General features: G+C 52.9%; 109 protein-coding genes and 1 pseudogene (1 of these 110 cut by a window edge). 50 read left to right on the forward strand and 60 right to left on the reverse strand.

Annotated features, from left to right (window positions below):
• Positions 1 to 52: 52 nt before the first annotated feature.
• Together mobB and mobA are read right to left on the reverse strand one after the other, a co-directional pair.
• The gene (mobB, locus tag AAIG39_RS18330; RefSeq protein WP_343194454.1) at positions 53 to 556 is read right to left on the reverse strand and encodes a molybdopterin-guanine dinucleotide biosynthesis protein MobB; all 504 of its coding nucleotides are present in this window, start codon (positions 554 to 556) and stop codon (positions 53 to 55) included.
• The gene (mobA, locus tag AAIG39_RS18335; protein ID WP_090087545.1) at positions 553 to 1137 is read right to left on the reverse strand and encodes a molybdenum cofactor guanylyltransferase MobA; all 585 of its coding nucleotides are present in this window, start codon (positions 1135 to 1137) and stop codon (positions 553 to 555) included. Before mobA ends, mobB begins: the two co-directional genes overlap by 4 nt.
• 69 nt (positions 1138 to 1206) lie before the next feature.
• On the opposite strand from mobA, the gene AAIG39_RS18340 reads away from it, so the two are divergent.
• From AAIG39_RS18340 to dsbA, 3 genes are all read left to right on the forward strand, one after another.
• A complete protein-coding gene (locus tag AAIG39_RS18340) occupies positions 1207 to 1476 on the forward strand; it encodes a YihD family protein (protein ID WP_090087547.1) in 270 nt (89 codons plus the stop codon).
• Positions 1477 to 1552: 76 nt separating this feature from the next.
• Positions 1553 to 2539 carry a serine/threonine protein kinase gene (locus tag AAIG39_RS18345; protein ID WP_090087550.1) on the forward strand — a complete coding sequence of 329 codons (987 nt, stop codon included), beginning with the start codon at positions 1553 to 1555 and terminating at the stop codon, positions 2537 to 2539.
• A gap of 29 nt (positions 2540 to 2568) precedes the next feature.
• Positions 2569 to 3192, forward strand: a complete 624-nt coding sequence (gene dsbA, locus AAIG39_RS18350; protein WP_039077377.1) for a thiol:disulfide interchange protein DsbA — start codon at positions 2569 to 2571, stop codon at positions 3190 to 3192.
• Positions 3193 to 3207: 15 nt separating this feature from the next.
• Here the strand turns inward: dsbA and AAIG39_RS18355 are convergent, their stop codons facing one another.
• Complete coding sequence (locus AAIG39_RS18355; RefSeq protein WP_343194455.1) at positions 3208 to 4116, reverse strand: acyltransferase; 909 nt, start codon at positions 4114 to 4116, stop codon at positions 3208 to 3210.
• A 424-nt stretch (positions 4117 to 4540) separates the two neighbouring features.
• Here AAIG39_RS18355 and polA point away from each other — a divergent pair, with 424 nt between their 5' ends.
• Complete coding sequence (polA, locus tag AAIG39_RS18360) at positions 4541 to 7327, forward strand: DNA polymerase I (RefSeq protein WP_343194456.1); 2787 nt, start codon at positions 4541 to 4543, stop codon at positions 7325 to 7327.
• Between the two features lie 165 nt (positions 7328 to 7492).
• Entirely contained in the window at positions 7493 to 7540 is a 48-nt protein-coding gene (gene spfP / locus AAIG39_RS25800; protein WP_071892919.1) for a small protein SpfP, read from the forward strand.
• A 91-nt stretch (positions 7541 to 7631) separates the two neighbouring features.
• Here the strand turns inward: spfP and yihA are convergent, their stop codons facing one another.
• On the reverse strand, positions 7632 to 8264 hold the full coding sequence (gene yihA, locus AAIG39_RS18365) for a ribosome biogenesis GTP-binding protein YihA/YsxC (protein ID WP_343194488.1): 633 nt from the start codon (positions 8262 to 8264) through the stop codon (positions 7632 to 7634).
• Positions 8265 to 8838: 574 nt separating this feature from the next.
• On the opposite strand from yihA, the gene yihI reads away from it, so the two are divergent.
• Both yihI and hemN read left to right on the forward strand, forming a co-directional pair.
• A complete protein-coding gene (gene yihI, locus AAIG39_RS18370; RefSeq protein WP_090087560.1) occupies positions 8839 to 9351 on the forward strand; it encodes a Der GTPase-activating protein YihI in 513 nt (170 codons plus the stop codon).
• Positions 9352 to 9536: 185 nt separating this feature from the next.
• The gene (hemN, locus tag AAIG39_RS18375) at positions 9537 to 10910 is read left to right on the forward strand and encodes an oxygen-independent coproporphyrinogen III oxidase (protein WP_343194457.1); all 1374 of its coding nucleotides are present in this window, start codon (positions 9537 to 9539) and stop codon (positions 10908 to 10910) included.
• A gap of 75 nt (positions 10911 to 10985) precedes the next feature.
• Here hemN and AAIG39_RS18380 read toward each other — a convergent pair whose 3' ends face one another.
• From AAIG39_RS18380 to glnA, 4 genes are all read right to left on the reverse strand, one after another.
• Complete coding sequence (locus AAIG39_RS18380; protein ID WP_139153727.1) at positions 10986 to 11108, reverse strand: YshB family small membrane protein; 123 nt, start codon at positions 11106 to 11108, stop codon at positions 10986 to 10988.
• Between the two features lie 109 nt (positions 11109 to 11217).
• Positions 11218 to 12630: a nitrogen regulation protein NR(I) gene (gene glnG / locus AAIG39_RS18385; protein WP_047372425.1), complete on the reverse strand. Its 1413-nt coding sequence runs from the start codon at positions 12628 to 12630 to the stop codon at positions 11218 to 11220.
• Between the two features lie 8 nt (positions 12631 to 12638).
• Positions 12639 to 13688: a nitrogen regulation protein NR(II) gene (glnL, locus tag AAIG39_RS18390; protein WP_039077371.1), complete on the reverse strand. Its 1050-nt coding sequence runs from the start codon at positions 13686 to 13688 to the stop codon at positions 12639 to 12641.
• A 263-nt stretch (positions 13689 to 13951) separates the two neighbouring features.
• Positions 13952 to 15361 (reverse strand): glutamate--ammonia ligase, encoded by a 1410-nt coding sequence (gene glnA, locus AAIG39_RS18395; protein ID WP_090087570.1) that lies wholly within the window; start codon positions 15359 to 15361, stop codon positions 13952 to 13954.
• 380 nt (positions 15362 to 15741) lie between these two features.
• Here glnA and typA point away from each other — a divergent pair, with 380 nt between their 5' ends.
• Positions 15742 to 17565 carry a ribosome-dependent GTPase TypA gene (typA, locus tag AAIG39_RS18400; RefSeq protein ID WP_090087573.1) on the forward strand — a complete coding sequence of 608 codons (1824 nt, stop codon included), beginning with the start codon at positions 15742 to 15744 and terminating at the stop codon, positions 17563 to 17565.
• 84 nt (positions 17566 to 17649) lie between these two features.
• On the opposite strand, the gene ompL is transcribed toward typA, so the two are convergent.
• The 8 genes from ompL to yihU all read right to left on the reverse strand — a co-directional run bounded on the left by ompL (position 17650) and on the right by yihU (position 27322).
• On the reverse strand, positions 17650 to 18336 hold the full coding sequence (ompL, locus tag AAIG39_RS18405; RefSeq protein ID WP_343194458.1) for a porin OmpL: 687 nt from the start codon (positions 18334 to 18336) through the stop codon (positions 17650 to 17652).
• A gap of 75 nt (positions 18337 to 18411) precedes the next feature.
• Positions 18412 to 19833: an MFS transporter gene (locus tag AAIG39_RS18410; protein ID WP_090087578.1), complete on the reverse strand. Its 1422-nt coding sequence runs from the start codon at positions 19831 to 19833 to the stop codon at positions 18412 to 18414.
• 45 nt (positions 19834 to 19878) lie between these two features.
• Positions 19879 to 21261, reverse strand: a complete 1383-nt coding sequence (locus AAIG39_RS18415) for an MFS transporter (RefSeq protein ID WP_090087581.1) — start codon at positions 21259 to 21261, stop codon at positions 19879 to 19881.
• Positions 21262 to 21307: 46 nt separating this feature from the next.
• A complete protein-coding gene (locus AAIG39_RS18420) occupies positions 21308 to 23344 on the reverse strand; it encodes an alpha-glucosidase (protein ID WP_343194459.1) in 2037 nt (678 codons plus the stop codon).
• A 46-nt stretch (positions 23345 to 23390) separates the two neighbouring features.
• Complete coding sequence (locus AAIG39_RS18425; protein ID WP_090087587.1) at positions 23391 to 24257, reverse strand: aldose-1-epimerase; 867 nt, start codon at positions 24255 to 24257, stop codon at positions 23391 to 23393.
• Between the two features lie 22 nt (positions 24258 to 24279).
• On the reverse strand, positions 24280 to 25521 hold the full coding sequence (gene yihS, locus AAIG39_RS18430) for a sulfoquinovose isomerase (protein ID WP_249569703.1): 1242 nt from the start codon (positions 25519 to 25521) through the stop codon (positions 24280 to 24282).
• 13 nt (positions 25522 to 25534) lie between these two features.
• A complete protein-coding gene (yihT, locus tag AAIG39_RS18435) occupies positions 25535 to 26410 on the reverse strand; it encodes a sulfofructosephosphate aldolase (protein WP_343194460.1) in 876 nt (291 codons plus the stop codon).
• An 18-nt stretch (positions 26411 to 26428) separates the two neighbouring features.
• Positions 26429 to 27322, reverse strand: coding sequence for a sulfolactaldehyde 3-reductase (gene yihU / locus AAIG39_RS18440; protein ID WP_249569705.1), 894 nt, complete (start codon positions 27320 to 27322; stop codon positions 26429 to 26431).
• 169 nt (positions 27323 to 27491) lie between these two features.
• On the opposite strand from yihU, the gene AAIG39_RS18445 reads away from it, so the two are divergent.
• The 6 genes from AAIG39_RS18445 (at position 27492) to fabY (ending at position 32230) form a co-directional block, all read left to right on the forward strand.
• Positions 27492 to 28388, forward strand: a complete 897-nt coding sequence (locus tag AAIG39_RS18445) for a sugar kinase (protein WP_343194461.1) — start codon at positions 27492 to 27494, stop codon at positions 28386 to 28388.
• Between the two features lie 34 nt (positions 28389 to 28422).
• Entirely contained in the window at positions 28423 to 29229 is an 807-nt protein-coding gene (locus AAIG39_RS18450; RefSeq protein ID WP_090087602.1) for a DeoR/GlpR family DNA-binding transcription regulator, read from the forward strand.
• A 118-nt stretch (positions 29230 to 29347) separates the two neighbouring features.
• Positions 29348 to 29947, forward strand: a complete 600-nt coding sequence (gene yihX, locus AAIG39_RS18455) for a glucose-1-phosphatase (protein WP_090087605.1) — start codon at positions 29348 to 29350, stop codon at positions 29945 to 29947.
• Positions 29941 to 30810, forward strand: a complete 870-nt coding sequence (locus AAIG39_RS18460) for a virulence factor BrkB family protein (protein ID WP_090087609.1) — start codon at positions 29941 to 29943, stop codon at positions 30808 to 30810. The genes yihX and AAIG39_RS18460 overlap by 7 nt, the downstream gene beginning before the upstream one ends.
• Complete coding sequence (dtd, locus tag AAIG39_RS18465) at positions 30807 to 31244, forward strand: D-aminoacyl-tRNA deacylase (RefSeq protein WP_249569708.1); 438 nt, start codon at positions 30807 to 30809, stop codon at positions 31242 to 31244. The genes AAIG39_RS18460 and dtd overlap by 4 nt, the downstream gene beginning before the upstream one ends.
• A 44-nt stretch (positions 31245 to 31288) precedes the next feature.
• Positions 31289 to 32230: a fatty acid biosynthesis protein FabY gene (fabY, locus tag AAIG39_RS18470; RefSeq protein ID WP_249569747.1), complete on the forward strand. Its 942-nt coding sequence runs from the start codon at positions 31289 to 31291 to the stop codon at positions 32228 to 32230.
• Between the two features lie 46 nt (positions 32231 to 32276).
• Here fabY and AAIG39_RS18475 read toward each other — a convergent pair whose 3' ends face one another.
• The 6 genes from AAIG39_RS18475 to fdnG all read right to left on the reverse strand — a co-directional run bounded on the left by AAIG39_RS18475 (position 32277) and on the right by fdnG (position 39486).
• On the reverse strand, positions 32277 to 32615 hold the full coding sequence (locus tag AAIG39_RS18475; RefSeq protein WP_343194462.1) for a nuclear transport factor 2 family protein: 339 nt from the start codon (positions 32613 to 32615) through the stop codon (positions 32277 to 32279).
• Between the two features lie 87 nt (positions 32616 to 32702).
• Positions 32703 to 33632, reverse strand: coding sequence for an alpha/beta hydrolase (locus tag AAIG39_RS18480; RefSeq protein ID WP_343194489.1), 930 nt, complete (start codon positions 33630 to 33632; stop codon positions 32703 to 32705).
• Between the two features lie 330 nt (positions 33633 to 33962).
• The gene (gene fdhE / locus AAIG39_RS18485; RefSeq protein WP_090087623.1) at positions 33963 to 34892 is read right to left on the reverse strand and encodes a formate dehydrogenase accessory protein FdhE; all 930 of its coding nucleotides are present in this window, start codon (positions 34890 to 34892) and stop codon (positions 33963 to 33965) included.
• Positions 34889 to 35524 carry a formate dehydrogenase cytochrome b556 subunit gene (gene fdoI, locus AAIG39_RS18490; protein ID WP_039077361.1) on the reverse strand — a complete coding sequence of 212 codons (636 nt, stop codon included), beginning with the start codon at positions 35522 to 35524 and terminating at the stop codon, positions 34889 to 34891. The genes fdhE and fdoI overlap by 4 nt, the downstream gene beginning before the upstream one ends.
• Entirely contained in the window at positions 35521 to 36423 is a 903-nt protein-coding gene (fdxH, locus tag AAIG39_RS18495; protein ID WP_039077360.1) for a formate dehydrogenase subunit beta, read from the reverse strand. The genes fdoI and fdxH overlap by 4 nt, the downstream gene beginning before the upstream one ends.
• Before the next feature lie 12 nt (positions 36424 to 36435).
• Positions 36436 to 39486: a formate dehydrogenase-N subunit alpha gene (gene fdnG / locus AAIG39_RS18500; protein WP_090087626.1), complete on the reverse strand. Its 3051-nt coding sequence runs from the start codon at positions 39484 to 39486 to the stop codon at positions 36436 to 36438.
• Positions 39487 to 39640: 154 nt separating this feature from the next.
• Between fdnG and fdhD the strand changes: the two genes are divergently transcribed.
• Positions 39641 to 40477, forward strand: a complete 837-nt coding sequence (fdhD, locus tag AAIG39_RS18505) for a formate dehydrogenase accessory sulfurtransferase FdhD (protein ID WP_343194463.1) — start codon at positions 39641 to 39643, stop codon at positions 40475 to 40477.
• Positions 40478 to 40606: 129 nt separating this feature from the next.
• The gene (locus tag AAIG39_RS18510) at positions 40607 to 40819 is read left to right on the forward strand and encodes a YdgH/BhsA/McbA-like domain containing protein (RefSeq protein WP_039077357.1); all 213 of its coding nucleotides are present in this window, start codon (positions 40607 to 40609) and stop codon (positions 40817 to 40819) included.
• A gap of 50 nt (positions 40820 to 40869) precedes the next feature.
• Here the strand turns inward: AAIG39_RS18510 and AAIG39_RS18515 are convergent, their stop codons facing one another.
• Both AAIG39_RS18515 and AAIG39_RS18520 read right to left on the reverse strand, forming a co-directional pair.
• Positions 40870 to 41373: a YgjV family protein gene (locus AAIG39_RS18515; protein ID WP_343194464.1), complete on the reverse strand. Its 504-nt coding sequence runs from the start codon at positions 41371 to 41373 to the stop codon at positions 40870 to 40872.
• Between the two features lie 58 nt (positions 41374 to 41431).
• Entirely contained in the window at positions 41432 to 41953 is a 522-nt protein-coding gene (locus AAIG39_RS18520; RefSeq protein WP_343194465.1) for a Crp/Fnr family transcriptional regulator, read from the reverse strand.
• A 143-nt stretch (positions 41954 to 42096) separates the two neighbouring features.
• On the opposite strand from AAIG39_RS18520, the gene AAIG39_RS18525 reads away from it, so the two are divergent.
• A complete protein-coding gene (locus AAIG39_RS18525; protein WP_090087637.1) occupies positions 42097 to 42309 on the forward strand; it encodes a YdgH/BhsA/McbA-like domain containing protein in 213 nt (70 codons plus the stop codon).
• 228 nt (positions 42310 to 42537) lie between these two features.
• Positions 42538 to 42738, forward strand: a pseudogene (locus AAIG39_RS18530) (6-phosphofructokinase); the annotation flags it as partial.
• A 40-nt stretch (positions 42739 to 42778) separates the two neighbouring features.
• On the opposite strand, the gene AAIG39_RS18535 reads toward AAIG39_RS18530, so the two are convergent.
• Both AAIG39_RS18535 and AAIG39_RS18540 read right to left on the reverse strand, forming a co-directional pair.
• On the reverse strand, positions 42779 to 43102 hold the full coding sequence (locus AAIG39_RS18535; protein ID WP_090087641.1) for an AzlD domain-containing protein: 324 nt from the start codon (positions 43100 to 43102) through the stop codon (positions 42779 to 42781).
• On the reverse strand, positions 43102 to 43761 hold the full coding sequence (locus AAIG39_RS18540) for an AzlC family ABC transporter permease (RefSeq protein ID WP_249569748.1): 660 nt from the start codon (positions 43759 to 43761) through the stop codon (positions 43102 to 43104). Before AAIG39_RS18540 ends, AAIG39_RS18535 begins: the two co-directional genes overlap by 1 nt.
• A 107-nt stretch (positions 43762 to 43868) precedes the next feature.
• Between AAIG39_RS18540 and AAIG39_RS18545 the strand changes: the two genes are divergently transcribed.
• The 5 genes from AAIG39_RS18545 to AAIG39_RS18565 all read left to right on the forward strand — a co-directional run bounded on the left by AAIG39_RS18545 (position 43869) and on the right by AAIG39_RS18565 (position 48566).
• Entirely contained in the window at positions 43869 to 44417 is a 549-nt protein-coding gene (locus tag AAIG39_RS18545; RefSeq protein WP_343194466.1) for a helix-turn-helix domain-containing protein, read from the forward strand.
• A 217-nt stretch (positions 44418 to 44634) separates the two neighbouring features.
• Entirely contained in the window at positions 44635 to 45849 is a 1215-nt protein-coding gene (locus tag AAIG39_RS18550; RefSeq protein ID WP_249569715.1) for a PfkB family carbohydrate kinase, read from the forward strand.
• 15 nt (positions 45850 to 45864) lie between these two features.
• The gene (locus AAIG39_RS18555; RefSeq protein ID WP_090087649.1) at positions 45865 to 46788 is read left to right on the forward strand and encodes a dihydrodipicolinate synthase family protein; all 924 of its coding nucleotides are present in this window, start codon (positions 45865 to 45867) and stop codon (positions 46786 to 46788) included.
• 15 nt (positions 46789 to 46803) lie between these two features.
• Complete coding sequence (locus AAIG39_RS18560) at positions 46804 to 47295, forward strand: NanQ anomerase/TabA/YiaL family protein (RefSeq protein ID WP_343194467.1); 492 nt, start codon at positions 46804 to 46806, stop codon at positions 47293 to 47295.
• Complete coding sequence (locus AAIG39_RS18565; RefSeq protein WP_343194468.1) at positions 47292 to 48566, forward strand: MFS transporter; 1275 nt, start codon at positions 47292 to 47294, stop codon at positions 48564 to 48566. Before AAIG39_RS18560 ends, AAIG39_RS18565 begins: the two co-directional genes overlap by 4 nt.
• A 182-nt stretch (positions 48567 to 48748) precedes the next feature.
• Here AAIG39_RS18565 and rhaM read toward each other — a convergent pair whose 3' ends face one another.
• From rhaM to rhaB, 9 genes are all read right to left on the reverse strand, one after another.
• Positions 48749 to 49063, reverse strand: a complete 315-nt coding sequence (gene rhaM, locus AAIG39_RS18570; protein ID WP_343194469.1) for an L-rhamnose mutarotase — start codon at positions 49061 to 49063, stop codon at positions 48749 to 48751.
• On the reverse strand, positions 49060 to 50208 hold the full coding sequence (gene fucO / locus AAIG39_RS18575; RefSeq protein WP_343194470.1) for a lactaldehyde reductase: 1149 nt from the start codon (positions 50206 to 50208) through the stop codon (positions 49060 to 49062). The genes rhaM and fucO overlap by 4 nt, the downstream gene beginning before the upstream one ends.
• A gap of 142 nt (positions 50209 to 50350) precedes the next feature.
• Positions 50351 to 51355 carry an ABC transporter permease gene (locus AAIG39_RS18580; protein ID WP_090087664.1) on the reverse strand — a complete coding sequence of 335 codons (1005 nt, stop codon included), beginning with the start codon at positions 51353 to 51355 and terminating at the stop codon, positions 50351 to 50353.
• Positions 51352 to 52356: an ABC transporter permease gene (locus tag AAIG39_RS18585; protein ID WP_343194471.1), complete on the reverse strand. Its 1005-nt coding sequence runs from the start codon at positions 52354 to 52356 to the stop codon at positions 51352 to 51354. Before AAIG39_RS18585 ends, AAIG39_RS18580 begins: the two co-directional genes overlap by 4 nt.
• Entirely contained in the window at positions 52356 to 53867 is a 1512-nt protein-coding gene (locus AAIG39_RS18590; protein WP_090087825.1) for a sugar ABC transporter ATP-binding protein, read from the reverse strand. The genes AAIG39_RS18585 and AAIG39_RS18590 overlap by 1 nt, the downstream gene beginning before the upstream one ends.
• A 74-nt stretch (positions 53868 to 53941) precedes the next feature.
• Positions 53942 to 54928 carry a rhamnose ABC transporter substrate-binding protein gene (rhaS, locus tag AAIG39_RS18595; RefSeq protein ID WP_071194790.1) on the reverse strand — a complete coding sequence of 329 codons (987 nt, stop codon included), beginning with the start codon at positions 54926 to 54928 and terminating at the stop codon, positions 53942 to 53944.
• Between the two features lie 209 nt (positions 54929 to 55137).
• Entirely contained in the window at positions 55138 to 55968 is an 831-nt protein-coding gene (rhaD, locus tag AAIG39_RS18600) for a rhamnulose-1-phosphate aldolase (RefSeq protein WP_090087671.1), read from the reverse strand.
• A gap of 139 nt (positions 55969 to 56107) precedes the next feature.
• Positions 56108 to 57367, reverse strand: coding sequence for an L-rhamnose isomerase (locus tag AAIG39_RS18605; RefSeq protein ID WP_090087675.1), 1260 nt, complete (start codon positions 57365 to 57367; stop codon positions 56108 to 56110).
• Complete coding sequence (gene rhaB / locus AAIG39_RS18610; RefSeq protein WP_343194472.1) at positions 57364 to 58833, reverse strand: rhamnulokinase; 1470 nt, start codon at positions 58831 to 58833, stop codon at positions 57364 to 57366. Before rhaB ends, AAIG39_RS18605 begins: the two co-directional genes overlap by 4 nt.
• Before the next feature lie 304 nt (positions 58834 to 59137).
• On the opposite strand from rhaB, the gene rhaS (AAIG39_RS18615) reads away from it, so the two are divergent.
• The 5 genes from rhaS (AAIG39_RS18615) (at position 59138) to kdgT (ending at position 63716) form a co-directional block, all read left to right on the forward strand.
• Positions 59138 to 59974 (forward strand): HTH-type transcriptional activator RhaS, encoded by an 837-nt coding sequence (rhaS, locus tag AAIG39_RS18615; protein WP_343194473.1) that lies wholly within the window; start codon positions 59138 to 59140, stop codon positions 59972 to 59974.
• 79 nt (positions 59975 to 60053) lie between these two features.
• Positions 60054 to 60923, forward strand: a complete 870-nt coding sequence (rhaR, locus tag AAIG39_RS18620) for an HTH-type transcriptional activator RhaR (protein WP_090087682.1) — start codon at positions 60054 to 60056, stop codon at positions 60921 to 60923.
• A gap of 16 nt (positions 60924 to 60939) precedes the next feature.
• Positions 60940 to 61665 carry a metallophosphoesterase gene (locus AAIG39_RS18625; RefSeq protein WP_090087687.1) on the forward strand — a complete coding sequence of 242 codons (726 nt, stop codon included), beginning with the start codon at positions 60940 to 60942 and terminating at the stop codon, positions 61663 to 61665.
• A gap of 190 nt (positions 61666 to 61855) precedes the next feature.
• Positions 61856 to 62476 (forward strand): superoxide dismutase [Mn], encoded by a 621-nt coding sequence (gene sodA, locus AAIG39_RS18630; RefSeq protein ID WP_039077321.1) that lies wholly within the window; start codon positions 61856 to 61858, stop codon positions 62474 to 62476.
• Positions 62477 to 62732: 256 nt separating this feature from the next.
• Entirely contained in the window at positions 62733 to 63716 is a 984-nt protein-coding gene (gene kdgT / locus AAIG39_RS18635) for a 2-keto-3-deoxygluconate transporter (protein WP_090087689.1), read from the forward strand.
• A gap of 47 nt (positions 63717 to 63763) precedes the next feature.
• On the opposite strand, the gene AAIG39_RS18640 is transcribed toward kdgT, so the two are convergent.
• Complete coding sequence (locus AAIG39_RS18640; protein WP_343194474.1) at positions 63764 to 64660, reverse strand: dihydrodipicolinate synthase family protein; 897 nt, start codon at positions 64658 to 64660, stop codon at positions 63764 to 63766.
• 157 nt (positions 64661 to 64817) lie between these two features.
• Here AAIG39_RS18640 and yiiM point away from each other — a divergent pair, with 157 nt between their 5' ends.
• Entirely contained in the window at positions 64818 to 65492 is a 675-nt protein-coding gene (gene yiiM / locus AAIG39_RS18645; protein WP_090087694.1) for a 6-hydroxyaminopurine reductase, read from the forward strand.
• A gap of 35 nt (positions 65493 to 65527) precedes the next feature.
• On the opposite strand, the gene cpxA is transcribed toward yiiM, so the two are convergent.
• Positions 65528 to 66901: an envelope stress sensor histidine kinase CpxA gene (gene cpxA / locus AAIG39_RS18650; protein WP_090087696.1), complete on the reverse strand. Its 1374-nt coding sequence runs from the start codon at positions 66899 to 66901 to the stop codon at positions 65528 to 65530.
• Positions 66898 to 67596: an envelope stress response regulator transcription factor CpxR gene (cpxR, locus tag AAIG39_RS18655; protein ID WP_039077316.1), complete on the reverse strand. Its 699-nt coding sequence runs from the start codon at positions 67594 to 67596 to the stop codon at positions 66898 to 66900. The genes cpxA and cpxR overlap by 4 nt, the downstream gene beginning before the upstream one ends.
• 151 nt (positions 67597 to 67747) lie before the next feature.
• Here cpxR and cpxP point away from each other — a divergent pair, with 151 nt between their 5' ends.
• From cpxP to AAIG39_RS18685, 6 genes are all read left to right on the forward strand, one after another.
• Positions 67748 to 68248 carry a cell-envelope stress modulator CpxP gene (cpxP, locus tag AAIG39_RS18660; RefSeq protein WP_249569749.1) on the forward strand — a complete coding sequence of 167 codons (501 nt, stop codon included), beginning with the start codon at positions 67748 to 67750 and terminating at the stop codon, positions 68246 to 68248.
• A 157-nt stretch (positions 68249 to 68405) separates the two neighbouring features.
• Positions 68406 to 69290: a CDF family cation-efflux transporter FieF gene (gene fieF, locus AAIG39_RS18665; protein ID WP_090087701.1), complete on the forward strand. Its 885-nt coding sequence runs from the start codon at positions 68406 to 68408 to the stop codon at positions 69288 to 69290.
• 200 nt (positions 69291 to 69490) lie between these two features.
• Positions 69491 to 70453: a 6-phosphofructokinase gene (gene pfkA / locus AAIG39_RS18670; RefSeq protein WP_047372368.1), complete on the forward strand. Its 963-nt coding sequence runs from the start codon at positions 69491 to 69493 to the stop codon at positions 70451 to 70453.
• A 146-nt stretch (positions 70454 to 70599) separates the two neighbouring features.
• Positions 70600 to 71589 (forward strand): sulfate ABC transporter substrate-binding protein, encoded by a 990-nt coding sequence (locus AAIG39_RS18675; RefSeq protein ID WP_090087703.1) that lies wholly within the window; start codon positions 70600 to 70602, stop codon positions 71587 to 71589.
• Between the two features lie 96 nt (positions 71590 to 71685).
• On the forward strand, positions 71686 to 72441 hold the full coding sequence (locus AAIG39_RS18680) for a CDP-diacylglycerol diphosphatase (protein ID WP_343194475.1): 756 nt from the start codon (positions 71686 to 71688) through the stop codon (positions 72439 to 72441).
• A gap of 73 nt (positions 72442 to 72514) precedes the next feature.
• Positions 72515 to 73819: an SLC13 family permease gene (locus AAIG39_RS18685; RefSeq protein WP_343194476.1), complete on the forward strand. Its 1305-nt coding sequence runs from the start codon at positions 72515 to 72517 to the stop codon at positions 73817 to 73819.
• A 70-nt stretch (positions 73820 to 73889) separates the two neighbouring features.
• On the opposite strand, the gene AAIG39_RS18690 is transcribed toward AAIG39_RS18685, so the two are convergent.
• Entirely contained in the window at positions 73890 to 74816 is a 927-nt protein-coding gene (locus tag AAIG39_RS18690; protein WP_343194477.1) for a LysR family transcriptional regulator, read from the reverse strand.
• 81 nt (positions 74817 to 74897) lie between these two features.
• On the opposite strand from AAIG39_RS18690, the gene AAIG39_RS18695 reads away from it, so the two are divergent.
• The gene (locus tag AAIG39_RS18695; protein WP_343194478.1) at positions 74898 to 75851 is read left to right on the forward strand and encodes an MBL fold metallo-hydrolase; all 954 of its coding nucleotides are present in this window, start codon (positions 74898 to 74900) and stop codon (positions 75849 to 75851) included.
• A 129-nt stretch (positions 75852 to 75980) separates the two neighbouring features.
• On the opposite strand, the gene tpiA is transcribed toward AAIG39_RS18695, so the two are convergent.
• Both tpiA and AAIG39_RS18705 read right to left on the reverse strand, forming a co-directional pair.
• Positions 75981 to 76745: a triose-phosphate isomerase gene (gene tpiA / locus AAIG39_RS18700; protein ID WP_039077308.1), complete on the reverse strand. Its 765-nt coding sequence runs from the start codon at positions 76743 to 76745 to the stop codon at positions 75981 to 75983.
• A gap of 110 nt (positions 76746 to 76855) precedes the next feature.
• The gene (locus AAIG39_RS18705) at positions 76856 to 77416 is read right to left on the reverse strand and encodes a DUF1454 family protein (protein WP_249569750.1); all 561 of its coding nucleotides are present in this window, start codon (positions 77414 to 77416) and stop codon (positions 76856 to 76858) included.
• A gap of 139 nt (positions 77417 to 77555) precedes the next feature.
• On the opposite strand from AAIG39_RS18705, the gene AAIG39_RS18710 reads away from it, so the two are divergent.
• The gene (locus AAIG39_RS18710) at positions 77556 to 77975 is read left to right on the forward strand and encodes a DUF805 domain-containing protein (protein WP_090087720.1); all 420 of its coding nucleotides are present in this window, start codon (positions 77556 to 77558) and stop codon (positions 77973 to 77975) included.
• On the opposite strand, the gene fpr is transcribed toward AAIG39_RS18710, so the two are convergent.
• Entirely contained in the window at positions 77976 to 78722 is a 747-nt protein-coding gene (gene fpr, locus AAIG39_RS18715; protein WP_249569725.1) for a ferredoxin--NADP(+) reductase, read from the reverse strand.
• A gap of 155 nt (positions 78723 to 78877) precedes the next feature.
• Here fpr and AAIG39_RS18720 point away from each other — a divergent pair, with 155 nt between their 5' ends.
• On the forward strand, positions 78878 to 79387 hold the full coding sequence (locus AAIG39_RS18720; RefSeq protein WP_343194479.1) for a hypothetical protein: 510 nt from the start codon (positions 78878 to 78880) through the stop codon (positions 79385 to 79387).
• Between the two features lie 25 nt (positions 79388 to 79412).
• Here the strand turns inward: AAIG39_RS18720 and glpX are convergent, their stop codons facing one another.
• From glpX to AAIG39_RS18735, 3 genes are all read right to left on the reverse strand, one after another.
• Positions 79413 to 80423, reverse strand: coding sequence for a class II fructose-bisphosphatase (glpX, locus tag AAIG39_RS18725; protein WP_090087728.1), 1011 nt, complete (start codon positions 80421 to 80423; stop codon positions 79413 to 79415).
• A gap of 193 nt (positions 80424 to 80616) precedes the next feature.
• A complete protein-coding gene (glpK, locus tag AAIG39_RS18730) occupies positions 80617 to 82125 on the reverse strand; it encodes a glycerol kinase GlpK (protein WP_090087731.1) in 1509 nt (502 codons plus the stop codon).
• Positions 82126 to 82146: 21 nt separating this feature from the next.
• Positions 82147 to 82995, reverse strand: coding sequence for an MIP/aquaporin family protein (locus tag AAIG39_RS18735; RefSeq protein WP_090087734.1), 849 nt, complete (start codon positions 82993 to 82995; stop codon positions 82147 to 82149).
• 440 nt (positions 82996 to 83435) lie between these two features.
• Between AAIG39_RS18735 and zapB the strand changes: the two genes are divergently transcribed.
• Positions 83436 to 83681 carry a septal ring assembly protein ZapB gene (gene zapB, locus AAIG39_RS18740; RefSeq protein ID WP_090087736.1) on the forward strand — a complete coding sequence of 82 codons (246 nt, stop codon included), beginning with the start codon at positions 83436 to 83438 and terminating at the stop codon, positions 83679 to 83681.
• 189 nt (positions 83682 to 83870) lie between these two features.
• Here the strand turns inward: zapB and rraA are convergent, their stop codons facing one another.
• The 7 genes from rraA to priA form a co-directional block, all read right to left on the reverse strand.
• A complete protein-coding gene (gene rraA, locus AAIG39_RS18745) occupies positions 83871 to 84356 on the reverse strand; it encodes a ribonuclease E activity regulator RraA (protein WP_039077301.1) in 486 nt (161 codons plus the stop codon).
• A gap of 92 nt (positions 84357 to 84448) precedes the next feature.
• The gene (gene menA, locus AAIG39_RS18750) at positions 84449 to 85378 is read right to left on the reverse strand and encodes a 1,4-dihydroxy-2-naphthoate polyprenyltransferase (RefSeq protein ID WP_249569726.1); all 930 of its coding nucleotides are present in this window, start codon (positions 85376 to 85378) and stop codon (positions 84449 to 84451) included.
• Positions 85379 to 85449: 71 nt separating this feature from the next.
• Positions 85450 to 86784 (reverse strand): ATP-dependent protease ATPase subunit HslU, encoded by a 1335-nt coding sequence (hslU, locus tag AAIG39_RS18755; RefSeq protein WP_090087740.1) that lies wholly within the window; start codon positions 86782 to 86784, stop codon positions 85450 to 85452.
• A gap of 9 nt (positions 86785 to 86793) precedes the next feature.
• On the reverse strand, positions 86794 to 87324 hold the full coding sequence (gene hslV, locus AAIG39_RS18760) for an ATP-dependent protease subunit HslV (RefSeq protein WP_039077299.1): 531 nt from the start codon (positions 87322 to 87324) through the stop codon (positions 86794 to 86796).
• Positions 87325 to 87414: 90 nt separating this feature from the next.
• Positions 87415 to 88407 (reverse strand): cell division protein FtsN, encoded by a 993-nt coding sequence (gene ftsN / locus AAIG39_RS18765; RefSeq protein ID WP_343194480.1) that lies wholly within the window; start codon positions 88405 to 88407, stop codon positions 87415 to 87417.
• A 95-nt stretch (positions 88408 to 88502) separates the two neighbouring features.
• The gene (cytR, locus tag AAIG39_RS18770; protein ID WP_090087744.1) at positions 88503 to 89528 is read right to left on the reverse strand and encodes a DNA-binding transcriptional regulator CytR; all 1026 of its coding nucleotides are present in this window, start codon (positions 89526 to 89528) and stop codon (positions 88503 to 88505) included.
• A 124-nt stretch (positions 89529 to 89652) separates the two neighbouring features.
• Positions 89653 to 91848, reverse strand: a complete 2196-nt coding sequence (priA, locus tag AAIG39_RS18775; protein WP_343194481.1) for a primosomal protein N' — start codon at positions 91846 to 91848, stop codon at positions 89653 to 89655.
• Positions 91849 to 92055: 207 nt separating this feature from the next.
• Here priA and rpmE point away from each other — a divergent pair, with 207 nt between their 5' ends.
• Together rpmE and AAIG39_RS18785 are read left to right on the forward strand one after the other, a co-directional pair.
• Complete coding sequence (gene rpmE / locus AAIG39_RS18780; protein WP_039055221.1) at positions 92056 to 92268, forward strand: 50S ribosomal protein L31; 213 nt, start codon at positions 92056 to 92058, stop codon at positions 92266 to 92268.
• Positions 92269 to 92642: 374 nt separating this feature from the next.
• Positions 92643 to 93323, forward strand: coding sequence for an oligogalacturonate-specific porin KdgM family protein (locus tag AAIG39_RS18785; RefSeq protein WP_343194482.1), 681 nt, complete (start codon positions 92643 to 92645; stop codon positions 93321 to 93323).
• Between the two features lie 451 nt (positions 93324 to 93774).
• Here the strand turns inward: AAIG39_RS18785 and AAIG39_RS18790 are convergent, their stop codons facing one another.
• Together AAIG39_RS18790 and metJ are read right to left on the reverse strand one after the other, a co-directional pair.
• Positions 93775 to 94386 carry a YiiX family permuted papain-like enzyme gene (locus tag AAIG39_RS18790; protein ID WP_249569729.1) on the reverse strand — a complete coding sequence of 204 codons (612 nt, stop codon included), beginning with the start codon at positions 94384 to 94386 and terminating at the stop codon, positions 93775 to 93777.
• Between the two features lie 59 nt (positions 94387 to 94445).
• Positions 94446 to 94763, reverse strand: a complete 318-nt coding sequence (gene metJ, locus AAIG39_RS18795) for a met regulon transcriptional regulator MetJ (RefSeq protein ID WP_007369220.1) — start codon at positions 94761 to 94763, stop codon at positions 94446 to 94448.
• Positions 94764 to 95039: 276 nt separating this feature from the next.
• Between metJ and metB the strand changes: the two genes are divergently transcribed.
• Both metB and AAIG39_RS18805 read left to right on the forward strand, forming a co-directional pair.
• On the forward strand, positions 95040 to 96200 hold the full coding sequence (gene metB / locus AAIG39_RS18800; RefSeq protein WP_090087756.1) for a cystathionine gamma-synthase: 1161 nt from the start codon (positions 95040 to 95042) through the stop codon (positions 96198 to 96200).
• Between the two features lie 2 nt (positions 96201 to 96202).
• Positions 96203 to 98635 carry a bifunctional aspartate kinase/homoserine dehydrogenase II gene (locus AAIG39_RS18805; protein WP_249569730.1) on the forward strand — a complete coding sequence of 811 codons (2433 nt, stop codon included), beginning with the start codon at positions 96203 to 96205 and terminating at the stop codon, positions 98633 to 98635.
• On the opposite strand, the gene AAIG39_RS18810 is transcribed toward AAIG39_RS18805, so the two are convergent.
• Positions 98610 to 99746 (reverse strand): cytoplasmic protein, encoded by a 1137-nt coding sequence (locus AAIG39_RS18810; protein WP_343194483.1) that lies wholly within the window; start codon positions 99744 to 99746, stop codon positions 98610 to 98612. The two genes, AAIG39_RS18805 and AAIG39_RS18810, sit on opposite strands and share 26 nt — an antisense overlap.
• 133 nt (positions 99747 to 99879) lie before the next feature.
• Between AAIG39_RS18810 and AAIG39_RS18815 the strand changes: the two genes are divergently transcribed.
• Positions 99880 to 101436, forward strand: a complete 1557-nt coding sequence (locus AAIG39_RS18815; protein ID WP_343194484.1) for a bifunctional metallophosphatase/5'-nucleotidase — start codon at positions 99880 to 99882, stop codon at positions 101434 to 101436.
• Positions 101437 to 101698: 262 nt separating this feature from the next.
• Positions 101699 to 102589: a methylenetetrahydrofolate reductase gene (metF, locus tag AAIG39_RS18820; protein ID WP_090087767.1), complete on the forward strand. Its 891-nt coding sequence runs from the start codon at positions 101699 to 101701 to the stop codon at positions 102587 to 102589.
• A 157-nt stretch (positions 102590 to 102746) separates the two neighbouring features.
• Here metF and gldA read toward each other — a convergent pair whose 3' ends face one another.
• The 3 genes from gldA to ptsP are packed head-to-tail and all read right to left on the reverse strand — an operon-like array spanning position 102747 to position 107079.
• Positions 102747 to 103850: a bifunctional L-1,2-propanediol dehydrogenase/glycerol dehydrogenase gene (gene gldA / locus AAIG39_RS18825; RefSeq protein WP_249569733.1), complete on the reverse strand. Its 1104-nt coding sequence runs from the start codon at positions 103848 to 103850 to the stop codon at positions 102747 to 102749.
• Positions 103851 to 103903: 53 nt separating this feature from the next.
• Complete coding sequence (gene fsa / locus AAIG39_RS18830) at positions 103904 to 104566, reverse strand: fructose-6-phosphate aldolase (protein WP_090087772.1); 663 nt, start codon at positions 104564 to 104566, stop codon at positions 103904 to 103906.
• A gap of 11 nt (positions 104567 to 104577) precedes the next feature.
• The gene (ptsP, locus tag AAIG39_RS18835) at positions 104578 to 107079 is read right to left on the reverse strand and encodes a phosphoenolpyruvate--protein phosphotransferase (protein WP_343194485.1); all 2502 of its coding nucleotides are present in this window, start codon (positions 107077 to 107079) and stop codon (positions 104578 to 104580) included.
• 307 nt (positions 107080 to 107386) lie between these two features.
• On the opposite strand from ptsP, the gene AAIG39_RS18840 reads away from it, so the two are divergent.
• From AAIG39_RS18840 to AAIG39_RS18860, 5 genes are all read left to right on the forward strand, one after another.
• A complete protein-coding gene (locus AAIG39_RS18840) occupies positions 107387 to 108466 on the forward strand; it encodes a PTS fructose transporter subunit EIIC (protein WP_090087777.1) in 1080 nt (359 codons plus the stop codon).
• A 219-nt stretch (positions 108467 to 108685) separates the two neighbouring features.
• A complete protein-coding gene (locus AAIG39_RS18845) occupies positions 108686 to 109006 on the forward strand; it encodes a PTS fructose-like transporter subunit IIB (RefSeq protein ID WP_090087780.1) in 321 nt (106 codons plus the stop codon).
• A gap of 85 nt (positions 109007 to 109091) precedes the next feature.
• Positions 109092 to 111389 carry a formate C-acetyltransferase gene (locus AAIG39_RS18850; RefSeq protein WP_343194486.1) on the forward strand — a complete coding sequence of 766 codons (2298 nt, stop codon included), beginning with the start codon at positions 109092 to 109094 and terminating at the stop codon, positions 111387 to 111389.
• Positions 111355 to 112233 carry a [formate-C-acetyltransferase]-activating enzyme gene (locus tag AAIG39_RS18855; RefSeq protein ID WP_249569738.1) on the forward strand — a complete coding sequence of 293 codons (879 nt, stop codon included), beginning with the start codon at positions 111355 to 111357 and terminating at the stop codon, positions 112231 to 112233. The genes AAIG39_RS18850 and AAIG39_RS18855 overlap by 35 nt, the downstream gene beginning before the upstream one ends.
• Position 112234: 1 nt before the next feature.
• The gene (locus AAIG39_RS18860; protein ID WP_249569739.1) at positions 112235 to 112591 is read left to right on the forward strand and encodes a PTS fructose-like transporter subunit IIB; all 357 of its coding nucleotides are present in this window, start codon (positions 112235 to 112237) and stop codon (positions 112589 to 112591) included.
• Here AAIG39_RS18860 and AAIG39_RS18865 read toward each other — a convergent pair.
• Both AAIG39_RS18865 and ppc read right to left on the reverse strand, forming a co-directional pair.
• A complete protein-coding gene (locus tag AAIG39_RS18865; RefSeq protein WP_090087792.1) occupies positions 112578 to 113438 on the reverse strand; it encodes a helix-turn-helix transcriptional regulator in 861 nt (286 codons plus the stop codon). The two genes, AAIG39_RS18860 and AAIG39_RS18865, sit on opposite strands and share 14 nt — an antisense overlap.
• A gap of 95 nt (positions 113439 to 113533) precedes the next feature.
• Positions 113534 to 114535 carry the end of a phosphoenolpyruvate carboxylase gene (gene ppc, locus AAIG39_RS18870; RefSeq protein ID WP_090087793.1) on the reverse strand. Its footprint extends 1650 nt past the window's final position, so the window shows 1002 of its 2652 coding nt (coding positions 1651–2652); the start codon falls outside the window, past its right edge; it ends in the stop codon at positions 113534 to 113536.

Genomic DNA, 114535 nt, shown 5'->3' on the forward strand with positions numbered 1-114535 from the left:
CTGCATTTTAATTCAACACCTGCCCTTTTCTTCCGGAAATTAGTAATCTCTCTTATCGCCCTAACCAGTGCATAATAAATGACGCTATCTGCGGTATATCATTGATATCTAAAAGAGGCACGTCCACTGTCAGTGGAATGTCACTGGCAATCGCGATGACATATTCATCGATAGTAAGTTCTTCTAATTTGTGCCCGCAGTCCTGACGAAACAGTAAGATCTTGGCGATGGCTTCATGCTTAAAGCCCTCAACAAGTACCATATCCAGCCTGGAAGCATCCATTCGACTAATTAAATACGCTAAATTCAGTTCGGGCTCATTCGGCGTTTCTGTCATTAAGGCCCAACGTTGTGAACTAGCTACGATAGTTTGTGCTGCACCAGCTTTACGTAATTCATAACTGTCCTTCCCGGGCTTATCAATATCCATATTATGATGAGTATGCTTGATCAGACCCGGGCGAATCCCCTGCTCACATAACGCAGGAATCAAGTTCTTAAGGAGTGTTGTCTTTCCGGTACCGCTCCATGCGGCAAAAGCCAGTGCGGGTATCATACTTTCTCCTGCCAGCGCGCCAGATCCTCAGGTGTATTCACGTTCACAAAGCTTTCCTTTCTATCGCTAAAGTCGACGGAATGGCCACCAGCTTCCCGCATAAACATCATGACCCGACGTTCTCCCCGGCTAAGGTAATCTTGCAGCAGCGGCACGTTGGCACGGTTCACCAGGGCAATAGTTGGATGATCACGTTCGCCATCGTGTACCCACACCGCATTTACGTCCTGACATTCTGCACTCAATCTCTCAACCAAATCGTCCGGAATATAAGGCGTATCGCAGGGAGAGAACAGAAACCACTCACTCTCGCACTGGCGCATAACAGACAGCATACCTGCCAGTGGCCCCGGAAAATCAGCTAATTGATCTTCGACTACGAGCAAACCGCTTACCCGGTAGCGTTCCTGATTACGGTTTGCACTGATCACTATGCGCGCTACCTGCGGTGCCATCGCGTGCGCTACATATTCCCACAGCGGCTTACCTTTTAGAGTCAGTAATCCCTTGTCCTGACCTCCCATCCGGGTGGCTTTACCGCCTGCGAGTATAACGCCAGTTATCACACCCTTTTTAATCAACCTTATCGCCTCTTTTCTTGTGGATTTGACCCTGATAACGTGTCTGTACTAAGAGTAAGGAGCACCACTATGAAATGTAAACGTCTGAATGAAGTTATTGAACTCCTCCAGCCTGCATGGCAGAAAGAGCCTGAATTAAATCTGATGCAATTTTTGCAGAAACTGGCGAACGAATCAGGTTATGAAGGCGAGCTTGCCGATTTAAGCGACGACATTCTGATTTACCATCTGAAAATGCGTGACTCAGATAAAGATGCGGTTATCCCGGGTATTAAGAAAGATTATGAAGAGGATTTTAAAACTGCTTTGCTCCGCGCGCGCGGGGTAATTAAAGAGTAAAAGCTTGTAAGTGAAGCCACCGAAAGCGCATTGAAATGATATCCTCAATCATTCGGCTTTATTTGCGGATAATGGGATGAACCATAACGCTTTTACTTTCCAGACTCTCCATCCTGACACCATTATGGATGCGTTGTTTGAGCGGGGAATCCGGGTCGACTCCGGTCTTACCCCTCTAAACAGCTATGAGAACCGTGTTTATCAGTTTCAGGACGAAGACCGTCGCCGTTATGTGGTGAAGTTCTACCGTCCTGAACGCTGGTCCGCAGAACAAATCCAGGAAGAACATCAATTTGCACTTGATCTCCTGGGCGATGAAGTTCCTGTTGCCGCGCCGCTCGCTTTCAACAATCAAACCTTACTGACCCATCAGGGGTTTTATTATGCGATCTTCCCGAGTATGGGAGGACGCCAGTTCGAAGCGGATAACCTGGATCAAATGGAATGGGTTGGCCGCTACCTTGGGCGGCTGCATCAAACAGGCCGTAAGGCATTATTCGCACACCGCCCGGATATGAGAGTGAAGGAGTATCTGCTTGAACCTCGCCAGGTGTTTGAAGATTGTGTGCTTATCCCAGCCTCGTTAAAAGACAGTTTTCTGCGTGCCGCCGATCAGCTTATCGAAGCTGTCATGGGACAGTGGCATAATCGCTTTACCAATCTGCGCTTACATGGCGACTGCCATGCCGGGAACATCCTCTGGCGCGATGGCCCGTTATTTGTGGATCTGGATGATGCCCGTAATGGCCCTGCTATTCAGGATCTCTGGATGTTGTTGCATGGAGACAAACCCGAGCAGCGCATGCAGCTTGAGATGATTATCGAAGCCTACGAAGAATTCTGCGAATTTGATACGGCAGAAATTAGCCTTATTGAACCGCTTCGTGCTATGCGCCTGGTTTACTACCTGGCGTGGATTATCCGTCGCTGGGATGACCCCGCTTTTCCCAAAAATTTCCCGTGGTTAACCGGGGAAGATTACTGGCGCGATCAGATAGCGACTTTTCTTGGGCAGGTAAAGGCATTGCAAGAACCGCCTCTACAATTAATGCCGATTTATTAATGTGTGACACATCCTGGAGAGATTTAATCATGAAGAAAATTTGGCTGGCGCTGGCAGGAATGATTCTGGCTTTTAGTGCTTCGGCAGCACAATTTACCGACGGTAAACAGTACATTACGCTCGACAAACCAGTTGCTGGCGAACCACAAGTTCTGGAATTTTTCTCATTCTATTGTCCGCACTGTTACGACTTTGAACACGTGTGGCATGTTGCGGATGCTGTAAAACAGAAGCTGCCGGAAGGCACTAAAATGACAAAATACCATGTTGAGTTCCTTGGCCCGTTGGGTAAAGAGATGACTCAGGCATGGGCTGTCGCAATGGCTCTGGGTGTGGAAGATAAAATTACTGCACCGATGTTCGAGGCCGTGCAGAAAACGCAAACCGTTCAGTCTGTTGCTGATATCCGCGATGTCTTTATCAAAGCCGGTGTCAAAGGTGAGGAATACGATGCAGCGTGGAACAGCTTTGTTGTGAAATCACTGGTTGCCCAGCAGGAGAAAGCCGCTGCTGACTTGCAGTTACAGGGTGTTCCGGCCATGTATGTTAACGGCAAATATCAGCTGAACATGCAAGGTATGGATACCAGCAGCATGGATATCTTCGTACAGCAGTATGCTGACACTGTCCGCTATCTTGTTGAGAAGAAGTAATAACGTCAACGCCGGTCATTGACCGGCGTTGTTATATTCACGTTTGATTGCGTCAATTTGCTGGTCTTTCTCGCTCCATAACGCATTTAGCCACTGCTGAAAACTGCGCTTAAAATTCTTATCATTAACGTAGTCGCCATGCAGTTCTTCGTTAACCGGCAATAAATTTACGCGAACGACAATACGCGTTAATTTCCCACTTAACATATCAAAGAACGGTTTTTTGTCGTTTTCCGGGTAACAAAGCGTCACATCAAGCAGTTTATCGAATTGCTTTCCCAGTACGCCCAGGGCCATCGCTATTCCTGCTGCTTTAGGGGGGAGAAGATTATTGAATGCTGATCGTGACTCGATACGTTTTTCATCAGTAAAGCGCGAACCTTCAACGAAATTCACAATGGTTGTCGGATGAAGGCGAAACTTTTCGCAGGAACGACGCGTGGTCTCTACATCTTTACCGCGACGCTCGGGATGTCGTATCAGATAACCCCTTGAATAACGACGCATAAAAGGCATATCCAGCGCCCAGCAGGCCAGGCCAATAAAAGGAACCCAGGCCAACTGTTGTTTAAGAAAGTACTTATTCATCGGAATATGTTTGCGGAAAAGCACGCACAGCACCACGATATCTGCCCAACTGTGGTGGTTACAGATAAGCAGGTACCAATTCTTTTTGTTGAGTCCTTCAAGGCCTTCAATGTCCCACTGGAGATGAGGATTAAGCTGCAACAGCCAGGCCAGCCCTTCACACCAGCAATACATCATAAAATTACTAAATGCAGAGATAGCGCGCCACAATACCGGAATCGGCAGTAATAGCTTTATGATACCGGCGATAATGATCGGTACAGAGCAGAAGATAGTCACCAGGATGGTGAGTATGACACTCAATACCAGAGTGCATACAACGAGCAGTCTCGACATAATTATATTATTCAAATGGTTGATCACAGCATGGACATCACAGCGCATGCAAGGCGCTGATCTTACCAGAAAACACCTCTAATGGCGGGGTAAAGGTTAGTCTTAGTGTGCGGTCGTTATACGCTGTGCTAAATCAAATTGCATTTTCTTATATCCACATGGAGCAAATAGTCACCAAAAAGCAATAATGATCGTTTATCTTTTTTTAATCCATTGAAAAATAAGAATACTTACATTTCTGCGATCGGAAAAAATGCACAATAATCCAGCCCTTAAGAAATAATTCACAAACTTATCCACAGGATAGTGAGGCGTAAGATCCCGCAGATCGTGAAATCTTTTTCGGCAAATGCGGTGAAAAACTGATGTTTTCGCCCGTCTGTGGCATCCTTTAGCCATAAATTGATAAACAGGCACGGACATTATGGTTCAGATTCCAGAAAACCCACTTATCCTTGTTGACGGCTCCTCCTATCTCTATCGCGCATATCACGCGTTTCCGCCGTTGACCAACAGTGCAGGCGAGCCTACTGGCGCTATGTATGGCGTCCTGAATATGCTGCGCAGTCTGATCTTGCAGTATCAGCCGACACATGCCGCAGTGGTGTTTGATGCGAAGGGCAAAACGTTCCGTGACGAACTTTTTGAGCACTATAAATCCCATCGTCCGCCAATGCCGGATGATCTGCGCGCGCAAATCGAGCCACTGCATCAAATGGTTAAAGCGATGGGGTTACCGCTACTGGCTGTTTCGGGTGTAGAGGCTGACGATGTGATCGGCACACTGGCGCGTGAAGCCGAAAAAGCAGGGCGTCCGGTTCTGATCAGTACAGGCGATAAAGATATGGCTCAGTTGGTGACGCCGGGAATTACGCTTATCAACACCATGACCAATACTGTCCTGGGGCCAGAAGAGGTCGTCACGAAATACGGCGTGCCGCCGGAGCTAATTATCGATTTCCTCGCGTTAATGGGCGACTCTTCTGACAACATCCCCGGGGTTCCTGGTGTAGGCGAAAAAACCGCGCAGGCGTTGTTACAAGGGCTTGGTGGGCTGAATACGCTGTACGCCGAACCGGAAAAGATTGCCGAACTCTCATTTCGTGGTGCCAAAAATATGGCGGCGAAGCTGGAACAGAATAAAGAGGTGGCTTACCTCTCTTACCAGCTGGCGACCATTAAAACAGATGTTGAGCTGGAGCTGACCTGTGAACAGCTGGAAGTACAACAACCAGCTGCGGATGCGCTACTTAACCTGTTTAAAAAGTATGAATTTAAGCGCTGGATTACGGATCTGGAGGGCGGTAAATGGCTCCAGGCAAAAGGTGCTAAACCTGCCAGTAAGCCGCAAGAGACGGTTGTGGTTGAAGCCGAGGCCGATGTGCCCGTTGCCGTTCTGTCATTTGATAACTACGTCACTATCCTTGATGAGGCCATGTTAAACGAGTGGATTGCGAAACTCAAAAAAGCGGCAGTGTTTGCCTTCGATACCGAAACGGACAGTCTGGATAATATCAGCGCTAATCTGGTGGGGCTTTCGTTTGCGATCGAACCTGGCGTAGCCGCTTATGTCCCGGTAGCGCATGATTACCTGGATGCACCTGCGCAGATTTCGCGTGAGCGGGCGCTCGAGTTATTGAAAGACCTGCTTGAAGATGAGAAGGCCCTGAAAGTTGGTCAGAACCTCAAATATGACCGTGGCATTTTGCAGAATTATGGCATTGAGCTGCGCGGTATTGCCTTTGACACTATGCTGGAATCCTACACACTGGATAGCGTCGTCGGTCGTCACGATATGGATAGTTTGTCTGATCGCTGGTTAAAGCATAAAACCATCACCTTTGAAGAGATTGCGGGTAAGGGCAAAAATCAACTGACGTTTAACCAGATCGATCTGGAGCAGGCAGGCCGCTATGCTGCAGAAGATGCAGACGTCACGCTGCAACTGCACCTTAAGATGTGGCCGGAGCTGCAAAAGAATGCGGGCCCTTTAAATATCTTCAAGAACATTGAGATACCGCTGGTGCCGGTGCTTTCGCGCGTCGAGCGTAACGGTGTAAATATTGATCCTGCGGTACTGCATAAACATTCTGAGGAAATAACCCTGCGTCTGGCAGAGTTAGAGAAAAAGGCACATGAAATCGCAGGTGAGCCTTTTAACCTTTCATCGACCAAACAGCTGCAGACGATTCTCTTTGAAAAACAGGGTATCAAACCGCTGAAAAAGACGCCTGGCGGCGCACCGTCAACGTCGGAGGAAGTCCTGGAAGAGCTGGCCCTGGATTACCCGCTGCCAAAAATCATTCTTGAGCACCGCGGCCTGGCGAAACTGAAGTCGACTTATACCGATAAACTGCCGTTGATGATTAATCCAAAGACCGGGCGCGTTCATACGTCTTACCATCAGGCGGTCACGGCGACCGGGCGTTTGTCCTCCACTGATCCAAACTTACAAAACATTCCAGTCCGTAATGAGGAAGGCCGACGCATTCGTCAGGCGTTTATCGCTCCAAAAGACTATGTCATTGTTTCCGCTGACTACTCGCAAATTGAATTACGCATTATGGCGCATCTGTCGCGAGATAAAGGCCTGCTCTCTGCCTTTGCCGAAGGGAAGGATATCCACCGAGCAACGGCGGCCGAAGTGTTTGGTTTACCGCTGGAAAGTGTGTCGAACGAACAGCGTCGTAGCGCGAAAGCCATCAACTTTGGTCTGATTTATGGCATGAGCGCGTTTGGCTTATCCCGCCAGCTCAATATTCCGCGTAAAGAGTCGCAGAAGTATATGGATCTTTACTTCGAACGCTATCCGGGTGTGCTGGAGTATATGGAGCGCACCCGCGCACAGGCGAAAGAGCAGGGCTATGTTGAAACCCTGGAAGGGCGTCGCCTCTATCTGCCGGACATCAAATCCAGCAACGCGGCGCGTCGGGCCGGCGCAGAACGTGCGGCTATCAACGCGCCGATGCAGGGTACGGCGGCTGACATTATCAAACGCGCAATGATCGCTGTTGATGCGTGGCTGCAAACGGAAAAACCGCGCGTGAAAATGATCATGCAGGTACACGATGAACTGGTGTTCGAAGTGCATAAAGACGATGTGGATGCGGTATCGCAAAAGATCCACGAGCTGATGGAAAGCAGTACCAAACTGGATGTGCCGCTGCTGGTGGAAGTTGGTAGCGGACAAAACTGGGATCAAGCGCACTAAGTGCTGGTCACATAAGCTTCTTTTTATGTAACTAAGCAACATAACCAGTACATTTTGTGACGATCATTCATATTCCCTATGTAAAGATTGAAAATAAACTACAAAAAGTGCTTTGTCCGTGACCAAAAAGGGAGTAGAGTTAAAGACGTAGGGTACAGAGGTAAGATGTTCTATCTTTCAGACCTTTTACTTCACGTAATCGGATTTGGCTGAATATTTAGCCGCCCCAGTCAGAAATGACTGGGGCGTTTTTTATTGGGCGAAAGAAAAAGCGCGGACGAATGCCGCGCTATATCAGAAAGGATCAAGCCTCTGCGTCTTCTTCGACAACGGGGGGAAGGTCGCTAAACCAGTTGTCCAGCTTCTGGCGAAGTTTATCCACACCCTGTTTTTTCAGTGACGAAAATGCTTCAACCTGCACATCGCCATTAAAGGCAATCACTGCTTCACGCACCATATTAAGCTGCACCTTACGTGCGCCACTGGCCAGCTTATCTGCCTTCGTCAGCAGCACGAGCACCTGAATATTGCTCTCAACTGCCCACTCGATCATTTGCTGATCAAGGTCTTTCAGGGGATGGCGAATATCCATCAGGATTACCAGGCCGTGCAGACACTGGCGTTTTTCCAGGTATTCACCCAGCGCGCGCTGCCATTTGCGCTTCATCTCTTCTGGCACTTCTGCGTAACCGTAACCCGGTAAGTCTACCAGGCGTTTGCCTTCGGCAACCTCGAACAGGTTAATTAGTTGCGTACGTCCAGGCGTTTTGGATGTGCGAGCCAGGTTTTTTTGATTTGTCAGGGTATTAAGTGCGCTGGACTTCCCGGCGTTGGAGCGGCCAGCAAAAGCCACTTCTATACCGGTATCGGCGGGTAAGTGGCGAATATCAGGCGCACTGGTGACAAAATGCGTCTGTTGATAGTTCCAGTTAGTCAAAATGGTCGTCTCCGTGATCTCGGGCATGGGGGGGATTATACCTGAACCCACGTAAAAGGCTGTTTTTCTCGTCAACGGGAACTGGCCAGAGAATATCCTTTTTATGTGTAGGATATTTGCCATAAAGCTTATGCGAATTTTCAGAGAAATTGCAGGGTCATAAAAAGTTAAGTAAATGAAATAAAAGCTTTTGTTCTTATGGAATTTTCCGAATTTGTGTTTTTAGGTCACTTTGTTGCTTGTGAGTTTAAATTAAGCAGGTAAAGTATTTACAGAGGCGAGGAAGCTTGGGGGATGAAGACTTAAGGATTGAGGGGTCAGGAGCGCCAGGAGGCGAAGACCAGGAAACTGTCAGGATGGCAGTCTGAAAAGGAATAAAGGACCATAACAGGGAACGTGAAGTGCTAAGGGAAAAACAGGGTGTGTTGTAAGCAAACAGGGAACGTAGTACCCATTGAGGGTTGAGGGTCAGAAAAAAAGGCGACAGATTACTCTGTCGCCTTTTTTCTTTGCTTGCTTTCTGCTAGATTCCGCCGCAATTCTATACTGAATAAAACCATCTAAGCCGATTATCATGAAAAAACCTTCAACCACTCCGCGCGGCAAAACACCTGGCAAAGCGCACCGTAAATCACGTGAAGAACTCAACCAGGAAGGGCGTGACCGTAAGCGCGATAAAAAGCACCGCGGGAATGCGGCCGGTAGCCGGGCAAGCGGTGCGAACGCCTCCTCTGGTTCAGGAAAAAGCGCCTCTCAGGCCGATCCGCGTGTAGGCAGTAAAAAACCGATTCCACTGGGTGCGACCGAGCCCCAGGTCAAGAAGCAGCACAAACCAAAGAGCGAGAAACCTATGCTTTCACCGCAAGCTGAACTGGATCTGCTGGAGAACGATGAGCGCCTGGACGCGCTGCTGGAACGACTTGAAGAGGGCGAATCCCTGAGTGCTGAAGAGCAACGCTGGGTAGACGCTAAACTTGACCGCATTGATGAATTAATGCAGCAACTGGGCCTCTCTTATGATGATGACGAAGAAGAAGAGGAAGAGGGCCGCGAAGATATGATGCGCTTACTTAAAGGCGGCAATTAACGGTCAGGTATGGGCCTGCCTGTCCTGTTTATAACCCTTCCGGTTATATGTTATCTGGTGTGGTTATTCGTTAAACTACAGCGGTTGTCGCGGCGCAAACTGTGGCTGCGCAACCGGCTTATGACCCGAAATGAGGTCAGGCCGGGCCGCCGTACCCGCCAGCGGCGTTATCGGAAGGAGTGAGCATGTCTGAGCAACGAATTGACTGGGATCTGGCCCTTATCCAGAAATATAACTATTCCGGGCCGCGCTACACGTCATACCCTACCGCGCTGGAGTTTTCCGCTGACTATGGCGAAGAAAATTTCCGTAGTGCCGTCGCACGTTATCCAGAGCGACCATTGTCACTGTATGTGCACATTCCGTTTTGCCATAAGCTTTGTTACTTCTGCGGCTGCAATAAGATTGTTACGCGCCAACAACACAAAGCTGACCAATATCTGGACGCACTGGAACAAGAGATTATCCATCGTGCGCCGCTGTTCGCTGGCCGTCGTGTCAGCCAGCTTCACTGGGGCGGTGGTACGCCAACGTACCTGAATAAAGCGCAAATCAGCCGCCTGATGGGCTTACTACGTGGTCATTTTCAGTTCAATGCAGATGCAGAAATCTCTATTGAAGTGGATCCGCGCGAAATTGAACTGGATGTCCTGGATCACTTACGATCGGAAGGCTTTAACCGCCTGAGCATGGGCGTGCAGGACTTTAATAAAGAGGTCCAGCGCCTGGTTAACCGTGAGCAGGACGAGTCCTTCATCTTTGCGCTGATTAAACGTGCTCGCGATATTGGCTTCACCTCGACCAATATTGATTTGATTTATGGTCTGCCGAAACAGACGCCGGAAAGCTTTGCCTTTACCCTGAACCGGGTTGCAGAACTAAGTCCCGACCGCCTGAGTGTGTTTAACTACGCGCATCTTCCCACCCTCTTTGCGGCCCAGCGTAAAATCAAAGACGCGGATCTGCCCTCCGCACAACAAAAACTGGATATCCTGCAGCAGACCATTGTTTCACTGACAGATGCTGGTTATCAGTTCATCGGCATGGACCATTTTGCCCGTCCCGATGACGAGCTGGCGGTGGCTCAGCGTGATGGGGTTTTGCACCGTAACTTCCAGGGCTACACCACCCAGGGCGATACCGATTTGTTAGGGATGGGTGTTTCGGCCATCAGTATGATTGGCGACAGTTACGCGCAGAATCAGAAAGAGTTAAAAGCGTATTACCAACAGGTGGACGAAACCGGCAATGCTTTGTGGCGGGGGATTGCGCTGACCCGTGATGACTGTATTCGTCGTGACGTGATTAAAGCGCTTATTTGTCACTTCCGTCTCGATTTCCGCAGCATCGAGAATCAATGGGAGCTGAGCTTCAACGACTACTTTGCCGAAGATCTGAAATTGCTTAAGCCACTGGCGAATGATGGGCTGGTGGAAATTAACGAGCTGAGTATTGAAGTGACGGCGAAAGGACGTCTATTAATTCGCAACATTTGCATGTGTTTTGACGTCTATCTGCGCCAGAAAGCGCGGATGCAGCAATTCTCAAGGGTGATTTAAACGGTTTCCCCGGCGGCGATGTGCGGGCCGGGGATATCAGACCGTAACCTGATAAGCGAAACGCCTGCCGGCGCTTTAGCTAAATAGCCCAAACAGCGCGGCGCACAATACGGCAGCGACGGCGGCTTGTGGCGTGTGGCTGGCGGCGGCACTAACGCCTGCGCTGCTCGACACGATATTAATGAGTGATTCCAGCATGATGACCTCCCCGTGGACGGGCAAGATCATACTGAACTCATCGGAACAGTAAAGCGCAAAATTGCAGCAATTTGCGCTCGCTATTCAATCTTTACAATTAGCTGGATTATTACTCCATTCCCAGCTCTTTCAGCTTACGTGTCAGGGTGTTACGTCCCCATCCCAGTAAGCGTGCTGCTTCTTGTTTGTGCCCTTGCGTATGACGTAAGGCAGTGGTCAACAAGGTCCGTTCCATTTCTGGTTGCGCTTCGGAAAGCAGGTTTTGATGACCGGAACGTAGCGCCCTGTCCGCCCATTGTGCCAACAACGTTGCCCAGCTATCCGGCAGCGACTGCCCCGTACTGCTTTCCGGGATCGTGGTTTCAAACAATTCAGCCGGTAAATCCTGAATCAGAACTTCCTGTCCGGCAGCCATCACGGTTAACCAGCGGCAGGTATTCTCCAGTTGTCGCACGTTACCAGGCCAGGCCAGACGCGTGAGTGCTGCTTCGGTTTCCGGATGCAACTGCTTCGCTTCGACGCCCAGCTCGCGGGCAGCGACCTGAAGAAAATGGCGCGCCAGACGGGGAATATCTTCGCGACGTTCACGCAGTGGCGGTAGATGCACGCGAATAACGTTCAGGCGGTGGAATAAATCCTCGCGGAATTTCCCTTCCTGCACACGCAACTCCAGGTTCTGGTGCGTTGCGGCAATGATGCGCACATCGACCTTCACTGGCGCATAACCTCCGACACGGTAGAACTGTCCGTCGGCCAGAACGCGCAATAGCCGGGTTTGTACATCCAGCGGCATATCACCGATTTCATCAAGGAACAGCGTACCGCCATCGGCCTGTTCGAAACGCCCCTGACGGATGGTATTGGCGCCGGTAAACGCCCCTTTCTCATGGCCAAATAGCTCAGATTCAATCAAATCTTTTGGGATGGCCGCCATGTTCAGCGCAATGAATGGCGCTTTCACCCGCGGGCTATGGCGATGCAGCGCGTGGGCGACCAGCTCTTTACCGGTACCAGACTCACCGTTAATCAGGACGCTGATAGATGAGCGCGACAGACGGCCAATGATGCGAAATACATCCTGCATGGCAGGCGCTTCACCAATGATATCGGTGGTTGGCCCGCTAACCTGCACATTACGCGGTTGCTGCTGTTCCTGATAATGGCTGATGGCACGTTCAACCAGCGCCACCGCTTCGTCAATATCAAAGGGCTTAGGCAGATAATCAAATGCCCCTTGCTGATACGCGCTGACTGCAGCATCCAGATCGGAATGTGCCGTCATTATGATGACCGGAAGCATCGGGTGGCGCTGCTTGATTTGCTTTAGCAGGGCAAGACCGTCCATACCTGGCATGCGAATATCCGACAGCAGCACGTCCGGCGTTTTGGTGGTCAGCGCATCAAGCACTTCATTTGCGTTTTCAAACGTTGTACAGCTCAAGCCTGCCCCGGTGAGCGCGCGTTCAAGCACCCAACGGATGGAGCTATCGTCATCAACGATCCAGACTATCCCTCGTTGCATAAACACCTCTATTTCCGAATAGGCAGGAACACCGAGAACTCGGTATGGCCTGGCCAACTGGTGAATTCAATTTTGCCAGAATGTTGATCAATCAAACTTCGAGCGATAGATAACCCTAAACCAGTACCACCTTCACGCCCGCTAACCATCGGGTAAAACAGCGTGTCCTGTAGGTTTGACGGAATACCTGGCCCGTTATCTTCCACATCAATACGTGCCGCAAGGCGATAGCGAACGCCATGCAGAGTGAGCTGAAACGCAGTACGGGTTCGCAGAATTATTTCACCGCCCTCAGGTCCCAGCGCCTGGAGCGCATTGCGAACAATGTTCAGCAGTACCTGTTCGATCTGGTCAGGATCGTGTGCCAGCTCAGGCAGGCTAGGGTCATAGTCGCGGACCAGGGTGACGTTGTCGGGTAATTCCATCGACACCAGCTTCACGACACGCTCAGCAACTTTATGAATGCTTTCTGTTACGTGCATACCTGGCTGTTGTGGCCCAAGCAGCCGATCCACCAGGTTACGCAGACGGTCTGCCTGCTCAATGATGACTTTGGTGTACTCCAGCAAAGAAGGATCGGGCAGGGCTTTGCTTAAGAGCTGCGCCGCACCACGTAAACCTCCGAGCGGGTTTTTTATTTCATGCGCCAGACCACGTACCAGATCGCGTGCTGCCACTTGCTGGGCATGCTGGAGTTGTTCCTGGCTCAGGCGTCGCTGATTATCCATCGGTGCCATCTCCAGCAGGATGAGCCCCTCAGGCAACCGTTGCGCCGTTAATGAGAGAATATGTGAACGCCCGTCGATAACGAGGGTAACTTCATTATCCGTAAAGCCTTGTCCGGCATCGAGACTTTCCCGCATCAGGACGATATTGAGCGAGAAGTAGCTCAGCAGGTCCGGCAACGGCGTACCGAATAATTTACGTGAACTTTGCGCCAGAAGTTGCTGCGCCGCCGGGTTGGCGTAATGTACCGCCAGTTCGTCATCAACCAGCAAGATGCTATTGATTAAAGAATTGAGGATCTGCCCAGCATCGGGCAACGAGCCACTTGCCATCCAGCAGTCTCCCAAAGAATGCACTATTTTAGTGCAGTATAGCGTTTTATAAGTAAATAAGGCGGTAATTCAGGTTGTTGGTGGAGAAAAAAGCCCATCCTGGGATGGGCTGAAAGTTTCCACGGCAACAAAACTCCGGATGTCTTTCGCGCCGCAGCGGTGTTAGCTGCCCTCAGTCGCCCGAATCACTTAGTTCACTAAGCTCATCGGGCTTCCTTCGGGTGCCGCCTTGCTGCGACACCAAATCCATCGGATTTAAATCATTAAACGCTGTAGTACAGCTCGAACTCTACCGGGTGCGGCGTCATGCGTACGCGGTCGTTTTCTTCGATACGCAGAGCGATGTAAGCATCGATCGCGTCGTCGGTGAATACGCCACCCGCAGTGAGGAACTCGCGGTCTTCGTTCAGGCAGTTCAGTGCTTCTTCCAGAGAACCTGCAACCTGCGGGATTTCTTTCGCTTCTTCAGCTGGCAGGTCATACAGGTTTTTGTCCATCGCTTCGCCCGGGTGGATCTTGTTCTTAATACCGTCAAGACCAGCCATCAGCAGCGCTGCGAAGCACAGGTACGGGTTAGCAGCCGGATCCGGGAAACGCACTTCAATACGACGTGCTTTCGGGGATGCAACCACCGGAATACGGATGGAAGCAGAACGGTTACGGGCAGAGTAAGCCAGCATTACCGGTGCTTCGTAACCCGGGACCAGACGCTTGTAGGAGTTGGTGGTCGGGTTAGACAGGGCGTTGATCGCTTTAGCGTGTTTGATTACGCCGCCGATGTAGTACAGCGCCTGCTCAGACAGACCAGCGTATTTGTCGCCAGAGAACAGGTTTACGCCGTTCTTGGACAGGGACATGTGGCAGTGCATACCGGAACCGTTATCACCGAACATTGGTTTCGGCATAAAGGTTGCGGTTTTGCCGAAGCGGTGAGCAACGTTGTGAACCACATATTTGTAGATCTGAATTTCGTCCGCTTTTTTGGTCATGGTGTTGAAGCGGGTTGCCACTTCGTTCTGACCGGCAGTTGCAACTTCGTGGTGATGAGCTTCAACAACCAGGCCCATCTCTTCCATTACCAGACACATGGTAGAACGCAGGTCTTGTGAGGAATCCACTGGCGGAACCGGGAAGTAACCACCTTTAACAGCCGGACGGTGACCTTTGTTACCGCCTTCGTATTTGGTGGCAGAGTTCCATGCGCCTTCGATATCATCGATAGCAACGTGGGAACCCGAAATAGAGCTGCCGAAACGTACGTCGTCGAACAGGAAGAATTCTGGCTCAGGCCCGAACAGAACGGTGTCTGCGATGCCTGTTGCGCGCAGGTATTCTTCAGCGCGTTTTGCGATGGAGCGCGGGTCGCGATCGTAGCCCTGCATAGTGCCCGGCTCGAGGATATCGCAACGGATGATCAGAGTCGGTTCTTCGTAGAACGGGTCAATGACAGCGGTAGAAGCGTCCGGCATCAGTACCATGTCAGATTCGTTAATGCCTTTCCAGCCACCAATCGAGGAGCCATCAAACATTTTGCCTTCTTCAAAGAAGTCAGCATTAACCTGATGAGCTGGGATCGTGACGTGCTGCTCTTTACCTTTAGTATCGGTGAAGCGCAAATCAACAAACTTGACTTCGTGCTCGTTCAGCATCGTCAAAACGTGTTCAGCGGACATACTTAAACTCTCCCGGATTTATCATTGTCGTCGTGGTAACGAGGTCTACAATTACGGCGCTAACCTGTCGTTGTTGCCATGAAAAAGATAAAGCGAAATCTATGCCAACTTTTAAATGTCACTAAAAAGGCGCTATTATGCGCACCATAGTGCAAAAGGGCTGCACCACGATGGTTACATTGCACCAATTCAGTGCTTTTATGTGAACATTAAGCACCGGATTGGTGCAATTTGAGTGGGGCAGCCTAATTTCGCTTCGTGAAAATGATCACAAAGCAACCCTGCAATACTTGTTTGCGGGGGATGTTTGTGATCCTGTTTTGTAGTGCGATTAATCCGTGTACAATAACGCGCTATTTCTAAATGCCTGAGGCAAAGTTGTGATCGAAAATCTGCGTAACATCGCCATCATCGCGCACGTTGACCATGGTAAAACTACCCTGGTTGATAAGCTGCTGCAGCAATCCGGTACGTTTGATGCGCGTGCCGAAACTCAAGAGCGAGTGATGGACTCCAACGATTTGGAGAAAGAGCGTGGGATTACCATCCTGGCTAAAAACACCGCTATCAAATGGAATGATTACCGTATCAACATCGTTGATACCCCGGGGCACGCCGACTTCGGTGGTGAAGTTGAACGTGTTATGTCCATGGTAGATTCCGTTCTGTTGGTCGTTGATGCAATGGATGGTCCGATGCCGCAGACGCGCTTCGTGACCAAAAAAGCCTTTGCTCATGGCCTGAAACCGATTGTTGTTATCAACAAAGTTGACCGTCCGGGCGCGCGTCCTGATTGGGTTGTTGACCAGGTATTTGACCTGTTTGTTAACCTCGACGCTACCGACGAACAGCTGGACTTCCCTATCGTTTACGCCTCTGCGCTGAACGGTATCGCGGGTCTGGATCACGAAGATATGGCAGAAGACATGACTCCGCTGTATCAGACTATCGTTGATCGTGTACCGGCACCGAACGTTGACCTCGATGGCCCGCTGCAGATGCAAATCTCTCAGCTGGACTACAACAACTACGTTGGCGTCATCGGTATCGGCCGCATCAAACGCGGTAAAGTGAAACCGAACCAGCAGGTTACTATCATTGATAGCGAAGGCAAAACCCGTAACGGTAAGGTCGGTAAAGTTCTGACCCACCTGGGTCTTGAGCGTATTGAGAGCGACATCGCAGAAGCTGGCGATATCATCGCGATCACCGGTCTGGGCGAGTTGAACATCTCTGACACCATCTGCGATACGCAGAATGTTGAAGCGCTGCCAGCGCTGTCCGTTGATGAGCCGACCGTAACCATGTTCTTCTGTGTAAACACCTCTCCGTTCTGCGGCAAAGAAGGCAAGTACGTTACCTCTCGCCAGATTCTTGACCGCCTGAATAAAGAGCTGGTGCACAACGTTGCACTGCGCGTTGAAGAAACCGAAGATGCTGATGCATTCCGCGTTTCTGGTCGTGGTGAACTGCACCTGTCTGTACTGATCGAGAATATGCGTCGTGAAGGTTTCGAAATGGCGGTTTCCCGTCCGAAAGTAATCTTCCGCGAAATCGATGGCCGTAAACAAGAGCCGTTCGAAAACGTAACGCTGGACGTCGAAGAGCAGCACCAGGGTTCTGTGATGCAGGCTCTGGGTGAGCGTAAAGGCGACCTGAAAAACATGAATCCGGATGGCAAAGGCCGCGTTCGTCTCGACTACGTGATCCCAAGCCGTGGTCTGATCGGCTTCCGTTCAGAATTCATGACCATGACCTCCGGTACTGGTCTGCTGTACTCCACGTTCAGCCACTACGACGACGTTCGTCCGGGTGATGTGGGTCAGCGTCAGAACGGCGTTCTGATCTCCAACGGTCAGGGTAAAGCGGTTGCGTTTGCGCTGTTTAGCCTGCAGGACCGCGGTAAGCTGTTCCTGGGCCACGGCGCAGAAGTTTACGAAGGCCAGATCATCGGTATTCACAGCCGTTCTAACGACCTGACGGTAAACTGCCTGACCGGTAAGAAACTGACCAACATGCGTGCGTCCGGTACTGACGAAGCAACGGTTCTGGTTCCGCCGGTTAAGATGACCCTGGAGCAGGCTCTGGAGTTCATCGATGATGATGAACTGGTAGAAGTTACCCCGACCTCTATCCGTATTCGTAAACGTCACCTGACGGAAAACGATCGTCGTCGCGCTAACCGTGGTGCTAAAGAAGATTAATCTTCTTTTTCACCGGATACGTGATGTCGGGCTGGCATAATTGCCACCCGGAAAAAAAGCCGCTGATATCAGCGGCTTTTTTGTTCAGAAAAAGTACCTTAACCCTAAACGTATACGGTACTGCTCGCTGTTGTAGTAATTCCACCGATCGAGCCACTGCAACTCCAGATAGGGCATCCAGTTTTGCGTTATTTTATAGCTGAACTTATTGGTGATTTCCCAGTGATGATCTTTGCCATTCTTACTATGGTAGTCGTTTATGCGTTGGAAAAAGTGGGGCTCAAAGGTATAGAAGAAAGAATCGTTTAATTTGAAATTCCAGTAATTGGCAAATTCATGGGTATCGTTTTTATCCATTTTGCCGTTAATGTCTACCGTGTCGTAATTGCTGTGGTTGTAGCGGTAACGGAAGGTAAGATTAAACCACGGGGCAAACTTGTAATTCGTATCTAAATAAACCGCGCCGCCTGAACCATCGCGATTATCATTAATCAATCCGCCGGGTTGAAAGGTTAATTTATCGGTAGGTTTAAATAGCGGATACCAGCCCTCGATTTCATTATAGCTGTGCTTCATCTCATCCCATTTACCCACATTGTAGGCGTTGGTTGCCATCAATCCTGCGCCCATGTCAAAGTTATATCCGGCGCGAAGAATGACTTCATGAAGTTCAGAGGCTGTATTGTAGGCTTCGCGGGTTTCGACGTACGCGCCCGCAAACGCGGTGCCGGAGACGGATGAAACCAGCAGAGCGATCATTGTTTTTTTCATGATTATTCCAGGTATCAGGTACAAAAGGGCCGTCCCTCCTGCATAGCAGGAAGGGAAAGTGGGCCTGCTTTTTAGTTATAAAGTGACTGCTGACTCTTTATTTTCGGTTTTTACTTCTGGTGCCATATTCTGTTTTTTTCGATGTGTTATTTCCTCAATAATAAAAGCAAAGCGCTGCTCGTTAAGTTTGTAAAAGAATCCCATAGTCAGGGCCGCAATAATCGCCAGTGAACAAGGCCAGAGAAATATCAGCTGGCGTAAGCCCAATAGCGTTGTACTACTCTGCTCTACATTAGGGACGTAACCAATTTGGGTCAGCATGATCCCCGGCAGAAAGCCCGCCAGGGCCGCAGAGATTTTGCGTGAAAAGGTGTAACCGGTGTAGACAGATCCTTCGGTCCGGATACCGGTTTTCCACTCACCGTAATCAACGGTATCCGGCACTAACGCCCAATTCAGGCTATTTACAAAAGCGGTTCCGAAAAAGGCCATGCAGGAAAACGTGATAAACAGTAAAGAACTGCTGCCCCAGAAAAAGTTAAGGATGTCGCCGAGTGCCCACAATGCCAGTCCACCCAGATACACCTTTTTCTTGCCAAAGCGCTTCACTGCTCCGGGCACCAGCAAGACGCCCACTAAAATGCAGCCCATGCTGAAAAAGCCCATCCATGACAACAGATGAATATCATTGAGCACGTATTGGGTGTAATAGACCTGGATGGCGAGTTTGATGTTAAACGCGGCCAGCGTACACAGGTTGGCAATGCATAATACCAGCAGCGGAGGGTTGCGGAAGATGGCGTAAAATGACTTCATGATCCCGGGCTTATGGCCTTCCGGGGCGAGCTCAACGTAACGCTCTTTCACGCCGCTATAGCACCACCACATGCAGAATAATCCGCAGGTGGCAAACAGCAGTGCGGCAACCAGATAGCCCAGAGAAGGGCGGCCAACGAACAGTGACTGCACAGGCATAAAACCGACAGTACACAGTAACAACCCCACAGTGGCTCCCCCCTGTCGCCAGGCGGCAAGATGTGCACGCTCCTGCGGGTTTTTAGTGATTGCCGGCACCATTGCGCCGTAAGAACAGTTCATCAGGCTATAGAACAGGCCAAACATCATGAACAGTACGGTGGCGATGGCGGTTTTCATCGTCAGACTGAAATCATTGGCCATGAATTGGGCGGTTGCGACCAGTGCGACCGGAACAGAGGCATAGAGAATAAAAGGGCGAAACTTTCCTGCCGTTCCAGTGTTACGCCGCGAATCCAGCAGTACGCCAGTCAGCATGTCGGTAAAGGCGGTAAAGAACTTGGCAACCAGGAAGATGATCCCACCGTAAAAGGCGGGCATTCCCAGTTCATCGGTATAAAACTTCAGTAAATAGAGTGTGCCGATGCACAGCATCAGGTTCGAGCCAAAATCACCCATCCCATAGGCAAATTTTTCGCGCAGGCTCAGTTTTAGCGTTAGCGGATCATGGTTGTGATTCATAGTCGATCCTCTTAGCGCCCCGCAGGGCGCTATCTTATTGACCCGTCAGGCCAGACGTTTACGCGTTTCGATCTCGGTAACGATACGAACGTACATTTTCTCGTTGAGGTTGTAGAAGCACCCCATTGCCACGATGGTGATTACCGCCAGTGCGCAGGGGTAGATGAAGATCAGCTGCCGCAAACCCTCTACTGTTCCTGCTGATTGCACTACGTTCGGTACATAGCCGATCTGTGTCAGCATCCAGCCAGGGAAGAACCCTGCCAGTGCCTGCGATACTTTTCTAAAGAAGGTGAAGCCAGTGTAAACCGTCCCTTCAGAGCGTACGCCGGTACGCCATTCGCCATATTCCACCGTGTCAGAGACCAGTGCCCAGTTCAGGCTGTTTACAAAGGCAGAGCCAAAGAATGCAAGGCATGAGAAAGCGACAAAACTGACCGAGCCCCCGCCGAACAGATAATTGAGTAGATCGCCAGTAACCCAGATAAGCAGCCCGCCGATGTAGACTTTTTTCTTACCGAAACGGCGTACGGCGCCGGGCATTAAAAAGACACCAATAAAGATGCACCCCATACTGAAGAAGCCCATATATGAAAGCAGAATGGGGTCGTTCAGAACGTACTGGGTGTAATAGACCTGAATAGCGAGTTTGACGTTAAATGCGCCCAGGGTGCAGAGGTTGGCAATGCACAAAATAAACAGCGGGCGGTTCCCGGCAATAGCGCGAAACGACTGCAACAAGCCAGGTTTTTGTGCGGGATTGGCAGGCTGCGTCTCGACATAACGTTCGGTCACACCCTTATAGCACCACCACATAAAGAACAGCCCGAACAGCGAGAAAAGGGTGGCGGCGAAGATATACCCCAGCTGGTGGTTGCCCTCAATCAGGTTCATGACAGGCACAAAGGCGACCGTACACAGCAGCAGTCCCAGCGTCGCACCGCCTTGTCGCCATGCTGCCAGTGAGGCGCGTTCATCCGGGTTTTTGGTGATGGCCGGAACCATTGCGCCGTAGGAACAGTTCATCATGCTAAAGAACAGCCCATAGAGCATAAACAGTACCGTGGCCATCACGGTTTTGCCGGTTACTTCAAACGGCGTACCGACAAAGTTAGCAATAGCCAGCAGCGTCACCGGGAAAGCAGCGTAAAGCACGAACGGACGGAATTTTCCTTTAGGGCCAATATTGCGCCGGGAATCGAGCATAATGCCCGTACCCATATCGGTAAACGCGGTAAAGAATTTGGCGATCAAGAAGATAATGCCGCCATAAGTTCCCGGCAGCCCTAATACGTCGGTGTAGAATTTCAGTAGATAAAGCGTGCCAATATCCAACAGGATATTGGAACCTAAATCGCCCATCCCATAGGCTAATTTTTCTTTAAATGGCAAACGTAGGGTTGCCGGATCGGCAGAGGTCTGACTCATTTTTTATTCTCCTGATGCCCGAAGTTTTACCTGCGGGCGAGTCTCATTAGATGTTCTTCAATGTCGCGAACAATGACGCCCATTCGCTCTGCGCCCGGTAAAAGACCGGTGGTTTGCCGAGCGGGGCATCTACGCTGACATCACCGCCGGAACACGGCTCTCCGGTCCAGACATTGATCCAGGTATCTTCTGGCAGATATAAAGACCAGTCTCTACGGCCCTGCTCGTACACAGGCGCAACCAGCAGGTCGCGACCGAATAGATATTGATATTTCAGGGTGTAGGTGCGCGCATCATCTTCGTAATGCAGGAATAACGGGCGCATGACCGGCAGACCTGTTGCGGCGTTCTGCGCCACGGACTGTTTTATGTAGGGTTTAAGCGTCGTAAATACGGTGGTCATACGAGCAAAGTGGGCAATGGTTTCTGCGTCACCGTCAAATTGCCAGTTATCACCTGGACGGTTGCCTTCGTGGGTACGCATCATCGGGGTAAAGGCGCTGAAATCGCACCAGCGCAGCAGTAACTCTTTACTGCGTTTCATTTCGAACAGAGTGGTGTAACCGCCGATATCGCTATGGTGTAAACCGTGGCCGGTCATCGCTAAGGACAGCGCTGCCGGGACGACGGAAGCCAGGCCATCATCGAGACTCCAGTCCACGTTCTGGTCACCCGCCCACATCATGACGGAATACTTCTGGCTGCCCGTCGACCCTGCGCGCATGAAGAAGAGGATGTCGCCGAGTTTGCCGGTTTCCAGCAGCGCTTCGTAGTTACACTTCGCCCACAGTGCAGGCCAGGCGTTATGCATAATTTCGGCGCTGACACCGTTGTGCAGATAGGTATCGGTTGGCAAATATTCGCCAAAGTCGGCCATCCAGCCGTTACAACCCAGGGCGATCAGGTTCTGCTTGATAACGTTTTTGAACCAGTCGTAGGCCTGAGGGTTGGTCAGATCGACCACGCCGCCGTGGAATTCCCCGAACTCGACGAGATAATTGCCACCGGACGCATCCTTGGCCAGATAACCGCGTTCTGCCGCTTCGGCATACAGATCTTTGTCGCTGGCTACATAAGGGTTGATGTAAGAAAGGAACTGCACGCCTTCGCTATTCCACTGCTGGATGCGGGTATCAAGCTGCGGATAAAGCTCGCTGTTCCACTTCCAGTTCCACATGACGCGCTTACCGAAGGAGGTCATGCGAATACCTGACCAGTCCTGCGCCCAGATACCGTTCACCTTCACGCCGCCGTTTCGCATAGTGTCCAGTTTCTGCTGGCACACTTCGGTTCCGCCCTGAATACCGAGTGTGACCCCGTCATAGACCCAATCAGGTAGTTCTGGCTGGCGACCTAACAGCGCCGTCAGTTTTTCCAGCAGCGCAATGTAAGTGTCTGCACATTCGAAGCGGATTGTGGCGTTATCTTCCCACAGTGCCAGTTCGTGATATTCCGGCGCGCTGAAATCGAAATTCATATAACAGCTATTATCAACGTGGCAGTAGTACTTCTGCGTACTGACAAATGTCGGCTGTGGGAAAAAGGTCCAGTAATAGTCGCCGCCAGCGTTCTCTTTACAGTCCGCCTGCCAGGTTACGTAGCTTTGTTTATTACGCCCAACGCCTTGCTCACTGGTCCATAGCGGGAAGGGTTTACCGCGCAGGTCAAAATACGAGAACTGCTCGCCGCAACCATAAATATGATCCTGCGGCTGCGCCGCCAGACGCAGCCAGATGCGATTGTGGCTGGTGGCGTCATTGTTCAGTTTGAACATCAGGCGGCCTTCTTCATCCGCGCCAATGCGCAACGTGGCGCTGACGGCATCGCCACGGGTAAAGCGGATAACCCAGCCAGCGCTCTCTTTCACCACCGTTGCGTCGGTGAGTGCCACTTTTTCATTCAGCTTATCTTTAATGCTGAAATTGCCGCGAAACATATCAATATCGGCGACACCTGTACCAACCCACAAGCAGGGGGTTTGTGCACTGTGGCGCAGGATCAGACGTTGTTGCCAGCGCAGCGTAAAGCCGTCTTGTTGTGTTGTAAGTTCAAGATCGCGTAAATGATGTTGTCGTAAATCCATTATGATCTCCGTAAAAGTAGGGTATTCCGGTTATTCATCTCTGGCGTTAATCGCAGCCGATCGAAAAGGCGAGGTTGTGTGTCTCTTCCGGGGCCAGAAAAAATAAATCCACGCCGGAATTAAATGCATTCGGCGGACAACTCATTGGTTCAATGGCAAGGCCGAGGCGTTGTAATTTGTCGCCGGTATAGATTTGCAACCAGGGTTGGCTGGTACGAAGCCAGGTGGTCATGGCTTGCTGAATGCTGGTTATTCTCACTTCCCATGGAGCTGGTGCTGTTCTGGCTTTAAACGTGTGGTCTATTTGGGTGCTGCCGATTTCCCGGGTAGTGCTGAAATCCAGCGCGTTGGCCACTGGTTGCAGCGTATCGACACTGAACAGATCTGTAGCGGGCATCGTTAGCGTACAGCCATCTATTTTTTCCAGATTGCATGTTAAATAAGGGTGGGCACCTGCGCCGTAGGGCGCAGGTTTATCGCCGATGTTGCGGGTAATAATGCTGGCGCTCAGACCGGTGTCAGCATCCAGGCGATATATGACGTTACAGACCAGCGCGAAAGGGTAACCATATGACGGCGGTAGAAAGACACTTAGCGTGACGCTATTCGCACACTGATCGCAAACTTGCCAGTCTCGCCAGGCGAGCAGACCATGAATCGCGCTGTGCGATACAGGGTCGTTCACCGGCAGATTGAATACCTTTCCATCATGTTCATAGCGGCCATCAGCAACGCGATTTGGCCAGGGAACGAGAACCTTCCCCATATGGGCCAGTGGCATTTCTTCCGGCTTATGCGCAATGACAAGATGACGCCCACAGTGCGTCAGCTCAGCTATTCCCGCGCCAACCGAAACGATTTTTGCCTGATAACGCCCTGCGATCAGGATGATAGTTCTTCCGCTACTGTGCATGGCTGGTTTCCTTGTCGATGACTTATTTCGCTTTTACATCCAGCAACCCGGCGGCGACGGCAGGTGCCAGTCCGGGTGCGAGAGGAAGACGCGGGATCACCAGGCAATGCAGAAGGTGGTAAATGTCCTGTTTGCCATCCCAGACTTTGGTGGTCACCATGTTGTTGGTATCCAGTTCCTGCCACCATGACCCGGTTTCGTAATCCATCAGGTATTTGATGCAGTAGTCCCACCAGCGTTGATACCAGGCTTCGTATTGCGGATCGCCGGTTACGCTATAGAGTGCGTATGCCGTACCCATGGCTTCGACGATTGGCCAACGAACGCGTTCACGTACGATAGGTGTGCCGTCCCAGTCCACTGAATAGACAAAGCCTTCTGCGCCGTCCGGTGCCCATGCATCACGAATTGTGGCGTGGAAAAGGCCTTTCGCATCCTCCAGCAGCCATTCGGGGGGCGTTTCAAAGCGCGCTTCCAGCGCGGCGCGAAGATGGAGCATCAGGCGGCCCCACTCAATCCAGTGGCCTGGCGTGCCGCCATAAGCACGGAAGCGATGGGCTGGATTGTCTTTGTTGTAATCCCGCAGCGGATTCCAGTTCGCATCAAAATGTTCGTTAACGCGATACTCACCACGACGGGCGACGTCATGAATAATGACCGATGTTATCCGCAGCGCACGGTCCAGCCATTTGCGGTCATGAGTCACGTCATAGACAATCAGGAATGCCTCGACGGCATGCATGTTAGCGTTACCGCCGCGGTAATCTTCCGTCTTACTAAACGCTTCATCCCAGGACTCGAGGCACATTTGTTCCTCTTCGCTCCAGAAATATTTCTCGATAACCGCAATCGCCTCATCTAATAGAGGGCGGGCCGCAGGATGTCCGGTGGTGACTGCACTTGCCGCACCTAAGAGGACAAAAAAGTGCTGATAGCCCTGTTTTGATGCATCAATAACGCCTTCGTCATTTACACAGGCGTACCAGCCGCCGTGTTGTTTATCGCGCAGTGGGCCGTTGAGGGCGTTGATGCCGTGTTCAACAAGCGCCAGGGCGCCGGGACGACCCATTGCCGCTGCAACGGCATAAACATGCAGCATGCGGGCAGTGATCCAAAGATGCGTGCCCATATCTTTTCTGACCTGACCGTTATTACCCAGCCAGCCAAAACCGGTGGGTACGGCGGCATTCTTGCCAAAATCAAAAATTCGGTCAGTTTCTTGTTCCAGCCAGCGATGGTGACTGAGTGTGTTAAACCATTTCATCGTTCTGTTCTCCTCAGCGGCGGGCCATCATTTCGTCAACGATTTCACCCAGACGCTGCAGTTTGGGTACGGAGATATCCCGCAACATCATTTCTGTGTCGGGTAGACCAATTACCGAAGACCATACGGCCCGCCCCGCCAGAAAACCCGAGGCGCCCGCTGTCATCGCAATTCTTACCGCGCGGGGGAATAATTTTTCGTCAATGCCGGACGAGAGGATGACCCAGGGCATACTGATATGCTCGTTGAGTCGTTGGGATGCGTTCAGGAGCGTTTGCTGACTTCCTTTACCAAACAGCGGCATTTCAACTTTGTAGAGGTCTGCTCCGCTGTCGCCCAGCTCTTTGGCTGCGTCAATAATGGCTTGTTCACGATCGAATGAAGCGCTGCGACGCGGCGGGCGAACCACTGGCTCAATAATGCTTACCAGTCCATTGGTATGGCAGATCTGGTTAAACTCTTTCACCATTTCAAGACGTTGCTGAGGATCTTCATCGCTGCGCCACAGCACCAGTAGTTTCAAAGCCTTGCCACCGTCACGTTTTACCGCCTGCGCGTCGACCTGTTTATCGATGATGACGCTATCGACCGGAATACCATTACCAGGAATAAATTTGTCAGCGGCGACGATCATCGCGCAGTTTTGCGCGACGGCATTTTGCTCCACCACCTGGCGGTAGCAGAATTGCTGATCAACCAAAATGGCTGAGGCGTAAGGGGAAAGAATTTTGGCAGCGTTAACTTTAAAGTCCGTGAGTACCTGATCGGCCACCGGTTGCGGCGCGCCGGCGGCAGCAAACATCAAACGCATAGCTTCGCGTTGGTCAACGGCCAGCATGGAAAAACCGCCGGAAGGTCGGGTGATATCTTTCAGGGTGTATTGCGACATTCTTCTGTCCTTATCCAGTCATGAATGGTGTTGAGTCAGCCCGGCGCTGGTACGCACCTGCTCTAAAATTGCGGTCCAGTCTTCACGGCCACGTCCGGCGGCTCGTGCCTGGTTGTACACTTCGCGCGATGCTGCGCCCAGCGGCATCGGGACATGCAACTGATTGGCAACATCCAGTGCGATCCCCAAATCTTTATGGGCAAGGTCGATCATAAAAGCCGGGGAAAGGTCGCCTTTCAGCACTTTGTTGGGCCATGAGGTGGTAAAGTGGCCTTTGCCTGCCGGAGTGCCGCTCATCACTTTCAGCGCCACGTCGAAGGAAAGTCCCAGGGCTTCACACAGCACGGCGGCCTCAGCTGAAAGCGCGTTGAGGGCAATACTCATGTAGTTGTTAATCAACTTGACGCGAATGCCCATCCCCGGGCCTCCCGCATTGATAAGCTCATTACCCATTGCCATCAGTACGGGGGTTGCTCGCTCAACCTGCTGCTGCGTACCGCCCGCCAGTAACAACAGCGTTCCGGCTACGGCGTGGTCGGACGTGCGGCCAACTGGCGCATCCATCATGGAGAAACCACGAGCGTGCATGTCGTCAATCAGCGTGTCTGTTTGCAGGGGGTGAATAGTGGACATGTCAATAACCAATGACTCAGGGGATAACCCCTCACAAACGCCCTGCTCACCAAACAACACTGAGCGCACCAGATCGCCATTCGGTAGCATGGTGATAACAAACTCGGCATCGGTGGCCGCTTGTGCTGGCGTGGTGGCAGCCCTGGCGCCCTTCTGCACCAGGTTTTGCACGGCCTGCGGATTTACATCGAATACCTTTAGCTGATGGCCGTTTTTTAGCAGGTTACTTGCCATTGGCGCGCCCATCTGCCCAAGCCCTATAAATGCAATTACCGCCATACCTCCCTCCTGAAAAGTGAGTTAGTGTCACATTTTGTCAATTATTGCGCGTTTTCGTTGTCTGTTTTTGATCGTATTTGTAATTTATGGTCAAAAAATTGACACTCGTCACTTTTTAAACATTTGGTGAAATTAAAATGACAACCTCTGAAACATGTAAGGATTCACCATGACTCGCATAGCTTGTGTCGGTATTACGGTATTGGACAGGATTTGGTATCTCGATGATTTACCAGCAGAAGGGGGCAAGTTCGTCGCTAAAGACTATACGGAGGTTGGCGGTGGGCCAGCAGCTACAGCTGCTGTTGCCGCGGCAAAGCTTGGGGCAACCGTGGATTTTATTGGTCGCGTTGGTGACGATGAAACGGGTAATCGCCTGCTCGCGGAACTTGAGTCGTATGGCGTAAATACTCGATATACCCGAGTTTATAAAGGGGCACGGTCATCTCAGTCTGCGGTACTGGTAGATGGGAGAGGGGAGCGTATTATCACAAACTACCCAAGCCCGGATTTATTGCCTGACGCCGATTGGCTCAATGAACTCGATTTCTCTCAATGGGACGTGGTACTGGCTGATGTCCGCTGGCATGAGGGGGCGAAACGAGCCTTTACACTGGCTCGTCAGCAGGGGGTGATGACAGTTCTGGATGCCGATGTCACGCCGCAGGATATTACCGATCTGGTGGCATTGAGTGACCATGCTGCGTTTTCTGCACCGGGTTTACGCCGTCTTACCGGGCTGGAAGATAACGTCGTGGCATTGAAAAAATCACAAACAATCACAAATGGACATGTTTATGTCACTCAGGGATCTGAAGGATGCTACTGGCTGGAAAGTAATAATGTGAAGCATCAGCCGGGTTTTCGTGTTGATGTAGTCGATACCACGGGGGCCGGGGATGTGTTTCATGGCGCACTGGCGGTAAGTCTGGCGCAAAAAACGACCATGGCAGAGGCGGTGAAGTTTGCAAGCGCAGTGGCCGCGCTCAAATGTACACGCCCTGGTGGGCGTGTCGGGATACCCGACTGTGATCAAACCCGCTCTTTTCTGTCACTTTTTGTATAAAATGCGGGGCACGATGGTTTTGAGAGGGATACCCATGAGCCTTACCGAACTGACCGGTAATCCGCGGCACGACCACCTGCTGGCGCTGATTGCTGAACGTGGTTATATGAACATCGATGAGCTGGCACAACTGCTGGATGTTTCCACCCAGACGGTTCGGCGTGATATTCGTAAGTTAAGCGAACAGGGGCTGATCACCCGTCACCACGGAGGGGCCGGGCGTGCCTCCAGCGTCGTCAACACCGCTTTTGAGCAGCGAGAGGTTTCCCTGCTGGATGAGAAAAAAGCGATTGCGGAAGCCATCGCTGACTATATCCCGGATGGCTCGACCGTGTTTATCACCATCGGAACGACGGTAGAACACGTGGCACGTGCGTTGCTTAATCATAACCACCTGCGCATTATCACCAACAGTCTACGGGTGGCACATATTCTGTATAAAAATCCGCAGTTTGAGGTAATGGTGCCTGGTGGAACGCTGCGTTCGCATAATGGCGGTATTATTGGCCCGTCCGTGGCAAGTTTTGTGCAGGGATTTCGTGCTGATTACCTGGTCACCAGCATCGGTGCCGTAGAAAGCGATGGTGCACTGCTGGAGTTTGACGTCAATGAAGCCAACGTGGCAAAAACGATGATGATGCATTCGCGGCAGATTTTACTGGCCGTTGATCACACCAAATTTAACGCCTCTGCTGCCGTGGAGATTGGCAATATCAAACAGATTACGGCGCTCTTTACCGATAATCTGCCTCCGGCGCCGGTTCATCAGTTACTGAAAAACCATCAAATTGAAATTAACCAGATTGCCGTAGACCAGACCGATGTAGAAAACAGTTTTTGATGAACTGAAAATCATTTCCTTACCCGTCACAATCCTGTCGCCCGCCAGAGCGGGCGAACTATTCAACTTCTGACTTTCCCGCTACAGTTAACTTTCCACGGAAAATTAGGAGAGAGAGATGCTCTATATCTTTGATTTGGGTAACGTGATCGTTGATATCGACTTCAATCGGGTGCTGGGTGTATGGAGTGACTTCAGCCGTGTGCCGCTAGCAACGCTCAAACAAAGCTTCACGATGGGCGAGACTTTCCAGCTTCACGAGCGGGGTGAAATCAGTGATGAAGATTTCGCCAAAGCGCTGTGTGAAGAGATGTCCATGTCGTTAAGTTTTGAGCAATTTGCGACGGGCTGGCAGGCGGTTTTTGTCTCCCTGCGTAAGGAGGTTGTCAGCATCATGAAACAACTGCGTGAGCAAGGGCACCGCGTAGTGGTGCTCTCTAATACCAACAGTCTCCATACCACGTACTGGCCGGATCAATACCCGGAAATTTTGGCCGCCGCCGACCATATTTATCTTTCGCAAGATATGGGAATGCGTAAGCCGGAAACGCGCATCTATCAACGTGTACTCGAACTGGAAGGCTATAGCGCTGATAACACTGTCTTTTTCGATGATAATGCGAATAATATAGAAGGGGCCAACCAGTTGGGGATTACCAGTATTCTGGTGACGGGTAAGAACACCCTCCCTGACTATTTTGCGAAGCAGTTATGCTGAAATTTATTCGCCATAAAACGAAACACCATACGCGACCCATTTGGTCGTGGCTGAAATTACTCTGGTTGCGTATCGATGAAGACCATATGACAACACTGGCGGGAAATCTCGCCTATGTTTCCTTGCTTTCATTGGTGCCGCTAATTGCCGTTATTTTTGCGTTATTTGCCGCGTTTCCGATGTTTTCTGAGGTTAGCATCCAACTGCGTCATTTTGTTTTTGCGAATTTTATTCCTACCACCGGCGATGTGATTCAACGCTATATCGAACAGTTCGTTGCCAATTCAAGCAAAATGACCGCCGTTGGCGCATGCGGGCTGGTGGTGACATCATTATTGTTGATGTACTCCATCGACAGCGCACTGAATTCCATCTGGCGCAGTACGCGCGTGCGTCCGCGAATATACTCCTTTGCTGTCTACTGGATGATCCTGACGCTGGGGCCGCTACTTGCCGGGGCGAGCCTGGCGATAAGCTCCTATTTGCTCTCTCTGCGCTGGGCCAGTGGACTCAACGGCGCGATAGATAATATGCTGCGCGTTTTCCCGCTCATTTTGTCATGGATCTCTTTTTGGTTGTTGTACAGCATTGTGCCAACCACCCGCGTGCCCAATCGTGATGCAGTGATTGGTGCTTTTGTCGCCGCTGTGTTATTTGAAGCGGGGAAAAAAGGGTTTGCGCTTTATATCACCACATTTCCTTCTTATCAGCTTATTTATGGCGTGCTGGCGGTGGTCCCGATTTTGTTTCTGTGGGTCTACTGGACATGGTGTATCGTCTTGCTTGGCGCTGAAATAACTGTCACTCTCGGTGAATATCGACGATTAAAAAAAGCCGCAGAACAAGAAGAAGACCAACCATGATTGCATTGATACAACGTGTATCCCAGGCCAGCGTTACCGTGGCGGGTGAAGTGACGGGTGAAATCGGCCCGGGACTTTTGGTGTTGTTAGGTGTCGAAAGGGAAGATGACGAGCAAAAAGCGAACCGCCTGTGCGAGCGTGTGCTGGGGTATCGCATTTTCAGTGACGCTGACGGCAAGATGAACCTTAATGTTCAGCAGTCCGGCGGCAGCGTACTGGTGGTGTCACAATTTACGCTGGCGGCGGATACCGAACGCGGCATGCGTCCTGGTTTCTCCAGAGGAGCCGCGCCGGAAAAGGCGCAGGCGCTATATGACTATTTCGTCAATCGCTGCCGTAGCCAGCAGATAGAAACACAGACCGGACGATTCGCCGCAGATATGCAGGTATCGCTGGTTAATGACGGCCCCGTAACGTTCTGGTTGCAAGTATGAGCCAGCTTGCGGAGTTGCCACGGGTAACAAGAGAGAATACAGCTATGTATCACCTTCGCGTACCGCAAACAGAAGAAGAGCTAGAGCTTTACTACCAGTTCCGTTGGGAGATGCTGCGCAAGCCACTGCATCAGCCGAAAGGTTCCGAACGTGATGCCTGGGATGCCATGGCCCATCATCAAATGGTTGTGGATGAAGAAGGCGAAATCGTTGCCGTTGGTCGGTTATATATCAATGCCGACAATGAGGCTTCGATCCGTTTTATGGCCGTACATCCCTCGGTGCAGGATAAAGGGCTCGGCACGCTGATGGCGATGACGCTGGAATCTGTCGCGCGCCAGGAAGGTGTGAAACGGGTAACCTGTAGCGCGCGTGAAGATGCGGTGGAGTTCTTCGCAAAACTGGGGTTTATCAATGAGGGTGAAATTACCGCCCCGCAAACCACGCCGGTACGCCATTTTCTGATGATCAAACCCGTGGCGACGCTGGATGATATTCTGCATCGCGGCGACTGGTGCGGGCAGTTGCAGCAAGCCTGGTATCAGCACATTCCGCTCAGTGAAAAGATGGGCGTGCGTATTCAGCAGTATACCGGGCAGAAATTTATCACCACTATGCCGGAGACGGGCAACCAGAACCCACACCATACGTTGTTTGCCGGAAGCCTGTTCTCGCTGGCGACACTAACGGGCTGGGGGCTTATCTGGTTGATGCTGCGCGAGCGGCATCTGGGCGGGACGATTATCCTTGCCGATGCGCATATCCGCTACAGCACGCCAATCACGGGTAAACCCAGCGCGATTGCCGATCTTGGCTCCCTGAGTGGTGATCTCGACAGACTGGCTCGTGGGCGTAAAGCGCGGGTTCAGTTGCAGGTAGAACTGTTTGGTGACGATAAGCAGGGTGCCTTATTTGAGGCGGTTTATATCGTGCTACCAGCTAAACCGTATGGCGCTTTTGAAGAAGGCGGCAATGAAGAAGAGTGATTAGCGAGTCCGGCGCCAGGCCGGACCCGACTTTGTTAAAGTAAAACTATTCGGCAAAGTAAAACCACGCGGTTTTTATCAAGCCATCCTGAACCTCATACACTGCCATATTCTCGATAACCTGCTCGCCGATGCCGTAGATTTTTTCGTGATCGAACACCTTATTCCCCATCACGATGCTGCTGAGTAACTCAGCCCTCAGCGCCGGGTTGTTAAAACGATGCTGACTGTAAAACGCGCGCAACGCTTCCCGACCCTGTGTAGAAGGGGATGTGGCCGGCATACGCCATGCGGTAAAATCTTCGCTAAAACAGGCGGCGAACATATCAATGTCATGGGCGTTATAGGCGGCAAATTGTCTTTCGACGGGCGCAACGATGGGCATACATAGTATTTCCTTGCTGAGTCGATGTGTGTTTCTTCCTTTCGGTTATCTCTTGCAGCGTTAATAAACTTCGCCGCTATGCAAACCTTATTTAAATTCTCCATGTGGTAACAATTCCAGTCGCCATGCCACATCTCTTATCGCCCCGCGTGCTGTTTTGCTAATGCCGCCAAGCTGAAAGAAGCCGTGAATTACCCCCAGGTGGTGCTGGCAGGAACATTCCACCCCTTGCCCGGTCATCCGTTGAAACAACGCTTCGCCTTCATCGCAGAGCGGGTCATATTCGGCGGTAAAAATATGCACAGGCGGAAGGCCGTTGAAATCATCGCGCCAGAGTGGACTGGCTTCCGGGTGCATTGGATCCGTCTCACCGAGATACAATTCGTAGCCGCTGAGCAACGCATCACGGGTAATCACATAGTCATCGCCGTTGCTGGTGTAGCTTTCAAAACAGGCGGTCGCATCGAGCATCGGATAAATCAGGATCAGTTGAGCGGGTTGCCATACCTGTGCCGCCTTCAGGCGAAGCGCCGTAACCAGCGCCAGGTGTCCACCTGCGCTGTCTCCGGCAAGGGTGATTTTTTGCCGATCGACGCCCAGCTCAGCAGCATTTTGCCAGATAATCTCCGCCCCTTTCTGCGCGTCATCATGCGCGGCAGGAAACGTATGTTCCGGGGCCAGACGATACTGCACCGCAATCACCTGACAGCCGCTATAAAAGGCGAGCTGGCGCAATTGTTTGTCATGGGTGGCAAACTCACCGCTGATAAAACAGCCGCCGTGGTAATAGATCAGCGTGGGCAATGGGCCTGTTACGGTCAGAGGGGAGATAACGCGAAATGTCATACCGTCGAGATGCACATCTTTCACGTTTACCCGGGTTTCCGTTTCACCTGCCAGCACGGTACTGGCGAGGTATCCTGCTCTGCGTTCATCGATACTTTTTTCCCGCGAGGATGGCCGCCCTGCGGCGATAAACTCCCTGACCAGCTCTGCAATTCCTGTTTCCAGCGCCATTATCACATCTCTCATCTGTATGTATATCCAGTGTTATAACCTGGATTTACGTCGATGGGAACGGCAATTTTCTGGAGGCGGGTGAATCCGCAAAGCGTCCCGCAAAAATGAAATACAGGCAGAAAGAGGACTGTTGAACGATCTGTTCAGGTTGCAGAATGAAGTGTTAATTTGCGCCAGGAATAAGGTAAGACGCTGCCAGACACCATAATCCTGGCGACAGCGCAGATGGATCGTCGTAAACAGGGGACACGAAATATTCGTTATTTTGCTGTTCGCGCCATGGCAACTGTAGCCGGGTGCATTCACAACCCGGCACAGATAATGACGTTACTCCCCCTCGCCCGGGAAGAGGAAGGGATTAATGGAACTGCGGGCGAACCCTTCCTGTTCCATGCGAGCATCAAGCACCAGTGAGGCTAAATCATCGGCAACAGGTTCCACGTTCGGGTCTTTTTCCTGATACAGAATCTTCAGGTAGGTGCCGCAATCGCCACAGCTTTCGGCTTTGATTGCTGCCTTCTCGTTGTCCAGCGACCAGTAGTGTAAGTCGCGAGTCTGCTCGCAGTTGCTACATTTGACGCGCACCACGTGCCATTCGGTTTCACACAGATTACAGTGCAGGTAGCGCAACCCCTGGGTTGTGCCGATATGCACAACGCTTGAAACAGGTATCGATCCGCATACCGGGCAGAACTGACGCTGCTCACCATATTCCGCGCGGGCTTTGCCGGGAATGAGGTTGGCCATTTGCGACCAGTAGAGTGAAAGCGCAGCCCAAATAAACGGCGCTTTATCGCTGCTGACCGAACTAAAGTCAGAGGCAAACAGCGCACTGGCCATCTGCTCCAGCTCCTGTTCGGAGGATTTTTCCAGGTTTTCAATTACTGCCAGCGCAGGTCCACTCATCTCCGGTTTGAGTTCGGCAATGAGGGAATGCAGCAGTCGGTGCCAGTGCTTATCGCGCGGCAGGACATGAATATCCAGCGGCGGCTTACCCTCAGCGGCGGCCTGTTTGATCCGTGCTGTCAGATCGATCTCCAGCGGATGATCGTACAGCACCACTTCCTGGGCATGGGCTATCAACGCGGCAAAACGCAGGTAATCCCCCAGCGGATTGTGCTCTGCTAACTCGCGCAGGCGTTCTGCCCGGCGGTTGTAGAGATTTTTCAGCCTGGGGAATAATAACGGCGGAATCACTTCCGCCGTGCGTTTTTCGCTCGAACCCAGCTCGTCTTGCGGGATTATGCGAATACTCATTCCGTCGTTTTTTCCTCTTTCTGGCGGACTTCACGGTACCAGCGCGGGTGATGTTTCTTCGCCCACGTTTTGGTTACCCAGCCTTCCACCATGGCGGTTATCGTGCCCTTCACCCATAGTGCGGCGTAGATATGCACCATAATAACCACAATTAACGCTACTGCGGCAAACGAATGAACCATAATCGCAATTCGAATGACCGGGATAGAGAAAACGGGTGCGAAGTATGGACGCCACATGATGATGCCGCTCACCAGCAACAACACCAGGAAGAGAATAGCCGCCCAGAACACACATTTCTGGCCGAAGTTATAGCGCCCGGTATCACCCACTTCCTCGTTGACGACGATCTTACGGATATTCTTCGCCCAAAAGATATCATCCCGATTGATTAGGTTGTGATGCCAGTAGCGGAAGAACATGATGATGAACGACGCGAACATCACCACCCCAACAAACGGGTGCAGAATACGTGCTAACTGCGGCGTACCCAGAATGTGCATCAACCAGTTAAAGGACGGGAAAAAGAATCCCAGTCCACTCACCGCCGCCAGCACGAAGCAGAAGGCGGTGACCCAATGGTTGATGCGTTCCGGCGCCGTGTAGCGCACGATGGTGTCACGTCTTTTCATTTGCGCACCTCGTCTTTTTCTTCATGCAGATTGTCGTCTTCTTCCTCTGCGCGGTTTGGACCGACACCGACGTAGTGGAAGATACTGGCTGCAAATGTCGCTGCAAAGCCCACAGCGGCCAGCGGCTTCCAGATGCCTTTCCAGAACTTAACGGTTGCACTGATTTCCGGGTTTTCCGGCAGGCCGTGATACAGATTCGGCTTGTCAGCGTGGTGCAGCACGTACATGACGTGTGTACCGCCGACGCCAGCCGGATCGTACAGACCCGCATTGTCATAACCGCGAGTTTTCAGCTCTGCCACGCGTTCGCCTGCCAGCGTTTTCATATCCTCTTTGCTACCAAAGTGGATAGCGCCGGTAGGACACGTTTTCACGCAGGCAGGTTCCTGTCCGACGGTAACGCGGTCTACGCACAGCGTACATTTGTAGACGCGATTATCTTCCGGATTCAGGCGTGGCACGTTGAACGGACAGCCTGCAATGCAGTAGCCGCAGCCAATACACTGTTCAGACTGGAAGTCGACAATCCCGTTGGCATACTGAATGATAGCCCCTTCTGACGGGCATGCCTTCAGACAACCCGGATCGGCGCAGTGCATACATCCATCTTTGCGGATAAGCCATTCCAGTTTATCGTTCTGCTCCACTTCGGAAAAACGCATGACTGTCCATGACTTAGCGGTCAGGTCTGCCGGGTTATCGTAAACCCCGACGTTATGCCCCACTTCATCACGAATATCGTTCCACTCCGAGCAGGCTACCTGACAGGCTTTACAACCAATACAGGTGGTGACGTCAATAAGCTTCGCCACCTCCTGCTGGTGATCCCGCGCCTGTGGCGCGGGGGTAAAACCGTTAGTTGCGGAACGACGGATAATATCTTGAGATTGGTAAGCCATAATTCGTCTCCGCTATACCTTTTCCACATTCACCAGGAAGGCCTTAAACTCCGGCGTCTGGGTGTTTGCGTCACCGACAAACGGGGTAAGGGTGTTAGCGATAAAGCCTTTCTTCGCCACGCCTTCATAGCCCCAGTGAATGGGAATACCGATGGTATCCACCTCTTTGCCGTGCACGTTCAGCGTGCGAATACGCTTGGTCACCACAGCCTTGGCTTTGATGTAGCCGCGGTTGGAAGAGACTTTCACGGTATCGCCCTGGACGATCCCCAGCTTGCCCGCCAGTTTTTCACCGATTTCCACAAACTGTTCAGGCTGTGCGATCGCGTTCAGCAACGCATGCTTGGTCCAGTAGTGGAAGTGTTCGGTCAGACGGTAAGTGGTGCCGACATAAGGGAACTTATCCGCTTTACCCATCGCGGCCATGTCGTCTTTAAAGACGCGCGCGGCCGGGTTAGAGACTACCTTCGGATGCAGTGGGTTAGTGCCCAGCGGTGTCTCAAAGGGCTCGTAATGCTCCGGGAACGGCCCTTCTGCCATCTTATCGATAGCGAACAGGCGACCCATCCCTTCCGGCTGCATGATAAACGGCCCCACATCGCTGCCCGGCGCGGCAGCACTGTAATCCGGGATATCCGCACCGCTCCATTTTGCGCCGTCCCATTTCAGGAGCTGGCGTTTTGGATCCCAAGGTTTACCCTGCGGGTCAGCGGAGGCGCGGTTATACAGGATGCGGCGGTTAAGCGGCCATGCCCATGCCCAGCCGAGCGTATTGCCAAGGCCTGACGGGTCGGCATTATCGCGTTTGGCCATCTGGTTGCCGTCCTGTGTCCAGCTACCGGCGAAAATCCAGCAGCCGCTGGAGGTGGTGCCGTCGTCACGCAACTGGGCGAACGAACTGAGTTGCTGGCCTTTTTTCACCAGGACCGTATTGGTAACCGGATCGATAATATCCGCCAGCGCTTTCCCGTTACTCTCCATCGCCACCTCTTCCGAAGCCGGTTCGTGTGGTGTGGAGTAGTTCCAGGTCATGCTCAGCACCTGTTCCGGGTTGGCGCCGCCCTCTTCGGCGTACATTTTGCGCAGGCGCAGGAAGATGCCCGCCAGAATCTCACCGTCGGTAACCGCGTCTCCTGGTGCATCCTGACCTTTCCAGTGCCATTGCAGCCAGCGACCGGAGTTCACGATGGAGCCGTTCTCTTCGGCAAAGCAGGTACAGGGCAGACGGAACACTTCGGTCTGGATTTTCGATGAGTCAACGTCGTTCGACTCACCGTGGTTCTGCCAGAACGTAGAGGTTTCCGTGTTCAGCGGGTCGATAGTGACCAGGAATTTCAGTTTCGACAGCGCCGCCACGACTTTGTTTTTGTTCGGGAACGATGCGACCGGGTTGAAGCCCTGGCAGATATAGCCGTTCACCTGACCTTTAAACATCATGTCGAAATACTGCAGGACGTCGTAACCCTTATCCCATTTCGGCAGCCAGTCGAAGCCCCAGTTATTTTCTTTCGTCGCTTTTTCGCCATAGAAGGCTTTCATCATCGAGACGAAGAATTTCGGGTAGTTGCTCCAGTAGTTCACCTGACCCTGCACCAACGGTTTTGGTGTGTTGGCGGTCAGATAGGTCTGGAGATCCGTCTGTTTTTCGCTTGGCAGCGTCATATAACCGGGCAGGCTTTGCGACAGCAGGCCTAAGTCAGTCAGCCCCTGAATATTGGAGTGTCCGCGCAGGGCGTTAACGCCGCCGCCCGCCATCCCCATATTACCGAGCAGCAGCTGAATCATCGCCATGGTACGGATGTTCTGCGCACCAACAGAGTGCTGCGTCCAGCCCAGCGCGTACAGGAATGACGCGGTTTTGTCATGGGCACTGGTTTCCGCGATGTATTCGCAGACTTTCAGGAAATCCGCTTTTGGCGTGCCGCAGATGTTTTCCACCACCTCTGGCGTATAGCGAGAAACGTGTTGTTTCAGCAAATTCCATACGCAGCGTGGATGGGTAAGGGTAGTGTCGCGTTTGGCGAAGCCCTGTTCATCCAGCTCATAGTTCCAGCTTGAACGGTCATATTTGCGTTTTTCCGCGTCATAGCCTGTAAACAGACCCTCTTCGAAGCCGAAATCCTCACGCACGATCAGGCTGGCGTTGGTGTAGGCTTCTGTGTATTCGCGGTTGTATTTTTCATTTGTCAGCAGGTACAGCAGAACCCCGGAAAGGAAAGCGATATCCGTCCCGGAACGAATGGGCGTGTAAAAGTCCGCGACCGAAGCTGTTCGCGTAAATCGAGGATCGATAACGATTAATTTGGCGCCATTATGGATTTTTGCTTCCATCGCCCAGCGGAATCCCACCGGATGCGCTTCAGCAGCGTTCCCTCCCATCACGATGATGAGATTGGCGTTTTTCATATCTACCCAGTGGTTGGTCATCGCACCGCGACCAAATGTTGGAGCAAGACTTGCTACCGTTGGTCCGTGTCAGACACGCGCCTGGTTATCTACGGCGAGCATGCCGAGAGCGCGGGTAAATTTCTGGGTTAAATAACCGGTTTCGTTACTGGATGCGGAAGCGCACAGCATACCGGTGGAAAGCCAACGGTTAACGGTAGTGCCTTCAGCGTTCTGCGCGATGTAGTTGGCGTCGCGGTCTTGTTTGATCAGTTTTGCAATGCGATCAAACGCGTCTTCCCAGGTGATTTGTTGCCATTTGTCGGAGCCTGGCGCACGGTATTCTGGATATTTCAGGCGGCTTTCTGAATGAATAAAATCCACCAGACCTGCACCTTTCGGGCAGAGCGCGCCACGGTTGACCGGATGATCCGGGTCGCCTTCGATATGGAAAATAGATGCTTTGGCGTTTTTCGCACCGTCGCCGAGGCTATACATTAAAAGCCCACAGCCGACAGAGCAGTATGTGCAGGTGTTTCGCGTTTCACGGGTACGCAATAATTTGTATTGCCGCGTCTCCGCCAGTGCTACGCTTGGGGCAAAGCCCAGCGCCGCTGCCGTTGTACCTGCCATACCGCCAGCGCAGATCTTAAAGAACTGCCTTCTGCTGACCTGCATGGTTTGCTCCTTGTTTCGACATTGTCACGAGGTTTTTTTACTTTGCGGTCGTCGCCGCAAAGGTACAAAATTGCTGTAAGTCCCCTGGCTCAAAAGGGGTATGACTCAGAATACCACATTGCGGTTACGCCTGTTTTAATTCGGTTAATACAACGTGAACAAAATCCATACTGAACAATGCCAGGTTGCTACTCAGATCACAGGTTCCCGCCAGGTTGCGCTCTGGAAGCGTGATGATCTGCAACATTCTCATCCGGATGTGCTGGCGGAGGAAGTGCCCGTTGCGCTGGTTTATAACGGGATTTCTCATGTGGTGATGATGGCCTCACCCAAAGACCTTGAGTGGTTTGCCGTTGGTTTTTCTCTCTCCGAAGGGATTATCGAAAACCGACAGGAAATTTTTGGTATGGAGGTTGTGCCGTCCTGCAATGGTCTGGAAGTGCAGATTGAGCTTTCCAGTCGTCGCTTTATGGGGCTGAAAGAGCGGCGACGCGCGCTGGCCGGGCGTACAGGCTGTGGCGTGTGTGGCGTTGAGCAACTGAACGATATCGGCAAACCCGTCGCGCCGCTGCCGTTTACACAGACGTTTGATCTGGCAAATCTGGACCAGGCGCTGAGGCATCTCACCGATTTCCAGCCGATTGGCAAACTTACGGGATGCACCCATGCGGCCGCCTGGATGTTGCCTTCCGGGCAGCTTGTGGGTGGGCATGAGGATGTCGGACGTCACGTGGCGCTGGATAAATTGCTGGGCCATCGCGCCCATGACGGGGCGTCCTGGCTGACGGGAGCGGCGTTGGTTTCCAGCCGTGCGAGTTACGAAATGGTGCAGAAATCGGCCATGTGCGGCGTGGAAATCCTTTTCGCCGTCTCCGCTGCGACCACGCTGGCCGTTGAGGTTGCTGAACGCTGTAACCTGACGCTGGTGGGGTTTTGTAAGCCGGGCAGGGCAACCATTTATACCCATCCGCAGCGTTTGACTTCCGGTTAATCTATAAGTCAATTTTTTTGAATATTGAGAGCAAATTCTTCCGCTTTTTGTTGATGAGGTTCAGGTCTAGTATTTACTTCATCGAGGAACAACGCCTCATCTCAACAAACATACAGAAGGGTTTACATCATGAAAAGCATCAAAACTTTTGTCGCAGTTATCGCTCTGGCTTCTTCTTTCGGTTCATTCGCTGCACAGACAGTGACCGCCACCTCTTCCACAATGGACGGTGCAGAAGCGAAAATCGCCGCGCAGGCTCAGCAGGCTGGTGCCTCTTCTTATCACATCACCGAAGCTTTCACCGGTGACCGCGTGCATATGACCGCTGAACTGACCAAATAAGCGTAACACTGTCGAAAGAGCGCCTGCGGGCGCTTTTTTCGTTTCTGGTACTACCCTGCCACTACCGCGCCTCGCTTTAGCCGCCAGTACGAAACCAGTGTACTGAGCATAAATGTGCCTTCCATGACTATCGCCATGGGTGAACCCGCCAGAACATTATTAATAAGCCAGCAAAGGCTGCCGCTCAGGGTGACCAGCCGTAACCCAACAGAGGTTGACTGAAAGGCGGCAACCGTCATGAGTAAACTGCCTGCCAGCGGGAAGATATCCGTGGGATGCTGCCAGGTCAGCAGGCTGCATAACACCGACGCGCAAAGAAAGCCCCCTTTCACACGCTGGCTTGTGGTGACGACTGCCAGCAGATATCGGCTGGCTGCCAGCGCCATCAATCCACAGGCACTGATTTCGCCGAGCAGCCAGAAATGGAACGCCAGCAGGCTCGTAGAGCAGGCGAGCGTCAACAAAGAATATTGTCGACGTATAAACTGAAAGGCCAGTAAATCCAGGCCAAACGACAGACCCGAGAGGATCTGCGACAGGAAAAAGGGGGTCATATCATCGCCCGGAGAGAGAAAGAGGGGAGCAGAATAAGACGGGCCGGCGTATTGGTCGTTAACCTTTGTTAAGACGCCCGCGAATTCGCGACAAACTTACCGGAGAGATGCCAATATAGCTGGCGAGATCTTTTTGCGTAAGCTGCTGTTCCCAGTCCGGAAAGTTGGCCTGCACATATTGCCAGCGCTGTTCGGGAGTATTAAGCAAAAACATCTGCTCTTTTTTTTCCTTGTAAACCACCTGTTGGCTGAGCAGTGCCACCCGCGCGGCAATATGTTCGGGTTTATCGAGTAGACGCAGCGGGATTTCACAAAGCCTGCCAGGGGTCAGCATTTGCAGGCTGTAATCCGCCATTGAGCCGGTAAGCCAGCTCAGGTAGAGAAAACAGCACTCACCGGCAAAGTAGAACTCTTTCACTTTTTCGTGGCCCTGTGCAGAGTGGTAGACCGCACGGGCCGTCCCCTCCTGCAACCAAAACACGCTGCGCTGTGGCTCCCCTTGCCGTTGCAGAATATCCATCGCCGACACGTTGCGTGTGTGTCCAAATTGCTGCAAGGCGGTGAGCCACTCTGGGGTCATCTTTTGTTCTCTTTTTTTTGATTCAAATAATTTGAATTATAAATGCAAATCATTCCGCTGTCTGTTGAGAGGGTTAAGGGCTAATATTTATTTCATCGAGGCACAACACCTCATCTCAACAAACATACAGAAGGGTTTACATCATGAAAAGCATCAAAACTTTTGTCGCAGTTATCGCTCTGGCTTCTTCTTTCGGTTCATTCGCTGCACAGACAGTGACCGCCACCTCTTCCACAATGGACGGTGCAGAAGCGAAAATCGCCGCGCAGGCTCAGCAGGCTGGTGCCTCTTCTTATCACATCACCGAAGCTTTCACCGGTGACCGTGTGCATATGACCGCTGAACTGAACAAATAAGTTTTTCTGCATTGCCGCTGTCCCTGGCTCTTCGGAGCGGGGACAGGTTCTTTTCTTCCCCCCGGATTTTCTCTGCCCATCTTTTGAATATTTCCCCGTATGCCTCTTTTACGCTAAAAAATGGGATTACAGGCGCAACATGGTCCGCTTTCTGAGTGCCTTAACGGCAATTTAATTCCTTCGAAATAGTGTAAATCTGCTGGTCTAATAACCCAATGGCTGGCGGATGATGACTCACTGCAATTTTTAAATAGGCTGAGCGAAGTGAATGTGAATTGCTCTGGCGTCGGTATGACGATTGATAACGATATGTATGGCAGTGTTTATTCCATTGGTTTTTCTACCGCCTGCGAAACCATTATCAAGGAAGTTTCCCGGCTCAGAAATAGTAACCGTAAGCTGGGTTGCGTAGCAGCTTATGAGGTCATCTGGTCGATTCTTCGCAATGCGCCAGCAACCTCGACGCCAGTTATGCCATCCCTGCCAGGCGTAACAACGCGGTGACCACGGCGGCGGAGAGGATCACCACGATAAGCGGCATCTTGCGCCAGGCGAGAAACAGCGCAAACATCACCCCCAGCACACGCGCCATACCGGCGAAATGTTCACCTTCATACAGCGTTGCCGCCAGCGCCACGGCGAAGAGTAACGTGGTTGCCGCATCAGACAAGAGTGCTTGTGAGCGTTCTGATAGTGCCAGTTTGTTGCCAAGCCTGGCGCCGCCAAAGCGCATCAGGTAGGTACCCACCGACAGCAGCGCAATACCGGCAATGATAAGCGTAATGTTCGTCATTATTTCTTCCTCGTCAGCAGTCCAAGTAATGAGAGCAACACCGGCAGGCCCACGGGCGTAAAGGGCACGGCGGCAAGGGAGAGGAGGGCACCGCTGGAGGCACGAATTAGCGTGGTTCTCTTTTTCAGTGCGGGCAGTACCAGCGCCAGTAGAATGGCCGGGAAGACGGCATCCAGACCGATAGTTTCCGGGGCGGGCAGCAGTTTTCCAACGCCTGCGCCAATAAGAACGCCAAGCGGCCAGAGCAGAGCGACGCCTGTCCCGCACAGCCAATAGGCGGCTTTGCGCTGTTCCGGCGTTGATTGTGCCAGGCCAAAGACAACGCTTTCATCATTCATAATGTGACAACCCAGGAAGGCCTTCGCCCGCTTGCCCACCAGGTCGCGCACCGTCACGCCAAACGGCAAGTGGCGAGCGTTTACCAGCAACCCGGCAACCGCAGCCGCCAGCGGATTGCCGCCACTGGCGACAATCCCGATGAACATGAACTCGGAGGCCCCAGCCAAAACCAGCGTGGAAAGGGCAAGGGGGACCCACAGCGGAAAACCGTAGGCCATCGCCAGTGAACCGTAGGAGACACCCACCATACCAACCGCTACACAGACCAGCAGTATGGCTTTGATCGTATCCCCTGTAAGCGTTGAGAAGTAGTGTTTAATCATACAATTTTTAGCTATATCGAACGAATATCCATTATAATGAACACATCTGATTCGTTTTTCAAGAAGAACGTTTCGTTCATTATATAGAACAGTGGAGCCGTGTTATGACACAGCCTATTAGCGTGATCGCCAAAAGTCTGGTGCGAGAACGCCTGCGAACCGGGCTTTCACTGGCGGAAATCGCCCGCCGTGCCGGTATTGCCAAATCTACGCTCTCTCAGCTTGAGGCCGGAAACGGCAACCCCAGCATCGAGACACTGTGGTCTCTGTGCGTGGCGCTGGATATCCCCTTTGCCCGTCTGCTGGAGCCGCAGGCCATCAAAACGCAGGTCATTCGCCGTGGAGAAGGGACGAAGGTGGTTGCCGAGCAGGCTCATTACCAGGCAACGCTGCTCGCTACCTGCCCGCCGGGCGCGCGGCGTGACATCTATTTCCTGGATACCCAGCCCGGCGCTGACCGTATTTCTCAGCCACATCCACCTGGTTCGGTTGAGCATATTATCGTGACCCGTGGCCGGGCGATGGTCGGGCTGACGGAAGCCCCGGAAGAATTAAATGAAGGCGACTATATCTGTTACCCGGCGGATCAGCCGCATATTTTCAAAGCGCTGGAACCGGATACCCAGGCCATCCTGGTGTCGGAACAGAATTAAGCAACACCTGCGTGTTTTGCTGACACGCAGGTCATTTATCGCCAGCTTCTCTCTCTTTTACTCTTATTAATAGTATTAATTACGCCTGGAAATACCGCTTTCCGCTTTTTATCCTGCCATTTTTGTTTGGTTCCGTTTTGCCTGGAAACATGAGATTGATATCACTCTTCAAACGTTATGCGGTTCGTATACTTTCATTGTGATTTCGGGGTTTATTATGTTTCTTGAAGAGCGAAGACATCGTATCTGGCAATATTTAAATGAAAATGAACGTGGAAGCGTTAATTATTTTTCCACGCTTTATGGTGTGTCTAAAGAAACGATACGCAGTGATTTAAATATTTTAGCGGAAATGGGACTGGTGCAGCGATGCCACGGTGGGGCGATTATTTTGCGGCGAAGTTTGCAGGCAGAATTGATCTCCGAAACAGGGCCGGGATTTGAAGTGCTACTCCAGCCAGTAAACCACCGTAAACCACAGAGCGATCATCAACAAAAAGGAAAAACCATGCAGGGTAAGGTCTGTGTTTTCGGTTCATTTAATGTCGATATTGTTGCGCGAGTGGAGCGCTTCCCACGCGGTGGCGAATCATTGCTTGCCCTGGCCAGCAGCCTGGGGCCGGGAGGCAAAGGCGCCAATCAGGCCACGGCGGCAAGTAAGGCCGGGGCAAAAGTACATTTTGCGGCGAAAGTAGGTAAAGACCAGTTTAGCCAGCTCGCTGCCGATCATTTGAATGCATCCGAAATTCACTCCTATACCTTGTATCAATCTGATAGTGAACCTACCGGTAATGCAATTATTTATGTCTCCCAGGAAAATGGCGAGAATATGATTGCTATTTATTCGGGAGCCAATAAAACCATTACACATAGTGAAGTTCAGGCTATTTCTTCTGAATTATCTTCCTCGTCTGTACTGTTGGTGCAACTGGAAAATAACCTTGATGCCACTGTGGCATTAATTAAAATTGCCCATGAGCTTGGTAAGACAGTGATCCTGAATCCAGCCCCTTGCTCTGATGAAATAATCTCATGCTTGCCGTTTGTTGATGTCATTACTCCTAATGAAACCGAAGCGTCGTTATTATCCGGAGTTGAGGTTCGCGACATCGATACGGCAAAAGAAGCGGCATTAATTATTGCCGGGATGGGAGTGAAAAAAGTCCTCATTACGATGGGATCACGCGGCGCGTTATTACTGGATAACCAACAATTTAGCCATATCCGCGCCTTTCCCGCCGTTACCGTTGATACCACCGGTGCCGGTGATGCATTTAATGGCGCACTGGCAGCGTCCCTTGCCGCCGGAAATAGTCTGGTTCAGGCCGCAACCTGGGCATCTGCATTTGCCTCTCTCGCCGTAGAGCTGGAGGGTGCATCCAATATGCCTGACTTCGAACAGGCAACAGCACGACTCCGTACTCACAACTAATTCAGGACAAAAAAAATGAAAACCATTAACGGTATTGTTCCCGTCATGTTGACCCCTTTCACCGCCGATGAGCAGATTGACTATCCGGCGCTGGCGAAACTGATCGACTGGTATCTGGAGAAAGGCGTCGATGCGCTGTTTGCCGTTTGCCAGTCCAGCGAAATGCAATTCCTTTCGTTGCAAGAGCGCGTAGAGCTCGCCCGCTTTGTGGTGCAGCATGTCGATGGCCGTATTCCGGTGATCGCCTCCGGCCATATCAGCGATGATATCGCCGCGCAAAAAGAAGAGTTGCTGGCGATGGCGCAGACCAACATTGATGCGCTGGTACTGGTGACTAACCATCTTGATCCGCGCAATGAGGGGAGCGAAACCTTTTTTGCCACCCTGAATGCGCTGCTCGACACGCTGCCGAAAGAGCTGCCTCTGGGGTTGTATGAATGCCCGGCGCCGTATCGCCGTCTGTTGACGGATGATGAATTTAGCTGGTGCGCCAACAGCGGTCGTTTTGTGGTGTTGAAAGATGTGAGCTGCGATCTGCCGACCGTAGAACGCCGTGTCAAACTGGCGCAGGGCACCCCGCTGAATGTTATCAATGCCAACGCCGCCATCGCCTGGCCTGCCATTCTGGCGGGTTCGCAGGGGTTCAGTGGTGTGTTCACTAACTTCCATCCTGAACTGTATAGCTGGCTGTGGCATAACGGCAAAACGCAGCGCGCGCTTGCCGACGAACTGGCGATTTTCCTCTCTCTGGGCGCAGTGACTGAGACCCTTGGTTATCCCAAAAACGCCAAAATTTACCACCAGCGTCTGGGCACCTTTGACGATGTCACCTGTCGGGTGAACAAAGATGACGTGCTGACGAAATTCTGGGGACTGACGGTGATTCTCGATCAGATCCGTGCTGGCACCGAGCTGTGGCAGACGCGCCTTGCGCGCTAAAGCGGAGAGACTGTCATGATTGTGACCAGCCTTCGGGCCTGGCCTGCCCAGGCCAGTGCGTATCATCCGGTTTTTCGCCGCGCGCTGGAATTTATCGCGCAACAAGACTTTCGGCATATGGCGCCGGGGAAAATCGACATTATTCCGGGAAAACTTTTCTGCCTGTTGCAGGAGATGGACAGCGTGCCATTCAGCGATGCGCGTCCGGAATCACATCGCCAGTTTATCGATATTCAATACCTGATCTCCGGCCACGAAGTGATGGGGGTGAGCTCGGTGAGCAGCGATAAACACAGCGTTGTGGAAGACCGTACGCCTGAGCAGGACATTCTGTTCTGGCAGGTTAATGAGGATGAAAACCCGGTGGCGCTGACCCCTGGTATGTTTGCCATTTTTTTCCCTGATGACATCCACCGCCCGTGCGCCCACCAGCCTGGCGATGCGCCATGCCATCTGCGTAAAGCGGTTATCAAAATTCACCGTGAACTTCTGGAGGAAACGGTATGAGTACTGTGCAATCTCCCGCTGAATCCGTTGTTAAGGCACCTGAGCTTTCGCGTCGCCGCTGGGGCATCATTCTTATTTTATTGCTGGCTGCGGTGGTGAACTATCTGGATCGCGCCAACCTTTGTATTGCTAACACGACGATTTCACAAGAGTTTGGTTTTTCGGCGACCCAGATGGGGTTGCTGCTCTCCGCTTTTTTGTGGCCATACGCGCTGGCGAACCTGCCCGCCGGATGGCTGGTTGACCGCTTCGGACCGAAAAAGATGTTTACCGGCGCGCTGGGGATGTGGTCGGCGGTGACCTTTCTGATGGGGTTTGTTAACACTTACAGCTTCTTCTATGGCCTGCGTATGCTGCTGGGGATCGCGGAATCACCGTTCTTCACCTCCGGCATTAAAATCACCCAGAGCTGGTTCTCGGAAAAAGAGCGTGGCCTGCCTACCTCTATCATCAATACCGGCTCACAAATTGCGAATGCGATTGCACCGCCTCTGCTGACCATACTGCTGCTATGGGTTGGCTGGCGAGGTATGTTTATCGCCGTAGGGTTGTTAGGTCTGCCGTTGATTCTGGCCTGGCTGAAATTCTATCGCGATCCGGATGCGCGTGAAGCGATGCAGATCCACACCGGCCAGGTGACGACCACCGCGTCGGATGAATCAAAAGGGAACTGGGGTACGTTATTTCGCAACAAGACCACCTGGTGCATGATTGCCGGTAACTTCTGCATTATGTTCACCATTTGGGTATATCTGACCTGGTTGCCGGGCTATCTGGAAAAATCCCTTGGCTTTAGCCTCAAACAAACCGGTCTTATTGCCTCGTTGCCTTTCTTCGCCGGGATACTGGGAGTGTTATGTGGTGGTACGCTGTCTGACCGTCTGGTGCGCCGTGGCGTTTCTGCTGTGACGGCGCGTAAAGTTCCTATTGTATTAGGGGCCGGGCTGGCGGCCTGCTTTGTGATGCCAATTCCGTTCGTGAGCGATACCACAACGGCAATTACGCTGTTGACGCTGGGCTATTTCTGCTCACAGATGCCTTCCGGCGTTATCTGGACGCTGGCGACGGATATGGCGCCGAAAGGGCAGGTGGCTTCGTTAGGGGCTATCCAGAACTTTGGCGGTTTCCTCGGAGCCGCGCTGGCACCGATCGTCACCGGTATCATTCTGGATGTCACCGGTCAGTTCACCAATGTCTTTATTCTGGGGGGTTGCCTGTTGTTTATGGGCGCCTGTTTCTACGGCTTCTTTGTGCGTAAACCGATTCGTTAACAACGGATTAATACAGTAGAAGCGAGAAGCCTGACGGGTAACCGTCGGGCTTGTCTTGCATTAAACATCTGGTTATACGGTTTCGAGACATTCGGTATGGAAAAGGCCGATTGCATCATTCTCAGGCTGTAGAGACACCGCTGTACTGGCAATAGCTCCCCCTGCGGGGAGCTATTACGCTATTACGCCAGGTAAAAGACCTCTTTTAGCTCTGCGCTCACCGGACTGTTGTCCGGGTTGGAGGGCATGACATCGCGCATGTGCTTCCACCAGCGCTGACACACGTCGGTATTCGCCACCGCGTTCCAGCGCTCCTCGGACTCAATTTCAACCGTCGCGAACAGCAGGTTACGTTCTTTATCGAGATAAATGGCGTAATGGTGCGCGCCATGCGCTTTCAGCACCGCCTCCAGCTCGGGCCAGACAGGGTTATGGCGACGTTCATACTCTTCGTGTGCATCGGGGTTAACCTGCATCACAAAGGCTTTACGGATCATAATGCCTCCAGGTAAAGCTCGCGGACCTCGTCACGGCTTGCAGTGCGCGGGTTGCATGGCGCACAGGGGTCTGCCAGCGCTTTGTCCAGCCAGCCTTCGATATCCTCTTTGGTGACTCCCAGTTTACTGAAACCAGACGGGATGCCAACGCGTGCGCTGAGATCGCGAATGGCCAGAATGGCCGACATGCTTGCCGCTTCGTCGCTCATGCCACGGGTATCAACACCCATTGCCTGTGCGACGCGGGCAAATCGCGCCACGGCATTCGGGCGGTTAAAGTTTTCGATGATCGGAAGCAAGATGGCGTTGCAGACGCCGTGCGGCAGGTTGTGAGTGGCACCCGGCTGGTGGGCCAGGGCATGCACCAGGCCAAGACCCGCGCTGTTAAATGCCATACCCGCCAGGTACTGACCGAAGGCCATCTGTTCACGTGCTTCCAGGTTGTGACCATCGTCGACTGCTTTCGGCAACCACAGGTTAATCAGGCGAATCGCTTCCAGGGCGTTGGCATCGGTCAGCGGATGCGCGCCAACGGAGACAAAGGCTTCGACCGCGTGGGTCAGCGCGTCCATACCGGTTGCGGCGGTGACCGAGGCCGGGATTTCCAGCATCACGCTGGCATCGTCTACGGCAATATCCGGGATGATATTCGGGTCGATGATGACCTCTTTCACCTGCCGGGCGGAGTCGATGATAACCGCATTGCTGGTCATCTCTGCGGCGGTACCGGCGGTGGTGTTAATGGCGACCAGGGGGACGCCCGCATTCTTCACTTTGCCGACGCCGGAATAGGCGGTGGAAGGGCCTGGGTTAGCGGTGAGGATTTTCACCGCTTTCGCGGTGTCAATCGGACTACCGCCGCCGAAGGCGATAAGATAATCGCAGTCCGCGGTTTTGTATGCCGCATAGCCTTTTTGTACCAGTTCTTCGGTCGGGTTCGGGAAAACTTCGTCGAACAGGTGATATGGCATCTGGTGGGCTTTCAGTGCCGCAAACAGGCTATCGAGCAGGCCGAGTTTGACCAGTTGCCCGTCGGTGACAATCAGCGCTTTACCCCACTGTTTGCCTGCGATCAGGTTGACCATATCACCGATTGCGCCCGCGCCATGCAGGCTGATTTTGGGAAGGGCTAACATAAAGCTCATAAACGTCTCTCCATAATTGCTGTGATTTTTTTCCGGCGGCGAAACTCCATGTCGTCGGAGGTATTCTGTACCCCTCACCCCGGCCCTCTCCTCAAAGAGGAGAGGGGGAAAACCGCACAGTGCGATCATTGTGAGGGGGAAATTAAATGCGCCTGCGCTGCATCACCCGGCGGTAGATAATCGGCAGGGAAATCACCACGATCAGCATTGCGCCGACGATAATCGACATCACAATCCCCGGTACGTTGAGCAGGCTCAGACCAAAAGTCACAAGCCCCATCAGGAAGGCGGCAATTACCACGCCCACCATGCTGCCGGAACCGCCGAGAATATTGACGCCGCCGAGTACTGCCATCGTCACCACCGCCAGTTCCCAGCCCATCGCAATTGTCGGGCGGGTACTGCCCAAACGTGACGTGAGCAGCACCGATGCCAGGCCTGCCATCAGCCCCACCAGCGCGAACAGGATCAGGTTGTGGCGTTTCACATTGATACCGGAATACCACGCGCCGGTTGGGTTATTGCCAATGGCGTAAGTGCGGCGCCCAAAGTTGGTGCGGTGCAAGACAAAGGCGAAGACCGCGGCAAGCACAATAAACAGGGCAAATTCAAATGACAGCGCGCCGAACACATAGCCCTGGCCGAACCAGGCGAAACTCTCCGGATACGCATTAAGCGCCTGATCGCCAAGCAGGATGTAAGTGATGCCGCGGTACAGACTCATGGTCCCGATAGTGATGACAATGGATGAGAGGTTAAAACGCGTCACCAGCAAGCCATTGAACAACCCGCACAGCAGCCCTACACCCAGCCCCACGCAGACCAGCAGCGCGGTGTCCATACCCGCAGCGGCGCAAAAACCCATTACCGTTGAGCTGAGCGCCATGGTGGAGGCCACCGACAGGTCAATCTCACGGGCAATAATCAGCATCGCCATCGGCAACACGATGATCGCTTTTTCCGTGAAGTTGAAAGTCGCGTCGGACAGGTTCCAGATATTAAGGAAATAGGGTGACGCCAGAGCGTTAACGATAAACACCGCGAGGGTCACCGCCAGCAAAAAGCCTTCCCAGCACATCAGACGCTGCCAGAACGGGGTAGCGGCGGGAACGCTTTTCATGGCGTCGGAAGTCAGCATTTTTGTCATGATTTCACCGCCTGTTTTTGTCGAGCCAGGGCCGCATCGCGCAGGATTAAACGACCTTTGCGCTTGTTGCCACGTTCATTAAGCAGAACCGCAATGACAATCACCGAACCGGAAATCGCCATCTGCCAGAAGGGGGAAATACCGATGACGGGCAGCGCATTGTTGATAACGCCAAGGAATAGCGCGCCCAACAAACATCCCAGCACCCGGCCTGTTCCGCCCATGGTGCTGATACCGCCAATCACACAGGCTGCCACGACCTGCAGTTCAAAACCGTTAGCCACATCGACATACGCCACGGCGAAGCGGGAAATCCACAAATAACCGCAGAAACCCGCCAGCGCACCGGAGAGGCAAAAGCTGACGAACTGCATTTTCCCGGCGTTAATGCCGGTGTACCAGGCGGCGGTCGCATTACCGCCCGCCGTGTAGAGGGCGCGTCCGGTACGGCTGTAGCGCAGGAAATAGCCCACCACAAATAGCGCGACGATGGCGCACCAGCTCAGTAACGGCAACCCGAGCAGTGACGAGCGCGGCAGGCCGAGAAAGTCGGCGCTCATCTGGTGGGAGTTAATCCAGCCGCCGTCGGAGAGCAAAAAGATAATGCCGCGATAGATGCTCATGGTGCCGAGCGTCACCACAATCGCCGGAATACCCATCTTCCAGACCAGCAGACCGTTGATGATGCCCATCACCAGACCGAGCGCAGTGGCCAGAATCAGCAGTGCCCAGACCGGAATATCCGGATGGTGAAAGTTGAGTAGCGCGACGATCATCCCGGTCAGCGCGAGGTTGGCCGCCATCGACAAATCAATACCTTTAGTCAGCAGGACCATCATCTGTCCGAGGGCGAGGATGATAAGAATAGAGGTGTCGTTAAACATCTCTACCAGATTGCCGGGGCCGATAAATGACGGCACGCGGCTGCCGATAGCAAGTAACATCAGCACGATGACCCCGCCCAGCAGGGCCTCGCGGTGTTTCAGGAGTTGTTGCCACATTATGCTGCCTCCTTACCAGAGCCGCTGGCGGCGCTGACAATGGTTTCTGCCGTGGCTTCGCCGGCCTGATATTCAGCGACCATTAACCCTTCGTGCATCACGATGATACGGTCCGCCATGCCCATCACTTCCGGCAGTTCTGAGGAGACCATAATCACCGCCAGCCCGTGGGAGACCAGTTCGGACATAAACTGGTGCACCGCTGCTTTCGAGCCGATATCGATGCCTTTGGTCGGTTCATCGAGGATGATCACGTCCGGGTGGGTAGCGAGCCATTTGCCAATGACGACCTTCTGCTGGTTACCGCCGGAGAGGGTTTCGACCGCCTGATTCCAGCTAAAGGCTTTCACCTGCAACCGTTTGGCGTACTCGTCCGCCAGCGCCCACTCTTTGGCATCGTTGAGCACGCCGTTGGGGTTAAGTTTGCTGAGCTGCGGCAGGCTGATGTTCTGGGCGATAGGCAATTCAATAATTGCCCCCTGTTTTTGCCGCTCTTCCGGTACGCAGACAATTCCGGCCTGAATGGCATCGGCGGGCTGTTTGAAATGGACCGCTTTGCCGTTAAGGATGATCTCGCCCGAAGACGGACGGGAGACGCCGGAAAGCGCCTGCATCAGTTCGGTTCGCCCGGCACCGACCAGCCCGTAGAAGCCGAGGATTTCCCCTTTGCGCAGAGAAAAGTCGATATGAGCGAATTCGGTCGGGTGGCAGAGATCTTTCACTTCCAGTACCGTTTCGCCCATTTCGCAGGCAACTTTCGGGTAGGTCTGAGTAATGGAACGCCCCACCATCATCGCCACCATCCGTTCTTCGGTTATCTCCTGCATGGCGCCGGAACCAATCCATACGCCGTCGCGCAGGATGGTGTAGTGGTCTGCCAGTTCGAAGATTTCATCAAACTTGTGTGAGATAAACAGAATGGCTTTACCCTCTTGTTTTAAACGCTCAACAATTTGATAAAACTCCAGAATCTCGTGCTGAGAGAGGGCGGCGGTAGGTTCGTCGAGAATAACCACTTGCGCTTCAAACGACAGCGCGCGGGCAATCGCCACCATGTGGCGCTGGGCGATACTCAGTGTCCTGAGCGTGGCGCGTGGATCAATCTGTACTTCAAGGCGGGTCAGAATATCCCGCGCCTTCTGGTGCATGGCAGGCCAGTCGAGCTTTTTCAGCAGGCCTTTATAGATGTACTGACCCACGAAGATGTTCTCCGTGACGGACAATTCGTCGAACAGCACGGTTTCCTGGTGTATGGCGGTGATCCCCACCTTATGCGCAGACTCCGGGGTCGGAAGCTGGATGGGAATAGCTTTGTAAAGAATCTCGCCCTCCTCAGGCTGGTAAATACCGGTCATGACTTTGACCAGCGTGGACTTGCCCGCGCCGTTTTCACCGATAAGCGCGGTGACTTTGCCGGGCCAGAGGTCGAGCTGTACGTTCTCAAGGGCACGGACACCAGGGAAAACCTTGGTGATGCCTTTGAGCGACAGCAGGGGTGTGGATGCCGTCATGATGTTCTCCATTCATTCCCCTTCACCCTCATCCTCTCTCTGAAAGGGAGAGGGCCGGGGTGAGGGTGCCGGGATTAGAAAATTTTCGAGAACTTATCAATGTTGCTGGCGTCGTAGACGAACGGCTCAGCCATTGCGCCGTTGCCGTCAGCATCCAGTTTCACCTTGCCGAGTTTGCCCATATTGGCCTCGGTTTTCGTCGCGGTCCCTTTCACCAGATCGTCTGCCAGATAAGTGGCGGCATAGCCCAGATCGATGGGGTTCCAGATAGCGAAGCTTTTCGTCGCCCCGGATTTGACTGCGCCTGCCATTTCAGACGGCAGGCCCAGGCCCGTTACGTAAACTTTGCCGATTTTGCCCTGGTCTTTCACCGCCTGCGCGGCGGCCACGATGCCCACCGATGACGGGGAGACAATCACTTTCAGATCCGGGTACGATTTCAGCAGACCCACCGCTTCGCGGTAGCTCTTGTCAGACAGGTCGTCGCCATAGGCAACGGTTACCAGATTGACGGAGGGGTACTTCGGCAGCACCTTTTTCATCTCTTCAATCCAGATATTCTGATTGGTAGAGGTTGGGGTGGCGCTCAGAATGGCCACATCGCCTTTCTCAACGTTCAGCGCTTTTAACGCATCAACGGCCAGCTTGACATTCGTTTCGCCAATCAGGGCGTTATTGGACGGATTCAGATGGATCTGACGCCCCGCTTTTGCCACGCCGGAATCCCATGAGACCACTTTGATGCCGCGCTGCATGGCTTTTTTCAGTACCGGGACCACGGCATCGGGATCGTTTGCGGAAATCGCGATCGCATCCACGCCCTGAGCGATCAGGCCGTTAAGCACTTCGATCTGTGCTTCTGCGGTGGTAGTGGTGGGGCCGGTATAGATAACTTTTACATCGCCTAACTCTTTGGCGGCTTCCTGCGCGCCTGTGTTTGCTGCTTCAAAAAAACCATTTCCCAATGATTTCGCCACGAGAGCGATTTTGACTTCTGCTAATGCGGAACCGGACAACGCCAGGGCGGCAACGGTGAGGATCAAGCTTGCTTTAATTTTCATTGCTTTTACTCCACGAGTTAGTTTCCCGTCGTCTTTCGCATTGCAGGTGCGTTGGCGTTCACGCAAACCCCAGTCACTGACTCTTGTAAGTTCCTGGTAATTCGCTGCGTCACCGCCTTCCTGCACTGCGAAATCCGTAGGGAATGGATAGTTTGCAGGTAACAGAGTTTTCCCCCCGGGTCATCGCCTGGAGGGATTATGTGACGTTCTTATTGGTACAGCTCTAATGCACTTGCCAGCGGGGTGACGCCAAAACGTTTGCCCAGCGCAATCAGTTGTTCACGGGTGATGGTCTGCTTCATTCCACCCATCGAATAGACTTTCACCAGTACTTCTGCCGATTTCTCGGCGGTATCGATCAGACCAAACGCTTCGTCCAGTGTCGGGCCACTGCCAAAGACGCCGTGGAATGGCCACAACACCAGCGAATGCTTGCTCATCTCTTTTGCGGTTGCCTGGCCGATTTCATCGGTACCTGGCACCATCCATGGCAGAATGCCGACGCCATCCGGGAAGACCACCAGACACTCCGTACTGCCTTCCCAAAGCTTGCGGGTAATAAGATCGGTTGTGTTTTCCAGTACATAGGTCAGCGCAATCAGGTTCGTGGCATGGCAATGCATGATGACACGATCTTTGCCGTTGGTTGCTTTGATGCGTTCACAGTGTGACAGGAAGTGCGCGGGTAGCTCAGAAGTCGGCACCGCTTCATTCGTCAGCCCCCACAGGATGTGGTAGCCCGCACCGTCGCTGTCTACTTTGACCACACCGAGGTTGGCGGCCGGGTCGAGCTGGACGTTACGGAAGAATTTGCCGGAACCCGTGACGATAAAGGCGGTGTTCGCCAGTAGCGGCATCGGTTGGCTGAGCGCGATATAGCGCGGTTCGGCGTGAAAATCGGCTTCGTATGGGGCAATGTCCGCAGCGTCCAGACGCAACGTCAGGTTACCACCGTTGCGTTCGTCCCAGCCTTTGAGCCAGGCATCACTGGTGGCTTTGATCATGCCCTGGGTGAACCAGGCGTTAATAATGTTCTGCATAGTCTTTTGGTTCCTTTGATTCGGTGCGGGGGCTTCCCCTCACCCTGACCCTCTCCCCAAAGGGGCCGAGGGAACTGTTCGGTGCGCTCTGGCAACATCGCGCGCTTTTCTCCCTCTCCCCGAATGGCGGGGTGAGGCTTTACCCGCGTTGGCTCAATACCGCTTTCTCATACGCCCGCACGCTCTCCAGCCACTGACTGCTGGCCGGGGTATCGTGGCGCTGACAATACATTTCCCACACCGCCTGCCACGGCAGACATTTCTGCTCTTCCAGTAGCGCCAGGCGGGCGGTGTAATCCCCATTAGCTTCCAGTTGACGCAATTGTTCTGTTGGCTCCAGCAGGGCGCGCAGCAGGGCTTTTTTCATGTTGCGGGTGCCGATAACCCACGCGGCGATACGATTGATAGAGGCATCGAAGAAATCCAGGCCGATGTGCACGCGGTCGAACAGGTTGTGGCGAATGATTTCGCTGGCGATAGCTTGTGTTTCGTCATCCAGCAGCACTACGTGGTCGCTGTCCCAGCGCACCGGGCGGCTGACGTGCAACAGCAGGCGCGGCACATACAGCATGGCGGCGGAGATCTTGTCGGAAATGACTTCGGTCGGGTGGAAGTGGCCCGCGTCCAGACACAGGGCGGTCTGGCGGCTGGTGGCGTAGCCCATATAAAACTCGTTTGAGCCGACGGTATAGCTTTCTGCGCCAATACCGAACAGTTTGCTTTCAACGGCGTCGATGTGATGCGCCTGGTCGAACTTCTCGCTCAATGCTTCATCCAGCGCCTCCATCAGACGTTTGCGCGGTGCCAGACGATCAACGGTGACATCTTTCATGCCGTCCGGTACCCAGATGTTCATTACCGATGGCGTTCCCAGTTGCTCACCAAAGTAAGCGGAGATACGGCGGCTGGCTTTCACATGGTCAATCCAGAACTGACGAATTTCATCGTTCGCATGAGAGAGTGTGAAGCCATCGGCACTCATCGGGTGTGAGAAGCAGGACGGGTTGAAATCCAGCCCCAGCTTGTTGGCTTTTGCCCATTCGACCCAGTTTTTGAAATGTTCAGGCTTGATCGCGTCGCGACTGACCGACGGACCCGCTTCGTGGTACATCGCGTGCAGGTTCAGGCGTTTCGGACCCGGTATCAGGCTCAGGGCCTGCTCCAGATCGGCGCGCAACTCCTGAGGATTGCGTGCTTTACCCGGATAGTTGCCGGTCGCCTGGATACCGCCGGTGAGCGCGCCTTGCGGGTTTTCAAAACCGGCGACATCGTCGCCCTGCCAGCAGTGCATGGAAACCGGCAGCCTGTCGAGCTGGCGCAGGGCCTCTTCGACATCAATGCCTACAGCGGCAAAGCGCTGTTTAGCGAGTTCCCAGGCTTGTTCAAGTTGAGTGGTCATGCGCAAAGCTCCTTTGTCTGTCGTTTCTGCTGAAACCGCACGACGTTGCGGGCAATTTCATTGTCAGGATTGGGTGTAAAGGTGGTCAGCGCATAGCTGGTGCTCACCACATCACGGAAGGTGTCGACACTGCTCAGTTCGTTGAGCGTCATGAGTTGTACGCCGATATTGCCCAGCGTGGAGGCCTCAATCGGCCCTGCCACTACGGGCAGCCCGCAGGCATCGGCACAGAGTTGGTTTAACAGCTGGTTCTGGCTGCCGCCGCCGACGATATGCAACCGGGTGAAAGGCTGACCGCGCAGCGCCGCCAGTTCGCCGAGAATGTCCGCATACAGCAGCGCCAGGCTATCGAAAATGCAGCGTGCCAGTTCGGTATCGCTCTGCGGTACCGGCTGATTACTTTCGCGGCAGGCGGTCTGGATCTCTTCGCCCATGTTTTGCGGATTGATAAAACGCTCGTCGTTTGGATTGATCACGAACCGGCAGGAGGGCAGCGCGCGGGCCCCGGCGATCAGGGCAGGCAGGTCGGTGATGTCGCGCTCTTTGAGAACGCGCTGTAACAGCCACAGCCCCATGATATTTTTCAGCACGCGATAGCGACCTTCCGCCCCGCCTTCGTTGGTGATGTTGGCAGCCAGCGCATCACTGCTGGTGTATGGCGTAGTGCTTTCAAAGCCCATCAGAGACCAGGTGCCGGAGGAGAGATAGGCGGCGCTGGCGTCTTTCAGCGGTGAAGCGATCACCGCACTGGCGGTATCGTGGCTGGCGACGGCAACTACCGGAATCGCTTTCCCCTGCGGGCTTTGCCAGTGGCCGATAATATTACCCGGATGGGTTGGTGTACCGAACCACGAGGCGGGTACGCCCGCCCAGTCGAGTAGCGTGGTATCCCAGTTATCGCTATCGATGTTCACCAGTTGCGTGGTGGTGGCGTTGGTATATTCCCAGTTCAGGTTGCCGGTCAGACGGAAACTGAAATAGTCGGGTATCAGCAGCGCATGGGCGGCAGCAGCCACAATGTCCGGTTGTTGCTGAGCCAGCGCGCGCAATTGATAGAGGGTATTAAAGGGTAAAAACTGAATACCGCTGCGGCGGTAAATATCGGCTTTGCCCGGCTGCTCAAGGGCGGTGGCCATGATGCCATCCGTGCGATGGTCGCGATAGGAGACAGGTAAGCCAACGCGCTTACCCTGTTTGTCGATCAAAACATAATCCACGCCCCAGGTGTCGATACCGATACTGTCGATGGTGACACCCTGTGCACAGGCTTTTTCCAGACCCAGACGAATTTCGTCTTCAAGAGTATCGATATCCCAGCAGTCGTAGCCGTTATTTTTTTGCAGGTTGTTGGCGAAGCGATGCACTTCACGCAGCGTGAGCGTCCGCTGTTGGGTCGCGTAGCAGGCCAGCATTACACGCCCGCTGGAGGCACCTAGATCAACGGCGACACAATGGCGAAATGTCATGATGGGGGTCCTTATGAGAGTTATTGCCCCCAGTCTAAAAAAAGGACCTCGCGGTAACCTTCTTGTTAATGACACCCCCAGGGGGTGGCTGGCAAGAAAGCAAAGATGAAAGTGAGACAGTTCACAGTTTCTGATAAAGCCGTGTGGTTTACGGGGTGTGACCGGGGCGACAATTCCTGAACTTTCCGACCCTTTCTTGAAAATCTGACAGGCTTTACCCGTTTTGCGGTCAAAAATTCAAGGTGCGGATTGCCGTGCTTAATTACTATTTTGAGAACACTTCTCATTGGTATGTGAGGCAATCATGACCGTATTACACAGCGTGGATTTCTTTCCTTCTGGCACAACGCCTGTCGCTATTGAGCCGCGTCTGCCTCAGGCTGCGTTTCCGGAACATCATCATGATTTTCATGAAATTGTGATTGTTGAACACGGTACTGGCATCCATGTTTTTAACGGACAGTCCTATACCATTAGTGGAGGAACCGTCTGCTTTGTCCGCGATCACGACAGACACCTTTATGAACATACTGACAACCTGTGCCTGACCAATGTGCTCTACCGTTCGCCGGATGCGTTTAAGTTTCTGGCGGGGCTGAATGAGCTTCTGCCGCAGGAGCAGGACGGGCACTATCCATCTCACTGGCGCGTCAACCAGTGCGTACTGCAACAGGTGCGCGAGATTATCGGCCAGATGGAAGCGGTGGGAGAGGGGATGGACATGGCGACCACCGCCAACCGTGAAATCCTGTTTATGCAGTTACTGGTTCTGCTGCGTAAAAGCAGCCTTGCGGAAGGGGCGATGAGTAACGACGCGCGTCTCAATCAGTTGATCTCCTGGCTTGAGGATCATTTTGCCGAAGAGGTTTGTTGGGAGTCGCTGGCGGATCAGTTCACCCTGTCGCTGCGCACATTACACCGTCAATTAAAGCAATATACCGGCCTGACGCCGCAGCGTTATCTCAACCGTCTGCGTCTGATTAAGGCGCGTCATATGCTGCGCCACAGCGATGATAGCGTTACAGATATCGCGTTTCGCTGCGGTTTCGGCGACAGTAACCACTTTTCTACCCTGTTTCGCCGGGAATTCGCCTGGTCCCCTCGCGATATTCGCCAGGGGCGAGATGTGCAACTGCAATAGTGGTAACGAGAAGGCTATCACCGATTTTTCACCAAATATCAGCTAATAGTTATCGGTTGTCTTCGGCCGGGGTGATGTAGTGGGAAGCCAGTTAATTCTTCGTAAAGCGGATTTTTTCCCCCGGGTGGGGCAAGCGGTGGCCGTGGCGGACCGCTATCCGCAAAATGTATTTGCAGAACATACGCATGAGTTTTGCGAACTGGTGCTGGTCTGGCGCGGTAACGGTTTGCATATCCTCAATGACCGTCCCTATCGTATTACCCGTGGCGATCTGTTTTATATCCGCGCGCAAGACAAACACTCCTACGCCTCCGTCAACGATCTGGTGCTGCAAAATATCATCTATTGCCCGGACCGTCTGACGCTTAACCTCGACTGGGCGGGGCATATACCAGGGTTGAGTGGTGAAGAGTGGACGCCGCACTGGCGTCTGGGCAGTACCGGCATGACTCAGGCAAGACAGGTCATCACCCAACTGGAGCAAGAGAGTATTAAAACCGACGCGCTGGCAAATAACATGGCTGAGGTGCTCTTCGCCCAACTGGTGATGACTCTCACACGCCACCGCTTTGCGGCCGATAACCTGGCGGCGACCAGCAGCGAAGCACTGCTTGATAAGTTAATTACCGCGCTCACAGGTAGCCTGAATCGCACTTTCATGCTTGAGCGCTTTTGCGATCAGGAGCAGTGCAGTGAGCGCGCGCTACGCCAACAATTTCGCGCACAAACCGGCATGACCATCAATAATTACCTGCGTCAGCTGCGTATCTGCCATGCACAGTATCTGTTGCAGCACACAGAATTGCTGGTAGGTGAGGTATCCACGCGCTGTGGCTTTGAGGACAGTAATTATTTCTCGGTCGTTTTTACCCGCGAAACCGGCATGACGCCAAGCCAGTGGCGACAGCGTCGTAACGAAGCGGCCCAGGAAGGACCTGTTCTGCGATAACAAACAGGACATTTTCATGATTGTTGCTCAGCTAACTGATATTCACGCCGCGCCGGGTAACGACAATCTGGCCCGGTTTGCTCGCGCGCTGGAATGGCTCGAATTTATTCAACCTGACGCCCTGGTGGTGACGGGCGATCTGGTGGATGACGACTGGTTCGCCGGGTATGCCGCCATTGCGTCGTTGCTAAAGGGGCAACATTGCCCGGTCTTTCTGCTGCCGGGTAATGCCGATAATCACGCCATGATGCGGGCCTGTTGGGAGAGTGAGGCCTGGATGCCGGACGCCCTGCATTTTTCCGTCGAAGTGAAAGGATTACGCCTTATCGGCGTTGATACCACCCTGAAAGGAGAGGCGGCGGGCAGTATTATTGCGCATCTGGCGTGGCTGGAACGCCAGCTGGCGGGTGACGATGGGCTGCCCGTGCTGCTTTTTCTGCATCACCACGTGTTCCCGAGCGGCATCCCCACAATGGATAAAATCATGTGTCGCGGTTCCGGTGAGTTGGCTGCGCTGCTTACTGATTATGCCGGTCGCACGCTGGCCATCGCCTCAGGGCATGTACACCGACCCATTGCCAGCCATCTGGCGGGCGTTCCGGCCTACATTTGCGGTTCCGTTTGTCCGGCGAATCCCGCCTGGTTTGGCGGAGAAACGGTGCCACCCGCCAATGATCCCCCTTCTTTGATGCTCCATCGTTTTGCTGCTGGCTTGTTAACCAGCTACCCCATTTTCGTATAGGGTTTGGCGATCATTTTTTCGTTTGTCGCTGCGCTATCTCTCTTGCAGACTCAGGTTCATAACAGAATGTTATAACCATATTAAAACTACGGCATTGATAAACATTTTCAATATCATTTAACTAACTATAATGAACCAACTGATTACGCGGCGTTAACACACCTGCCGCCCGACAATAATGGAGATTAGTATGAGCTATACACTGCCATCCCTGCCTTACGCGTACGATGCACTTGAACCTCATTTCGACAAGCAGACGATGGAAATCCATCACACTAAACACCACCAGACTTATGTAAATAATGCGAATGCAGCGCTGGAAAGCCTGCCAGAATTCGCCAGTCTGTCTGCTGAAGAGCTGATCACCAAACTGGACCAACTGCCGGCTGATAAAAAAACCGTTCTGCGTAACAACGCGGGCGGTCATGCTAACCACAGCTTCTTCTGGAAAGGCCTGAAAAAAGGCACCACCCTGCAGGGTGACCTGAAAGCGGCCATCGAGCGTGACTTCGGTTCCGTTGATAACTTCAAAGCGGAATTCGAAAAAGCAGCAGCAACCCGCTTTGGTTCTGGTTGGGCGTGGCTGGTGCTGAAAGGCGACAAACTGGCTGTGGTTTCCACTGCTAACCAGGATTCCCCGCTGATGGGTGAAGCAATTTCTGGCGCCTCTGGCTTCCCAATCGTAGGTCTGGATGTGTGGGAACACGCGTACTACCTGAAATTCCAGAACCGCCGCCCGGATTACATCAAAGAGTTCTGGAACGTAGTGAACTGGGACGAAGCTGCGGCGCGTTTCGCTGCGAAGAAATAATTTCGCTAAATCACCCGTTCTTGCGGGTACATCAAGCCCCTGCTGGCGTCGTCAGCGGGGGTTTTTTTATGGTTGCCGATCGGCCGTTAAATCAAAAGAAACATATATCCAATTAAAATGAAATATTGTTTTGATTTTGTATGGGAGATCACTTTTCTGAGTGTGACGACGTTCTAACATTTTGCCATCAGCGCTGGAAACGCCCGACGAAAGGGCGAGATGGCGCACCAGACTCACTGTTTTTACAGGTGGCGAAATGCAAATCAAACGTGCAATAGAAAAAATTCCCGGTGGGATGATGTTGGTTCCTCTTTTTCTTGGGGCGCTGTGCCATACGTTTTCACCAGGGGCCGGAAAATACTTTGGTTCTTTCACCAATGGCATGATCACCGGTACTGTGCCGATTCTGGCGGTATGGTTTTTCTGCATGGGCGCATCGATTAAGCTCAGCGCGACCGGGACGGTATTGCGGAAATCGGGCACGCTGGTGGTGACCAAAATCGCGGTGGCCTGGGTGGTTGCGGCGGTAGCATCACGATTGATTCCGGCTCACGGTGTGGAAGCCGGTTTCTTTGCCGGGCTGTCGACACTGGCGCTGGTGGCCTCTATGGACATGACTAACGGCGGCCTTTATGCCTCCATCATGCAGCAATATGGCACCAAAGAAGAGGCCGGGGCGTTTGTATTGATGTCGCTTGAGTCTGGCCCGTTGATGACGATGGTGATTCTGGGGACAGCGGGTATCGCCTCTTTTGAGCCGCACGTATTTGTCGGCGCGGTACTGCCGTTCCTGATTGGCTTTGCGCTGGGCAACCTCGATCCGGAGCTACGGGAATTCTTCACCCGAGCGGTGCAGACGCTGATTCCGTTTTTTGCCTTTGCGCTGGGGAATACTATCGACCTGAGCGTTATCGCACAGACCGGCTTGCCCGGTATCCTGCTGGGGCTGGCGGTGATTGTGATTACCGGCATTCCGTTAATTATTGCTGATAAAGTGCTGGGTGGTGGGGACGGTACCGCCGGGCTTGCAGCCTCAAGTTCCGCCGGTGCGGCGGTGGCAACACCGGTACTGATTGCCGAGATGGTGCCGGAGTTTAAGGCAATGGCACCCGCCGCAACCGCTATGGTGGCTACATCGGTAATTGTGACTTCTATTCTGGTGCCGATTCTGACCTCTCTCTGGTCACGAAAAGTCAAAGGAAATGCGGCGGTCGCAGATTTGCGCGGTGCGGTGAAATAGCACCGCGGCGTAAAAGAGAAACCGGCCTCCTCAGGCCGGTTTTTTGTTTAGTGGCCGATACCGAAAATTTCATCAACCTGTGCACATTGCGCTGGCGTTAATTCACCGCCGGCATTGCGGGAAGTTGCGCCGCAATAGCCAAATTTCCGTGCTACCACAGTTTTAATTGTGGTAACGAAATCTTCGCCCGTTGTGTAAATCGACATGAATTTGCCAATCTCACGCTGGGCTTCATGCAGCGCAGGCAAATCGTTTTGCTTCCATGCTTCCCGTGCCCTGACAAACAGTTCCGGCATTACGTTGTTGAGCCCGGAGATAACCCCCGCGCCGCCTGCCAGCAGATTGGGAATGAAGTATTCGTCGTACCCCGATAGAACGGCGAAATCATCACGGATTTTCTCGGTAGCCAGAATGATATTGCGTGTATGCGACTGGCAATCGACCGTATCTTTAATACCGGCAAAATTCGGGAATTCCGCTGCCAGGGTGGCGACAATTTCTGGCGTCAGATCGCAGCCGGTCCTGGCCGGAAAATTATAGGCAAACCACTTACCGTTCAGCCGTTTCCCCAGATGGCGAAAGTAGCTCAGTAATTGCGCGGCTGTTTGCCCATAGTAATAAGGAGGCAGCACCATAACGGCATCGTAACCCGTGCGGAAGGCTCCTTCCGCCATCCATTCAACGTCACTCAGGCAGGTTGAGGAAACATTTGCCACCAGGGTGCCGGGGGTCATACCGCGCACTTCCCGGATAAGCATGAGTCGTTCATCAAGGGTGAAAGAGGCAAATTCGCCGATGCTGCCCATCAGCAACACCACATCAATTCTGGCGTCGGTCAGGCGTGAAATATGCTGTCTTAATCCGTTCAGGTCGATTTTACCGGCAGGTGTCATAGGGGTAATGGACGGGCACCAGACGCCATAAAATTCATTTTTAATCTTCACGTCACTGTCTCCTTGAATATGAAATTGCGTTTCACTTCTTTTAATTCATAGCACGTTCATATAAAACGCAGGCGTATCGGTGTCGCATTTCTGCACGATTTATTGCTAAAAAGTGTGGTCTAATATGCCGATGATGGGAGAACCCGGGAGAGAGGAAATGCAGCATCCGGTGAATGTTTTTACAGGAAAAATAAAGGATTATCAGGGCAGCAGACCCAGCGCAATTGCCAAATTGCAGTTGGAAGGCGAGTTGATGTTAACGGCGCTGGGGTTAGACGGTGATGAGCAGGCGGATACCTCTTACCACGGCGGTCCGGACCGGGCGCTTTGTCATTATCCTCGCGAACACTACGCTCACTGGAAAACGATGTTTCCAGAACAGGCGGCGCTTTTCTTCGCCCCGGCGTTTGGCGAGAATCTCTCGACCGAAGGGCTGACGGAAAGAAATGTCTTTATCGGAGATATTTTTCGCTGGGGAAATGCGCTCATTCAGGTGACGCAGCCGCGCTCGCCCTGCTTCAAACTTAACTTTCACTTTTCCATTAGCGACATGTCTTCGCAGATGCAGGCGAGTGGGCGCGTTGGCTGGCTTTATCGGGTCATTACCGGTGGCAAAGTGAACGTCGACGCGCCGCTGGAACTGGTATCACGTAACAGCGATGTGAGCGTTCTGGATGCCGCCGCAATCGCCTGGCATATGCCGTTTGATGATGAGCAATATCGCAGATTAATGTCCGCAACGGGGCTTTCGGCCAGTTGGACAAGAACCATGCAAAATCGGCGAACCAGCGGAAAAATCGAAGATTACTCCCGACGTTTGCGGGATAAGTAGCGGTTTCCCCCGCCCGGTAAGGCGAGGGGAAATCCTCAGGCACGTTTATACAGCGGGATCCACAACGTCAGGCGTAAACCGCCGAGTGGGCTATCGTCGGCTTTCACCCAACCGCGATGCTGCTGCATAGCGGTTTCAACGATTGCCAGTCCTAAACCTGTGCCGCCGGACGCGCGATCGCGCGCTTCATCGGTACGGTAGAACGGGCGGAAGATCTGCTCGCGATCTTCCGGGCTGACGCCCGGACCGTCATCGTCCACGTTAATGGTGATGCCGTCTTTATCGACCGAGAAATTCACTTCAATTTTGGTGTGTGAATAACGCAGCGCGTTACGGACGATATTTTCCAGCGCGCTTTCCAGCGCATTCGGGTTGCCGTACAGCGGCCACGGGCCAGGCGGGAAATTCACCGTCAGAGATTTACCCATCTGTTCCGCTTCGAACGCGGCGTTATCAAGCACCTCATTCCACAACTGATTGGCTTTGACCGTTTCGCTGACCAGCGCGTTTTTCTGCTGATTACGCGACATGACCAACAGGTCGTTGATCATACTGTCCAGCCGCTGGGCTTCGGTTTCGATACGCTCCAGCTCTTTACTCTCGCCGCTGCGACGACGCAACAGCGCGGTGCCGAGTTGCAGTCGCGTTAACGGTGTCCGTAATTCGTGAGAAATATCGGAGAGGAGCCGTTGCTGGGCAGTCATCATTCGCTCCAGCGCCATGACCATCTGGTTAAAACTGGTGCCTGCGGCAAGGAACTCTTGCGGCCCGGCCTCCAGCTCAGGATGCTGCCGCAAATTACCCTGTGCCACTTCATCTGCCGCGTTTTTCAACTTACGCGCGGGTTTTGCCAGGCTCCACGCCAGCCACAGCAGCAGCGGCGAGCTGATCAGCATCGTAACGATCAGCAACAGGAGAGGGCGGTCAAACAGCAGGTTGATAAAGTCAGACTGGGAACTACTGGCTGGTCGAATAAGATAGAGCTGGTAATTATCCTCACCGTCGCGGACGGAAAAAGGCCCCACCAGCTCTACCCGACCATATTTTTTCTTTTGCGGGTGATCAGAGTTATCTGCCTGACCAATAAAGTTACGGATAATCTGCATTTCATTGCGTTCGGCGCCAATCACGCGCCCTTCGCTGGTCACCAGCAACAAACGTTGCCCCGGAGGGGCCCATTTGTCGATTGCGCGAAACAGCCTGCGCCACCACATCAAATCGTTGGGTGGATCATTGGCCAGTTCCGCTTCAACGTGCTGTTCAATCATCACGCCCTGACGTTGTTCGCTATCAAGCAACTCCGTCATCTGGCGGGAATCAAGCTTGGGAACCATCAGAACCAGCATCAGCACCAGTGCCAGCGTTAACCAGAAAATGGCGAAGATGCGGGCGGTCAAACTTCCTATCATGAAGCGGATACCATCAAGTAGCCCCGGCCTCGCAAGGTTTTAAACCACGGATGGCCATCTTTGCGGTCCGGTAACTTACGGCGCAGGTTAGAGATGTGCATATCAATCGCGCGGTCAAACGGTGTTAAGCGTTTACCCAACACCTCCTGGCTTAAATGTTCACGCGAAACCACCTGGCCTAAATGCTGTGCCAGAAGATAGAGCAAGGTGAATTCGGTACCGGTCAGCTCCAGCGATTGACCATCGAAACTGGCTTCCTGACGACCCGGGTTGAGGCTCAGGCCATCTACTTCCAGCGTTGGCGAACCGTTGTCGGTATTCTGCTGCTGTTCGCTCCAGTGGGAACGACGCAAAATCGCACGGATACGCGCGACCAGCTCGCGGTCGTTAAAGGGTTTCGGCAGATAGTCATCCGCGCCCAGCTCAAGGCCGAGTACGCGATCCAGCTCGCTGCCGCGTGCAGTCAACATAATGACGGGAGTCTGGTGTGTCTGGCGTAGCTCTTTAAGGGTATCAATACCGTTTTTCTTCGGCATCATGACGTCGAGCAAAAGCAAATCGATGCTGTCATCAAGGAGGTTGAGCGCCTGTTCCCCGTCGTGGGCAACCAGCACGTTAAAACCTTCCATGTCGAGCAGCTCTTTTAACAGGGATGTAAGCTCTCGGTCATCATCTACTAAAAGAATTTTATTCATTGTTTAAATACCTCCGAGGCAGAAATTACGTCATCAAGGCTCGCTAATCCATGACTTTACGTTGTTTTACACCCCCTGACGCATGTTTGCAGCCTGAATCGTAGACTCATTATCGTTGATTCGCGACATAGAAAGTTTTTGGGAGCAAATGATGCGCAAAGTTACCGCTGCCGTCATGGCCTCAACACTGGCGCTAAGTGCTTTTAGCCAGGCTGCTGAAGTCGTAACAGGCGATAACTGGCACCCGACTGAGGGATTCGCGCAGCGTTCCAGTCAGAGCCATATGTTCGACGGCATACAATTAACCGAACATCAGCGTCAACAGATGCGGGATCTGATGCAACAGGCGAGGCACGATAAACCTCCTGTTAATGTTAGCGAAATGGAGACAATGCATCGCCTTGTCACCGCAGAAAATTTTGATGAAAACGCTGTGCGCGTTCAGGCCGAAAAAATGGCGCAGGAACAGATAAGTCGTCAGGTTGAAATGGCGAAAGTCCGCAACCAGATGTATCACCTGCTTACTCCTGATCAGCAAGCGGTTTTGAACCAGAAACACCAACAACGGATGAGCCAACTGCGTGAAATGACGCAGATGCAGCAAAGTTCACCGTTGGGAGTATTGAGTAGTAGCACCCAGCGTTCCCGGTAGTCAGTAGTAATGAACCCTGTTTTCCTTGCCATAGACACCATCCCTGTCTTCCCCCTCATGATGAGGGGGTTTTTTTTGCTCTGAATTCAGCCACCTGATTTTCCTCCGATTGAGTTGCCTTTCGTTATACTACCCACAGAACAGCGTGGGAGCTTTTATGATTGAATCTTATGGACGCCTGATCAGCCGCGCGGCCATCGCCGCGACGATCATGGCGTCGTCATTATTAGTCATTAAAATTTTTGCATGGTGGTACACCGGGTCGGTCAGTATTCTGGCTGCACTGGTGGACTCTCTGGTAGATATCGCCGCGTCATTAACCAATTTGCTGGTGGTGCGTTATTCGCTGCAGCCTGCGGACGACGAACATACCTTTGGACATGGAAAAGCCGAATCGCTGGCGGCGCTGGCACAAAGCATGTTTATTTCGGGTTCGGCATTGTTCCTCTTTTTAACCGGTATTCAGCATCTGGCGAACCCTGAACCGATGCGTGCGCCCGGTATTGGCATTGTGGTGACGGTTATCGCCCTGGTCAGTACTGTGATACTCGTCACTTTTCAGCGTTGGGTTGTGCGAAAAACCCAAAGTCAGGCAGTGCGGGCAGATATGCTTCATTATCAGTCTGATGTTATGATGAACGGTGCAATTCTCATCGCCCTTGGGCTGTCATGGTATGGCTGGCATCGGGCAGATGCTCTCTTTGCGCTGGGGATTGGCGGTTATATTTTGTACAGTGCGCTACGTATGGGTTATGAAGCGGTTCAGTCTTTACTGGATCGGGCCTTACCCGATGCCGAACGGCAGGAAATATTCGATATAGTCACTTCCTGGCCAGGCGTAAGCGGCGCGCACGATCTTCGCACGCGGCAGTCAGGGCCGACCCGCTTTATTCAAATACATTTGGAAATGGACGATAACCTTCCGCTGGTTCAGGCGCATATTGTGGCTGAACATGTGGAGCAGGCCATTTTGCAGCGTTTTCCGGGATCAGATGTGATTATTCACCAGGATCCCTGTTCAGTGGTACCTCAAGGACGATAAGCGAATTAAAGCGGTGATATTTCGTTGTAAAAGAAGTGAGTCAGACCTTATTTTTGTGTATAAATTAACGCCATATGGTCTGACCTGAATCAATTCAGCAAGCCGCAGTTGATATAATATTGCAGCATAGATGCTTACTCCCTCGCGGAGTTTCTGGCCAACAGAACATTATTTTTGCATTCCTAAGTTCAGAGGTAGTCATGATTAAGAAAATCGGTGTGTTGACAAGTGGCGGTGATGCGCCGGGCATGAACGCAGCAATTCGTGGCGTGGTCCGGGCAGCATTGACTGAAGGTCTGGAAGTGGCGGGTATTTACGATGGTTATCTCGGCCTGTACGAAGACCGCATGATTCAACTCGACCGCTATAGCGTGTCTGACATGATTAACCGTGGCGGTACATTCCTTGGTTCTGCCCGTTTCCCGGAATTCCGTGAAGAACATGTCCGCGCCGTGGCTATTGAGAACATGAAAAAGCGCGGTATTGATGCGCTGGTCGTTATTGGCGGCGACGGTTCCTATATGGGCGCGAAGCGTCTGACAGAAATGGGCTTCCCGTGCATCGGCCTGCCAGGCACTATCGATAACGATGTTGCCGGTACTGACTACACCATCGGCTACTTCACCGCTCTGCATACCGTAGTTGAAGCCATTGACCGTCTGCGTGACACCTCTTCTTCTCACCAGCGTATTTCCATCGTCGAAGTGATGGGCCGTTACTGTGGCGACCTGACGCTGGCGGCGGCCATTGCAGGTGGTTGCGAATTTATCGTTCTGCCGGAAGTTGAGTTCAGCCGTGAAGATCTGGTGGCTGAAATCAAAGCGGGCATCGCGAAAGGTAAAAAACACGCGATCGTCGCCATCACTGAGCACATCTGCGATATTGATGAGCTGGCGAAATACATCGAAGCTGAAACGCAGCGCGAAACCCGTGCGACTGTCCTGGGTCATATTCAGCGCGGCGGTTCCCCGGTTCCTTACGACCGTATCCTTGCTTCCCGTATGGGCGCATACGCTATTGAACTGCTGCTGCAGGGCCACGGTGGTCGTTGTGTTGGCATCCAGAACGAGAAGATGGTCCACCATGACATCATTGATGCTATCGAGAACATGAAGCGCCCGTTCAAAGGCGACTGGCTGGAATGCGCTAAAAAACTGTATTGATTACCCTAAACGCCTTCCTCGAGAGGGCGTTTCTTTGCCTCCTGTTATTTCCTTAAGTTATAGCCAATCTTTTTTTATTCTTTAATCATTGGAGCTCTTTCTGGCAGGCTGAGCACATCAAAATACATAACCTGAGAGAGTGGGCGATGAATAAATGGGGCGTGGGGTTAACCTTGCTGCTGGCATCCGGCAGCGTTCTGGCAAAGGATATTCAGTTATTAAACGTTTCGTACGATCCGACGCGTGAATTGTACGAGCAGTACAACAAAGCGTTCAGCGCTCACTGGAAACAGGAAACGGGCGATAATGTCACGATTCGCCAGTCACATGGCGGCTCAGGTAAACAGGCGACATCGGTTATTAACGGCCTTGACGCCGATGTTGTGACGCTGGCGCTGGCTTATGATGTTGATGCGATTGCCGAGCGTGGCAGTATCGACAAAAACTGGATCAAACGTTTGCCGGATAACTCCGCACCTTATACTTCCACCATCGTTTTCCTGGTGCGTAAAGGCAACCCAAAACAGATTCATGACTGGAATGATTTAATTAAACCTGGCGTGTCGGTGATCACTCCAAACCCGAAAAGCTCTGGCGGTGCGCGCTGGAACTACCTTGCAGCGTGGGGTTATGCTCTGCATCAGAACGGTGGCGATCAGGCTAAAGCTCAGGAGTTCGTAAAAGCGCTGTATAAAAACGTTGAAGTGCTGGACTCCGGCGCGCGCGGTGCTACCAATACCTTTGTAGAACGTGGTATCGGCGATGTGCTGATTGCCTGGGAAAACGAAGCGCTGCTGGCGACGAACGAGTTGGGCAAAGATAAGTTCGAAATCGTAACGCCAGGCGAATCCATCCTTGCGGAGCCAACCGTGTCTGTTGTTGATAAAGTTGTCGAGAAAAAAGGCACGCAGAAAGTGGCGGAAGCTTACCTGAAATATCTCTACTCCCCGGAAGGGCAGGAGATTGCGGCGAAGAACTTCTACCGTCCGCGTGACAAAAACGTGGCGGCAAAATATGCGAACGAATTTCCGAAACTGAAACTGTTCACCATTGACGATGTCTTTGGCGGCTGGGCGAAAGCGCAGAAAGAGCACTTCTCCAACGGCGGCAAGTTCGACGAAATCAGCAAACGCTAATCCTCATCTTCCGGCGGCCCTTAAGAGGGCCGTTTTCGTTTTATCCCGACCGATCTCTGCGCTATGCTTCCTGTTCCTCCCTGTAAGGAGAGATCGATGAAAACAGTGCGCCTGTCTGGCATAGCGTTGTTGATTGTGGTGGCTGTGGCCGCCATAGGTGGTGAATACTGGTGGAACAGCAGCAAACGGGATGTGTTGCGTCATATTGTGCTTGAGCAATGTGTGCCGAATCAGCGCAACAACCATCTACCCGCTCCCTGTGCGCAGGTCAATCCCGACAGTGGATACGTGTTGCTTAAAGACCGCAACGGACCACTACAGTATTTGCTGATGCCAACGTACCGCATCAACGGTATTGAAAGCCCGCTGCTGTTGAAATCACACACACCCAATTTCTTCTGGCAGGCCTGGCAATCGCGCAGCATGTTGGGTAAAACGCGGGGGACGCCGCTGCCGGATAACGCCCTGTCGCTGACGATTAACTCTCGTGTCGGACGGACCCAGAACCATTTCCATATCCATATTTCTTGCCTGCGCGAAGACGTGCGCGTGAAGCTTGATCAGCAAGCCTCGCGTATCAGTAGTCAGTGGCTGGCCTTTCCGGGCGGCATTCTTGGGCATCCTTATCTGGCGCGCCGCGTGACCGAAGCCGAACTGGTACAGCGCAGCCCGTTTTTAATGCTGGCGGAAGAAGTGCCGCAAGCGCGTGAACATATGGGGCGTTATGGCATGGCGATGGTACACCAGGCTGACGGCTCGTTTGTGCTGCTGGCAACTGAGCGTAATCTGCTCGCCTTTAATCGTGGTTCCGCTGAGGAAATACAGGATCATCAGTGTAATATCCTGAAATAGCCCCACCAGATTTGGCGTTTACCAGGCAAGACTGTCGCCGTAGACTTGCCGACAAATTCTACAGGAGACAGGTATGTCGCTCTGGTTTACTCACCCTCTGTTTCTGCCTTCCGTCATCATCGGCCTCACTATCGTGCTGTGGGCTACGTCGTTGCTACCGGAATTCATCACGGCGCTGCTGTTTTTTGCCGCCGCGATGGTGGCGAAGATTGCGCCGCCGGATGTCATTTTCGGCGGTTTTGCCTCTTCTGCTTTCTGGCTGGTATTTAGCGGTTTTGTCCTTGGGGTCGCCATTCGCAAAACGGGGCTGGCTGACCGGGCCGCGCGGGCACTGTCGGCCAGGCTAACCGACTCGTGGTTGCAAATGGTCGCAAGCGTTGTACTACTGAGTTATGCGCTGGCGTTTGTCATGCCGTCGAACATGGGACGTATTGCTCTGCTGATGCCTATTGTGGCCGCGATGGCGGCTCGCGCAGGCATCAACGAAGGGACTCGCTCCTGGTATGGGCTGGCACTGGCGGTGGGGTTTCGCACCTTCCAGTTGTCGGCAACGATTTTGCCCGCCAACGTGCCCAATCTGGTGATGAGCGGGGCGGCGGAAGGATCCTACGGTATTCATCTCAACTATCTGCCGTATTTGCTGCTGCACACGCCGGTGCTGGGCATTCTGAAAGGCCTCATCCTGATTGGTCTCATCTGCTGGCTTTTCCCGGGACAGCCGCATGCGCCAAAAGACCTCACGCCGCCTGAACCCATGAGCCGGGAGGAGAAACGCCTCGCCTGGCTGCTGGCGGTGGTCTTAACGATGTGGGTCACGGAGAGCTGGCACGGCATTGGCCCGGCCTGGACGGGACTGGCGGCGGCCTGTATTACCCTGTTGCCGCGCGTAGGGTTTATCAATGGCGACGAGTTTTCCAGTGGAGTAAATATCCGTACCTGTATTTATGTTGCCGGTATTCTTGGGCTGGCCATTACGGTCACTCAGACGGGTATTGGGGCGGCAGTAGGTAACGCGCTGTTGCACATCATGCCGCTGGATCCGGCGCAGCCGTTTACCAGCTTCCTGGCGCTCACCGGCACGACGACTGCGCTCAACTTCATTATGACAGCTAACGGCGTGCCCGCACTTTTCACCACGCTGGCGCAGAGTTTTTCCGACGCAACGGGCTTCCCGCTGCTGTCAGTGATTATGATTCAGGTACTGGGCTATTCCACACCGCTACTGCCGTATCAGGCGTCACCGATCGTGGTGGCCATGGCGTTAGGTAAAGTGCCTGCCCGGGCGGGGATGTTGTTGTGTATTGCGCTGGCAGTGGCAACGTATCTGGTGTTGCTGCCGCTGGATTATGCGTGGTTTAGTGTGCTGGGGAAATTATAGTTCTGGTGCTGTTTGCCCCTCACACCGGCCTTTGTGAGGGGCAAATAAGTCGATACAACGATGAGGCGAACTACGACAACGCATTGATGACCTTGTGTATTACCGTTCTTAACCAGTTCAGCGGCATATCGTTATCACAACATGTATGCCACAACAGCGAGAGCGCAATTTCCGGCGTCTCAACCGGAACGGGGCTACAGCGTAAACCGTAATGAGAAGTCCAGTCGGCAGCCAGCCCGGAGGGGACGGTCGCTAAAGCAGGTATGCGTTTCAGAAGTGGTGGCAAAGAAGAAAAATGCGGCGTAACGTAACGAACTCTGCGTGATTTCCCCTGTAATGCTAACTGCTCATCGACGGCGCTCCATGTCGAACCACGATATGAAACCAGCACGTGATCGTGTTCTGTATAATCGTTCAGCGTCAGCGGTGCCTGCAGCGAAAGTTGGTCGGGGTGCCAGAACGTACAAAAGTTGAGTGATCGGAGCTTTTCACGCCTTAACGTGGCGGCATTGTTCTGACCAACCGAAATCGCCAGATCTATCTCCCTCTTGAGCACTTGCTCACCATCCCGGAAAGGATCGCTGGCCGTCACCTGCAACGTGATTCCCGGCGCTTCGCGTGTCACGTATGCCTGTAGTTCCGGCATTAGCCAGCGCTCCACCCAGTCGCTCATACCCAGACGAAACACATGATCTGCCGTCGCCGGGTTAAATGATGGCGGTTGAAAAAGAACATATTGCATCTGTTCCATCAGGGGACCGAGTGAAGTAATAAGCGCTTCTGCACGCGGCGTCGGTACCATACCTCCTGCGGTACGAACAAACAGCGGATCGTCAAACATTTCACGTAACCTGGCCAGCGCGTTACTGACTGCCGGTTGTCCCAGATGCAATTTTTCAGCGGTACGTGACACGCTGCCCTCCCGATGCAGGACAAGCAACACCGTCAATAAATTGAGATCGATACGATGAAAATCATTTTCCCTGATAGTGAACATTATATTAATCAATTTGAGTGATACAGGTTTGCTGAGGATACTGCTGGGCACGTTCAAATGACACTGTGATGAGGCAATTCTATGAAAATGATACTGGTGCTGGTTGCGACACTCCTCTTTTCCAGTCAGATTCTGGCCGCCGGGCAGACGAGTGCGCTCGATGAGCAGGCCCCCGGTTACTATCGCATGAAACTGGGCAAATTGCGCATTACCGCCGTATCCGACGGCACGGTGACGGTACCCCTGAATACACTCCTGACTAACATCTCACCGGAAAAATTACGTCAGGGGATGGCCCGCGAGGCAATGACGCCGCAAGCAGAGACGTCGATTAACGCCTATGTCATCGACGATGGCAAAAAACGTGTTTTAGTGGATACCGGCGCCGGTGAGCTATTCGGTAGCCGGGGCGGGCATCTGCTGGAGAATCTTGCAGCAGCAGGCTATCCGGCTGAATCCATTGATGATGTATTGCTGACCCATATTCATGCCGATCACTCCGGGGGGGTATCACGCGCTGGCAAGCCTGCCTTCCCTAACGCTGACGTGTATGTGGACAAACGCGATGTCGATTTCTGGCTTAATCCGGCTAACGTCACTAAGGTGGAGCCAGGTGAGGCGCACACTTTTGCTGAAAGCGAGAAAACGCTTCGTCCGGTTATCAATGCCGGGCGGTTAAAAACATTCCTGGCGCCAGCAACACCCGTGGAGGGTATTCGTGCTGAATCGACTGCGGGGCACACGCCGGGCAGCGTGCTTTATCGCGTGGAAAGTGAAGGTCAGACGCTGGTTTTATGGGGCGATATTATCCATGCCAAAGCAGTACAAATGCCTGATCCGCACGTGGCAATACATTTTGATGTTAACCGCCAGCAGGCCATTGCAACGCGGGAACGTGTACTTAACCAGGCTGCGGACCAGGGATATTGGGTCGCTGCCGCGCATATTTCATTTCCGGGTTTTGGCCACGTGAAGCGCGAGGAGAAAGGGTATCGCTGGGTGGAGAACAATTATACGACCCAGTTAGGGCAATAGCCTGCATACTCTCCTGATGCCCGGCCGGGGGATTAAATGACCTGAGAGCATATCTCTCCCCCTGAGGGGAGAGATAATGTGAACACTGCCCGCCTTAACAGCAAGGAAGTGTTCAGCGGGACAAGCGAATTACGCTTTTGCCGCTTCTGCTGCTTTAACGATCACCGCGAAAGCGTCAGCTTTCAGGGATGCACCGCCAACCAGCGCGCCGTCGATATCCGGCTGGGTGAACAGTTCAGCAGCGTTAGCCGCGTTAACGGAGCCGCCGTACTGAATGATAACCTGCTCAGCCACTTTCGCATCTGCTTTAGCGATGTGGTCACGGATGAATTTGTGAACCGCCTGAGCCTGAGCCGGAGTCGCAGATTTGCCAGTACCGATTGCCCAAACCGGTTCGTAAGCGATGACCGCACCTTCGAATGCCGCAGCGCCCTGAGTTTTCAGAACCGCGTCGATCTGACGTGCGCACACTTCTTCGGTTTTGCCCGCTTCGTTTTCTGCTTCGGTTTCACCAATGCACAGAACCGGAATCAGACCTTGTTCTTTCAGAACGGCGAATTTTTTAGCAATCAGTTCGTCAGATTCTGCGTGGTAAGTACGACGCTCGGAGTGGCCGATAATGATGTACTGCGCGCCGATATCTTTCAGCATTTCAGCGGAGGTTTCGCCGGTGAATGCGCCAGAAAGGTTAACGTCGACGTTCTGAGCGCCCAGAATAATGTGGCTGCCTGCAGCGGCTTGCTTAGCCAGATCCAGGTACATGGCCGGCGGAGCGATAGCAACGCCACAACCTGTAACGCCAGCCAGCTCTTTACGCAGGTTAGCTACCAGTTCGTTTACCATGTGGCGGCTGCCGTTCAGTTTCCAGTTACCCATCACTAAAGGATGTCGCATTTGAATTCTCCACGCTATAAGAGCGAATTTAAGTAAGATGTCTACCCGTCAGGGTAGTTTGGTCTGTGAGACAGTATAGAGATTCGTCGCCGGAAAGGCTTTGCTTTTTGTCATTTATTGTCGCCTTCGAGGCTTTCAGATAGCGCCAGCTTAATCGGTTCAACAGCGAAGGTCAGCCCCTTTTCGCCGTCATCTGCTACAACATAACGGATCGCTCCTTCCGTTTCGGCATACCAGAGCTTGTTTTTGCCGTTGTTCAGTAATTTTTGCAGCTTTTGCAGGCTTTGCGCTTTGGTCAGCGTTGGCGAAAACGCGCGAATCAATGCCGCCATATACTCCTGAGCTTTGGCTTTTGCCGCTTTTTGCTCGGGCCCGCGAACCGGTAGCCAGGTCATCTGCATCGATTTAATTTTCAACGTGCCGCGTTCCAGCGCCGTGGAGGCGTACAGGTTATCGTTAATTTTGGTCGCTGCGCGGGTCAGACGTTCGGTATCACTACGCGAATCGACAGCGCGAAATTCGTTGAGCTGCAGGTCGGGGTTATCTTCATTAAATTTTTCCCTGAACTGGCTGATGGATTGCTCGAATGTGGGGGCGCCCGGCAGCAGATACGGGGCCGCCGCAGCAGGTGGCGTATCCTCTGCGATGGCATAATGGTTGATGAAAAGCATCGTAAACAGGAGCCACCAGGTTTTCATTAACATCGTCCTCACTTCACTTTGTTCACGATTAAAACGATAACAGTCTGGCTTGTCAAAAACTCACGCGACCAGGGTAAACTACGCAGCACTACAATTAAAGGAACCTTACATGGGTATTCAGCAGTGGTTGTTCTCATTTAAAGGCCGCATTGGTCGTCGTGATTTCTGGATCTGGACCATCATCTGGGTGCTGGCGATGGCGGTGTTGTTTTACGCAGTCAGTTTTGAATTTCTGGCCAGCCAGAATGCCGCGTTTATGCTGGTTTGCCTGCTCTGGCCAACCGCGTGTGTGATTGTGAAACGGCTGCATGACCGTAATAAGTCTGGCAGTTGGTCGTTGTTATTTATTCTTGCCTGGATGCTGCTGGCTGGGCACTGGGAGATACTGGGCGGTACGTGGCAATGGATTGTTGGCCGCTTCGTGCCAGTGCTGATTATGGTGACGATGCTCATCGATCTGGGTGCGTTTATCGGCACCCAGGGCGAGAATAAATTTGGCAAGGATACGCTTGAAGTACAGTTCCGCTGATCACCAGTAGTGTTCAGCGGTGATATGGCCCGGACGGCGGCGCAGATGTTTCGCCATCTGCCGGGTCTCTTTGAGTAACTGCTGTGTATCGCGCACCATCTGCGGGTTGCCGCAGAGCATCACGTGGCTGGTTTCGGTATTCATGGGCAATCCCACCGCTTCTTCCAGGGCGCCGTTCTCAATTAGCGCAGGTACACGCCCTGTGAGCGATCCGGGCACAGTTTCCCGGCTGACTACCGTTTGAATCCGCAATTTACCCTCATAGCGTTTCTGCAGTTCAAGCATCAGCGGCAAATAGCTTAAATCTGCGGCGTAACGCACCGCATGTACCAGCACCAGGTTATTAAAGCGATCCAGGTCCTTACCTTCCTGCAGGATCGACAAATAAGGCCCGATCGCAGTCCCGGTCGCCAGCATCCACAGCGTGTCGCAGTCTGGCACCTCTTCGAGAACAAAGAACCCTGCCGCCTCGCTGACGATAAGCACCTCATCGCCTGGCGTCAGTGCGGCCAGACGCGGACTGAGTTTACCCTCGGGGACGGTGACAAGATAAAACTCCAGATCGGGGTTGCCCGGCGCATTGACGTAGGAGTAGGCACGCTGTACCCGCTCACCGTCGATTTCGAGGCCCAGCTTGGCAAATTGTCCGGCGGTGAAGGGATGAACGGGGGCATGAACGGTCAGGCTGAACAACGCGTCGGTCCAGAACTCGACTTTTACAACTTTTCCTGTAACCCAGTCGGCCATGATTTTCTCCTGTTCAGAATCATTGCTTTATCTTCGTCGTGAATGGGAAGGATTTCCAGCCCCGGTCAGGAAGGAAGGCTCTATTGATCAAATAATTTACAGGCTAATGCAGCTGCATTTAATGTATCGCTAACGGTGCGAAGAAGGAAAATTTGATGAAGAGATGGGGATGGCTTTTGGCCGTTACGGCATGTTTTACGTCAGTCCATGCGGCAGAACCGACACTGAACTGGGATGCCATGATTCATCTGGATGCGGAGGATCTGGCGGAGGAAGGGATCGCGGAACACTACGTTCAGGATGTTCTGCCGACATTACGCCAGTACGTTGCGCAGCCGCTGGAGGTCAGTGAACAGCTTGATAACAACGCCGCCATTTACAACGTCTCAGCCGGTGGTCAACAGTACGCTATCTCCTCTCCACAAATAAGCGAAGCGGATTCGTGGGGAAGAGCGACGTGGGCATTTTTTGATATCGTGAATCGCCAGCTTAGCGCAAGCGATTACCGTTTTTATGCTTTCTACAATGGCAATGACCTTTGCGGAATGTTTTTGACCAGACAAGCTTATCAACATTATGTTGATGGATTAAGCCGGATGTCCAGAAATACGGAGATACCTTATATCCCTACAGCGCAAGCGCCGTGGTATGGGCAACCGCATTAAATCCGCTCTTCCTTGAGCGTACTGCTTACAGAATGTGCGTCTGCACGTCCGGGTCTTTGCGATCCAGATAGTGGATAGACTGGATGCGGCGAATGGTGCGCGATTTTCCGCGAATCAGCAGGGTTTCGGTGGTAGCGATATTGCCTTTGCGGCTAATGCCGTCCAGCAGGTCGCCTTTGGTAATCCCGGTTGCTGAGAAAATCACGTTGTCGCTACGTGCCATCTCATCCAGTCGCAGTACTTTATCGGCTTCAATGCCCATCGCCTGGCAGCGAGCCAGCTCGATTTCCCCAATACGACGGTTCTCTTCGCTGTCGCCTTTTACGTGATGACGTGCCAGCAAGCGGCCATTCATATCGCCATCGAGCGCGCGGATAACGGCGGCTGAAACGACACCTTCCGGCGCGCCACCAATACCATAAAGGACATCGACTTCACTGTCCGGCATGCAGGTCAGAATGGAGGCTGCAACGTCGCCATCAGGAATGGCGAAAACGCGCACGCCAAGCTTCTGCATTTCAGCGATGGTGGCGTCGTGGCGAGGTTTGGCCAGAATCGTTACCGTCAGCTCACTGAGCGGTTTACCGAGCGCATTAGCCACATTTCGCAGATTATCGGCAAGCGGCAGGTTGAGGTCGATAGTGCCTTTTGCGCCAGGGCCGACAATCAATTTTTCCATGTACATATCCGGCGCATTGAGGAAGCAGCCTTGATCACCCACCGCCAGTACTGCCAGGGCATTAGCCTGTCCCATGGCGGTCATGCGGGTGCCTTCAATCGGGTCAACGGCGATATCCACCGCATCGCCTTTACCGGTACCGACTTTTTCACCGATATAGAGCATTGGGGCTTCGTCGATTTCCCCTTCGCCAATCACAATGGTGCCGTCGATATTGACCTGGTTAAGCATGATGCGCATGGCGTGAACGGCAGCACCGTCGGCGGTATTTTTGTCGCCGCGACCCAGCCACTTATAGCCAGCCAGCGCCGCTGCTTCGGTCACGCGGGAAAATTCAATGGCAAGTTCTCGTCTCATAGCAAACTCGTGAAGTGAAAGAAATTGCGCGAAGTTTAACACAGAGAGCAGGCATGGGGGCGGTCTGGCGCCTCGTCATGGATCTCTCCCCAAAGTGGCGAGGAGACGAGCCGGACAGTTTTTTTCGACGCAGAGGATGAGCGTGCGGGGCAGGTTTTCACCCTCTCCCCGGCGGGGAGAGGGTAGGGGGAGATTACTTGTCGTGTTCTTCCCATGCCAGGGCGCGTTTCACCGCTTTTTTCCAGCCGTCATAACGGTAATTACGTTCGGTGGTTTCGATTCCCGGACGGAATTCGCGCTCAATGATCGCTTTTTCCTGTAGCTCGTCCAGGTTTTGCCAGAAGCCCACCGCCAGGCCAGCCAGGTAAGCTGCGCCCAGAGCTGTCACTTCACGCACTTCCGGACGCTCAACACGAGTACCCAGAATGTCGGACTGGAATTGCATCAGGAAGTTGTTGGCAACCGCACCGCCGTCCACGCGCAGGGCGTGCAGACGAATGCCGGAGTCAGCCTGCATCGCTTCCAGTACATCACGCGTCTGATAAGCAATGGATTCCAGCGTTGCACGAATAATATGGTTCGCGTTAACGCCACGAGTCAGGCCGAAGATCGCACCACGTGCATACGGGTCCCAGTACGGTGCGCCAAGGCCGGTAAAGGCAGGCACTACGTATACGCCGTTGGTGTCTTTCACTTTGGTGGCGAAATATTCTGAGTCAAATGCATCGCTGATCAGTTTCATCTCATCGCGCAGCCACTGAATGGACGCACCTGCCATGAACACTGCACCTTCCAGCGCGTAATTCACTTCGCCACTCGGTCCGCATGCGATGGTCGTCAGCAGACCATTTTCTGATTTCACCGCTTTCTCGCCGGTGTTCATCAGCATAAAGCAGCCGGTGCCGTAGGTATTCTTCGCCATCCCTTCTTTGACGCACAGCTGGCCGAACAGTGCTGCCTGTTGGTCACCAGCGATCCCGGCGATAGGAATACGTGTACCGCCTTTACCACCAATGTTGGTCTGGCCATACACTTCGGATGATTTACGCACTTCGGGCAGCATGGCGCGTGGGATATCCAGCGCATCCAGCATTTTGTCATCCCAGTCCAGATCATGGATGTTGAACAGCATCGTACGGGAGGCGTTGGTATAGTCAGTAACGTGTACGCGGCCCTGGGTCATTTTCCAGATAAGCCAGGTGTCGACGGTACCGAACAGCAGCTCGCCACGCTTCGCACGTTCGCGAGAACCTTCAACATGATCGAGAATCCATTTCACTTTGGTGCCGGAAAAGTACGGGTCAACCACCAGGCCTGTTGCGTTGCGCACGTACTCTTCCATGCCATCACGTTTGAGCTGCTCGCAGATTTCTGAGGTACGGCGGCACTGCCAGACAATAGCGTTATAGATAGGCTTACCGGTTTCGCGCTCCCAGACTATGGTCGTTTCGCGTTGGTTGGTGATACCAATCGCGGCGATTTCATCTGAGTTGATATCCGCTTTAGCCAGCACCTCTACCAGCGTGGAGCTTTGCGTTGCCCAGATTTCCATTGGGTCATGCTCAACCCAGCCTGGCTTAGGATAGATTTGTTCGAATTCGCGCTGCGAAACGCTGATGATGTTGGCGTCATGATCCATTACGACGGCGCGGGAGCTGGTGGTACCCTGGTCCAGCGCAACGATATATTTCTTTTCAGTCATGATTTATGTCCCGTAGTCACATTACAGCGGAGCTTTTTGTTGTGAAGTCGTGGTGGCGTCTTTTTCATCTTCCACAGCACAAACGTCACACGGTAAGTTGCGGCCAATCAGTTTACGATAACCGAAGGCACCCAGTGATGCGCCGACAATAGGCCCAAACAGCGGTACGAGGAAGTAAGGAATATCTTTCCCACCGGTGAAGGCGACATTGCCCCAGCCTGCCAGCCAGGCGAACGCTTTCGGGCCGATATCGCGAGCTGGGTTCATCGCAAACCCGGTCAGCGGGCCCATAGAGGCACCAATAACAGCAATCAGCAGGCCAATCAGCAGCGGTGCCAGCGGGCCACGCGGGATCCCGTTGCCATCGTCACCCAGCGCCATAATGACGCCCATCAGAACCGCAGTAATCACCATTTCAACAGCAAAGGCCTGGAAGAAATTGATGTGCGGATTAGGGTAAGTTGAGAAAATGCCTGCCAGATCGAGACTTTCGACGCTGCCACGCACCATATGGTGAGTTTGTTCGAAATCGAAGAAAAGATTGTAATAAAGCCCGTAAACAAGTGCAGCCGCGCAGAATGCGCCAGCAAATTGAGAAGCAATAAAGGGGACAACTTTGCGCCCGTCGAAGCAGGCAAACAGCCACAATGCAATGGTCACAGCCGGATTAAGATGTGCGCCGGAAACCCCTGCGGTCAGGTAAATGGCCATCGCCACGCCCAGACCCCAAATGATACTGATTTCCCACTGTCCGAAGCTGGCACCTGCTACTTTAAGTGCCGCAACGCAGCCCACACCGAAGAAAATCAACAACCCGGTACCGAGAAACTCGGCGATGCACTGACCTTTTAAGGTTGAGGTTTGACTCATAATCGGATCCTGCAAAGAGTTTAATGGTTATAGTTTGCATGGAGGAAGAAGACTCCACGATGCCGTGTAGACATACTGTTAATTTATCGTTAACGAGCAAAAACGAGAAATATCGAAATCAAAATGTGTGTACTGCGTCAATAAAATGAGCGTTTTCGCGCAATGAGGTGCGTTTGCGAAGGGTGGCGAAGTGTGAGCTGAATCATTTTTGTAACCCGCAATTTAACAATTTATTGAAACGGACTGCAATTGCTCCAGGTTTAGACTGAAAAGTGTTGCAAAGCGCGATCTGCGCGGGTTGTCGCTGGACAGAGGCTAAAGGGCTTCATACAATCGGGTACCAAGACCGTGCGCTAAATACATTAAGGCGTCGCCGTTCACGGAACGCGGATTTACCCGAGTGGTATATACCCATCAACGCCTTGCAATTCAGGAGAGGTATGACGATGTCATTAGAAGTATTCGAGAAGCTGGAAGCGAAAGTACAGCAGGCGATTGATACCATCACGCTGCTGCAGATGGAAATCGAAGAGCTGAAAGAGAAGAACAACACTCTGTCTCAGGAAGTACAGTCCGCACAGCATGATCGCGAAGAACTGGCGCGTGAAAACAACCAGTTGAAAGAACAGCAGCATGGCTGGCAGGAGCGTCTGCAGGCACTGCTGGGCCGTATGGAAGAAGTCTGATTACGCTTCATCTTTCGTGCCGTAGTGGCGTTAGCTGCGCTCACTCATTCCAGTCACATAATTGCCTGTGTTCCTGGGGATTCGCTCAGTTGCCGCCTTGCTACACGATCTATTCCGCGTGACCGTTCTGGCTTTCTTTTATGGAGCGGTACAGGGCATAAAAAAGGCACCTTGCGGTGCCTTTTTTGATCACTCGATATCCAGTGGATCTTCGGAAAGGATTATCCCGGTGTTGTCCGCATAGAGATGGTCGCCGGAAAAGAAGGTCACACCGCCGAAATTGACGCGAATATCGCTTTCGCCAATGCCTTCTCCTGCGGCACCAACCGGAATCGCGGCAATGGCCTGAATACCAATGTCCAGCTCTTCCAGGTCATCAACCTGACGCACCGCGCCATAGACCACAATCCCTTCCCACTCGTTTTGCAAAGCGATGCGCGCCAGGTCTGCATCGATTAACGCACGACGTACAGAACCACCGCCATCGACCAGCAGTACACGACCACGGCCATTTTCTTCGAGCAGATCGTACAGCAACCCGTTATCCTCGAAACATTTCACCGTGATGATTTGACCGCCAAACGACGACCGTCCGCCAAAATTGGAGAACAGGGGTTCCACGACGTTGACATCTTCCTGGTAGATGTCACAGAGCTCAGACGTATCGTATTTCATAGGCTTAACGTTCAGTTGCTGCGAGAGTAGTCAGTATATCGCGCATCACGCATTGTTGGCAAAATCATCAATTGTTAATTGACTTTTGTCAGTTAAAAATGCGTCTGGCTCAGCATAATTCCAGCCACAAACAACAGGTTAGTCAGTAAAGCCCCTTTTACGGTGCGTTCGAGCATCGGCGGCATGGCTTTCGGATCCTGCTCGCGCATCACAAAACGCGCCTGTTTTAACAGCAACGGCGCGGCAAGGATGAACAGCCAACCCCATACGCTATGCAGTGACAGCAGATTAAACAGCGCCAGGCAGAGAAGGGCTCCGGCCAGCAGCCCCGCATGGTAGCGGCGCGCGTTCACTGGCCCTAAGCGCACCACAAGTGTGATTTTGCCATTGGCACGATCGCTATCGATATCACGCAGATTGTTGATATTCAGAACCGCCGTCGCCAGCAAACCGCACGCCGTAGCCGGTAAGATAATCGCAGGGATCAACATATGCGTTTGCAGATACCAGCTTCCCATTACGCTCAGCCAGCCAAAAAAGATCAGTACCGAAACGTCGCCAAGGCCGATATAGCCGTAAGGGCGTTTGCCGATGGTGTAGGTAATCGCGGCGATGATAGACAGTGCGCCCAGCGCCACAAAGCCGATGAAATCCGTCAGGGTTTGCGAGGCCGCCAGAAGCAACAGCAGGCCGGAAATGCAGCTCAGGACAATGACAATGATGAGCGCACGCTTCATCTGCTCAAGCGAAATCGCCCCTTTTTGCATGCCACGCAACGGCCCAATACGGTCAGGCTTGTCGCTGCCTTTGACCGCATCGCCATAATCATTGGCGAGGTTGGAGAGGATTTGCAGCAATCCGGCGGTGCTTAATGCCAGTACAGCAACCAGCGGATCGAAGAAACCCTGCCACCAGGCCAGCGCTGTCCCTACCACGATAGCGGCAAACGCCAGCGGCAGTGTTTTTGGGCGCAGGCTTTCCAGCCATGCCTGAGTGCGGCTCAAAGGTTGTGCGTCAGTCATAGTCACCAGCCAGTAATAAAAAATGGGGGCATAAGCCCCCATCGAAAATGATGAAAACGTTGTGGCTGCGATTATAAGATAAAACGGCTCAGATCTTCATCTGCCACTAAAGCATCAAGGTGTTTACTCACATAGTCGGCGTCGATGGTGATGGTTTCGCCATTCAGGTCGCTTGCATCGTAGGAAATGTCTTCCATGAGGCGCTCCAGAACGGTGTGCAGACGGCGAGCACCGATGTTTTCGGTGGTCTCGTTCACCTGCCAGGCCGCTTGCGCGATGCGTTTAATACCGTCGTCAGTGAAATCAATGTTAACGCCTTCTGTGGCCATCAACGCTTTGTACTGCACGGTAACCGATGCGTTTGGTTCGGTCAGAATGCGTTCAAAGTCTTCCGTGGTCAGTGCCTTGAGTTCAACACGAATAGGCAGACGACCCTGCAGTTCCGGGATCAGGTCGGACGGGCTGGCCACCTGGAATGCACCGGAGGCGATAAACAGGATGTGGTCGGTTTTGACCATGCCGTGCTTGGTGGAAACGGTACAGCCTTCTACCAGCGGCAGCAGGTCGCGCTGGACACCTTCGCGGGAGACATCCGGGCCGGAAGTGTTACCGCCGCGCTTACAGATTTTGTCGATTTCGTCGATGAAGACGATACCGTGCTGCTCAACTGCGTCGATTGCATCTTGTTTCAGCTCTTCCGGGTTCACCAGCTTCGCCGCTTCTTCTTCGATAAGCAGCTTCATCGCATCTTTAATTTTCAGCTTACGTGGCTTCTGCTTTTGCCCGCCCAGATTCTGAAACATGGACTGCAGCTGGCTGGTCATCTCTTCCATTCCCGGAGGCGCCATGATCTCCACACCCATCGGCGACGCAGCGAGATTGATTTCAATTTCCTTGTCGTCGAGCTGTCCTTCACGCAGTTTTTTGCGGAAAGACTGACGTGCGGCAGACGGTTCAGCGGCAGCTTCTGGTTGTCCCCAGTTATTTTTTGCCGGGGGGATCAGTACGTCCAGAATACGTTCTTCCGCCATCTCTTCGGCGCGATAGCGGTTTTTCTCGATGGACTGCATGCGAACCATTTTCACAGCAGCATCGGTAAGATCGCGGATAATGGAATCCACTTCTTTACCGACATAGCCCACTTCGGTGAATTTGGTTGCTTCAACTTTAATAAATGGCGCGTTCGCTAGTTTCGCCAGACGGCGGGCAATTTCGGTTTTACCAACACCGGTTGGCCCGATCATCAGAATGTTTTTCGGAGTCACTTCATGGCGCAGCTCTTCATCAAGCTGCATACGACGCCAGCGGTTACGCAGGGCAATCGCCACGGAACGCTTCGCCGCATCCTGACCGATAATGTGTTTGTCCAGTTCGCTGACAATTTCGCGTGGGGTCATTTCAGACATGAGGGATCCTTACGCCTTGGTGGTCAATTCTTCGATGGTGTGGAAGTGGTTAGTGTAGATGCAGATATCACCGGCGATGTTCAACGCTTTCTCGGCGATATCGCGCGCGCTGAGGTCGGTATTTTCCAGCAGCGCACGGGCAGCCGCCTGGGCATACGGGCCACCAGAACCAATAGCGATGAGGTCATTTTCCGGCTGCACAACGTCACCGTTACCGGTGATGATTAGTGAGGCCGTTTCATCGGCCACGGCCAGCAACGCTTCCAGTTTGCGCAGCATACGGTCGGTACGCCAGTCTTTGGCCAGTTCCACCGCCGCTTTTACCAGATGCCCCTGGTGCATCTCCAGCTTACGTTCAAAAAGTTCAAACAACGTGAAGGCATCAGCCGTGCCCCCGGCAAAGCCTGCGATGACTTTGTCGTTGTACAGACGGCGGACTTTTTTCACATTGCCTTTCATAACGGTGTTGCCCAGTGTCGCCTGGCCATCACCAGCGATAACGACATGGCCGTTACGGCGTACGCTTACTATTGTTGTCACGAGCAGACCCCCTGGTTACGAATGCAGAATATGAGCCCCGTAGTGATACGGGGCAGAATGCAAGTATAGATGGGGGAGATTTTGGGGGTTTCAACCCCCGGCGGCGAGACGGATGCAGTTTGTGTGACCGGCCATTTTCAGACGGCTGATGGTGCCGTCTGCGTTATCTTTGCCTTTAACCGGGCCGATAACCACACGATTCCAGCCGTTATTGCTGGTGATGCGAGAATCAAACCCTTCAAAGGCAAGCTGGGCACGAACGGTCTCTGCCTGGTCAGCACCTTTGAAGGAACCACACTGTACCATCCAGCGACGTTCGTCTTTTTTCTCGGCCGTTTGCTTTGCTGTTTCTTCATGCGTTACCGGTGCTGCCTGCTGCGTTTTCGGCGCGCTTGCCGTGGTGTGCGCTGGGGTTTGCAGCAGATCCTGGTACGGCTGTTGACTGGCTGCGGACGGTTTTTGCTGCGGCGTCTGCTTCGGTGCCTGCACTGGCGTGGTTTGCGCAGTACGTGGCTGCTCTGTAGCCCGCGGTGGCGTGCGCGTAGGTTGCTCAACCTGTACGTTGCTCCACTGCTGTTGTTGCATCTGCTGCTGTACCTGTTGTTGCGCCTGACGCTGACGTTGCAGCGTTTGCTGACGCTGCTCCTGCGTCTGCTCGTTCCACGGTACTTCGTTCAACTGCGTAGGCTGCTGGCGCATATCTGCCTGCATTTGTGCCAGTAACTGACGTTGCTCATTTGTCAGTTGTTCCGGTTTTTCCACTTCACCACCCGCAGACGGTTCGGTAGGCGCACGTACGCCTGGCTGGCGGCTTTCCAGCTCTTTGATGTAACGCCAGCGCTCTTCCGGTTTTGGCGGCAGGCCATTGCCTGCAACCTTCTGGCTTTGCAGCGTTTCAGATTCTTCTTTCTTGTGGTGGGTAATAAAGTACAGGCCACCGATAAAAGCTACCAGTACTGCGGCGGCAATCGCGACCATTGCGGGCGAGACAGCGGATACGCTACGTTGCTTCTTCCTTGAGCTACTATTTTTTTGCCGCGAAGGAGCCGACTGGCTGCGGCGTACATAATCTCGTTGTGCCACTATCGTTTCGCTGTATTTATTTCGTTTATCAGCCCGCCATGTTACTTAAGCGACGGGCTTTTGACCAGAAGAGGGATTCCGATAACGCATTTACGTTAAGTCAACGCTTTAGTTGACCCACGAATGACCAATTCGCAATCCAGTAATCGGGAGCCACTGCTTACTGTATGCCCTTGTAACTGTTCAAGTAGTAACAGCATTGCTTCACGACCGATATCGAAACGCGGCTGAGCGACGGTGGTGAGAGGAGGATCGCAGAATTCCGCCAGTGAAATATTATCGAAACCGATAATAGACAAATCATTCGGCACTTTCAGGCCGCGGCGCTTCGCATAAGACAACGCACCGAGCGCCATGACGTCGCTGTGACAGAATACCGCAGTAGGCGGCTTCGGCAGAGTGAGTAACCGTTCCAGCGCCTCGCCTCCGGCGGCAAAGGTAAAATCGCCACGAGCAATATAATGCGGGTCAACGGTAATGCCGGATCGACGCAGCGCCTGTACATAGCCTTGCAGGCGGTAGTGGCACAGCGGCATCTCTTCCGGGCCGGCAATGCACCCAATATATTGATGCCCCTGCTCGCGCAGGTAATTCACGGCATTGAAGGCGGCGGTCAGGTTGTCGATATGTACCGTGGGCAGTTCCAGTTCCGGGGCAAATTCATTCGCCATCACCATTGGCGGCAGGTTACGTTGCTCTTCGATGCTGGCATCAAAAGGCAAGCGCGAACCGAGCAGCAACATCCCGTCTATCTGCTTAGTGATGATTAAATCTATAAAGGTTTTTTCTTGCTGATTCTGATGAGCACAATCGCCGATCAAGACCAGATAGCCATTTTCTGCGGCAGTTACTTCGATACCACGGATAATTTCACTAAAAAACGGATCGCAAATATCCGGCACGATCACCAGGATCGTCCGGGATTCATTACGTTTAACGTTACGTCCCATCGACTGCGGTAAATAACCCACTTCCATTGCCGCCTGCTCAACCCGATTGCGGGTTGCCTGCGACACTTTATCCGGGTTCATTAACGCACGGGACACCGTTGCCGTAGATACCTTCGCTTTAACGGCAACATCTTTCATGGTCGCGGCTGCAACCTGATTCCTGGTCTTCACCTTCTTCTCCTCGCATGCGCGGCGCAGGCGCAGACACATTTTTATCAGATAGTTAATCTAATCGGTTACAGAATTTTCATTAAAAATGTGATGAAAGTTGAATTTTTCGAGGTGCCTCGCAACCTTAGCCCTCGATGGGGTCCACGTCCAGCACCCACTTCACTTTCCGGGCTTCGGGTAAGGTGTTGATAAGCGTGAGCGTGCCGCTGACAATTTGTTGCAGGCGTACTCGCGAAGGATGTTGCAGCAGGAGCTGCCAGCGCCAGCGTCCGGCACGCTTGGGCGCCAGTGCCGGAACCGGGCCAAGCACCCAAAGATGCTGGTCTGCCAGTGGGCTGGATTGCAGCAGGTTTTTCAACTGTTGCAGGAACAGCGGTGCCTGCTGATTGTTATGATCTTCCGCACGGATAAGCACATGGCTGGTCCAGGGGGGAAGCTGGAGCGTTTGGCGCTCCGCCAGCGCCTGCTCAGCGAAAGTGTCGTAACCTTTATGCAGAAGCGTCTGCAATAACGGGTGTTCCGGATGGTGGGTCTGCAGTACCACTTCGCCCTGTTTCCCCGCGCGTCCGGCCCGCCCGGAGACCTGAGTATAAAGCTGCGCAAAGCGTTCTGCTGCGCGGAAATCGGCGGAGAAGAGCGCGCCATCAACATCCAACAGGGCAACCAGCGTGACGTCAGGGAAATGGTGCCCCTTCGCCAGCATCTGCGTGCCGATAAGAATACGCGCGCCGCCACGATGTACTTCTGCCAGATGTTGTTCGAGCGCTCCTTTTCGACTGGTGGTATCCCGGTCGATACGCGACAGTGGAACCCCCGGAAAAAGCGGGGTAAGCGCCTGTTCCAGTTGCTCTGTTCCCAGTCCGACCGGCATCAGGTGGGTTGAGCCACAGGAGGGGCATTGCCGTGGCACCTGGCGCTGGCTGTCGCAATGGTGGCAGCGTAAATGCTGTTGAGCCTGGTGTAACGTGTAGTAATGATCGCAACGCGGACATTCGGCAATCCAGCCGCAGTCGTGACACAGCAGCGCCGGCGCGAAACCTCGACGGTTCAGGAACAAGATGACCTGATTGCCAGCCTGCAAGTGCTGGCGCATGCGATTAACAAGGGCAGGAGAGAGTCCTGCCTGTAGCGCCTGACCTTTTAGATCCAGAACATGCTGCATAGCGGGACGGGCGTTGCCGGCGCGGCGCGTCAGGCGCAGCATTTTATATTTTCGCGCGCGCACATTATGGAGCGTCTCCAGTGCGGGCGTCGCCGAGCCGAGTATGATCGGAATCTGCTCGCTATGGGCACGGTAAACGGCCAGATCGCGCGCATGGTAGCGCCAGCCTTCCTGCTGTTTATAAGAGCTGTCATGCTCTTCATCGATAACGATCACGCCCAAATTTTTAAAAGGGGTAAACAGTGACGAGCGTGTGCCAATGACAATCGCCGCTTCGCCGTTTTTGGCTTTTAACCAGGCTGACAGGCGTTCACTGTCATTTAATCCGGAATGCAGTACCTCGACCGGGGCAGAAAAGCGTTCGCGAAAACGGGCGATGGTCTGCGGCGTCAGGCCGATTTCTGGCACCATCACCAGCGCCTGTTTCCCCTGTGCCAGCACATTCTCCAGTACGCTGAGATAGACTTCCGTTTTGCCAGAGCCGGTTACGCCCGCCAGCAGCCAGGCTGAGAATTGATCCGCTGCACTGTGGATCGCACCCACTGCCGTTGCCTGTTCAGTATTCAGCCGCAGACGCTCGCCGCAAACGGAAAAGCCGTGTCGCCAGTCATGATGCGCTGGCTCCTCACTGGCGAGCTCTGCCAGCCCTTTAGTGCGTAATGACTGGAGCGCGGCGTCGTTGAACTCAAGCTCTGCAACCTGATGACGCCAGATGCGTCCCTGGCGCAGGGCTGCCAGCGCCTGTTGCTGTTTTGGCGAACGTTTAAGGCTATTAAGATCAATTGCCTGCCCTTGCTCGGTGGCAAACCAGAACCACTGTACTGCCGCACTGGCGGGTTTACCCTGCCGTAGTGGTACAGGAATGGCGTTGAAAAGCACATCGCCAATGGCGTGGTGATAATAGTCTGCCGCCCAGAGCAGAAGCCGCCAAACCGGGACGGAAAAGACGGGGTCGCTGTCCAGCACCTCGAGCACGCTTTTTAGCTCATCGAGCGGCAGTTCGCTGGTCTCACCAACGGCGACTACAATCCCCACTCGCTGCTGGGTACCAAAGGGCACCCGCACCCGGCAGCCCGCGCTGGCGACCATGCTATCGGGAAGCAGGTAGTCAAAGGTGCGGGGCAACGGTACGGGTAGCGCTACATGGGCGACGGGCATCTCAGGATCCTGACTTGAAAACTGGCGGGATAGTATACACATTGTTAAAGGCAGGGCGCGGATCAGTTTGCATACGCTGGTTAATTTCTGTATGATTCGCCGCCTTTGGTGCGTATTGACGTGCCAGAGATCCACTAATACATTAACTTCGCGTGGTGTCTGGCGTTAGGGCTGGAAGAGCGACGCGGCCTTAAACTGAGGTTTCCCATGAAAAAAGGTATTCACCCGAATTATGTAGCTATTACTGCAACCTGTTCTTGCGGTAATGTCATCAAAACCCATTCTACCGTGGGTCACGACCTGAACCTGGACGTGTGCGGCAACTGCCACCCGTTCTTTACTGGTAAACAACGTGTAGTTGATACCGGTGGTCGTGTTGAGCGTTTCAACAAACGCTTCAGCATCCCGGGCAGCAAATAAGTTGCCAGATGAAAAAAGCGCCGCAAGGCGCTTTTTTTGTGTCTGAATTCCGCGCCCTTCCTGTGATCACTTTCATGCTCCTCATCCCATACTGTAATTTCCCGTAACGTTCGTTATTTTGATTTGGCACGGCGTTTCTATTTAAAAAACCCAATGTTTCAGTTGGTGACATCAAGCCGATGTATCTTTGCTTTTTTGCCACTTAAACGTAATGCTGGCAAAAACTCAAAGGTTTGTACATTTACACTAAAATACAATTCTTCACGATGTCAGGACTTTTTAATTTGTAGCTGTCTTTCACTTGTTACGCTGGCCTGCGAATCCATAGCTACACGCTTTTCTTTTATTGAAATTTACGTCAAAGAGGAATTTCCATGAAGTTGAAATATGCGTTGTTATTACTGCCAGTACTGGCAGTAACAGCCCATGCGGGTTACGTAGATTATCGTCATGAATATTATGATGATGGGCGTAATTATGATCGTGTCTATATTTCACAACGGTTTGCCAGCGGATTTGGAGTAGCGTTAGAAGGTATTTCCCGTTCTGATGATGCGGACGCTAAAAAACCGCTGAATAATATGGAAACGAACGGGATTGAGTATACTGCCAGCTACCAGTTTACCTGGAGTAATCTTGTATGGCTTCCCGGTATTGCTATTGAAACGGATGAAAATCAGACAATTTATAAGCCATTCGTGCGTGTTCAATACAATATTAACGAAAATTGGTGGACAGCTTTCCGCTATCGCTTCGAGTACACGCGCCGTAACGCGCAGGGTCGTGATGACCGCCGTATTGATCGTCCAGAAGCGTGGATTGGCTATAACACCGGTAACTGGATGTTTGAGCTTAACGGTATTTATAAGTTTGCCGAAAATGAAAATATTTATAACAACACTAAACAAGACTACGAATATAACTTCCGTGTAGCTTATAAAGCAGGCAATTGGGTGCCATTTGTTGAAGTAGGTAACGTATCTTCGGGGTATAAAACAGCGATTACTGATGATCGTCAGACACGTTATCGTGTGGGTATTGGTTATAACTTCTAATTACCTGTCTATCTGTGTTTGAATAATGCGGCGGCAATGACTTTTGCCGCCATGTCTGCTCGCAAGTATTAAGTCGAAATTTTATATTGCATTAAGAGTTGGTTAAAAAAATGCTTACACTTATACCAGTTTGAGTGAATTATCTGGCGTATGGCTCAGGATATTTTCTGGGGCAACTATAACAGCACTGACTTGTGCATGATTATTTTTATATAACTTTATGCGGTTTGACGCCGATTGAGGCGATATTCATTATTTTTAATCCGTATCCGGGAACGGATTCTGGCGACTGTATTGCGCAGGCCTCCTTCAATGCGGTCTTCCCCTGCTACGTGATGTTTGTGTTGATATAAAAATCCGACGCTGGCCCCTGATGACGGCCTGTGGGAAAGGGGTACAACCTGCAAAGCAGGAAACACAGTCATACGATGAACAGATTTCTCATGATTCGTTACCAGGAAAACAGGGGCCATTTTTTTGCGACGGTTTCCAGTTGCGGGGCGTCAAATAACGCTTGTGGCGAGATCACTGTTTCGTTCAGCGGGATGTTACGCCCGTAACGCTCGTTAAGTTTGGCGCGCACGACCGGGGAGTTCAGATCGAACTCTTTAAGTTTCTGCAGCTTACCCGGCTGTATCCCCAGCGCATGGTCATACACCTTCCACACCACTTCGGAGCAATACTGGCGCTCATCGGTCCATGAAAATGCCAGGTCATAGGGTTTACCAAGGTAGCGCGTTGCCGTCTGCGCCAGTTTTTGCTGCTGTGCATTGGAAAGCCCACCCTTCACGCGACGGATGATGTAGTGCCCTTTTTCCCCACGGTTGATGAATTTTGGCAGTGGCGTATAGACCACCGGGCCGATGGCTTCAAAAACATAGGGGACATTATTACGCAGCACGATCATGCCAGTGTGACTAAAGCGCGAATGAGTGGCTTGCTGGATAGCTTTACTTTGCGACGAGCGAGACATCTGAAAGATGATATCGCCCGTCTGCGGTTCATAAGCCAGAACCGGGAAAACCATCACCGCGAGCAGCAAGAGGACAAACTTCTTTGTCATGATTTACATCCTTGTTCGAGACAAAAAAGGCGATTCAATCCATGAGTCGCCTTTTTAAATCAGTACTCCCACGTATCGGGGTCGATACCCAATTCGCGCATAATCACTTTTGCCTCCTCCGGGATTTCGTCGCTGCGCTCTTTCCGCAGGTCTTCATCGTTGGGCAAAGGTTGGCCGGTAAACGCATGCAGGAATGCCTCACACAGCAGTTCGCTGTTGGTGGCATGACGCAGGTTGTTAACCTGACGACGGGTGCGCTCATCGGTGAGGATTTTTAACACCTTCAGAGGAATGGAAACCGTAATTTTTTTTACCTGTTCACTCTTCTTACCGTGCTCAGCGTACGGGCTGATATATTCGCCGCTCCATTCAGCCATGAGATACCTTTAATCCTCTCAGTCATTAATAAAAGGTCAGAACCTGATCAATGTAGCGCCCGGACCATAATCTCGCGTAGTTTACCGTAGAGTCAGTACCGTGACACGGTGTATCGCTCTGCGTCACTTCACTAAAGCATATAATTTTAACGGCTATTGCGATTTTGCTCAATCTATACGCAAAGAAGTTTAGATGTCCAGATGTATTGACGTCTATTATTCTTATGATTAATCTGATGCCTGACTTTTCATCCATTAAGCCAGGAAGCCTTCACCATGACGCGTAAACAGGCCACCATCGCAGTGCGTAGCGGATTGAACGATGACGAGCAGTACGGTTGCGTTGTTCCGCCAATCCATCTCTCCAGCACCTATAATTTCACAGGTTTTAATGAGCCCCGGGCCCATGACTATTCACGCCGTGGCAATCCGACGCGCGATGTCGTGCAGCGTGCACTGGCAGAGCTGGAGGGCGGTGCGGGTGCCGTGATGACCAACACCGGTATGTCGGCGATTCATCTGGTGACCACAGTTTTCCTAAAGCCGGGCGACCTGCTGGTTGCGCCCCATGACTGCTATGGTGGTAGCTACCGTCTCTTCGACAGCCTGGCAAAACGCGGCTGCTATAAGGTTTTATTTGTTGATCAGAATGATGAGCAGGCATTAAAAGCGGCGCTGGCGCAAAAACCTAAGCTGGTACTGGTGGAAAGTCCGAGCAACCCGTTGTTGCGCGTGGTGGATATTGCGAAAATCTGTCAACTCGCGCGAGAGGCAGGTGCGGTCAGCGTGGTGGATAACACCTTCCTGAGCCCGGCGTTGCAAAACCCGCTGGCGTTAGGCGCAGATTTGGTATTGCATTCATGTACTAAATATCTGAATGGCCACTCAGACGTTGTTGCGGGTGTGGTGATTGCCAAAGACCCGGAAACCGTCACAGAACTGGCATGGTGGGCGAATAATATCGGTGTCACTGGTAGCGCCTTCGACAGCTATCTGCTGTTGCGTGGCCTGCGTACACTGTCTCCACGTATGGAAGTGGCGCAGCGTAACGCCCAGGCGATCGTTGAGTTTCTGAAAAAGCAGCCGCTGGTGAAAAAACTGTATCACCCGTCGCTGCCTGAAAATCAGGGGCACGAGATTGCCGCTCGTCAGCAGAAAGGCTTTGGCGCAATGTTAAGTTTCGAACTGGATGGCGATGAGCAAACACTGCGTCGCTTCTTAAGCGGTTTGTCATTATTTACGCTGGCGGAATCTTTAGGTGGGGTTGAAAGCTTAATCTCCCACGCTGCCACGATGACACACGCGGGTATGGCGCCGGAAGCACGTGCCGCCGCCGGGATTTCAGAGACGTTGCTGCGTATCTCAACCGGCATTGAAGATGGTGAAGATTTGATTGCCGACCTGGAAAATGGCTTCCGGGTCGCAGCTGAGGGATAAACATGAGTGTGAATGCGCAGGCAGGGACGAAGGTTCGTCAACTGCATAAGTTTGGTGGGAGCAGTCTGGCTGATGTGAAATGTTACCTGCGCGTCGCGGGGATCATGGCAGAATATTCGCAACCGGGCGATTTAATGGTCGTTTCGGCAGCAGGCAGTACCACTAACCAGTTGATTAGCTGGCTTAAATTGAGCCAGACCGATCGTCTCTCTGCGCATCAGGTTCAACAGTCGTTACGTCGTTATCAGAGTGAGTTGATTTCCGGGTTGTTGTCACCGGAAGTGGCTGACGGCCTGATTAGCGAGTTTATTCGTGACCTTGAGCGCCTGGCCGGGTTGCTGGATGGCGGCATTAGCGATGCGGTTTATGCCGAAGTGGTGGGGCATGGAGAAGTGTGGTCTGCGCGTCTGATGTCCGCCGTCCTGAATCAGCAAGGGCAAGCGTCGGCATGGCTTGATGCGCGTGAGTTTCTGCGCGCGGAACGTGCGGCGCAGCCGCAGGTCAACGAAGGCGCCTCCTGGCCGTTGTTCCAGCAACTGCTGGCGCAGCATCCGGATAAACGTATCGTTGTGACGGGCTTTATCAGCCGCAACGAGGCGGGCGAAACCGTGCTGTTAGGACGTAATGGCTCTGACTATTCGGCAACGCAAATTGGCGCATTAGCCGGTGTTACCCGTGTGACGATCTGGAGCGATGTGGCCGGGGTATACAGCGCCGACCCGCGTAAAGTGAAAGATGCCTGTCTGCTGCCGCTGCTGCGTCTGGATGAAGCCAGCGAGCTGGCGCGTCTGGCGGCGCCAGTACTCCACGCCCGAACCTTGCAGCCGGTTTCCGGTAGCAATATCGATTTACAGTTGCGTTGCAGCTACAACCCGGAGCAGGGTTCTACGCGTATTGAGCGCGTGCTGGCATCGGGTACGGGTGCCCGCATCGTCACCAGCCATGATGATGTTTGTCTGATCGAGTTTCAGGTTCCTGCCGGGCAAGATTTTAAGCTGGCGCAACGTGATATTGATGTGATCCTCAAGCGCGCTCAGGTTCGTCCGCTGGCGACAGGCGCTCACGCTGACCGCAATCTGTTGCAGCTCTGCTACACCTCGGAAGTAGTGGATAGCGTCTTTAAACTGCTCGACGAAGCTGGTCTGCCAGGCGAACTGCGTTTGCGTCAGGGGCTGGCGCTGGTGGCAATGGTCGGGGCGGGCGTTTGCCGCAATCCGCTGCATAGCCATCGTTTCTGGCAGCAGTTGAAAGGCCAGGCGGTGGAGTTCGTCTGGCAGTCAGATGAAGGTATTAGCCTTGTTGCCGTGCTTCGCGTAGGGCCAACAGAAAGCCTGATTCAGGGGCTGCATCAGTCACTGTTCCGCGCGGAAAAACGCATTGGTCTGATGTTGTTTGGTAAAGGCAATATCGGTTCTCGCTGGCTGGAGCTGTTTGCCCGCGAACAGAGCGCCTTATCTGCCCGTACCGGGTTCGAATTTGTTCTCGCAGGTGTGGTGGATAGCCGTCGTAGTTTGTTGAATTACGATGGTCTGGACGCCAGCCGGGCGTTGGCCTTCTTCAATGATGAGGCGGTCGAGCAGGATGAAGAGGCCCTATTCCTGTGGATGCGCGCACACCCATACGATGATCTTGTTGTGCTGGATGTCACTGCAAGCTCACAACTTGCCGATCAGTATCTGGATTTCGCCAGTCACGGTTTTCATGTTATCAGTGCGAATAAGCTGGCGGGCGCGAGCAGTAGCGATAAATATCGCCAGATCCACGACGCGTTTGAAAAAACCGGGCGTCGCTGGTTGTATAACGCCACCGTCGGGGCCGGGTTGCCGGTAAACCATACGGTGCGTGACCTTATCGACAGCGGCGATAGTATTCTGGCTATCAGCGGTATCTTCTCTGGTACGCTCTCCTGGTTATTCCTGCAATTTGACGGCACCGTGCCGTTTACCGACCTGGTTGATCAGGCCTGGCAGCAGGGGTTGACTGAGCCGGACCCACGCGTTGACCTTTCAGGTAAAGACGTGATGCGTAAGCTGGTCATTCTGGCGCGTGAGGCGGGCTATGACATTGAGCCAGATCAGGTGCGCGTGGAATCCCTGGTACCGACGAGCTGTGAAGAGGAGTCTATCGACCACTTCTTTGAGAATGGCGATGAGCTCAATGAGCAGATGACACAGCGTCTGGAAGCCGCCCGCGAGATGGGACTGGTGCTGCGTTATGTGGCGCGTTTCGATGCCAACGGTAAAGCGCGTGTGGGGGTGGAAGCGGTGCGTCCGGAGCATCCGCTGGCGGCATTGCTGCCTTGCGACAATGTGTTTGCCATTGAAAGCCGCTGGTATCGCGATAACCCGCTGGTGATCCGCGGGCCGGGAGCCGGTCGTGATGTAACGGCCGGCGCAATTCAGTCTGATATCAACCGTCTGGCGCAGTTGCTGTAAGCGCTGCGTTATAGTGCTGAGCCAGTGCTTTCAGTGCTTGAGTAACGCGGTGAGCGGAATACTGGCCGATTTTTATAAAGGCAGGCTGCTGATGAAGCCAGTGGACGAAATGTCTACTGGCTGCAAGCGATAGCGTTTCGGCCAGACTTTCATCTCTTCCTGTTAATGAACAGGTCATCTTAAGGTTGTTTCCCTGCTGCCAGAGCTGCCAGCGGTTTTGCCACCAGCCGTGATGCGTTTTCCCGCGTGCATGCCAGGGGGCAGCACAATCAACATCAACAATCTCCTCTTCTATAAACCATAAACCGCCTTGTTGACGACGAAACAACTCTGACCATGCGGTGATCACCGCGCCACGCAAAAAACATTCATGTGCAACGATATGCGTCATAACATCGGGGAAAAGAAGTTTTAATACCCGGAAATGACCATGTGCGGCAATAACGGGACGCAGAATTGCACCCCTGGCATTCCTTTTTTGCTCCGCATTTGCATATTGAATCTCATCAAATTGACTGCGACCGAGAAATTGCTCCGCGCGAAAATTGACGCGCTCAATAATATTTTGATGAGTGCTAAGGGGTTCAGCGACGCCTTTCCATTGATAACGCAGAGAATCTCCTGCCGGATGCGACGTGAAATTGGTAGAGACATGGACAACATGTCCGCGAAGCGCATCAAAGCTAAAAAGAGCGTAGAGTTTTTGGTCAGCCTTTGCCCCCTGAAAAGGAACGATAAGCGGGGTTGTGACGAGCTGTGTTAAGGATGCGGTTTGCTCATGCAAAAAGTTACCTGGCGTCCAGACTTTTTTACAGCTTCGACACTGTAAGCGCTGTGTACCCGGTGGATTATGACCATAACGAATACTCGTTTTGTGATAACACGCCGGACAAAACAAGCCGCTTTCGGCGGCATATTCTGTCAGGCATGCCGATAACCAGTCGCGAAATTGCCGCTCGTTGAAAAGGGGAGGATAGCTCCCGCAGGCGCGGCAATGAAGTGCGGCAAATCCCAGACGATAATCCGGCCAGACATAATCGGGCGATTCCGCCAGACCCAGATTACGGCAACCGTAGGATTTACAGGTATTAATCGTGAACAAAGCAGACATGGTGAGACCAACGATTTTTAATGGTCGTTGATTTTGTCCTGCAACTATTGCGAATGGGTGTGAACACTCTCACATAAAAAACCCTTTCAGAACGTAAAGTAGCGATTATTTATATGACTGAAAGGGATTGATTATGAAGGTAAAAATGGTTACCGCTGGCGTTTTATTGACCATGCCGTTTTGGGCTTGTGCAAAAGATGTCACCATTATTTATACCAACGATTTGCACGCCCATGTCGAACCGTACAAAGTGCCATGGATTGCTGACGGTAAGCGTGAGATTGGTGGTTGGGCGAATATCACCACCCTGGTAAAACAGGAAAAAGAGAAAAATAAAGCGACCTGGTTTTTTGATGCGGGTGACTATTTTACCGGTCCTTATATCAGCAGCATGACAAAGGGCAAAGCCATTATCGATATTATGAATACCATGTCGTTTGATGCCGTCACGATGGGTAACCATGAATTTGATCACGGCTGGGACAATACGCTATTGCAACTCAGCCAGGCGAATTTCCCGATAGTCCAGGGCAACATTTTTTATCAGAACAGTAATAAGGCGTTATGGGATAAGCCCTATACCATTATTGAAAAAGACGGGGTGAAGATTGGGGTTATCGGGCTTCACGGCGTGTTTGCCTTTGACGATACGGTTTCCACCGCGATGCGCGTGGGCATTGAAGCGCGCGATGAAATTAAGTGGCTGCAACATTATATCGATGAACTGAAAGACAAAGTTGATCTGACGGTGGCGCTGATTCATGAAGGTGTGCCCGCGCGACAGTCCAGCCAGGGGAGTACTGATGTCCGCCGTGCACTGGATAAGGATATTCAGACCGCAAGCCGGGTCAACGGACTGGATGTCCTTATTACCGGTCATGCGCATGTTGGTACACCAGAGCCAATCAAGGTGGGGAACACACTGATTCTCTCTACTGACAGCGGCGGTATTGATGTGGGTAAACTGGTGTTGGATTACAAAGAGAAGCCGCATCACTTCGCAGTGAAGGATTTTGAGCTGAAAACGATATTTGCTGATGAATGGAAGCCCGATCCGCAGACCAAGCAGGTAATAGATGACTGGAATAAAAAACTTAACGCGATTGTCGCACAAACGGTCGCCCGATCGCCTGTTGAGTTAACCCGAGCTTATGGCGAGTCTTCATCATTAGGTAATCTGGCAGCCGATGCCTTACTCCTCGCGGCGGATAAAAACACGCAGTTGGCACTCACCAACTCTGGAGGTATTCGGAGCGAAATTCCGGCAGGTGCCATCAGCATGGGCGCGATTATCAGCGCGTTTCCTTTCTCCAATGAGTTAGTCACCATGGATTTAACCGGTAAACAATTGCGCAGCCTTATGGAACATGGCGCGAGTTTGAGCAACGGCGTGTTACAGGTTTCCAGAGGTCTGAAGATGAAGTACGACAGCAGCAAACCGATCGGCCAGCGGGTTATCGCACTAACGCTTAACGATCGCCCGATTGAAGATGCAATGATTTACCACGTTGCCACTAACAGTTTCCTCGCCGATGGCGGTGACGGTTTTGCTGCATTTACTGAAGGGAAGGCGCGAAATACATCAGGTAGTTACTATGTTTCTAACGCCGTCGTGGATTATTTTAAAATGGGGCATACGCTGACAAACGAGCAGCTAAAAGGCATGCGTGTGTCTGAGGTAAAACAGTAATCGCGTGAGCCACTACGAATCCTGGAGGAACGTCAGCGAATCCGGGATTCCCCTGGCCTTACAAGGTGTGGGTGAAACCGGGGCTGGCTCATCGTTTACTGACGCTGTGAACTTTTTTCACCTTCGCTGAACATTCCTCACGCATTATGATGATTTTCCAGTTGACGCCCGTCCGCTTTTCCGTCATTTTTACATCTGGACGTCTAAACGGATAGATGTTCGTAGCGCAATAAATAACAACATGCGATTGATGAGGTAAGGTATGAGCTTTTTTCACGCCAACCAGCGGGAGGCCCTGAATCAGAGCCTGGCTGAAGTGCACGGTCAGATTAATGTTTCATTTGAATTTTTTCCGCCGCGCACCAGTGAAATGGAACAGACCTTGTGGAACTCTATCGATCGTCTGAGCAGCCTCAAGCCGAAATTTGTCTCCGTTACCTATGGCGCCAACTCCGGCGAGCGTGACCGCACCCATAGCATTATCAAAGGCATTAAAGATCGTACCGGTCTGGAAGCGGTGCCGCATCTGACCTGTATCGATGCAACCCGTGATGAACTGCGCGCTATCGCAAAAGATTACTGGGACAACGGTATTCGCCATATCGTTGCGCTGCGTGGCGATCTGCCGCCGGGTAGTGGTAAGCCGGATATGTACGCTGCTGACCTGGTGACCTTACTTAAAGAGGTGGCGGATTTTGATATCTCCGTTGCCGCTTATCCGGAAGTGCATCCGGAAGCAAAAAGTGCCCAGGCCGACTTGCTCAACCTCAAGCGCAAAGTGGATGCGGGTGCTAACCGCGCGATCACCCAGTTTTTCTTCGACGTAGAAAGCTATTTACGTTTTCGCGATCGCTGCGCGTCAACAGGTATTGATGTTGAAATCATTCCGGGGATCCTGCCTGTCACTAACTTTAAACAGGCAAAGAAATTTGCCGATATGACCAATGTGCGTATTCCGGCCTGGATGTCACAAATGTTTGAAGGGCTGGATGACGATGCCGAAACCCGCAAGCTGGTGGGTGCCAGTATCGCCATGGATATGGTGAAAATTCTTAGTCGTGAAGGGGTTAAAGACTTCCATTTTTATACCCTGAACCGGGCGGAAATGAGCTACGCCATCTGCCATACCCTGGGCGTACGCCCGGCGCAATAATCAGCTTGATATTGATGCGTATACTTCTGCCTGATGAGTGCATGGTGCGGGTTCACTAAGGGGAAAACGCACCGTAACGCACATAAATTGCGGTGAAAATATCGTCAGAAAGGAACATAAAGAAACACTCCCGGACGACACCGGGAGTGTGATGTGATTATTCCCACTCTTCAAGGAAGCGCTGGCCGTACTGGTCGGCGACCAGAAGCGCGGCGTACACCTGATCTGCTGTTACCCCTCCGGGCATGTTGTGGATGGTTTCGCCTTCGGCGCAGGCCGCCTCTGCCACGATACGCATTTTGGCAGGGATATCATCCGTAATATCCAGCTGTGCCAGCGTAATAGGCAAACCAACGGTGTGACAAAGCGCGGCGACAGTTTCAATTTCTTCCGCTGGCGCGTTTTCCAGAACCAGCTGTGTCAGCGTACCAAAAGCGACTTTCTCGCCGTGGTAGTAGTGGTGCGCATCGGGAATAGCCGTCAGGCCATTATGCACAGCGTGTGCTGCTGCCAGACCGCCGCTCTCAAAACCAACACCGCTCAGATAAGTATTGGCTTCAATAACACGCTCCAGCGCCGGGGTGACCACATGTTGTTCAGCGGCCAGCATTGCTTTTTCGCCTTCGGCAATCAGCGTGTTGTAGCAAAGCTCTGCCAGCGCTAATGCTGCCTGAGTGCACTGTCCACCAGCCATGGTCGTGGCACCGCTGCGCGAACAGGCCCGGGCTTCAAACCACGTTGCGAGTGCATCACCGATACCCGCAGCCAGTAAACGCGCTGGTGCGCCGGCCACGATTTTAGTGTCGACAATGACGCGATCCGGGTTATTGGGCAGCAGCAGATAACGATCAAATTCGCCATCGTCGGTATAGATAACCGAGAGGGCACTACATGGTGCGTCTGTTGAAGCGATAGTTGGCGCGATAGCGACAGGAACGCCCATAAAGTGGGCCAGCGCTTTTGCGGTATCCAGTGTTTTACCGCCGCCAATACCCAGCACTGCGCCGCAGCGGGCATTTTCCGCAATAGCGCGCAGTCGGTCGATCTCATTTTGTGAACATTCGCCGCCAAAAGGCACCACTTCGCAGGCCAGCCCGGCATCGGCCAGACTTTTTTGCAACGCCTCCTGGGCAAAACCTAAAACAAATTTGTCTCCCACAACCAACCAGCTTGCCGCCAGTGGTTTGAGATACTCACCGAGACGGGTGATAACATCTGCACCCTGAATATATTTACCTGGGGATTGAATAATGCGGTCCATACATTTCCTCCATTCTGGCGGTGCGGGCCACATAGCGCGGCCCTAGCGCCGGGTTACAGGTTAAGATTGCCAAATGCGTTCTTCCAGTCCTGCTCAAACTTCTCTATTGCTGACTCTACCGCAGGTGTATCGAGCATTTGTTGCGCTACATCCAGGGGAAGCGTGATGGCTTCGCAACCTGTCAGCAGGCAATCGAGTGCCTGACGAGGGGTTTTGAAACTGGCTGCCAGCACTTTGCTTCCCGGGGCATGTTGTTCGAGCAGGCTTTGCAGCTCCTGCACGGTGCGAATACCATCTCCGCCCTGAGCATCGATACGGTTCACGTAAGGCGCCACATATTTCGCGCCAGCCAGGGCGGCCAGCAAACCTTGCGCTGCGCTGTAAACAGCGGTACCAAGTGTCTCAATGCCTTCTTTTTTCAGGATTTTAATAGCGGCGAGGCCTTCGGAGGTTACCGGGATTTTGACAACGATACCGGGTACGGCATTACTCAGGCGTTTGGCTTCTGCCACCATCCCTTGCGCGTCCCGGCTCATGGTCTGGGCGAACAGGATGCCCTCCGGGCCGACAGCCTTTTGCAGGCGCGGTAACACATCCCAGATGGATTCTTTACCCGCAGCAATAATGCTCGGGTTAGTGGTTACGCCCGCGAGGGGGTAGATACGCGCCAGCCGTTCGACTTCTTTGACATTGGCGGTGTCCAGATACAGTTCCATGATACGTCCTCTTAAAGTTCCAGTTCATGTTGCAGCAGGCTGGCGATAGCGTCAGCAGAAGCAGCGCTAACCAGCGCGTTGCGGAATTCTTCATGCATAATGCGGCGCGCCAGGCGTGAGAAAATACGCATATGCTGGTCGCCTGCGGCGTGTCTGTTAAGAGTCAGCATGATGATAAATTGCGCATCATCGTCACCCCAGCGCACCGGCGCTTTCAGGCGTGCCACGCTGATGGTGGACTGCTCAATATGTTCGGATTTACTGTGCGGAATGGCGAAGCTGAAACCTAAGCCGGTAGAGAATACCGCCTCGCGTGCCCACAGGTCTGCCTCCAGTTTGCGTGGGTAACGGCAACGGCTTGCCAGCAGCAGATTGTCGGTCATCCCTTTGATAACCTCCTCTTTGCTGCGCCAGTCGCTATCCAGGGTTATACATTGGGCGGTGATCAGCGGCGCGTCTTGTTGGGTCATACGGAACTGCGCCAGCAAATGCTCTACCTCCAGCGAGGTGCGGCAGGCCATCGCCTGGTTCAGCAACTGACGGCAGGCGCGGCTGTCGAGTTGCGCCATCCGTGCTTTGGCGGCGGGAATCGACGGCGCGCTCATGCTAATCTCGTCCAGCCCAAGCCCTACCAGTAGCGGCAATACTGAACCTTTCGCGCCGAGTTCACCGCACAACCCAACCCATTTGCCCTGACGATGAACCGCCTGTACCGCATAATCCAGTGCACGCAGGAAAGCCGGATTCAGGCTGTTGTAATGGCGGGTGACTTTGGCGTTGTCGCGGTCTACGGCCAGCAGATACTGCGTCAGGTCATTACTGCCAATACTAAAGAAATCAATCTCTTCGCAGCACTGATCGATGATGAACATGACCGACGGTACTTCCAGCATGATGCCAAGTGGGATCTTTTCATCAAACGGAATGTGTTGATTACGTAATTGTTGTTTGGCCTCCGCCAGCTTCTCCTTGACCCACAGGATCTCTTCCATTGAGGAGATCATCGGGATCATGATTTTCAGGCTACCATGTGCAGACGCACGGAGGATCGAGCGTAGCTGAGTGGTAAACAGCGTGGCGTACTCTTCATAAATACGGACAGCACGATAACCGAGGAACGGATTGGCTTCGGCAGGAATATTCAGATAATCAACGGGTTTATCGCCACCGATATCCATGGTGCGCACAATAATGCTACGTCCCTGGGCTGACTCCAGCGCCTGGCAAAAAATGTTATATAACTCGTTCTCATCCGGTGCGCAGGCACGGTCCATATACAACATTTCGGTTCGGAACAGGCCAACGGCTTCGGCGCCATTGCCAAAAGCGGCCTGTGCTTCCACGGAGTGGGCGATATTGGCGGCAACCTCCATGCGAATGCCGTCAGCTGTGCGCGCTTCCCTGGTCAGCCAGATACGCTGCTGCTCACGCAGGGCTTCCTGAACACGAACCTCCTGCTGATAGTAACGGGTAACGGGTTCATCAGGCATAACGACGATGGCGCCTGCATTGCCATCAATGTAAACCGTCTGCTGTAGCCACGGCGTCAACGCCTCAATTTCTACCCCAACCAGCGTCGGAATGTTGAATGAACGGGCAAGAATGACCGTGTGTGAGGTGGTACCGCCACTTTTTAACAGCAGCCCTTTGAGGAAAGTTTTGTCCAGTTCGAGGAACTGACTTGGCGTGAGTTCATCGGCCATACAAACCGCAGGCTGGGTGAGTTTTCCTGGGGCCGGAAAACGCTGTTCGCCGTAAATTTGTTGCAGTAACTGGAAGCAGACGTCGCGCACATCCAGTGCGCGTTCTTGTAGGTAGCTGCTGCTGGAGCGGGCGAATTCAGCGCAAAAGTGGTTCGCACTTTCGATAATTGCCTGAGCGCAGCTTAAACCATGTGAAACACCCGTCAGCAGGTGCTGACGCAGTGAAGCGTCACCCGCCAGCGAGCGATGAGCTTCAAGGATCGCGCTGGTGGCACCGTCGCTGTCGAGCAAGCGGAACTCAATGTTCTTCACCAACAGCGTTAAACCGTTATCAAGCGCGGATTGTTCAGCCTCTATATCTTTAGCAGGCGGAAGGGATCCCAGCGCATTGAGATCTAAGGAAGAGAGCAGAGTCAAAATGCCGCCTGCGCTACCGGCGCACACACTACGGGCGCGGAAAAGTTGCGGGTTCAGGTGTGTCAGCGACGCCGGAAGCGGTTCCAGTTCACTGTTTTTAACCTCCTCAAGCGGGGCATCGCAGTGCGGAAATTCATCAACCAGCCACTGGCTCAGACGCTGGTGGGCTGACTGTTCGTCCGCACCAGAAATCAATAATCTGCAACTATCGCCTGCCAGCGTGTCGGTGCCAATCAGCGCCAGTGCGCTCTTGGCGTTGCCCTTACGGCCTGTGCGCAGATTATGCCACTCAATATGTGAGATGAAGGTATTGCACAGCGTTTCAACGTGGCTTGCCGGGCGTGCGTGGACGCCATTGGGCAGCTCACAGGTAAATTCCACAATCAGGGCCATTGCCTCTCTCCCATAACGATTACTCATTACAGGATAAAAGGGCAGCGCCTGAGGCTGCCACGCGACAAATCTGTCAAAAACTGGATAAATGTAATGTAAGACTCAAAGTGAGATATACCTCACAAGTCGATGCGTACCTTATAAATTCCGAGAGTAAGTAAGTTATGAGGGTGATCGCATTTTTGTATTGATATTACAAAAGTCCAGTAAATGGCCTTTTTATCCACTGTCTGCACCTTATCTGATTGCCTATTGTTTTCCGCATCAACGTTATGGACATGGGCTTTCACTGGCCCGGGAGCGACTTATGAAAGACTTGGTGCAGATTCTGAAAAACACCCGTCAGCACCTGATGACCGGGGTTTCACATATGATCCCCTTTGTGGTGGCGGGCGGTATTTTGCTGGCAGTCTCAGTGATGCTGTATGGCAAAGGCGCCGTGCCCGATACCGCGACGGACCCCAATCTCAAAAAGCTTTTTGACATTGGCGTTGCAGGGCTGACGCTGATGGTACCTTTCCTGGCTGCATATATCGGCTATTCGATTGCCGAACGCTCTGCGCTGGCGCCTTGTGCGATTGGCGCGTGGGTAGGAAACAGCTTCGGCGCAGGGTTCTTCGGTGCGCTGATAGCCGGCATTATTGGCGGCATAGTGGTGCACTATCTCAAGAAAATCCCCGTGCATAAGGTATTGCGCTCGGTGATGCCCATCTTTGTTATTCCGATCATCGGCACCTTTATTACCGCAGGCATCATGATGTGGGGGTTGGGTGAGCCAGTTGGCGCTTTGACCACCAGCCTGACCGCATGGCTACAGGGGATGCAGCAGGGTAGCGTTGTGGTGCTGGCAGTCATTTTAGGACTCATGCTGGCCTTCGATATGGGAGGACCTGTTAACAAAGTCGCCTATGCATTTATGCTGATTTGCGTGTCGCAAGGGGTTTATAGCGTGGTGGCGATAGCCGCTGTCGGTATCTGCGTTCCGCCGCTGGGCTTAGGGTTGGCGACGCTGATTGGCCGTAAGATTTTCTCTTCTGAGGAGCGTGAAGCCGGTAAAGCCGCGCTGGTTATGGGGTGCGTTGGGGTTACCGAAGGGGCAATTCCTTTTGCCGCCGCCGATCCGCTACGCGTAATCCCATCCATTATGGTCGGCTCTGCCTGTGGTGCGGTAACGGCCGCGCTTTTTGGCGCGCAGTGTTATGCCGGTTGGGGCGGCTTAATTGTCCTGCCAGTTGTGGAAGGCAAGCTGGGGTATGTTGCGGCCGTTATCGTCGGCGCGGTGGTAACAGCGGTCTGCGTGAATGTGCTGAAAAGTCTGGCGCGGAAGAAAGTGTCTCAGGTTGGCGAAAAAGAAGACGACCTGGATTTGGATTTTGAGATGAATTAAGGACCTGTCTCAGTAGGCGTAATTGGTGCAGGTAGTTTGAACAACGAGAGAGCAGAAACCGGAGCGTAAACGCAGTACGTGAGGATTTCTTCGCTACGCCACTCTTCGGGCCGCCACACGCGGCGTTCAAAACGCAAACACATTTGTCTGACACTGCCCGGGTTCAAAATGGCAAGCAAAATAGCCCTAATGGAATAGGTTCTAAGTGAGGAATGAATCATGACTAAAATTATCGCAGTAACCGCATGTCCTTCTGGTGTTGCGCACACCTATATGGCAGCTGAAGCGCTGGAAAGTGCCGCCAAAGCCAAAGGCTGGGACGTAAAGGTTGAGACTCAAGGCTCGATTGGTCTGGAGAACGAACTGACCGCAGCAGACGTTGCGCAAGCCGATATAGTGATTCTGACCAAAGATATCGGCATCAAGTCTGAGGAACGTTTTGCGGGTAAAACCATCGTTCGCGTCAACATCAGCGATGCGGTGAAACGCGCCGACGCCATCATGAATAAGATTAGCGCGCATCTGGAGCAAACCGCGTAACCCTTTGTTTGCCTGATCTGGCTTACCGATACGTAGGCCAGATCAGCGCAGTGCCATCTGGCAATCGTATCCACAGGAGTTCCTCATGACCAATCGTATTCAACGCCTCAAAGCCGCTCTGTTTCAAAACAACCGCGAAATTTCGCTTGAGCGTGCGCTGCTTTATACCGCCAGCCACCAGCAGACGGAGGGAGAGCCGGTTATTCTGCGTCGGGCGAAAGCGACCGCGTATATCCTTGAGCATGTTGAAATTTCGATTCGCGATGAGGAACTGATTGCCGGGAACCGTACCATTAAGCCGCGAGCGGGTATTATGTCGCCAGAAATGGACCCTTACTGGCTGCTTAAAGAGCTGGATCAGTTCCCGACACGTCCTCAGGATCGCTTCGATATCAGCGAAGAGGATAAACGCCTTTATCGCGATGTATTGTTCCCGTACTGGGAAAAACGGTCGATGAAAGATTTCATCAACGGCAAGATGACCGATGAGGTGAAGGCCGCCGTCAGCACCCAGATTTTTAGTGTTAACCAGACGGATAAGGGGCAGGGACATATCATTATTGATTACCCTCGCCTGCTGAACCACGGGCTGGGAGAACTGTTGGTGCAGATGCGCCAGCACTGCCAACAGCAGCCGGATAACCATTTCTATCAGGCCGCGCTGTTGCTGCTTGAGGCATCACAAAGGCACATTCTGCGTTACGCTCTGCTGGCAGAGAAAATGGCGGAAAGGTGTTCGGATGCGCAGCGCCGTCAGGAACTGCTGACCATTGCCGCGAATTCCCGCCATAACATTCAGCACAGGCCGCAGACCTTCTGGCAGGCATGCCAGCTGTTCTGGTACATGAATATCATTTTGCAATATGAATCCAACGCCAGCTCGCTCTCGCTGGGGCGTTTTGACCAGTACATGCTACCGTTTTACCAGGCCTCTCTGAACCAGGGCGAAGATCCGGCATTCTTAAAAGAGATCCTTGAATCGCTGTGGGTGAAATGCAATGACATCGTACTGTTGCGTTCCACCAGCAGCGCACGCTATTTCGCCGGATTCCCGACGGGGTATACCGCGCTGCTCGGTGGGCTGACGGAGAATGGACGCAGCGCGGTGAATGTGCTTTCGTTCCTGTGCCTTGATGCCTATCAGAGCGTGCAGTTGCCGCAACCGAACCTTGGCGTGCGCACCAACGCGCTGATTGACACGTCCTTCCTGATGAAAACGGCGGAGACGATTCGCCTCGGCACCGGTATCCCGCAGATCTTTAATGATGAAGTGGTGGTGCCCGCCTTCCTGAACCGTGGCGTTTCGCTGGAAGATGCGCGTGATTACGCGGTGGTGGGCTGCGTGGAGCTGTCGATTCCTGGCAGAACCTACGGCCTGCACGACATCGCCATGTTCAATCTGTTGAAAGTGATGGAAATCAGCCTCTATGAAAACGAAGGCAATAGCGCACTGACATATGAAGGACTGCTGGCGCATATTTGCGCCAAAATCAGCCACTACATCACGCTGATGGTGGAGGGTAGCAATATCTGCGATATCGGCCATCGCGACTGGGCGCCAGTGCCGCTGCTTTCTTCGTTTATCAGCGACTGTCTGGATAAGGGGCGTGATATTACCGATGGCGGTGCGCGCTATAACTTCTCCGGCGTGCAGGGCATTGGCATCGCTAACCTGAGCGACTCCCTGCATGCGCTGAATGGGTTAGTGTTTGAGCAGCAACGCTTAAGTTTTGATGAGTTACTGTCGGTATTAAAAGGTAACTTCGCTACCCCGGAAGGGGAGAAGGTTCGCGCCAGGCTGATCAACCGCTTCGAAAAATACGGCAACGATATTGATGACGTGGATAACATCAGCGCTGAACTACTGCGTCACTACTGCAAAGAGGTGGAGAAATACCAGAACCCGCGCGGCGGGCAATTTACGCCGGGTTCTTATACCGTTTCCGCGCACGTGCCGCTGGGTTCGGTGGTGGGAGCGACGCCGGACGGCCGTTTTGCTGGTGAGCAACTGGCGGACGGCGGCTTGTCGCCGATGCTGGGCCAGGATATGCAGGGACCGACGGCAGTACTGAAATCGGTGAGTAAACTGGATAATACACTGCTGTCGAACGGCACTCTGCTTAACGTGAAGTTTACCCCTGCAACCCTTGAAGGGGAGGCGGGGTTAAACAAGCTGGCGGATTTCCTGCGCGCGTTTACCCAGCTCAAGCTGCAGCACATCCAGTTTAACGTGGTGAATGCCGATACATTGCGGGAAGCGCAGCAACGCCCGCAGGATTTCGCCGGACTGGTGGTACGCGTGGCGGGGTACAGCGCCTTCTTTGTCGAACTGTCGAAGGAGATTCAGGATGACATCATTCGCCGCACCGCGCATCAACTGTGAGGTCGTGGAACCGCGTAGTGATGAAATTGCACGCATCTTCAACATTCAGCGTTATTCACTGAATGACGGACAGGGGATTCGCACGGTGGTCTTTTTTAAAGGCTGCCCGCATACCTGTCCGTGGTGCGCCAATCCTGAGTCAATTTCACCACGTATTGAAACGGTGCGGCGGGAGAGTAAATGCCTGCATTGTGCGCCGTGTCTGCGCAATGCCGATGAATGCCCTTCCGGTGCGTTTGAGCGCATTGGCCGTGATATCACGCTGGGTGAGCTGGAACATGAAGTGCTGAAGGATGATATCTTCTTTCGTACCTCCGGCGGCGGGGTGACGCTCTCCGGCGGTGAAGTGTTGATGCAGGCGCCTTTCGCCACCCGTTTTTTACAGCGCATGAAGCGGTTGGGGATTCAGTGCGCCATTGAAACTGCAGGGGATGCGCCAGCCAGCCGCCTGTTGCCGCTGGCAAAAGCGTGCGATGAGGTCTTATTCGATCTCAAAATAATGGATGCTGTTCAGGCGCGCGAAGTGGTCAATATGAATTTGCCGCGCGTGATAGAGAATTTACGGCTATTAGTCAGTGAGGGAATCCATGTGATCCCTCGCCTGCCGTTGATTCCTGGCTTTACGCTCAGTACAGAGAACTTACAGCGCGCATTGGCGTTGTTGGCATCGTCAGGCATAAAGCAGGTACACCTGCTACCGTTTCATCAGTATGGCGAACCGAAATATCGCCTGCTGGGGCTGCAGTGGTCGATGAAAGATATCCCTGCCCCATCTGAGCAAGAGGTGGCGGCACTGCGTGAGATTGCGGAATGTGCCGGATTTCAGGTAACCACAGGAGGTTAACATGGCAGTCTCACCTGGACGACATCTGGTGGCAGTGACCGCGTGTGTGAGCGGTGTGGCGCATACCTATATGGCTGCCGAGAGGCTGGAAAAGCTCTGCCAGCAAGAGAAGTGGACCATCAAGATTGAAACCCAGGGGGCGCTGGGGACCGAAAATCGTCTAACGGAAGAGGATATCAGCCGTGCCGATGCGGTATTGCTGATCACTGATATCGAGCTGACGGGCGTGGAGAGATTTACCCAAAGTCGCTATATTCAGTCGGGTATTAGCGCTTTTCTACGGGAACCTCAGCGGGTCATAAGCGCGGTGCGTAAACTTCTTTCGGCGCCGCAGCATACCCATATTATTCTGGAATAGTCTTCTTTTCCGTCAACTGGCTGTGATACTGCCGACGATACTCTGAGGGCGAACGCTCCGTATTTTTTCGAAACAGGCGGCAGAAGTAGTTACTGTCGACAAACCCACAGGTATGAGCAACCTCTTTGACTTTCAGATCGTAACCCTTCAGTAGCGTTTTGGCGTGCTCCAGCCGCGTATGGTTCAGATATTCATTAAAGCCAATGGCACCCGTTTTCTGAAACAGGTGCGAGAGGTAATTCGGCGAGATATAAAATGCCTGAGCCACCGATTCACGGGTTAAAGGCATGGCGTAATTTTCGTCGATATAATCGCGAATGGCTTCGAAAAGTGCCTGACTACGCGAGGCCGTTTGGATTTGGCTGCCGAGCAGGTCGGCGCAGTGGCTCAGGAGGCTGGCGACGATAAGGCGAGCGGTTTGCTGTTCTTTCGGCTGCATTTGCATCTCGTGCAACGTTTGCAGCAGGAATGAACCAATACGAGGACCCCGGCGGGCGACGTGCTGTTTGGCCAGATTATGTAACTCAGCGCCGTCCCAGTGAGTGACGCTGAAACCGAGTTGCTGTTTACCGAACAGTACGCTCAGCGTAGTGACAGGCATCTGCCATTGGGGGGCATTCCAGCCGCCAGCGGGTATGTAAAGCACATCCTGTTCGGTCATCAATGACGTCTCTCCATTGATGTTCATCTCCGTCAGCGTCCCTTCCAGCACTATTTCCAGACGCGGGAAATCCACCTGTAATGCTGAGGAGGGCGCGGGACCAGCGGCAGTGGCAAAACAGATTTTCCGTAGAGGAGTCTGGCCGCTAATCAGGCGGGTGAGCAGATGGCTGACGTCGTAATTCATGATTTCCTTTTCCGTGCGCACGAACCGCTCAACCTTAACTGGCGGCATAAAAAAAGGCCACACTATGTGTGACCTTTTACGCCGGGCTGTGAGGATTAGCCGGTATTACGCATACCTGCCGCTACGCCTGCGATGGTGACCATCAGCGCCTGCTCTACGCGGCGATCCGGTTCCTTACCTTCTTCTTCCGCTTTACGGGAGCGGTGCAGCAACTCAGCCTGCAGCACGTTCAGTGGGTCGGTGTAAATATTACGCAGTTGGATAGATTCGGCAATCCACGGTAGATCGGCCATCAGATGGGAATCGTTAGCGATTGCCAGAACCACATTGATATCTGCTTCGAGCAGCTTACGCAGCTCGCTGCCCAGAGCCCACAATTCTGGTTTCACCAGACGCTGATCGTAGTATTCCGCCAGCCACAGATCGGCTTTGGAGAAAACCATTTCCAGCATGCCAAGGCGGGTTGAGAAGAATGGCCAGTCGCGACACATGGCTTCAAGTTCGCTCTGTTTACCGTCTTCTACCACTTTTTGCAGCGCCGCACCCGCACCCAGCCAGGCTGGCAGCATCAGGCGGTTTTGCGTCCAGGCGAAAATCCACGGAATGGCACGCAATGACTCCACGCCACCGGTCGGACGGCGCTTAGCCGGGCGTGAACCGAGGGGTAATTTACCCAGTTCCTGCTCTGGTGTTGCGGAGCGGAAGTACGGCACAAAGTCTTTGTTTTCGCGTACATAGCCGCGATACATGTCACAGGAGATGGTAGACAGCTCATCCATAACGTGACGCCACGAATCTTTCGGCTCTGGCGGCGGCAGCAGGTTTGCTTCCAGAATCGCGCTGGTGTACAGCGACAGGCTGCTAATGGTGATTTCCGGCAGACCGTATTTGAAGCGAATCATCTCGCCCTGTTCGGTCACGCGCAGGCCACCTTTCAGGCTTCCTGGCGGTTGAGAGAGCAGTGCCGCATGAGCCGGGGCACCGCCGCGACCAATGGAACCGCCGCGACCGTGGAACAGCGTCAGCTCGATACCAGCTTTTTCACAGGTTTTGATCAGTGCGTCCTGAGCCTGGTACTGCGCCCAGGATGCGGCCAT

Source organism: Phytobacter palmae (assembly GCF_039409775.1).
Classification (GTDB): Bacteria; Pseudomonadota; Gammaproteobacteria; order Enterobacterales; family Enterobacteriaceae; genus Phytobacter; species Phytobacter palmae.

What these genes read in the sequence shown, in the direction of transcription:
- mobB (WP_343194454.1), bottom strand. Translation starts at nt 556, where the DNA reads ATGATACCCGCACTGGCTTTTGCCGCATGGAGCGGTACCGGAAAGACA.
- AAIG39_RS18340 (WP_090087547.1), top strand. Translation starts at nt 1,207, where the DNA reads ATGAAATGTAAACGTCTGAATGAAGTTATTGAACTCCTCCAGCCTGCA.
- AAIG39_RS18345 (WP_090087550.1), top strand. Translation starts at nt 1,553, where the DNA reads ATGAACCATAACGCTTTTACTTTCCAGACTCTCCATCCTGACACCATT.
- dsbA (WP_039077377.1), top strand. Translation starts at nt 2,569, where the DNA reads ATGAAGAAAATTTGGCTGGCGCTGGCAGGAATGATTCTGGCTTTTAGT.
- AAIG39_RS18355 (WP_343194455.1), bottom strand. Translation starts at nt 4,116, where the DNA reads ATGTCGAGACTGCTCGTTGTATGCACTCTGGTATTGAGTGTCATACTC.
- polA (WP_343194456.1), top strand. Translation starts at nt 4,541, where the DNA reads ATGGTTCAGATTCCAGAAAACCCACTTATCCTTGTTGACGGCTCCTCC.
- yihI (WP_090087560.1), top strand. Translation starts at nt 8,839, where the DNA reads ATGAAAAAACCTTCAACCACTCCGCGCGGCAAAACACCTGGCAAAGCG.
- hemN (WP_343194457.1), top strand. Translation starts at nt 9,537, where the DNA reads ATGTCTGAGCAACGAATTGACTGGGATCTGGCCCTTATCCAGAAATAT.
- AAIG39_RS18380 (WP_139153727.1), bottom strand. Translation starts at nt 11,108, where the DNA reads ATGCTGGAATCACTCATTAATATCGTGTCGAGCAGCGCAGGCGTTAGT.
- glnG (WP_047372425.1), bottom strand. Translation starts at nt 12,630, where the DNA reads ATGCAACGAGGGATAGTCTGGATCGTTGATGACGATAGCTCCATCCGT.
- glnL (WP_039077371.1), bottom strand. Translation starts at nt 13,688, where the DNA reads ATGGCAAGTGGCTCGTTGCCCGATGCTGGGCAGATCCTCAATTCTTTA.
- glnA (WP_090087570.1), bottom strand. Translation starts at nt 15,361, where the DNA reads ATGTCCGCTGAACACGTTTTGACGATGCTGAACGAGCACGAAGTCAAG.
- ompL (WP_343194458.1), bottom strand. Translation starts at nt 18,336, where the DNA reads ATGAAAAAAACAATGATCGCTCTGCTGGTTTCATCCGTCTCCGGCACC.
- AAIG39_RS18410 (WP_090087578.1), bottom strand. Translation starts at nt 19,833, where the DNA reads ATGAATCACAACCATGATCCGCTAACGCTAAAACTGAGCCTGCGCGAA.
- AAIG39_RS18415 (WP_090087581.1), bottom strand. Translation starts at nt 21,261, where the DNA reads ATGAGTCAGACCTCTGCCGATCCGGCAACCCTACGTTTGCCATTTAAA.
- AAIG39_RS18420 (WP_343194459.1), bottom strand. Translation starts at nt 23,344, where the DNA reads ATGGATTTACGACAACATCATTTACGCGATCTTGAACTTACAACACAA.
- AAIG39_RS18425 (WP_090087587.1), bottom strand. Translation starts at nt 24,257, where the DNA reads ATGCACAGTAGCGGAAGAACTATCATCCTGATCGCAGGGCGTTATCAG.
- yihS (WP_249569703.1), bottom strand. Translation starts at nt 25,521, where the DNA reads ATGAAATGGTTTAACACACTCAGTCACCATCGCTGGCTGGAACAAGAA.
- yihT (WP_343194460.1), bottom strand. Translation starts at nt 26,410, where the DNA reads ATGTCGCAATACACCCTGAAAGATATCACCCGACCTTCCGGCGGTTTT.
- yihU (WP_249569705.1), bottom strand. Translation starts at nt 27,322, where the DNA reads ATGGCGGTAATTGCATTTATAGGGCTTGGGCAGATGGGCGCGCCAATG.
- AAIG39_RS18445 (WP_343194461.1), top strand. Translation starts at nt 27,492, where the DNA reads ATGACTCGCATAGCTTGTGTCGGTATTACGGTATTGGACAGGATTTGG.
- AAIG39_RS18450 (WP_090087602.1), top strand. Translation starts at nt 28,423, where the DNA reads ATGAGCCTTACCGAACTGACCGGTAATCCGCGGCACGACCACCTGCTG.
- yihX (WP_090087605.1), top strand. Translation starts at nt 29,348, where the DNA reads ATGCTCTATATCTTTGATTTGGGTAACGTGATCGTTGATATCGACTTC.
- AAIG39_RS18460 (WP_090087609.1), top strand. Translation starts at nt 29,941, where the DNA reads ATGCTGAAATTTATTCGCCATAAAACGAAACACCATACGCGACCCATT.
- dtd (WP_249569708.1), top strand. Translation starts at nt 30,807, where the DNA reads ATGATTGCATTGATACAACGTGTATCCCAGGCCAGCGTTACCGTGGCG.
- fabY (WP_249569747.1), top strand. Translation starts at nt 31,289, where the DNA reads ATGTATCACCTTCGCGTACCGCAAACAGAAGAAGAGCTAGAGCTTTAC.
- AAIG39_RS18475 (WP_343194462.1), bottom strand. Translation starts at nt 32,615, where the DNA reads ATGCCCATCGTTGCGCCCGTCGAAAGACAATTTGCCGCCTATAACGCC.
- AAIG39_RS18480 (WP_343194489.1), bottom strand. Translation starts at nt 33,632, where the DNA reads ATGGCGCTGGAAACAGGAATTGCAGAGCTGGTCAGGGAGTTTATCGCC.
- fdhE (WP_090087623.1), bottom strand. Translation starts at nt 34,892, where the DNA reads ATGAGTATTCGCATAATCCCGCAAGACGAGCTGGGTTCGAGCGAAAAA.
- fdoI (WP_039077361.1), bottom strand. Translation starts at nt 35,524, where the DNA reads ATGAAAAGACGTGACACCATCGTGCGCTACACGGCGCCGGAACGCATC.
- fdxH (WP_039077360.1), bottom strand. Translation starts at nt 36,423, where the DNA reads ATGGCTTACCAATCTCAAGATATTATCCGTCGTTCCGCAACTAACGGT.
- AAIG39_RS18510 (WP_039077357.1), top strand. Translation starts at nt 40,607, where the DNA reads ATGAAAAGCATCAAAACTTTTGTCGCAGTTATCGCTCTGGCTTCTTCT.
- AAIG39_RS18515 (WP_343194464.1), bottom strand. Translation starts at nt 41,373, where the DNA reads ATGACCCCCTTTTTCCTGTCGCAGATCCTCTCGGGTCTGTCGTTTGGC.
- AAIG39_RS18520 (WP_343194465.1), bottom strand. Translation starts at nt 41,953, where the DNA reads ATGACCCCAGAGTGGCTCACCGCCTTGCAGCAATTTGGACACACACGC.
- AAIG39_RS18525 (WP_090087637.1), top strand. Translation starts at nt 42,097, where the DNA reads ATGAAAAGCATCAAAACTTTTGTCGCAGTTATCGCTCTGGCTTCTTCT.
- AAIG39_RS18535 (WP_090087641.1), bottom strand. Translation starts at nt 43,102, where the DNA reads ATGACGAACATTACGCTTATCATTGCCGGTATTGCGCTGCTGTCGGTG.
- AAIG39_RS18545 (WP_343194466.1), top strand. Translation starts at nt 43,869, where the DNA reads ATGACACAGCCTATTAGCGTGATCGCCAAAAGTCTGGTGCGAGAACGC.
- AAIG39_RS18550 (WP_249569715.1), top strand. Translation starts at nt 44,635, where the DNA reads ATGTTTCTTGAAGAGCGAAGACATCGTATCTGGCAATATTTAAATGAA.
- AAIG39_RS18555 (WP_090087649.1), top strand. Translation starts at nt 45,865, where the DNA reads ATGAAAACCATTAACGGTATTGTTCCCGTCATGTTGACCCCTTTCACC.
- AAIG39_RS18560 (WP_343194467.1), top strand. Translation starts at nt 46,804, where the DNA reads ATGATTGTGACCAGCCTTCGGGCCTGGCCTGCCCAGGCCAGTGCGTAT.
- AAIG39_RS18565 (WP_343194468.1), top strand. Translation starts at nt 47,292, where the DNA reads ATGAGTACTGTGCAATCTCCCGCTGAATCCGTTGTTAAGGCACCTGAG.
- rhaM (WP_343194469.1), bottom strand. Translation starts at nt 49,063, where the DNA reads ATGATCCGTAAAGCCTTTGTGATGCAGGTTAACCCCGATGCACACGAA.
- fucO (WP_343194470.1), bottom strand. Translation starts at nt 50,208, where the DNA reads ATGAGCTTTATGTTAGCCCTTCCCAAAATCAGCCTGCATGGCGCGGGC.
- AAIG39_RS18580 (WP_090087664.1), bottom strand. Translation starts at nt 51,355, where the DNA reads ATGACAAAAATGCTGACTTCCGACGCCATGAAAAGCGTTCCCGCCGCT.
- AAIG39_RS18585 (WP_343194471.1), bottom strand. Translation starts at nt 52,356, where the DNA reads ATGTGGCAACAACTCCTGAAACACCGCGAGGCCCTGCTGGGCGGGGTC.
- AAIG39_RS18590 (WP_090087825.1), bottom strand. Translation starts at nt 53,867, where the DNA reads ATGACGGCATCCACACCCCTGCTGTCGCTCAAAGGCATCACCAAGGTT.
- rhaS (WP_071194790.1), bottom strand. Translation starts at nt 54,928, where the DNA reads ATGAAAATTAAAGCAAGCTTGATCCTCACCGTTGCCGCCCTGGCGTTG.
- rhaD (WP_090087671.1), bottom strand. Translation starts at nt 55,968, where the DNA reads ATGCAGAACATTATTAACGCCTGGTTCACCCAGGGCATGATCAAAGCC.
- AAIG39_RS18605 (WP_090087675.1), bottom strand. Translation starts at nt 57,367, where the DNA reads ATGACCACTCAACTTGAACAAGCCTGGGAACTCGCTAAACAGCGCTTT.
- rhaB (WP_343194472.1), bottom strand. Translation starts at nt 58,833, where the DNA reads ATGACATTTCGCCATTGTGTCGCCGTTGATCTAGGTGCCTCCAGCGGG.
- rhaS (WP_343194473.1), top strand. Translation starts at nt 59,138, where the DNA reads ATGACCGTATTACACAGCGTGGATTTCTTTCCTTCTGGCACAACGCCT.
- AAIG39_RS18625 (WP_090087687.1), top strand. Translation starts at nt 60,940, where the DNA reads ATGATTGTTGCTCAGCTAACTGATATTCACGCCGCGCCGGGTAACGAC.
- sodA (WP_039077321.1), top strand. Translation starts at nt 61,856, where the DNA reads ATGAGCTATACACTGCCATCCCTGCCTTACGCGTACGATGCACTTGAA.
- kdgT (WP_090087689.1), top strand. Translation starts at nt 62,733, where the DNA reads ATGCAAATCAAACGTGCAATAGAAAAAATTCCCGGTGGGATGATGTTG.
- yiiM (WP_090087694.1), top strand. Translation starts at nt 64,818, where the DNA reads ATGCAGCATCCGGTGAATGTTTTTACAGGAAAAATAAAGGATTATCAG.
- cpxA (WP_090087696.1), bottom strand. Translation starts at nt 66,901, where the DNA reads ATGATAGGAAGTTTGACCGCCCGCATCTTCGCCATTTTCTGGTTAACG.
- cpxR (WP_039077316.1), bottom strand. Translation starts at nt 67,596, where the DNA reads ATGAATAAAATTCTTTTAGTAGATGATGACCGAGAGCTTACATCCCTG.
- cpxP (WP_249569749.1), top strand. Translation starts at nt 67,748, where the DNA reads ATGCGCAAAGTTACCGCTGCCGTCATGGCCTCAACACTGGCGCTAAGT.
- fieF (WP_090087701.1), top strand. Translation starts at nt 68,406, where the DNA reads ATGATTGAATCTTATGGACGCCTGATCAGCCGCGCGGCCATCGCCGCG.
- pfkA (WP_047372368.1), top strand. Translation starts at nt 69,491, where the DNA reads ATGATTAAGAAAATCGGTGTGTTGACAAGTGGCGGTGATGCGCCGGGC.
- AAIG39_RS18675 (WP_090087703.1), top strand. Translation starts at nt 70,600, where the DNA reads ATGAATAAATGGGGCGTGGGGTTAACCTTGCTGCTGGCATCCGGCAGC.
- AAIG39_RS18680 (WP_343194475.1), top strand. Translation starts at nt 71,686, where the DNA reads ATGAAAACAGTGCGCCTGTCTGGCATAGCGTTGTTGATTGTGGTGGCT.
- AAIG39_RS18685 (WP_343194476.1), top strand. Translation starts at nt 72,515, where the DNA reads ATGTCGCTCTGGTTTACTCACCCTCTGTTTCTGCCTTCCGTCATCATC.
- AAIG39_RS18690 (WP_343194477.1), bottom strand. Translation starts at nt 74,816, where the DNA reads ATGTTCACTATCAGGGAAAATGATTTTCATCGTATCGATCTCAATTTA.
- AAIG39_RS18695 (WP_343194478.1), top strand. Translation starts at nt 74,898, where the DNA reads ATGAAAATGATACTGGTGCTGGTTGCGACACTCCTCTTTTCCAGTCAG.
- tpiA (WP_039077308.1), bottom strand. Translation starts at nt 76,745, where the DNA reads ATGCGACATCCTTTAGTGATGGGTAACTGGAAACTGAACGGCAGCCGC.
- AAIG39_RS18705 (WP_249569750.1), bottom strand. Translation starts at nt 77,416, where the DNA reads ATGCTTTTCATCAACCATTATGCCATCGCAGAGGATACGCCACCTGCT.
- AAIG39_RS18710 (WP_090087720.1), top strand. Translation starts at nt 77,556, where the DNA reads ATGGGTATTCAGCAGTGGTTGTTCTCATTTAAAGGCCGCATTGGTCGT.
- fpr (WP_249569725.1), bottom strand. Translation starts at nt 78,722, where the DNA reads ATGGCCGACTGGGTTACAGGAAAAGTTGTAAAAGTCGAGTTCTGGACC.
- AAIG39_RS18720 (WP_343194479.1), top strand. Translation starts at nt 78,878, where the DNA reads ATGAAGAGATGGGGATGGCTTTTGGCCGTTACGGCATGTTTTACGTCA.
- glpX (WP_090087728.1), bottom strand. Translation starts at nt 80,423, where the DNA reads ATGAGACGAGAACTTGCCATTGAATTTTCCCGCGTGACCGAAGCAGCG.
- glpK (WP_090087731.1), bottom strand. Translation starts at nt 82,125, where the DNA reads ATGACTGAAAAGAAATATATCGTTGCGCTGGACCAGGGTACCACCAGC.
- AAIG39_RS18735 (WP_090087734.1), bottom strand. Translation starts at nt 82,995, where the DNA reads ATGAGTCAAACCTCAACCTTAAAAGGTCAGTGCATCGCCGAGTTTCTC.
- zapB (WP_090087736.1), top strand. Translation starts at nt 83,436, where the DNA reads ATGACGATGTCATTAGAAGTATTCGAGAAGCTGGAAGCGAAAGTACAG.
- rraA (WP_039077301.1), bottom strand. Translation starts at nt 84,356, where the DNA reads ATGAAATACGATACGTCTGAGCTCTGTGACATCTACCAGGAAGATGTC.
- menA (WP_249569726.1), bottom strand. Translation starts at nt 85,378, where the DNA reads ATGACTGACGCACAACCTTTGAGCCGCACTCAGGCATGGCTGGAAAGC.
- hslU (WP_090087740.1), bottom strand. Translation starts at nt 86,784, where the DNA reads ATGTCTGAAATGACCCCACGCGAAATTGTCAGCGAACTGGACAAACAC.
- priA (WP_343194481.1), bottom strand. Translation starts at nt 91,848, where the DNA reads ATGCCCGTCGCCCATGTAGCGCTACCCGTACCGTTGCCCCGCACCTTT.
- rpmE (WP_039055221.1), top strand. Translation starts at nt 92,056, where the DNA reads ATGAAAAAAGGTATTCACCCGAATTATGTAGCTATTACTGCAACCTGT.
- AAIG39_RS18785 (WP_343194482.1), top strand. Translation starts at nt 92,643, where the DNA reads ATGAAGTTGAAATATGCGTTGTTATTACTGCCAGTACTGGCAGTAACA.
- AAIG39_RS18790 (WP_249569729.1), bottom strand. Translation starts at nt 94,386, where the DNA reads ATGACAAAGAAGTTTGTCCTCTTGCTGCTCGCGGTGATGGTTTTCCCG.
- metJ (WP_007369220.1), bottom strand. Translation starts at nt 94,763, where the DNA reads ATGGCTGAATGGAGCGGCGAATATATCAGCCCGTACGCTGAGCACGGT.
- metB (WP_090087756.1), top strand. Translation starts at nt 95,040, where the DNA reads ATGACGCGTAAACAGGCCACCATCGCAGTGCGTAGCGGATTGAACGAT.
- AAIG39_RS18805 (WP_249569730.1), top strand. Translation starts at nt 96,203, where the DNA reads ATGAGTGTGAATGCGCAGGCAGGGACGAAGGTTCGTCAACTGCATAAG.
- AAIG39_RS18810 (WP_343194483.1), bottom strand. Translation starts at nt 99,746, where the DNA reads ATGTCTGCTTTGTTCACGATTAATACCTGTAAATCCTACGGTTGCCGT.
- AAIG39_RS18815 (WP_343194484.1), top strand. Translation starts at nt 99,880, where the DNA reads ATGAAGGTAAAAATGGTTACCGCTGGCGTTTTATTGACCATGCCGTTT.
- metF (WP_090087767.1), top strand. Translation starts at nt 101,699, where the DNA reads ATGAGCTTTTTTCACGCCAACCAGCGGGAGGCCCTGAATCAGAGCCTG.
- gldA (WP_249569733.1), bottom strand. Translation starts at nt 103,850, where the DNA reads ATGGACCGCATTATTCAATCCCCAGGTAAATATATTCAGGGTGCAGAT.
- fsa (WP_090087772.1), bottom strand. Translation starts at nt 104,566, where the DNA reads ATGGAACTGTATCTGGACACCGCCAATGTCAAAGAAGTCGAACGGCTG.
- ptsP (WP_343194485.1), bottom strand. Translation starts at nt 107,079, where the DNA reads ATGGCCCTGATTGTGGAATTTACCTGTGAGCTGCCCAATGGCGTCCAC.
- AAIG39_RS18840 (WP_090087777.1), top strand. Translation starts at nt 107,387, where the DNA reads ATGAAAGACTTGGTGCAGATTCTGAAAAACACCCGTCAGCACCTGATG.
- AAIG39_RS18845 (WP_090087780.1), top strand. Translation starts at nt 108,686, where the DNA reads ATGACTAAAATTATCGCAGTAACCGCATGTCCTTCTGGTGTTGCGCAC.
- AAIG39_RS18850 (WP_343194486.1), top strand. Translation starts at nt 109,092, where the DNA reads ATGACCAATCGTATTCAACGCCTCAAAGCCGCTCTGTTTCAAAACAAC.
- AAIG39_RS18855 (WP_249569738.1), top strand. Translation starts at nt 111,355, where the DNA reads ATGACATCATTCGCCGCACCGCGCATCAACTGTGAGGTCGTGGAACCG.
- AAIG39_RS18860 (WP_249569739.1), top strand. Translation starts at nt 112,235, where the DNA reads ATGGCAGTCTCACCTGGACGACATCTGGTGGCAGTGACCGCGTGTGTG.
- AAIG39_RS18865 (WP_090087792.1), bottom strand. Translation starts at nt 113,438, where the DNA reads ATGAATTACGACGTCAGCCATCTGCTCACCCGCCTGATTAGCGGCCAG.